Origin of the sequence: Yokenella regensburgei, assembly GCF_003634235.1 — a bacterium.
Lineage (GTDB): Bacteria > Pseudomonadota > Gammaproteobacteria > Enterobacterales > Enterobacteriaceae > Yokenella > Yokenella regensburgei.
On record NZ_RBIZ01000004.1, the window covers coordinates 458568 to 573910 of the forward strand.

The 115343-nt window shown below is 54.4% G+C and carries 108 protein-coding genes, 1 tRNA gene, 4 pseudogenes and 1 riboswitch (2 of these 114 cut by a window edge); of the genes and pseudogenes, 40 read left to right on the top strand and 73 right to left on the bottom strand.

The features are described from left to right. Together C7387_RS13610 and C7387_RS13615 are read right to left on the bottom strand one after the other, a co-directional pair. A protein-coding gene (locus C7387_RS13610) for a LacI family DNA-binding transcriptional regulator (protein WP_120816884.1) crosses the window boundary here: on the bottom strand, positions 1-755 show its 5' portion. The gene continues 277 nt to the left of window position 1, outside the view; only the first 755 of its 1032 coding nucleotides appear in the window; the start codon lies at positions 753-755; its stop codon lies beyond the left edge, outside the window. Positions 756-845: 90 nt separating this feature from the next. Then, entirely contained in the window at positions 846-1349 is a 504-nt protein-coding gene (locus C7387_RS13615) for an ESA_00282 family adhesion-associated protein (RefSeq protein WP_120816885.1), read from the bottom strand. 93 nt (positions 1350-1442) lie between these two features. Between C7387_RS13615 and C7387_RS13620 the strand changes: the two genes are divergently transcribed. Next, entirely contained in the window at positions 1443-1847 is a 405-nt protein-coding gene (locus C7387_RS13620) for a hypothetical protein (protein WP_006818290.1), read from the top strand. 5 nt (positions 1848-1852) lie between these two features. Next, positions 1853-2272 (top strand): hypothetical protein, encoded by a 420-nt coding sequence (locus tag C7387_RS13625; protein ID WP_006818289.1) that lies wholly within the window; start codon positions 1853-1855, stop codon positions 2270-2272. Between the two features lie 44 nt (positions 2273-2316). Here the strand turns inward: C7387_RS13625 and exbD are convergent, their stop codons facing one another. After that, positions 2317-2742: a TonB system transport protein ExbD gene (exbD, locus tag C7387_RS13630; RefSeq protein ID WP_120816886.1), complete on the bottom strand. Its 426-nt coding sequence runs from the start codon at positions 2740-2742 to the stop codon at positions 2317-2319. A 6-nt stretch (positions 2743-2748) separates the two neighbouring features. Further along, positions 2749-3483, bottom strand: coding sequence for a tol-pal system-associated acyl-CoA thioesterase (gene exbB, locus C7387_RS13635; RefSeq protein WP_040903204.1), 735 nt, complete (start codon positions 3481-3483; stop codon positions 2749-2751). Positions 3484-3732: 249 nt separating this feature from the next. Here exbB and metC point away from each other — a divergent pair, with 249 nt between their 5' ends. Together metC and yghB are read left to right on the top strand one after the other, a co-directional pair. Further along, on the top strand, positions 3733-4920 hold the full coding sequence (metC, locus tag C7387_RS13640) for a cystathionine beta-lyase (RefSeq protein WP_038255791.1): 1188 nt from the start codon (positions 3733-3735) through the stop codon (positions 4918-4920). Positions 4921-5064: 144 nt separating this feature from the next. Continuing rightward, positions 5065-5724: a DedA family general envelope maintenance protein YghB gene (gene yghB / locus C7387_RS13645; protein WP_006818284.1), complete on the top strand. Its 660-nt coding sequence runs from the start codon at positions 5065-5067 to the stop codon at positions 5722-5724. Positions 5725-5753: 29 nt separating this feature from the next. On the opposite strand, the gene C7387_RS13650 is transcribed toward yghB, so the two are convergent. Continuing rightward, positions 5754-6653: an AraC family transcriptional regulator gene (locus C7387_RS13650; RefSeq protein WP_006818283.1), complete on the bottom strand. Its 900-nt coding sequence runs from the start codon at positions 6651-6653 to the stop codon at positions 5754-5756. A gap of 195 nt (positions 6654-6848) precedes the next feature. Here C7387_RS13650 and yqhD point away from each other — a divergent pair, with 195 nt between their 5' ends. Further along, entirely contained in the window at positions 6849-8012 is a 1164-nt protein-coding gene (gene yqhD / locus C7387_RS13655; RefSeq protein ID WP_038255793.1) for an alcohol dehydrogenase, read from the top strand. A gap of 103 nt (positions 8013-8115) precedes the next feature. Continuing rightward, a complete protein-coding gene (dkgA, locus tag C7387_RS13660; RefSeq protein WP_038255795.1) occupies positions 8116-8943 on the top strand; it encodes a 2,5-didehydrogluconate reductase DkgA in 828 nt (275 codons plus the stop codon). A 54-nt stretch (positions 8944-8997) separates the two neighbouring features. Here dkgA and C7387_RS13665 read toward each other — a convergent pair whose 3' ends face one another. The 8 genes from C7387_RS13665 to C7387_RS13700 form a co-directional block, all read right to left on the bottom strand. After that, positions 8998-11172 carry a YgiQ family radical SAM protein gene (locus C7387_RS13665; RefSeq protein WP_120816887.1) on the bottom strand — a complete coding sequence of 725 codons (2175 nt, stop codon included), beginning with the start codon at positions 11170-11172 and terminating at the stop codon, positions 8998-9000. A 159-nt stretch (positions 11173-11331) separates the two neighbouring features. Next, positions 11332-12045: a fimbrial protein gene (locus tag C7387_RS13670; RefSeq protein ID WP_038255797.1), complete on the bottom strand. Its 714-nt coding sequence runs from the start codon at positions 12043-12045 to the stop codon at positions 11332-11334. A gap of 261 nt (positions 12046-12306) precedes the next feature. Beyond that, positions 12307-13077: a fimbrial protein gene (locus C7387_RS13675; protein WP_038255799.1), complete on the bottom strand. Its 771-nt coding sequence runs from the start codon at positions 13075-13077 to the stop codon at positions 12307-12309. 231 nt (positions 13078-13308) lie between these two features. Further along, positions 13309-14721 carry a cell division protein FtsP gene (gene ftsP / locus C7387_RS13680; protein WP_120816888.1) on the bottom strand — a complete coding sequence of 471 codons (1413 nt, stop codon included), beginning with the start codon at positions 14719-14721 and terminating at the stop codon, positions 13309-13311. A gap of 52 nt (positions 14722-14773) precedes the next feature. After that, on the bottom strand, positions 14774-15511 hold the full coding sequence (gene plsC, locus C7387_RS13685; RefSeq protein ID WP_006818278.1) for a 1-acylglycerol-3-phosphate O-acyltransferase: 738 nt from the start codon (positions 15509-15511) through the stop codon (positions 14774-14776). A gap of 76 nt (positions 15512-15587) precedes the next feature. After that, complete coding sequence (gene parC / locus C7387_RS13690; protein ID WP_006818277.1) at positions 15588-17846, bottom strand: DNA topoisomerase IV subunit A; 2259 nt, start codon at positions 17844-17846, stop codon at positions 15588-15590. 143 nt (positions 17847-17989) lie between these two features. Next, the gene (locus tag C7387_RS13695) at positions 17990-18856 is read right to left on the bottom strand and encodes an AraC family transcriptional regulator (RefSeq protein WP_120816889.1); all 867 of its coding nucleotides are present in this window, start codon (positions 18854-18856) and stop codon (positions 17990-17992) included. A gap of 67 nt (positions 18857-18923) precedes the next feature. Next, a complete protein-coding gene (locus C7387_RS13700; RefSeq protein ID WP_006818275.1) occupies positions 18924-19325 on the bottom strand; it encodes a YgiW/YdeI family stress tolerance OB fold protein in 402 nt (133 codons plus the stop codon). A 149-nt stretch (positions 19326-19474) separates the two neighbouring features. On the opposite strand from C7387_RS13700, the gene qseB reads away from it, so the two are divergent. From qseB to C7387_RS13720, 4 genes are all read left to right on the top strand, one after another. Next, positions 19475-20131: a quorum sensing response regulator transcription factor QseB gene (gene qseB, locus C7387_RS13705; protein ID WP_038255851.1), complete on the top strand. Its 657-nt coding sequence runs from the start codon at positions 19475-19477 to the stop codon at positions 20129-20131. A 2-nt stretch (positions 20132-20133) separates the two neighbouring features. After that, the gene (gene qseC, locus C7387_RS13710) at positions 20134-21480 is read left to right on the top strand and encodes a quorum sensing histidine kinase QseC (RefSeq protein ID WP_420855528.1); all 1347 of its coding nucleotides are present in this window, start codon (positions 20134-20136) and stop codon (positions 21478-21480) included. A gap of 108 nt (positions 21481-21588) precedes the next feature. After that, positions 21589-22170: an NAD(P)H-dependent oxidoreductase gene (locus C7387_RS13715; protein ID WP_006818272.1), complete on the top strand. Its 582-nt coding sequence runs from the start codon at positions 21589-21591 to the stop codon at positions 22168-22170. A gap of 35 nt (positions 22171-22205) precedes the next feature. Then, complete coding sequence (locus C7387_RS13720; RefSeq protein ID WP_006818271.1) at positions 22206-22520, top strand: putative quinol monooxygenase; 315 nt, start codon at positions 22206-22208, stop codon at positions 22518-22520. Positions 22521-22589: 69 nt separating this feature from the next. Here C7387_RS13720 and parE read toward each other — a convergent pair whose 3' ends face one another. The 5 genes from parE to nudF are packed head-to-tail and all read right to left on the bottom strand — an operon-like array spanning position 22590 to position 26982. Further along, entirely contained in the window at positions 22590-24485 is a 1896-nt protein-coding gene (gene parE, locus C7387_RS13725) for a DNA topoisomerase IV subunit B (protein WP_006818270.1), read from the bottom strand. Between the two features lie 26 nt (positions 24486-24511). Further along, positions 24512-25087 carry an esterase YqiA gene (gene yqiA, locus C7387_RS13730; RefSeq protein ID WP_006818269.1) on the bottom strand — a complete coding sequence of 192 codons (576 nt, stop codon included), beginning with the start codon at positions 25085-25087 and terminating at the stop codon, positions 24512-24514. After that, positions 25087-25914, bottom strand: coding sequence for a 3',5'-cyclic-AMP phosphodiesterase (cpdA, locus tag C7387_RS13735; RefSeq protein WP_038255809.1), 828 nt, complete (start codon positions 25912-25914; stop codon positions 25087-25089). The genes yqiA and cpdA overlap by 1 nt, the downstream gene beginning before the upstream one ends. Before the next feature lie 16 nt (positions 25915-25930). Continuing rightward, on the bottom strand, positions 25931-26353 hold the full coding sequence (locus C7387_RS13740; RefSeq protein ID WP_006818267.1) for a DUF1249 family protein: 423 nt from the start codon (positions 26351-26353) through the stop codon (positions 25931-25933). Beyond that, positions 26350-26982, bottom strand: a complete 633-nt coding sequence (nudF, locus tag C7387_RS13745) for an ADP-ribose diphosphatase (RefSeq protein ID WP_120816891.1) — start codon at positions 26980-26982, stop codon at positions 26350-26352. The genes C7387_RS13740 and nudF overlap by 4 nt, the downstream gene beginning before the upstream one ends. A 195-nt stretch (positions 26983-27177) precedes the next feature. On the opposite strand from nudF, the gene tolC reads away from it, so the two are divergent. The 3 genes from tolC (at position 27178) to C7387_RS13760 (ending at position 30642) form a co-directional block, all read left to right on the top strand. Next, the gene (tolC, locus tag C7387_RS13750) at positions 27178-28665 is read left to right on the top strand and encodes an outer membrane channel protein TolC (protein WP_072009074.1); all 1488 of its coding nucleotides are present in this window, start codon (positions 27178-27180) and stop codon (positions 28663-28665) included. A 145-nt stretch (positions 28666-28810) separates the two neighbouring features. Continuing rightward, positions 28811-29476: a DUF1190 family protein gene (locus C7387_RS13755; protein WP_006818264.1), complete on the top strand. Its 666-nt coding sequence runs from the start codon at positions 28811-28813 to the stop codon at positions 29474-29476. A 5-nt stretch (positions 29477-29481) separates the two neighbouring features. Further along, the gene (locus C7387_RS13760) at positions 29482-30642 is read left to right on the top strand and encodes a glutathionylspermidine synthase family protein (RefSeq protein WP_120816892.1); all 1161 of its coding nucleotides are present in this window, start codon (positions 29482-29484) and stop codon (positions 30640-30642) included. Between the two features lie 3 nt (positions 30643-30645). Here the strand turns inward: C7387_RS13760 and ygiD are convergent, their stop codons facing one another. After that, entirely contained in the window at positions 30646-31440 is a 795-nt protein-coding gene (gene ygiD / locus C7387_RS13765; protein WP_120816893.1) for a 4,5-DOPA-extradiol-dioxygenase, read from the bottom strand. Positions 31441-31603: 163 nt separating this feature from the next. After that, entirely contained in the window at positions 31604-32257 is a 654-nt protein-coding gene (gene ribB / locus C7387_RS13770; protein ID WP_006818261.1) for a 3,4-dihydroxy-2-butanone-4-phosphate synthase, read from the bottom strand. Between the two features lie 107 nt (positions 32258-32364). Continuing rightward, positions 32365-32514, bottom strand: a riboswitch (FMN riboswitch). Positions 32515-32636: 122 nt separating this feature from the next. Here ribB and ubiK point away from each other — a divergent pair. Next, on the top strand, positions 32637-32927 hold the full coding sequence (ubiK, locus tag C7387_RS13775; RefSeq protein WP_040903199.1) for a ubiquinone biosynthesis accessory factor UbiK: 291 nt from the start codon (positions 32637-32639) through the stop codon (positions 32925-32927). A 63-nt stretch (positions 32928-32990) separates the two neighbouring features. On the opposite strand, the gene glgS is transcribed toward ubiK, so the two are convergent. The 4 genes from glgS to C7387_RS13795 form a co-directional block, all read right to left on the bottom strand. Then, positions 32991-33200 carry a cell surface composition regulator GlgS gene (gene glgS, locus C7387_RS13780; RefSeq protein ID WP_006818259.1) on the bottom strand — a complete coding sequence of 70 codons (210 nt, stop codon included), beginning with the start codon at positions 33198-33200 and terminating at the stop codon, positions 32991-32993. 208 nt (positions 33201-33408) lie between these two features. Then, positions 33409-34842, bottom strand: coding sequence for a bifunctional D-glycero-beta-D-manno-heptose-7-phosphate kinase/D-glycero-beta-D-manno-heptose 1-phosphate adenylyltransferase HldE (hldE, locus tag C7387_RS13785; RefSeq protein WP_038255819.1), 1434 nt, complete (start codon positions 34840-34842; stop codon positions 33409-33411). 46 nt (positions 34843-34888) lie between these two features. Beyond that, on the bottom strand, positions 34889-37741 hold the full coding sequence (gene glnE / locus C7387_RS13790; RefSeq protein ID WP_166791145.1) for a bifunctional [glutamate--ammonia ligase]-adenylyl-L-tyrosine phosphorylase/[glutamate--ammonia-ligase] adenylyltransferase: 2853 nt from the start codon (positions 37739-37741) through the stop codon (positions 34889-34891). Positions 37742-37762: 21 nt separating this feature from the next. After that, positions 37763-39064 carry a CYTH domain-containing protein gene (locus tag C7387_RS13795; protein ID WP_120816894.1) on the bottom strand — a complete coding sequence of 434 codons (1302 nt, stop codon included), beginning with the start codon at positions 39062-39064 and terminating at the stop codon, positions 37763-37765. Positions 39065-39303: 239 nt separating this feature from the next. On the opposite strand from C7387_RS13795, the gene C7387_RS13800 reads away from it, so the two are divergent. Then, positions 39304-39924, top strand: coding sequence for a TIGR04211 family SH3 domain-containing protein (locus tag C7387_RS13800; RefSeq protein ID WP_038255823.1), 621 nt, complete (start codon positions 39304-39306; stop codon positions 39922-39924). A 72-nt stretch (positions 39925-39996) separates the two neighbouring features. Continuing rightward, on the top strand, positions 39997-41235 hold the full coding sequence (locus C7387_RS13805; protein WP_120816985.1) for a multifunctional CCA addition/repair protein: 1239 nt from the start codon (positions 39997-39999) through the stop codon (positions 41233-41235). Here the strand turns inward: C7387_RS13805 and bacA are convergent. After that, positions 41228-42049, bottom strand: coding sequence for an undecaprenyl-diphosphate phosphatase (gene bacA, locus C7387_RS13810; protein ID WP_006818253.1), 822 nt, complete (start codon positions 42047-42049; stop codon positions 41228-41230). The two genes, C7387_RS13805 and bacA, sit on opposite strands and share 8 nt — an antisense overlap. Before the next feature lie 131 nt (positions 42050-42180). Next, positions 42181-42549: a bifunctional dihydroneopterin aldolase/7,8-dihydroneopterin epimerase gene (folB, locus tag C7387_RS13815; RefSeq protein WP_006818252.1), complete on the bottom strand. Its 369-nt coding sequence runs from the start codon at positions 42547-42549 to the stop codon at positions 42181-42183. Positions 42550-42656: 107 nt separating this feature from the next. Between folB and plsY the strand changes: the two genes are divergently transcribed. Further along, positions 42657-43283, top strand: coding sequence for a glycerol-3-phosphate 1-O-acyltransferase PlsY (gene plsY, locus C7387_RS13820; RefSeq protein WP_038255825.1), 627 nt, complete (start codon positions 42657-42659; stop codon positions 43281-43283). A gap of 43 nt (positions 43284-43326) precedes the next feature. Here plsY and tsaD read toward each other — a convergent pair whose 3' ends face one another. Then, positions 43327-44340, bottom strand: coding sequence for a tRNA (adenosine(37)-N6)-threonylcarbamoyltransferase complex transferase subunit TsaD (tsaD, locus tag C7387_RS13825; RefSeq protein ID WP_120816895.1), 1014 nt, complete (start codon positions 44338-44340; stop codon positions 43327-43329). 227 nt (positions 44341-44567) lie between these two features. On the opposite strand from tsaD, the gene rpsU reads away from it, so the two are divergent. From rpsU to rpoD, 3 genes are all read left to right on the top strand, one after another. Beyond that, the gene (gene rpsU / locus C7387_RS13830; protein ID WP_001144069.1) at positions 44568-44783 is read left to right on the top strand and encodes a 30S ribosomal protein S21; all 216 of its coding nucleotides are present in this window, start codon (positions 44568-44570) and stop codon (positions 44781-44783) included. Positions 44784-44897: 114 nt separating this feature from the next. After that, positions 44898-46643, top strand: coding sequence for a DNA primase (gene dnaG, locus C7387_RS13835; protein ID WP_006818248.1), 1746 nt, complete (start codon positions 44898-44900; stop codon positions 46641-46643). 151 nt (positions 46644-46794) lie between these two features. After that, the gene (gene rpoD / locus C7387_RS13840; RefSeq protein ID WP_006818247.1) at positions 46795-48639 is read left to right on the top strand and encodes an RNA polymerase sigma factor RpoD; all 1845 of its coding nucleotides are present in this window, start codon (positions 46795-46797) and stop codon (positions 48637-48639) included. An 85-nt stretch (positions 48640-48724) separates the two neighbouring features. On the opposite strand, the gene mug is transcribed toward rpoD, so the two are convergent. Beyond that, positions 48725-49231, bottom strand: a complete 507-nt coding sequence (gene mug, locus C7387_RS13845) for a G/U mismatch-specific DNA glycosylase (protein WP_006818246.1) — start codon at positions 49229-49231, stop codon at positions 48725-48727. A 124-nt stretch (positions 49232-49355) separates the two neighbouring features. Here mug and C7387_RS13850 point away from each other — a divergent pair. The 3 genes from C7387_RS13850 (at position 49356) to C7387_RS13855 (ending at position 50639) form a co-directional block, all read left to right on the top strand. After that, positions 49356-49431 (top strand) — tRNA-Ile (locus C7387_RS13850). Positions 49432-49620: 189 nt separating this feature from the next. Next, positions 49621-49767, top strand: a complete 147-nt coding sequence (locus C7387_RS23020) for a hypothetical protein (protein ID WP_166791146.1) — start codon at positions 49621-49623, stop codon at positions 49765-49767. A gap of 83 nt (positions 49768-49850) precedes the next feature. After that, entirely contained in the window at positions 49851-50639 is a 789-nt protein-coding gene (locus C7387_RS13855; RefSeq protein WP_120816896.1) for a hypothetical protein, read from the top strand. A 56-nt stretch (positions 50640-50695) separates the two neighbouring features. Here the strand turns inward: C7387_RS13855 and C7387_RS13860 are convergent, their stop codons facing one another. From C7387_RS13860 to C7387_RS14015, 33 genes and pseudogenes are all read right to left on the bottom strand, one after another. Further along, a complete protein-coding gene (locus tag C7387_RS13860; RefSeq protein ID WP_244922378.1) occupies positions 50696-51046 on the bottom strand; it encodes a hypothetical protein in 351 nt (116 codons plus the stop codon). Continuing rightward, on the bottom strand, positions 51043-51651 hold the full coding sequence (locus tag C7387_RS13865; RefSeq protein ID WP_120816897.1) for a tail assembly protein: 609 nt from the start codon (positions 51649-51651) through the stop codon (positions 51043-51045). Before C7387_RS13865 ends, C7387_RS13860 begins: the two co-directional genes overlap by 4 nt. A 10-nt stretch (positions 51652-51661) precedes the next feature. After that, entirely contained in the window at positions 51662-52156 is a 495-nt protein-coding gene (locus tag C7387_RS13870) for a DUF1441 family protein (protein WP_120816898.1), read from the bottom strand. Between the two features lie 195 nt (positions 52157-52351). Beyond that, a complete protein-coding gene (locus C7387_RS13875) occupies positions 52352-54268 on the bottom strand; it encodes a ClpP-like prohead protease/major capsid protein fusion protein (protein ID WP_120816899.1) in 1917 nt (638 codons plus the stop codon). After that, positions 54265-54477: a hypothetical protein gene (locus C7387_RS13880; protein WP_120816900.1), complete on the bottom strand. Its 213-nt coding sequence runs from the start codon at positions 54475-54477 to the stop codon at positions 54265-54267. Before C7387_RS13880 ends, C7387_RS13875 begins: the two co-directional genes overlap by 4 nt. A gap of 367 nt (positions 54478-54844) precedes the next feature. Then, the gene (locus C7387_RS13885) at positions 54845-56245 is read right to left on the bottom strand and encodes a helicase RepA family protein (RefSeq protein WP_120816901.1); all 1401 of its coding nucleotides are present in this window, start codon (positions 56243-56245) and stop codon (positions 54845-54847) included. Then, positions 56242-56565 carry a DUF4222 domain-containing protein gene (locus C7387_RS13890; RefSeq protein ID WP_120816902.1) on the bottom strand — a complete coding sequence of 108 codons (324 nt, stop codon included), beginning with the start codon at positions 56563-56565 and terminating at the stop codon, positions 56242-56244. Before C7387_RS13890 ends, C7387_RS13885 begins: the two co-directional genes overlap by 4 nt. A 4-nt stretch (positions 56566-56569) precedes the next feature. Then, the gene (locus C7387_RS23265) at positions 56570-56695 is read right to left on the bottom strand and encodes a hypothetical protein (RefSeq protein ID WP_276329988.1); all 126 of its coding nucleotides are present in this window, start codon (positions 56693-56695) and stop codon (positions 56570-56572) included. Further along, on the bottom strand, positions 56688-56993 hold the full coding sequence (locus tag C7387_RS13895; RefSeq protein ID WP_120816903.1) for a host cell division inhibitor Icd-like protein: 306 nt from the start codon (positions 56991-56993) through the stop codon (positions 56688-56690). The genes C7387_RS23265 and C7387_RS13895 overlap by 8 nt, the downstream gene beginning before the upstream one ends. Positions 56994-57426: 433 nt before the next feature. Next, entirely contained in the window at positions 57427-57633 is a 207-nt protein-coding gene (locus tag C7387_RS13905) for a helix-turn-helix domain-containing protein (RefSeq protein WP_120816905.1), read from the bottom strand. Between the two features lie 147 nt (positions 57634-57780). Then, positions 57781-58395, bottom strand: coding sequence for a hypothetical protein (locus C7387_RS13910; RefSeq protein ID WP_120816906.1), 615 nt, complete (start codon positions 58393-58395; stop codon positions 57781-57783). Then, positions 58392-59816 (bottom strand): integrase family protein, encoded by a 1425-nt coding sequence (locus C7387_RS13915; protein ID WP_120816907.1) that lies wholly within the window; start codon positions 59814-59816, stop codon positions 58392-58394. The genes C7387_RS13910 and C7387_RS13915 overlap by 4 nt, the downstream gene beginning before the upstream one ends. A 326-nt stretch (positions 59817-60142) precedes the next feature. Beyond that, a pseudogene (locus C7387_RS13920) lies at positions 60143-60295 on the bottom strand (DUF4942 domain-containing protein); the annotation flags it as partial. Between the two features lie 239 nt (positions 60296-60534). Then, the gene (locus tag C7387_RS13925) at positions 60535-61323 is read right to left on the bottom strand and encodes an aspartyl/asparaginyl beta-hydroxylase domain-containing protein (RefSeq protein ID WP_244922381.1); all 789 of its coding nucleotides are present in this window, start codon (positions 61321-61323) and stop codon (positions 60535-60537) included. 5 nt (positions 61324-61328) lie between these two features. After that, complete coding sequence (locus tag C7387_RS13930; protein WP_120816909.1) at positions 61329-61904, bottom strand: GNAT family N-acetyltransferase; 576 nt, start codon at positions 61902-61904, stop codon at positions 61329-61331. A 19-nt stretch (positions 61905-61923) separates the two neighbouring features. Continuing rightward, positions 61924-63261, bottom strand: coding sequence for an MFS transporter (locus tag C7387_RS13935; RefSeq protein ID WP_120816910.1), 1338 nt, complete (start codon positions 63259-63261; stop codon positions 61924-61926). 3 nt (positions 63262-63264) lie between these two features. Continuing rightward, a complete protein-coding gene (locus tag C7387_RS13940; protein ID WP_120816911.1) occupies positions 63265-63930 on the bottom strand; it encodes a TfuA-like protein in 666 nt (221 codons plus the stop codon). A gap of 2 nt (positions 63931-63932) precedes the next feature. Continuing rightward, positions 63933-65084 (bottom strand): YcaO-like family protein, encoded by a 1152-nt coding sequence (locus C7387_RS13945; protein ID WP_158592523.1) that lies wholly within the window; start codon positions 65082-65084, stop codon positions 63933-63935. After that, positions 65068-68097 (bottom strand): carbamoyltransferase C-terminal domain-containing protein, encoded by a 3030-nt coding sequence (locus C7387_RS13950; protein WP_120816913.1) that lies wholly within the window; start codon positions 68095-68097, stop codon positions 65068-65070. The genes C7387_RS13945 and C7387_RS13950 overlap by 17 nt, the downstream gene beginning before the upstream one ends. A gap of 16 nt (positions 68098-68113) precedes the next feature. Next, positions 68114-68962, bottom strand: a complete 849-nt coding sequence (locus C7387_RS13955) for a multinuclear nonheme iron-dependent oxidase (RefSeq protein ID WP_120816914.1) — start codon at positions 68960-68962, stop codon at positions 68114-68116. Further along, the gene (locus C7387_RS13960; RefSeq protein WP_120816915.1) at positions 68959-69543 is read right to left on the bottom strand and encodes a hypothetical protein; all 585 of its coding nucleotides are present in this window, start codon (positions 69541-69543) and stop codon (positions 68959-68961) included. Before C7387_RS13960 ends, C7387_RS13955 begins: the two co-directional genes overlap by 4 nt. Continuing rightward, the gene (locus tag C7387_RS13965) at positions 69544-69804 is read right to left on the bottom strand and encodes a hypothetical protein (protein ID WP_120816916.1); all 261 of its coding nucleotides are present in this window, start codon (positions 69802-69804) and stop codon (positions 69544-69546) included. A gap of 18 nt (positions 69805-69822) precedes the next feature. Next, positions 69823-70908, bottom strand: coding sequence for a molybdopterin-synthase adenylyltransferase MoeB (gene moeB / locus C7387_RS13970; protein ID WP_158592524.1), 1086 nt, complete (start codon positions 70906-70908; stop codon positions 69823-69825). A 93-nt stretch (positions 70909-71001) separates the two neighbouring features. After that, positions 71002-71124, bottom strand: coding sequence for a hypothetical protein (locus tag C7387_RS23270; protein ID WP_276329989.1), 123 nt, complete (start codon positions 71122-71124; stop codon positions 71002-71004). Between the two features lie 571 nt (positions 71125-71695). Continuing rightward, positions 71696-71800 (bottom strand): annotated as a pseudogene (locus tag C7387_RS23180) (hypothetical protein); the annotation flags it as partial. A 697-nt stretch (positions 71801-72497) separates the two neighbouring features. Continuing rightward, positions 72498-73331 (bottom strand): annotated as a pseudogene (locus C7387_RS13980) (IS3 family transposase); the annotation flags it as partial. A 77-nt stretch (positions 73332-73408) separates the two neighbouring features. Further along, positions 73409-73912: a protein disulfide oxidoreductase gene (locus tag C7387_RS13985; RefSeq protein WP_006818236.1), complete on the bottom strand. Its 504-nt coding sequence runs from the start codon at positions 73910-73912 to the stop codon at positions 73409-73411. Continuing rightward, positions 73902-74504: a DsbA family protein gene (locus C7387_RS13990; RefSeq protein WP_006818235.1), complete on the bottom strand. Its 603-nt coding sequence runs from the start codon at positions 74502-74504 to the stop codon at positions 73902-73904. The genes C7387_RS13985 and C7387_RS13990 overlap by 11 nt, the downstream gene beginning before the upstream one ends. Continuing rightward, on the bottom strand, positions 74504-76522 hold the full coding sequence (locus tag C7387_RS13995) for a protein-disulfide reductase DsbD family protein (RefSeq protein ID WP_120816918.1): 2019 nt from the start codon (positions 76520-76522) through the stop codon (positions 74504-74506). Before C7387_RS13995 ends, C7387_RS13990 begins: the two co-directional genes overlap by 1 nt. A 48-nt stretch (positions 76523-76570) precedes the next feature. Continuing rightward, positions 76571-76927, bottom strand: coding sequence for a hypothetical protein (locus tag C7387_RS14000; RefSeq protein WP_006818233.1), 357 nt, complete (start codon positions 76925-76927; stop codon positions 76571-76573). A 111-nt stretch (positions 76928-77038) separates the two neighbouring features. After that, positions 77039-77851: a MetQ/NlpA family ABC transporter substrate-binding protein gene (locus C7387_RS14005; protein WP_120816919.1), complete on the bottom strand. Its 813-nt coding sequence runs from the start codon at positions 77849-77851 to the stop codon at positions 77039-77041. A 21-nt stretch (positions 77852-77872) separates the two neighbouring features. After that, complete coding sequence (locus tag C7387_RS14010) at positions 77873-78541, bottom strand: methionine ABC transporter permease (RefSeq protein ID WP_120816920.1); 669 nt, start codon at positions 78539-78541, stop codon at positions 77873-77875. A 10-nt stretch (positions 78542-78551) separates the two neighbouring features. Beyond that, positions 78552-79298 (bottom strand): annotated as a pseudogene (locus tag C7387_RS14015) (methionine ABC transporter ATP-binding protein); the annotation flags it as partial. 428 nt (positions 79299-79726) lie between these two features. On the opposite strand from C7387_RS14015, the gene C7387_RS14020 reads away from it, so the two are divergent. From C7387_RS14020 to C7387_RS14030, 3 genes are all read left to right on the top strand, one after another. Beyond that, the gene (locus tag C7387_RS14020) at positions 79727-81097 is read left to right on the top strand and encodes a pyridoxal-phosphate dependent enzyme (RefSeq protein WP_120816921.1); all 1371 of its coding nucleotides are present in this window, start codon (positions 79727-79729) and stop codon (positions 81095-81097) included. A 10-nt stretch (positions 81098-81107) separates the two neighbouring features. Then, positions 81108-82253, top strand: coding sequence for a trans-sulfuration enzyme family protein (locus C7387_RS14025; RefSeq protein ID WP_120816922.1), 1146 nt, complete (start codon positions 81108-81110; stop codon positions 82251-82253). Between the two features lie 164 nt (positions 82254-82417). After that, a complete protein-coding gene (locus C7387_RS14030) occupies positions 82418-83389 on the top strand; it encodes a DNA repair protein (protein ID WP_038255886.1) in 972 nt (323 codons plus the stop codon). A 12-nt stretch (positions 83390-83401) separates the two neighbouring features. Here the strand turns inward: C7387_RS14030 and C7387_RS14035 are convergent, their stop codons facing one another. Next, positions 83402-84181: a siderophore-interacting protein gene (locus tag C7387_RS14035; protein ID WP_120816923.1), complete on the bottom strand. Its 780-nt coding sequence runs from the start codon at positions 84179-84181 to the stop codon at positions 83402-83404. 236 nt (positions 84182-84417) lie between these two features. On the opposite strand from C7387_RS14035, the gene C7387_RS14040 reads away from it, so the two are divergent. Then, entirely contained in the window at positions 84418-84972 is a 555-nt protein-coding gene (locus C7387_RS14040) for a PadR family transcriptional regulator (protein ID WP_040903187.1), read from the top strand. On the opposite strand, the gene C7387_RS14045 is transcribed toward C7387_RS14040, so the two are convergent. Both C7387_RS14045 and C7387_RS14050 read right to left on the bottom strand, forming a co-directional pair. Next, entirely contained in the window at positions 84969-86528 is a 1560-nt protein-coding gene (locus tag C7387_RS14045) for a methyl-accepting chemotaxis protein (protein ID WP_120816924.1), read from the bottom strand. The genes C7387_RS14040 and C7387_RS14045 overlap by 4 nt on opposite strands. A 242-nt stretch (positions 86529-86770) precedes the next feature. After that, entirely contained in the window at positions 86771-88291 is a 1521-nt protein-coding gene (locus C7387_RS14050) for a methyl-accepting chemotaxis protein (RefSeq protein WP_038255892.1), read from the bottom strand. Between the two features lie 325 nt (positions 88292-88616). On the opposite strand from C7387_RS14050, the gene ygjG reads away from it, so the two are divergent. Beyond that, positions 88617-90002, top strand: coding sequence for a putrescine aminotransferase (gene ygjG / locus C7387_RS14055; protein WP_170155406.1), 1386 nt, complete (start codon positions 88617-88619; stop codon positions 90000-90002). Positions 90003-90049: 47 nt separating this feature from the next. Here the strand turns inward: ygjG and C7387_RS14060 are convergent, their stop codons facing one another. Continuing rightward, positions 90050-90382, bottom strand: coding sequence for a tRNA-binding protein (locus tag C7387_RS14060; RefSeq protein WP_006818220.1), 333 nt, complete (start codon positions 90380-90382; stop codon positions 90050-90052). Positions 90383-90534: 152 nt separating this feature from the next. Here C7387_RS14060 and ebgR point away from each other — a divergent pair, with 152 nt between their 5' ends. The 6 genes from ebgR to ygjK all read left to right on the top strand — a co-directional run bounded on the left by ebgR (position 90535) and on the right by ygjK (position 100078). Next, positions 90535-91518, top strand: a complete 984-nt coding sequence (ebgR, locus tag C7387_RS14065) for a transcriptional regulator EbgR (protein ID WP_006818219.1) — start codon at positions 90535-90537, stop codon at positions 91516-91518. Between the two features lie 153 nt (positions 91519-91671). Next, positions 91672-94764 carry a beta-galactosidase subunit alpha gene (gene ebgA / locus C7387_RS14070; protein WP_120816926.1) on the top strand — a complete coding sequence of 1031 codons (3093 nt, stop codon included), beginning with the start codon at positions 91672-91674 and terminating at the stop codon, positions 94762-94764. Further along, a complete protein-coding gene (locus C7387_RS14075) occupies positions 94761-95210 on the top strand; it encodes a beta-galactosidase subunit beta (RefSeq protein ID WP_120816927.1) in 450 nt (149 codons plus the stop codon). The genes ebgA and C7387_RS14075 overlap by 4 nt, the downstream gene beginning before the upstream one ends. 56 nt (positions 95211-95266) lie before the next feature. Then, complete coding sequence (locus C7387_RS14080) at positions 95267-96706, top strand: amino acid permease (RefSeq protein WP_006818216.1); 1440 nt, start codon at positions 95267-95269, stop codon at positions 96704-96706. 49 nt (positions 96707-96755) lie between these two features. Then, on the top strand, positions 96756-97817 hold the full coding sequence (ygjJ, locus tag C7387_RS14085; RefSeq protein ID WP_120816928.1) for a protein YgjJ: 1062 nt from the start codon (positions 96756-96758) through the stop codon (positions 97815-97817). Between the two features lie 14 nt (positions 97818-97831). After that, a complete protein-coding gene (ygjK, locus tag C7387_RS14090) occupies positions 97832-100078 on the top strand; it encodes an alpha-glucosidase (RefSeq protein ID WP_120816929.1) in 2247 nt (748 codons plus the stop codon). A gap of 62 nt (positions 100079-100140) precedes the next feature. Here ygjK and lsrG read toward each other — a convergent pair whose 3' ends face one another. Genes lsrG through lsrA form a run of 6 tightly spaced genes read right to left on the bottom strand, consistent with a single transcriptional unit; the run spans position 100141 to position 105859 of the window. Then, positions 100141-100437, bottom strand: coding sequence for a (4S)-4-hydroxy-5-phosphonooxypentane-2,3-dione isomerase (lsrG, locus tag C7387_RS14095; RefSeq protein WP_006818213.1), 297 nt, complete (start codon positions 100435-100437; stop codon positions 100141-100143). Then, positions 100434-101321 carry a 3-hydroxy-5-phosphonooxypentane-2,4-dione thiolase gene (gene lsrF, locus C7387_RS14100; RefSeq protein ID WP_006818212.1) on the bottom strand — a complete coding sequence of 296 codons (888 nt, stop codon included), beginning with the start codon at positions 101319-101321 and terminating at the stop codon, positions 100434-100436. The genes lsrG and lsrF overlap by 4 nt, the downstream gene beginning before the upstream one ends. An 11-nt stretch (positions 101322-101332) precedes the next feature. Continuing rightward, entirely contained in the window at positions 101333-102346 is a 1014-nt protein-coding gene (gene lsrB, locus C7387_RS14105) for an autoinducer 2 ABC transporter substrate-binding protein LsrB (RefSeq protein ID WP_038255909.1), read from the bottom strand. Between the two features lies 1 nt (position 102347). Continuing rightward, a complete protein-coding gene (gene lsrD / locus C7387_RS14110) occupies positions 102348-103340 on the bottom strand; it encodes an autoinducer 2 ABC transporter permease LsrD (protein WP_120816930.1) in 993 nt (330 codons plus the stop codon). Next, positions 103341-104375, bottom strand: a complete 1035-nt coding sequence (lsrC, locus tag C7387_RS14115; RefSeq protein ID WP_120816931.1) for an autoinducer 2 ABC transporter permease LsrC — start codon at positions 104373-104375, stop codon at positions 103341-103343. Then, positions 104372-105859, bottom strand: a complete 1488-nt coding sequence (lsrA, locus tag C7387_RS14120) for an autoinducer 2 ABC transporter ATP-binding protein LsrA (RefSeq protein WP_120816932.1) — start codon at positions 105857-105859, stop codon at positions 104372-104374. The genes lsrC and lsrA overlap by 4 nt, the downstream gene beginning before the upstream one ends. Before the next feature lie 217 nt (positions 105860-106076). Between lsrA and lsrR the strand changes: the two genes are divergently transcribed. Both lsrR and lsrK read left to right on the top strand, forming a co-directional pair. Beyond that, complete coding sequence (lsrR, locus tag C7387_RS14125) at positions 106077-107048, top strand: transcriptional regulator LsrR (RefSeq protein ID WP_120816933.1); 972 nt, start codon at positions 106077-106079, stop codon at positions 107046-107048. A gap of 35 nt (positions 107049-107083) precedes the next feature. Beyond that, entirely contained in the window at positions 107084-108652 is a 1569-nt protein-coding gene (gene lsrK, locus C7387_RS14130; RefSeq protein WP_038255918.1) for an autoinducer-2 kinase, read from the top strand. 31 nt (positions 108653-108683) lie between these two features. Here lsrK and C7387_RS14135 read toward each other — a convergent pair whose 3' ends face one another. Then, positions 108684-109565 (bottom strand): LysR substrate-binding domain-containing protein, encoded by an 882-nt coding sequence (locus tag C7387_RS14135; protein WP_120816934.1) that lies wholly within the window; start codon positions 109563-109565, stop codon positions 108684-108686. Between the two features lie 87 nt (positions 109566-109652). Between C7387_RS14135 and C7387_RS14140 the strand changes: the two genes are divergently transcribed. After that, positions 109653-110531: a DMT family transporter gene (locus C7387_RS14140; protein WP_120816935.1), complete on the top strand. Its 879-nt coding sequence runs from the start codon at positions 109653-109655 to the stop codon at positions 110529-110531. A 105-nt stretch (positions 110532-110636) separates the two neighbouring features. Next, on the top strand, positions 110637-112658 hold the full coding sequence (locus C7387_RS14145) for an NADPH-dependent 2,4-dienoyl-CoA reductase (protein ID WP_006818203.1): 2022 nt from the start codon (positions 110637-110639) through the stop codon (positions 112656-112658). On the opposite strand, the gene rlmG is transcribed toward C7387_RS14145, so the two are convergent. Continuing rightward, positions 112655-113791, bottom strand: a complete 1137-nt coding sequence (rlmG, locus tag C7387_RS14150; protein WP_120816936.1) for a 23S rRNA (guanine(1835)-N(2))-methyltransferase RlmG — start codon at positions 113789-113791, stop codon at positions 112655-112657. The genes C7387_RS14145 and rlmG overlap by 4 nt on opposite strands. Positions 113792-113874: 83 nt before the next feature. Between rlmG and C7387_RS14155 the strand changes: the two genes are divergently transcribed. Both C7387_RS14155 and C7387_RS14160 read left to right on the top strand, forming a co-directional pair. After that, positions 113875-114378 (top strand): M48 metallopeptidase family protein, encoded by a 504-nt coding sequence (locus C7387_RS14155; RefSeq protein ID WP_038255929.1) that lies wholly within the window; start codon positions 113875-113877, stop codon positions 114376-114378. Between the two features lie 71 nt (positions 114379-114449). Continuing rightward, a protein-coding gene (locus tag C7387_RS14160) for a Gfo/Idh/MocA family protein (RefSeq protein ID WP_120816937.1) crosses the window boundary here: on the top strand, positions 114450-115343 show its 5' portion. Its footprint extends 105 nt past the window's final position; the window shows 894 of its 999 coding nt (coding positions 1-894); its start codon is at positions 114450-114452; its stop codon lies beyond the right edge, outside the window.

Here is a 115343-nt window from a genome sequence, read left to right on the forward strand (position 1 = left end):
ATCCCGGCGGCCATTACGTCGTTGAAGGTCACGGCGGCGGTAAAGGGAATGCCGCTATTAAGCAGCAGGTGTGCCGCACGCTCTCCCCCCTCTTCATTAAAGGGAACGCTAATCACCCAGCGTTTATCCGGCGTGATGCCATATTCCGCCATCGCCTGGCGGTAGCCTTCAAGACGCTCCTGACGGTCGATGATAGGGAGATCGGAGGTCACGCAGGCGATGCAGCGGTGCCCCTGTGCGAGCAGATGAAGGGTGGCTTCCCGCGCGGCGCTGCGGTTTTCCAGCCAGATACAGCGGTTCGCCATCCCGGCGATGTAGCGATTCACCATCACCATCGCCGGAAAATGGGCACCATAGCGCAGGAGTTCTTTTTCTGACAGTCGGCTGGCGTGAACCACAATGGCCTCGCAGCCCTGGTTTACCAGAAAATCGAGACCGGCTTTTTCCATCGCCTCGTCGTGTCCGCCGCTGCACACCATCAGACGATACTGCTGCTTGCGGGCAACGCTCTCCACGCCGCGCGCCAGATGCGCAAAGAAAGGGTCAGCCAGATTACCGGTCAACAGGCCAAGCATATCCCCGCTGCGTTTTGCCAGCGCAATAGCCGCAGCGTTACGCCGGTAGTTGAGGTCGCGCATCGCTTTCTCGACGCGCTCGCGGGTGACCGGCTCCACCCACGCCGTCTGGTTCATGACGCGAGAAACCGTGGCGGTGGATACCCCCGCCAGCATTGCCACATCCTTGATAGTCGCCATCCACTCCCCCTTCTCTACTGTCTGTTCATCAGAGAGCATACCACCGCAGGCAGGCGCTTAGCGGCGTGGATGTGCAGAGTTGAGAGGGGGCTACACTTCCTGCGGATCGATATAGGGCCGACGATACTGCGGCCAGACCAGCGCCACCAGCGCAGGCCACGCATCAAGGCTGAACTCACGGAAGCATTGCTGCAGGTTGAGCACATCGAGATCGGTATGCGGGACCTTTTCGCCGTTCAGGCAGCGCTTCTTAATATTGTCGTAGTATTTATACACGGCAGAGTTGAGATCGCTGCAGCGACGCTGCGCTGCAAATAACCCCGGCGTGGTGTTTATTTCCGCCATGTTCATGCGTTTGACGGTGGCGTGGAGAAAATCGATATACTCATGATTGACGCGCCAGTACCACACCGGCGTGATCGCATTCATCAGGAGCGAGAAATGATCTTCCCCTTCGTCTTTAGTCAGCGGATTTAGTGGTTCTTCGGGAAAACCCTCCACCATTGTTTGTTTTTTATTGCTGCCCGACATCAATAAAAGAATGATGCCCGTGACCAATAAAATTGCTATCACGAAATAAATAACGTTGTTCATGGTTCACTCCATTTTTTTTGATTTTAAAATTGCCTCATGATATTGTCAACGCGCCTCCTTCCTGCACGAATTAAATCCGTAAGGACTATCTCAATGATACCTGAGACGCTGACTCCGGAACGGTTCCATCTTGCTGCAACGGCAAAGGAATCCGGAGAAGCAGATAAAAATGCTAACCAAACTCAAAATAAAAGAACGCTTGCCGGCTATGAGAACGATATTCTGGCAACGGTGGCTCACAACGGGCAGTCGCGCAATATGCTGCTGGAAGAACGCGATCGCCATATAAAAGAACGACTGTTCCGCGTCATTAAAATTGAAGCCTTTGCCCGGGCCATGAATGATTTACAGGCGCAGGGTGTACTCGACGCTCAGGAATTAAGTCAAATTATTAGCGAAAAAACAGAGTTTATTAATGAGGCAGGTAATAAAATTTGGCTTAATTTAATTACCCGTGAAAAAACAACGCCTATCTTTTATCACATCGCAGATGAGTAATAAACATGAAGGATGTTGAAGATAATAACGTCTATTTGACTTTAGACGACATAAATCGCGATGAGATCCTGTTGCAGAAGAACCTGACGGCGTTGATTAATGAAAAGAACGCAGCCATTGAACGCACCGCCCAGGCGCTGGTGTCTATTCCGGCGGCACTGGTGCAGATGAAATGGCAGCACCGCCGTGAAATCTACGGCTGGCAGGTGAAAGAAGAGATCTATGGCGCGACGATCAACGAAATCATCAGCCGCAAACCAGAGCTGAAAGATAAAATCTGGGCGCAAATCGAAGCCAGCTACCAGAAGATAGTGGCACGAGAGGCCGCGACCCTGCGTCTGTCACGCAAGCTCGCCGATGGCGAACTGCGAACCGCTAACGTCAACATCGTGGCGCTTACTGAAAAGCCGAGCTCAGGTAAATAAAAAAGGCTGGCACCCGGCCAGCCTTTCATGATGTGAATGAGAGCTTACTTCGCCTTCACGGTCTCTTCACCGACCAGACCAATCTTCAGATAGCCCGCCTGGTGAAGCGTATCCATCACCTTCATCATCGTTTCATAGTCGACGGTTTTATCCGCACGGAAGAAGATAGTGGTGTCTTTCTTACCTTCCGTCACCACGTTCAGCGCGTTAATCATGTCAGCATCCGTGACCTGCTCGTTGCCGAGGAACATCGATTTATCGGCCTTCACCGACAGATAAACCGGTTTTTCCGGACGTGGCTGCGGCTGGCTGGATGACGCCGGCAGATTCACTTTCACGTCTACGGTGGCAAGCGGAGCGGCCACCATGAAGATAATCAGCAGCACCAGCATGACGTCGATAAACGGCGTCACGTTGATTTCATGCATTTCACCGTTATCGTCCAGATTTTCATTAAGACGCATGGCCATAACGCGTTAACCTACCCGTAATTTCTGAGCCGTGCGAACCGGACGAGCAGCACCGCTGGCGTTCAAATCCAGGTCACGGCTTTGCAGCAGCAGGACCTGAGCCGCCACATCACCGAGCGTTGCTTTATAGCTGCCGATCATGCGGGCGAAGATGTTATAGATAACCACCGCCGGGATGGCGGCAAACAGGCCGATGGCGGTTGCCAGCAGCGCTTCGGCGATACCCGGAGCCACCACCGCGAGGTTGGTGGTCTGCGTCTGGGCGATACCGATGAAGCTGTTCATGATGCCCCAGACGGTACCGAACAGACCGACAAACGGGGAAATCGCACCGATGGTGGCGAGGTAGCCGTTGCCACGACCCATATGGCGACCGACGGCGGCGACGCGGCGCTCGAGGCGGAAACCGGTACGTTCTTTAATGCCTTCGTTATCTTCCGAACCTGCGGAGAGCTCCAGCTCGTTCTGGGCTTCGTTCAGCAACTGTGAACTCAGGCTCTGATTATGGAAGGAGGCTGCCATTTCACTCGCCTGATCGAGAGAACGGGCTTCGCTCAGCTGCTGCTGTTCGCGCTTGAGGCGGCGCTTGTGGGACAACAGTTCAATGCTTTTACTGAAGAAGATAGCCCAGGTGACGACCGAGGCCAGTAACAGACCGATCATGACGACCTTAACCACGATGTCGGCATGTTGATACATACCCCAAACGGAGAGATCCGCCTGCATCAAATTATTACCCACTCTTTATCTCCAGGATTTAAATCATCAAAACTTTGCGCTAATCATATCAAACTAACGTCGAATTGATAGTGGTTCTCATTAGTATTTACATACTGACGCAAATCCCACCGCAATTCTTTGCGCTTACGCAGTAAAAAGTGCCACGCGGGATTTTTGACAAAATTTTCTGCTTTATCCACCCGCAGCAGGTACAGTGACGAACAAACATGTTAGTTTAGACGTCCAGACGTATAAAAACAGGAATTCCTCATGGCTGACAAACACCTTGATACCGCACTGGTCAACGCCGGGCGCAGTAAAAAATACACCCATGGCGCGGTAAACAGTGTGATCCAGCGCGCTTCATCACTGGTGTTTGACACGGTAGCTGCTAAAAAACAGGCGACCCGCAACCGCGCGAAAGGTGAACTGTTTTACGGTCGTCGCGGTACGCTCACCCACTTTTCATTACAGGACGCGATGTGCGAGCTGGAAGGCGGGGCCGGTTGCGCCCTCTTCCCCTGCGGAGCAGCAGCGGTTGCCAATACGATTCTGGCATTTGTCGAACAGGGTGATGAGGTGTTGATGACCAACACAGCCTACGAGCCAAGCCAGGACTTCTGCAGCAAAATTCTGGCAAAACTCGGTGTCACCACCCGGTGGTTCGACCCGATGATTGGCGACGGTATTGCCGCGCTGATTCAACCCAACACCAAAGTGGTGTTTCTTGAATCTCCAGGCTCCATCACCATGGAAGTGCACGACGTTCCGGCTATCGTGCAGGCGGTTCGCCGCGTCGCTCCTGAAGCCATTATCATGATCGACAATACCTGGGCCGCGGGCGTGCTGTTCAAAGCACTGGAGTTCGACATCGATATCTCCATTCAGGCGGCGACCAAGTACCTGATTGGTCACTCCGATGGCATGATTGGCACCGCCGTTGCCAACGCCCGCTGTTGGGATCAACTGCGCGAAAATGCCTATCTGATGGGACAAATGGTGGACGCCGATACCGCCTACATGACCAGCCGCGGGCTGCGCACCCTGGGCGTCCGCCTTCGCCAGCATCATGAAAGCAGCGTCAAAATTGCCGAATGGCTCTCCACTCATCCCCAGGTGGAGCGGGTCAATCATCCCGCCCTTGCAGGCAGTAAAGGACATGAATTCTGGAAACGCGATTTCACCGGTAGCAGCGGCTTGTTCTCGTTCGTTCTCAAAAAGCAGCTGACTGACGAGGAGCTGTCCGCCTATCTCGACCACTTCGAACTTTTTAGCATGGCCTATTCCTGGGGCGGCTATGAGTCACTGATTCTGGCCAATCAGCCCGCGCATATCGCCGAGATCCGCCCCGATGGTGAGGTAGATTTCAGCGGCACCCTGATCCGACTTCACATCGGTTTAGAGAACGTTGACGATCTTTTGGCCGATTTAGCGGCAGGGTTTGCCCGCATCGTGTAAAGTTTCGCTAAGGTTCCGCCTGGTCTGGACAGATTTACAGACACTACTGTACGAAAATTCTGTCGGCGGTGCGCCCGGGATCAAGGTGTTCCGGGCATTTCAGGAGTACAATATTCCGAAAAGCGTAGTTCCTTAGGAAAACCCATGGTAGTCATTCAAGAGATTGTCGCCGCTCTCTGGCAGCACGACTTTGCTGCATTAGCGAATCCTCACGTCGTTGGTATTGTTTATCTGGTTATGTTTGCGACGCTGTTCCTTGAGAACGGTCTGCTTCCGGCTTCCTTTCTGCCGGGCGACAGCCTGCTGCTGCTGGCGGGGGCTCTGATTGCCAAAGGGGTGATGGGTTTTGTCCCGACGCTGATTATTCTGACGACCGCCGCCAGCCTCGGCTGCTGGCTGAGCTATATCCAGGGCCGCTGGCTCGGGAACACCAAAACCGTTAAAGGCTGGCTGGCGCAGCTGCCGACGAAATACCATCAACGCGCCACCTGCATGTTCGACCGCCACGGTCTGCTGGCCCTGCTGGTCGGTCGCTTTCTGGCATTTGTTCGCACCCTGCTGCCTACCATGGCCGGGATTTCAGGACTGTCGAATCGCCGCTTCCAGTTCTTTAACTGGCTGAGCGCCCTGCTGTGGGTCGGTGTGGTCACCAGCCTCGGCTACGCGCTCAGTATGATCCCCTTCGTCAAACGCCATGAAGATCAGGTGATGACCTTCCTGATGATCCTGCCGCTGTTCCTGCTGGTTGCCGGGCTGTTTGGCGCCATCGCGGTGGTGCTCAAGAAAAAGTACAGCAACGCCTGAGTTCAGCTCCCTCTCCCGTCGGGAGAGGGCTACAGCCCCTGCATCATCCGGATGCGGGCCGCATCTTCCCCCGGTGTAATGCCAAAGTAACGCTTAAACTCGCGGCTAAACTGCGAAGCACTTTCATAGCCCACGCGCATCGCCGCCGCGCTGGCTTTCATTCCGTCGTGCACCATCATCATTCTGGCCTTATGCAGGCGGTAGGTTTTCAGGTACTGCAACGGTGAAGTACTGGTCACTGACTTGAAGTTATGATGAAACGCCGAGACGCTCATGTTGGCCTCTGCCGCCAGCTGATCGACGCTCAGGTTTTCCGTGTACTGACTTTCAATGCGTTTTAACACCCGGCTAATCAGGCTGAAATGAGTCTGCCGGCTCACGAGCGCCAGCAGCGCACCGCCACACGGCCCGGTGAGCACGTGATAGAGAATTTCGCGGATTATCTGCTTACCGAGAATACGGGCATCCAGCGGGCGGTCCATCACGTCAAGCAAACGCTCGGCGGCGCAGAGAATATCCTCATTCAACACGGCGGAATTAATGCCGCTTGCCGCCACCGCAGGGCGAAAATGTTCATCCTCACCAATATCCATCAGCAGCTCCTGTAACTGCAGGATATCGACATTCAGGCGTAGCCCGGCCAGCGGGACTTCCGGCGTGGCAAAGGTTTCACATTCGAACGGCAGCGGTACGGTCAGCAGCAGATATTCGTTGGTGTCGTAGCGAAAAGAACGCTCGTTGATGTAACCGACTTTGTGGCCAGAAAAGAGAAACACGATGCCCGGTTGGTACATCACCGGCGTGCGGGTACCCGGCTGAGTGCCGTACAACAGGCGCACGTCAGGCAGCAGCTCGCTCAGGCGCTGTTGATTGTTTATCAGTGACTTAATCTGTTCTGTTAGCTGCAGACAGATGGCTTCACGATTCATGAAAGGGTTCTCCGCTCGCGGTTTTCGACAATCTTATTGTGCGCAGAATAGTGCTGTTTCTCCAGCCCGTTGTAGAAATGGGCAAGACAACGGCAGGAATGTGCATTGAGAGCTCCGGGCCAGAAGACCACAATGTGCCACATCAGGCAGGCCACCCGCCGCCATTTTTATTCACCCTCCATAAGGGCACGAGCAATGAACAATTTTAATCTCCACACCCCAACCCGTATTCTGTTTGGTAAAGGCGCCATCGCCTTACTGCGCGACCAGATCCCGGCTGATGCTCGCGTGATGGTCACCTACGGCGGCGGCAGCGTGAAAAAAACCGGCGTTCTTGATCAGGTATTGAATACCCTGAAAGGCCTGAACGTGGTCGAGTTTGGCGGTATCGAACCGAATCCATCGTACGAAACGCTGATGAACGCGGTGGCGCTTGCTCGTCGTGAAAACATCACCTTCCTGCTCGCCGTCGGCGGCGGCTCCGTGCTGGATGGCACCAAATTTATCGCTGCAGCCGCACACTATGCAGAAAACATCGACCCGTGGCATATCCTGGAGACCGGCGGTCGCGACATCAAAAGCGCCATTCCGATGGGCTCGGTACTGACCCTGCCTGCTACCGGTTCTGAATCCAATAAAGGTGCGGTTATCTCGCGTAAAACCACCGGCGATAAGCAGGCGTTTATGAATGACCACGTCCAGCCGGTGTTCGCCATTCTTGACCCGGTGTACACCTACACTCTGCCGCCGCGTCAGGTAGCCAACGGCGTGGTTGATGCATTTGTTCACACCGTTGAGCAGTATGTTACCTGGCCGGTTAACGGCAAAATTCAGGATCGTTTTGCCGAGGGTATTCTGCTGACCCTGGTGGAAGAAGGCCCGAAAGCGCTGGCCGAACCGGAGAACTACGACGTGCGTGCTAACGTGATGTGGGCTGCTACTCAGGCGCTGAACGGCCTGATCGGCGCGGGTGTTCCTCAGGACTGGGCAACGCACATGCTGGGCCATGAACTGACCGCCATGCATGGCCTGGATCATGCCCAGACCCTGGCTATCGTCCTGCCGGCGCTGTGGAATGAAAAACGCGATACCAAACGCGCCAAACTGCTGCAGTACGGCGAACGTGTCTGGAACATTACTGAAGGCTCCGACGATGCGCGTATCGACGCCGCCATCGCCGCGACTCGCCACTTCTTCGAACAGATGGGTGTACCGACTCGCCTTTCAGACTATGGCCTCGATGGCAGCAGCATCCCGGCTCTGGTGGCGAAACTGGAAGCTCACGGAATGACTCAACTCGGTGAAAAACAAGACATTACCCTCGATGTCAGCCGCCGCATCTATGAGGCAGCTCGTTAAGGATTTGCGGTTTTCCCCTTTCGTTTTGGCATATTTCGACCAGGCTTAATACTGGAGTCTCGTCGGGTTTCGACCCGGCGAGCTTAAAAATATGGAGGAACGCATGACACATCCAACCTTAATCAAGCTGCATGACGGCAACGTAATGCCGCAACTGGGTCTCGGCGTGTGGAAGGCAGGTAACGAGGAGGTCGTGACTGCGATCCACAAAGCGCTGGAGGTGGGTTACCGCTCAATTGATACTGCAGCGGCGTACAAGAACGAAAGCGGCGTCGGTAAAGCATTAAAGAGCGCCGGGATCCCTCGTGATGAACTGTTCATCACCACCAAGCTCTGGAATGACGATCAGAAGCGTCCTCGCGAAGCCCTGGAAGAGAGCCTCGAAAAGCTCCAGCTCGACTATATCGATTTATACCTGATGCACTGGCCTGTTCCCGCGATTGACCACTATGTCGATGCCTGGAAGGGAATGATTGAGCTGCAAAAAGCCGGGCTGATTAAAAGCATTGGGGTGTGTAACTTCCAGATCCCTCATCTGCAGCGTCTGATCGATGAAACAGGTGTTGCCCCGGTGATTAATCAGGTTGAGCTGCACCCGCTGATGCAACAGCGCCCCCTCCATGCCTGGAACGCCACGCACAAAATTCAGACCGAATCCTGGAGCCCGCTGGCACAGGGTGGCGCAGGGGTGTTCGATCAGAAAATCATTCGTGAACTGGCGGATAAGCACGGCAAGACCCCGGCTCAGGTGGTGCTTCGCTGGCATCTCGACAGTGGATTAGTGGTGATCCCGAAATCGGTAACCCCCGCAAGAATTGCCGAGAACTTTGATGTCTGGGATTTCCGTCTGGATAAAGACGACGTCAGTGAGATAGCGAAACTGGATCAGGGCAAACGCTTAGGCCCCGATCCGGATCAGTTTAGCGGGTAGTTCACCCCTCACCCTGGCCCTCCCACAGAGAGAGGGCCGGATGAGGGCACAGCGTTAGCCAGTCTTACGCTTCACGCTTTTTTTCGCAGTAGCCCCACCGTTCGAACGCTGGTGCACAATTGGCGTGTGCTTGGTCAGTGCCGGACGGGTATGGCGGTTCTGGCGGCGTGCTTCGCGCATCTCTTCGATGGTTGGAGCCGGAACCAGACAGTCGCGGCGTGAGCCAATCAGATGCTTTTTACCCATCGCTTCCAGCGCCTGACGAATCAGCGGCCAGTTGGCCGGATCGTGGTAACGCAGCAGCGCTTTGTGCAGACGGCGCTGTTTGTCCCCTTTCGGCACCACCACTTCTTCACTCTTATAACCAATCTTACTCAGCGGGTTTTTGCCGGTGTAATACATGGTTGTCGAGTTCGCCAGCGGTGACGGATAGAAGTTCTGTACCTGATCCAGACGGAAGCGACGCTGCTTCAGCCACAGCGCCAGGTTTACCATGTCTTCATCACGGGTGCCCGGGTGTGCCGAGATAAAGTACGGGATCAGATACTGCTCTTTACCCGCCTGCTTAGAGAAGGTGTCGAACAGCTCTTTGAAACGATCGTAGCTGCCCATCCCCGGCTTCATCATTTTCGACAGCGGGCCTTCCTCGGTATGCTCCGGGGCAATCTTCAGATAGCCACCCACGTGATGCGTCGCCAGCTCCTTGATGTAGCGAGGATCTTCTACCGCGATGTCATAACGCACACCGGATGCAATCAGGATCTTCTTGACGCCTTTCAGGTCACGCGCACGACGATAAAGGTTGATTGTCGGCTCATGGTTAGTGTCCATGTGCTGGCAAATATCCGGATAGACGCAGGACAGGCGGCGGCAGGTTTGCTCTGCGCGCGGCGACTTACAGCGCAGCATATACATGTTGGCCGTCGGGCCACCGAGATCGGAAATAATACCGGTAAAGCCCGGCACCGTGTCACGGATCGCTTCGATCTCGTTGATGATCGAGTCTTCAGAACGGCTCTGAATGATGCGACCTTCGTGTTCCGTAATGGAGCAGAATGAGCAACCGCCGAAGCAGCCACGCATGATGTTGATTGAGAAACGGATCATCTCATACGCCGGAATACGGCTCTTACCGTACGCCGGGTGCGGTACACGCTTGTACGGCAGAGCAAACACGCTGTCCATCTCTTCGGTAGAAAGCGGGATAGCCGGCGGGTTGATCCAGATATAGCGCTCGCCGTGCTTTTGCATCAGGGCACGCGCACAGCCCGGGTTGGTTTCGTGGTGCAGAATTCGTGAGGCATGCGCATAGAGCACCTTGTCGCTTTTCACCTTCTCAAAGGACGGCAGCAGCACATAGGTTTTCTCCCACGGTTTTGGACGCGGCGGCTGCACAACAATGGCTTTTGCTTCCTGCTTTTTCGGCTCAACCGGCTTGTTATCCGCACACGGCAGATCTTCACCGTATGGATGCGGGATCGGGTCAATTTTGCCCGGCATATCGATGATGCGGGAATCCACCCCGCTCCAGCCCGGGAGCGCCTCTTTCACCATAATCGCGGTGTTGCGCACATCGCGGATTTCACCGACCTTCTCGCCCTGCGACAGACGGTGAGCCACCTCTACCAGCGGACGTTCGCCGTTGCCGAAAATCAGCATATCGGCTTTAGAATCTACCAGCACCGAACGACGCACGGTATCTGACCAATAGTCGTAATGAGCGGTACGGCGCAGGCTTGCCTCGATACCGCCGAGGATCACCGGCACATCTTTCCATGCTTCTTTACAGCGCTGGGTATAAACCAGAGTCGCACGGTCAGGACGTTTCCCGGCCACGTTGTCCGGCGTATAGGCATCGTCATGACGCAGCTTACGGTCGGCAGTGTAGCGGTTAATCATCGAGTCCATGTTGCCAGCGGTCACGCCGAAAAACAGGTTCGGTTTGCCAAGACGCATGAAGTCTTCTTTGCTGTTCCAGTCCGGCTGGGCAATTATCCCTACGCGGAAGCCCTGAGCCTCCAGCATACGGCCACAGATTGCCATCCCGAAGCTTGGGTGATCGACATAGGCGTCGCCGGTGACGAGGATGATGTCGCAGCTGTCCCAGCCGAGTAAATCCATCTCTTCACGTGACATCGGCAGGAACGGGGCTGGGCCAAAGCAGGCCGCCCAGTACTGGGGCCACGAGAAAAGGTCGCGATCCGGTTGGATCAGGGAAATTGCGCTCATAATGCTTCCGGGGATTGGTTAAAAAGACTTCAAAAGGCGGGGATTATACGCTGGAACGAGTGGGGAAAGAAGGGGGATTTGGCGTTATTGGCGGTTAAAAAAGCACCAGCTTCCGGGCGACGGCTGGTGCTTTTTTGCCACTAGTCTCGGGCTCAAGGCTCACGGCTGAATGATTGGTAATGAAAAGTCACCCATGGTGATGGAAACATTATCATTACCATCCGAGTTGTTACCAAAAACAAAATAGCCTAAGCGGGTATTGGTCTGTAATGGTTTAATATATTTTTCAGTAGTACCTTTGAAGGTTTTATCCTGATAAAAGTTAATAAACACATTGTGTTGACGACCACTATCAAGGAAGCCTACCGATCCGGAATGCAGTGGGAATTTAAATCCACTTTCGTAAGGCAATGAACCTGCTGGAATATCAGTTGTCCACGGTACGAATTGTTCAAGTGAGCTAATATTGCCAGGATTTGCGCGCATTTTTACAGAGTAATAAATACCCGGAATATTTGTAGCAAAGAGTGCAATATTATGGGCTTGAGTATTGTACTCAACCGTTGAAACTTTAGACGCCGCCGGGGCTTCGCGCCAGGCACCCAGGCCGATCCCATCCGGACCAACATTGCACTTAGTCGTCAGGGTTGGCGTATTAGTCAATACGTCATAATCCAAAATAAAACCCTCGGTTCCAGGTTTGAATATATGTAATCCACCTTCATTACCAATCGGTTTGAGGGAATTAATTGTTACCGAACGCGTCCCGTAGAAGAAACACTCTTTTGCTGCAAAAGCCAGGTTTGGCACAACTGCAGAAACTGCCAGTACGGTTGTGAGAATTGCAATTGCAGTTTTGTTTTTCATAGCCATAATGATTACCTTTCTGTTAATTAAGAAACTCACACTAAATTTGAGCATCATCGTTTACCACTTCACCTCGAAAGAGGCTGGTATGGAGAGGTAATACTGACTGGCTGCAATTATAATTTCCAGTCACAAAATATCATTATGATGAAATCAAGATGTTCTTTTATATTTAGAGAGGCGACTACTAAAGGAATTGACTTACGCTGATGGGTTATACAGCCGGAAACAACTCGCTTCCGGCTTTTTTTATTAAAATATAAGCAATTATTTTGACAATGTAGCCCCACCAAGGCCAGGGGTGGGCTGTACGACGAGTCCTGCCGCAACAGGCTGGATAACGGGCACAGAGAAATCGCCCATGGTGACAGAAACATTATCATCACCATCAGAGTTGTTACCGAAAACAAAGTAACCCAGCAGCGTATTTTTTTGCTTCGGCTTTATATATTTCTCCGTTGTTCCTTTAAACGATTTATCCTGATAGAAGTTAATGAATATATTATGTTGACGGCCACCATCAAGGAACGATTTTGTACCTGAGTGGAGCGGATACTTAAACCCACTCTCGTAAGGTAAAGACCCGCCAGGAATATCCGTATACCATGGTACAAATTGATTGAGCACCTGAATATTATCTGGTTTGGCTCGCACCTTCACCGAGTAGTAAATACCTGGTACATTTGTCGCAAACAGTGCAATGTTATGCGCCTGCGTATTATATTCAATTGTTGATACCTTTGACGCAGCGGGAGCAACACGCCAGGCCCCGAGATTCATTCCATCCGGGCCAACATTACACTTTGTTTTCAGATTAGCAGCATCAGTCAGTACATCATAATCCAGGATAAAACCTTCAGTACCTGCTTTATAAATATGCAATCCTTTCAGGTCATTATTGACGGTGGCAGCGTTGATTTTGACAGAGCGAGTTCCATAAAAAAAACACTCCTTTGCCGCATGTGCAAACTGTGGAGCTAGCATTGCCATTGTCAATACTGATGACAATAACATAATAGAACGTTTATTTTTCTTCATAGATTTCTCAAGGTGTGATTATTAATTAGAGAGATTGCATATATCTTCCATACATCAAGCACCTGACTCTAACAATTCACACAGAATCTAACAATTTAGAATAACTGAATCTATTAATAAGTAGAGATGGTTTTATCATCACCTTCAATCAATAAAAGGTTATCATAATAGAAAGTAATAAATATTGAGAAAGGTTGGCAGGTTTTTATTCATCCCCTGCCAGTGTATTTTTTACGATGCCGGGTTCACCAGAATCTGACCAATGGAGCCGCGATCGGCGAGCTCAAGGGTTCCGCTGCTGTACTGGAACGGGAAGTGCGGCCACGACGGCTGAACATAGTTGACCAGTAGTTCAACCTGGCCATCCACCCATACCGTATCCTTCCAGCCGCGATCTTCCGGGAACGGCATTGCACCGTTCACGTTACGCACCTGGAACATCACACCTTCAATATGGAACGACTGCGGGCGGTCAGCACGCACCGTCCAGCGCTCCCAGGTTCCCTGCTGCGCGGTGATATCAATGCGTTTCGGATCCCACAGCTGACCGTTAATACCCGGGTCATCACCAAGCGAGATGTCGCGGCTACGAATCGGCGTGCCGGACATAATTTCTGCTGGCAGAAGGCGCATCGGCAGGCTGTCAGTCACCAGCGGCAGCAGCCCGGTCGGGCGCAGCGTCAGTACCAGCGTAGAAATGAGAATGCTGGAAGGCTCAAAGAATCCACGGATGCGGTCCATGATGCCCGCCGCCTCACCGCAGGTGATCGACACTTCGTCACCGTTGGTCATATCCACCAAAATTTCACGCCGCTCACCCGGCGCCAGCGACAGCTGTTTCACCGAAATCGGCGTGGGTAAAAAGCCCTGATCGCCGGAAATAACGTGCAGCGGTCGGCCATCGCTCATTTGCAGCTGATAGCGACGAGAGTTAGAAGCATTAAGCAGACGCAGGCGCACCCAACCACGAGAGACTTCAACGTATGGGCTCTGCACACCGTTCACCAGCAGCGTGTCGCCAACAAAGCCACCGCTACCGGGTTCGCTGTACTCCGGCGTGCCGAAGTTATCCAGCCGCTTATCCTGGATAATGACCGGGAAGTCGTCGACGCCGTAGTGATTGGGAATAGGTAAGGACTTACTTACTTCATCTTCGACCAGCCACATCCCGGCAACGCCGTTATAGACCTGCTGCGCCATGCGATTGGGAGTATTCGCCTGATACCAGAGTGTTGCCGCGCTCTGGCGGATAGGCAGTACCGGCGCCCAGTCGGCACCCGGTGACATCATACGCGCCGCGCCGCCCATAAGCGGCCCCGGCACCTGCAGGCCACGTACGGTCATCGCGACGTTTTCTGCGAGTCGATTGCTGTAAATCAGTTTAACGTCATCACCGTTCCAGACACGGATAGTCGGGCCAAGATAGCGGCCATTAATCCCTGACACCGGCGCACGAGTACCCGGCGTAAACGACCAGTGGCTACGTTGCAGCGTCATGAACAGCGGCTGACCGCGACGGGATTCGAGCAGTGGAGGGACCGGCAGCACCTGCTGCTGCCCGGCCGCATTTGCCCTCAGCGGCACCGCACTTGCACACAGTGCAAGCCCTGATGTCTGAATAAACTGACGCCGACTGAGTGACATATAAACTCCATGCAAAACTGACAAAAAGAGGCGGAAATTCGTTTCCCGCTTATTAGATTTTTCCGGCCGCTTCTCGCTGTGCGACTTCCTGATTTAACTCATCAATCTTCGCTGCCATCAGCTCGCGGCAGTGGGTCGCCAGTTCACGGATCTGATCTTTGTTCCAGTTGCTGGTATCCACCGGAGGCAACATTTCCACGATCACCAGGCCGTTGTTCAGGCGATTCAAATTAATCTTATTCGATGTATTGGAAACACACACAGGAATAATCGGGACGCCTGCCGCAATTGCCGCGTGAAATGCCCCGGTTTTAAACGGCAGCAGGCCACGCCCACGGCTACGGGTACCTTCCGGGAACATCCAGAACGAGATCCGGCGCGTTTTAAAGTTATTCACCACTTCGGTAATGGTGTTGTGCGCTTTCGCACGGTTATTACGGTCAATCAGCAGGTTGCCGGTCAGCCAGTACAGCTGGCCAAAGAACGGGATCCATATCAGGCTCTTTTTCCCGACGGTCACCGTAGGCGGCTGAACAATGTTAGAGGCGGTCACCATATCGTAATTGTTCTGGTGATTACCGATGTAAATCGCATTGCCGTAGGTATCTGCATCTGCGGGTTTACGCAGTTCTACTTTCAAACCGAACAGCGGCGCCATTCTGCCAAACATATGGCCGAAAGTAGCAACGTGTTTTGGATTACGCGGGCTGAACAGGCAGTAGATGCAGCCAACTATACACACCAGAATACAGTAGATAACAGCGATAATAAGTCGAAAAATGAATAACATAACACCCTCTGAAACCCTAACCCTTGGGTTTTGCAGCAAATTTTAACACGCCCCTCTGCTTCAGGGGCGTTTGTTTTTACTCTTCGCTATCGCCTGCGGCGGGGCGCATCGGTGAATCGATATCAATCCTGTCGATTTTCTGCAGGCCGCGCATCAGGGTACCGCGACGCCCGCGCTCGCCGGTCACTTTCTGCAGTTCTTCCGGACGCAGTTTAATTTTGCGCTTGCCGACATGGATAGTCAGCGTGCTTTGCGGTGGCAGGAGATACAGATGCGCCAGGCCATCAACCCCTTTCGCGGCATCCGCCGAAGCGATATTGATAATCTTGTTACCCTTACCTTTCGACAGCTGCGGCAGGTCGCTGACCGGGAACATCAGCATCCGGCCCGCGGTGGTGATCGCGAGGAGCATGTCAGATTCGTCTTCGATAACGACCGGCGGCATCACCTGCGCGTTATCCGGAAGCGTGATAACCGCTTTACCGGCACGGTTGCGCGCTACCAGATCGTTAAAGGTGCAGACAAAGCCGTAACCGGCGTCGGATGCCATCAGCAGTTTCTGCTCGTCGCCTTCCATCAGCATATGCTCAACGGTCGCGCCCGGCGGTAACGTCAGTTTACCGGTCAGCGGTTCGCCCTGTCCGCGCGCCGACGGCAGCGTGATAGGGTCAATCGCGTAGCTACGCCCGGTGGTATCAATAAACACCACTGGCTGGTTGCTCTTACCTTTCGCTGAGGACTTCCAGCTGTCACCGGATTTATAGCTCAGCCCCTGGGCGTCGATGTCATGGCCTTTGGCACTGCGAACCCAGCCCATCTGCGACAGCACAATGGTCACCGGCTCAGACGGCAGCATATCGTGCTCGTTCATCGCCTTCGCTTCTTCGCGCTCGCGCAGCGGGGAACGACGGTCATCGCCATAGGCATCGGCATCGGCCTGCAGCTCTTTCTTCAGCAGGGTATTCATTTTGCGCTCAGAGGCGAGGATCGCCTGCAGCTGATCGCGCTCTTTCTCAAGATCGTTCTGCTCGCCGCGGATCTTCATCTCTTCCAGTTTGGCGAGGTGGCGCAGTTTAAGCTCGAGGATCGATTCGGCCTGCGTTTCGCTGATACCAAAGCGCGACATCAGCACCGGCTTCGGTTCATCTTCGCTGCGGATGATGTGGATGACTTCGTCGATATTGAGAAACGCAATCAGCAAACCTTCGAGGATATGCAGGCGCTTCAGCACTTTTTCCAGACGATAGTTCAGTCGACGCGTCACCGTGTCGCGACGGAAGGCAAGCCATTCGGTCAGGATCTCAAGCAGGTTTTTCACCGCCGGGCGACCGTCCAGACCAATCATGTTCAGGTTGATACGGTAGCTTTTTTCCAGATCGGTAGTGGCAAACAGGTGGTTCATCACCTGCTCCATATCGACGCGGTTCGAGCGCGGCACAATCACCAGACGAGTCGGGTTTTCGTGGTCTGACTCATCGCGCAGGTCGTCCACCATCGGCAGCTTTTTATTGCGCATCTGGCTGGCGATTTGTTCCAGCACCTTCGCGCCGGACACCTGGTGCGGCAGCGCGGTAATAACCACCGCTCCGTCTTCTTTATTCCACACCGCGCGCATGCGCACGGAGCCACGACCGTTCTGGTAGATTTTGCGAATTTCCGCGCGCGGGGTGATGATTTCCGCTTCGGTCGGGTAATCCGGCCCCTGAACGATATCCAGCAGCTCATCGAGCGTGGTCTTCGGTTTTTCAATCAGGGTGATAGCGGCGTTCGCCACTTCGCGCAGGTTGTGCGGGGGAATATCGGTCGCCATGCCCACCGCGATCCCGGTGGTACCGTTCAGCAGGATGTTTGGCAGACGCGCAGGCAGCATCTTCGGCTCCTGCATCGTACCGTCGAAGTTCGGCACCCAGTCCGCGGTCCCCTGCCCGAGCTCGCCCAGCAGCAATTCGGCATATTTGGACAGACGAGACTCGGTGTAACGCATCGCCGCGAAGGATTTCGGATCGTCCGGTGCCCCCCAGTTCCCCTGGCCATCGACCAGCGGGTAACGATAGGAGAACGGCTGTGCCATCAGTACCATCGCTTCATAACAGGCGCTGTCGCCGTGCGGATGGTATTTACCCAGCACGTCACCGACGGTACGGGCAGATTTTTTAAATTTTGCGCTGGCGCTCAGCCCCAGCTCAGACATCGCGTACACGATGCGGCGTTGAACCGGCTTCAGGCCATCGCCAATAAACGGTAGCGCCCTGTCCATGATGACGTACATGGAGTAGTTCAGATACGCATTTTCCGTGAATTCATGTAGCGCAAGGCGCTCTGCCATATCGCTCATTAACTGTGATTCCTTTATTGATGCGCCGGTCTGGTGCAGGCGGCAAAACTACCCGCGATAATACCCTATCTGGCGCGCTGAGTCACAGGGGCGTCTGGCGACAATTTGGCAGGACTCCGGGCCAGGTTTCGCCCGGAGTGGATTTACTTCAGCGGTAAATAAATATCGGTCTGCAGCTCGTGCTCCGCCACGTCATGCACGAAATTCAGGTACTGGAAAAAGACCGGAAAATCGCGGGCCGTTTCACCGCTTTGCGGCAGCCAGTCGCGGAATAAATACCAGACGCTTTGTGAAACCGTATCCAGCGAACCGCTGTGGCGCACTACCGCGCAGCGCCCGGCGGGGATTTCATCATTCACCACCCCAAAGCGATTCTCCGACACCGGGGCACTTACGCTACCGCAAATATCAAAGCGAAACGCTTCGGGCGGCGTGGTTTCCGGATCATCCCAGGCGATGCCGTAGGTCTGGCTTGATGGCACCGGCGATAGTCCGGTGCTTTTACGCCACTGAATAAATATCGCCGCGCTGTCGTTCACCCGCTCGGCGCTGCCGCGATGCGCTATCTTCGCCACCAACGTACGCGGGAAGTCGATAACCTTAACGTTCATCGAAATTTGCTCCTGAAAAGTATTTTTAGGTACGCGCAGGTGCCACTGCGCCCAGTCCGGCTCAGTGCGGAACTGACGCGGGCTTTTCCCCAGCGCGACTTTGAAGGCGCGGGTGAACGACTCCGGGTTCTGAAACCCGGTATCCAGGGCGATGTCGATGATTTTATCCTGTGGTTTAAACGCCAGCCGCCATGAGGCATGCCGCAGACGCAACCACTGAATGTAGCGGTACAACGGCTGGCCGCTGTACGCCGTAAACTGTCGATGAAAGTGGTATGGCGAGCAGCAGGCGATGCGGCTCAGTTGTTCCAGCGACAGGGGTTCATCAAGGTGGCGGGCAATATAGTCGCAAACATCGCGAAATCGCGCCGCGTACACCGCTTTCAGACTGTCATTCATTACGTCCTCCTGCGGTGTACTTTGTCAGGATCGCGGGGGGCGATCCTGACCGATCTTGCGCAATGTGTTATTTCACTTTGCTAATCTGTTTAACGTCAATCTCAACAGAGTTCCAGTCTTTATCAACTTCACCCTGGATCTCAACCACATCCTGCGGGGTGATGGTCTGACCGTTCCAGCGTTTGTGGTCGATATCTATATTCACCGTGCCGGAGGCATCTTTAAAGGTGTATTTATCATCAGAGATGCGCTCCACGATGTTACCACGCAGAGTGACCCAGGTATCGTCGCGCAGGCCTTTAGCATTCGCAACCGTGGTGACGCTTCCGCTCGGCCCCTGGAATCCTCCGGCCTGAGTTTGTGTCGTGGTGGTGGTACCAGGTCCGGTAAAACCGCCCTGAGTATTGGCAGCAAATACCGGTGCAGACATCAGTACCAGAACGGCGGTCAAAGCAGCTACTTTTTTCATTTATCTTCTCCATTGGTATCTCAATGACATCCAGTAAACAGGATAAAACTTAACAACTTCTTAAGGGAGAAAAATATTTAAAAATGCTGTACAGCAGCCATTCTGAAAGGGTTTACTGAGTTTCCCCGGTGGTGATATTGGACTTTATTATGCGCATTCTTTTGGTAGAAGATGACAAGCTCATCGGTGACGGATTAAAGACCGGACTTAGCAAAATGGGCTTCAGTCTGGACTGGTTTACCCGCGGCGATGAAGGGCGCAGCGCACTGTACAGCGCACCTTATGATGCGGTGATTCTTGACCTCTCACTACCGGGTATCGACGGGCTGGACATTCTGCGTGAGTGGCGGGCAAAAGGGCACAGCGAACCGGTGCTGATTTTGACCGCCCGCGATGCGCTCTCGCAGCGCGTGGAAGGATTGCGGCTCGGCGCCGATGATTATCTGTGTAAGCCGTTTGCCCTGATCGAAGTGGCCGCCCGCCTGGAGGCGCTGATTCGCCGCGCCCACGGTCAGTCGAGTAACGTGTTGCAGCACGGTGCCGTCACCCTCGACCCGGGAAAGCTCACCGCCACGCTAAACGATGAGCCCCTTACACTGAAACCGAAAGAGTTCGCCCTGCTGGAGCTTCTGCTGCGCAACGTGGGTCGCGTGCTGCCGCGTAAGCTTATTGAAGAGAAGCTCTACAACTGGGACGACGACGTGTCCAGCAACGCCGTGGAAGTGCACGTCCACCATCTGCGCCGCAAGCTCGGCAGTGATTTTATCCGCACGGTGCACGGCATCGGCTATACCCTGAGTCAATAATAATGCGTTTTCGCCAACTGAGCCTCCGCCTGCGTCTGACGCTGCTGTTTCTGCTGCTGACGCTGGTCGCCTGGGGCAGCGCCAGCCTGATGGCCTGGCACCAGACCTCCAAAAAGCTCGATAAGCTGTTCGATACCCAGCAGATGCTGTTCGCCAAACGCCTGAGCGCCATGCATTTTGCCGATATCACCGCCCTCACCCCACCGCTTCCTGAGCGGAAAAAAATCAAGCACGGTCATCTTGATGATGACGCGCTGGCCTTCGCTATTTTTACCGCCGACGGCAAGCTTGTGTTGCATGACGGCGAGAACGGCCGTGAGATCCCGTACAACTATCGCCGAGAAGGTTTCGACGATGGGCACCTGAAGGACGATGACGACGAGTGGCGCTTCCTGTGGCTCACCACCAGTGACGGCAAGCACCGCATCGTGGTTGGCCAGGAGTGGGATTACCGCCAGGAAATGGCGCTCGATATCATTACGTCGCAGCTGACGCCGTGGCTGATTGCGCTACCGCTGATGCTTCTGCTGTTGTTCTTTTTGCTCAGCCGCGAGTTGGCACCGCTCAAAAAAATCACCCAGACGCTTCGGGTACGAGAGCCGGAATCCGCCGACCTGCTGCGTACTGAGGGCGTACCGAGCGAAGTTCGTCCGCTGGTCGAAGCGCTGAACCAGCTCTTTAGCCGTACCCACACCATGATGGTACGTGAGCGGCAGTTTACCTCCGACGCGGCCCACGAACTGCGCAGCCCGCTGACCGCCCTGAAGGTGCAAACCGAAGTGGCGCAGCTGTCGATGGATGACCCACAGGCGCGCGAGAAGGCGCTTAGCCAGCTGCACACCGGCATTGACCGCGCCTCCCGGCTGGTCGAACAGCTGCTGACGCTTTCCCGCCTCGATTCACTGGAGAACCTCGACGACGTTGCGCCCATCGCCCTTGAAGACTTACTGCAGTCGGCGGTGATCGATGCGTACTATCCGGCGCAGCAGGCGGGAATCGATATCCGCCTGCATCTCGATACCCCCCACGTTGAACGCACCGGGCAGCCGCTGCTGCTGAGCCTGCTGGTGCGTAACCTGCTCGATAACGCCATTCGCTACACGCCACACGGCAGCCAGATAGACGTCACGCTCAGCAGCGGTCAGTTCAGCGTGCGTGATAATGGCCCTGGAGTGAGCGCCGAGGCGTTGGCAAGGATTGGCGAGCGTTTCTATCGTCCGCCGGGGCAAGATGAAACCGGCAGCGGGCTGGGATTATCTATCGTTCGCCGTATTGCCTCGCTGCACCAGATGTCGGTCAGCTTTGCCAATGCGCCGGAGGGCGGGTTCATCGTCTGCGTGCGCTGGTAAGCGGCAGATTATTGCTCATTTAGCAAAAGATTTTGCACATTTTGCCTGTTCTCTCACATCGTTAGCCCGCGTATTATTGTGGACAAACGCTTATTTTGAGGACATGACATGAGCAACATTCTGATTATTAACGGTGCAAAAAAATTTGCCCACTCTAATGGCCAGCTGAATGACACCCTGACCGAGGTCGCGGATGGCCATCTGCGCGACGCCGGGCATGATGTTAAAATTGTTCGCGCTGACAGCGATTACGATATCAAAGCTGAAGTACAAAACTTCCTGTGGGCTGACGTCATCATCTGGCAAATGCCGGGTTGGTGGATGGGTGCGCCATGGACCGTGAAAAAGTACATCGACGATGTCTTCACCGAAGGCCATGGTTCACTGTACGCCAGCGACGGTCGCACCCGCTCTGATGCCAACAAAAAATACGGTTCCGGCGGCCTTATCCAGGGCAAAAAATACATGCTGTCTCTCACCTGGAACGCGCCGATGGAAGCCTTTGACGATAAAGCACAGTTCTTCCACGGCGTGGGCGTTGACGGCGTGTATCTGCCGTTCCACAAAGCCAACCAGTTCCTGGGAATGGAAGCGCTGCCAACCTTTATCGTCAACGACGTGATTAAAATGCCTGATGTACCGAGCTATATCGCAGAATATCGCAAGCATCTGACCGCGATTTTTGGTTAACTAGAACTCTAATAACAGAAGGAGTTGAAGGTACCATGTTGACGATCATTGCTGAAATCCGCACCCGTCCTGGCCAACATCACCGCCAGGCTGTGCTGGATGAATTTGCGAAAATTATTCCAACCGTGTTGAAAGAAGAAGGCTGCCACGGCTATGCGCCGCTGGTAGACCATGCCGCTGACGTGAGCTTCCAGGCAACCGCGCCGGACTCCATCGTGATGGTTGAACTGTGGGAAACCGTGGCGCATCTTGAAGCGCATCTGCAGACTCCGCACATGAAAGCGTGGAGCGAAGCGGTGAAAGGCGACGTGCTGGAAACGCACATTCGTATTCTTGAGCAGGGTGTTTAATTCCGCAGGACAAAAACTTGCGTGAGTGAAATGAGGCGGGTAAGCGAAGGCTACCCGCCTTTTGTTGTATTAACCTTCGATATCCGCCAGGTCACCTTTTTCCTGTAACCAGTTACGACGATCTTCCGAACGCTTCTTGGCAAGCAGCATGTCCATCATCGCGGTGGTCTGCTGTTCATCTTCATCAGTAATGATGAGCTGCACCAGACGACGAGTGTTGGGATCAAGCGTGGTTTCGCGCAGCTGCATCGGGTTCATCTCACCCAGACCTTTAAAGCGCTGCACGTTCGGCTTCCCTTTCTTGCGTTTAAGCTGTTCAAGCACGCCGGCTTTTTCTTCTTCCGTCAGCGCGTAGTACACCTCTTTACCGAGATCGATACGGTAGAGCGGCGGCAGCGCCACGTACACATGCCCCTGTTTCACCAGGGTACGGAAGTGTTTCACAAACAGCGCGCACAGAAGCGTGGCGATGTGCAGGCCATCGGAGTCCGCATCCGCCAGGATACAGATCTTGCCGTAGCGCAGCTGGCTGAGATCGTCACTGTCCGGATCGATGCCGATCGCCACCGAGATATCGTGTACTTCCTGCGAGGCCAGAACTTCGTCGGAGGAAACTTCCCAGGTGTTAAGGATCTTACCTTTGAGCGGCATGATCGCCTGATACTCACGATCGCGCGCCTGTTTGGCGGATCCGCCCGCCGAGTCACCTTCTACGAGGAACAGTTCGGTGCGATTGAGATCCTGAGCGGTACAGTCGGCCAGTTTCCCGGGCAGCGCCGGACCGCTGGTCAGTTTTTTACGTACCACTTTTTTCGCCGCGCGCAGACGACGCTGGGCGCTGGAAATCGCCATTTCGGCCAGCAGTTCTGCCGCCTGGACGTTCTGGTTCAGCCACAGGCTGAAGGCATCTTTCACCACGCCGGAAACGAATGCCGCACACTGACGCGAAGAGAGACGCTCTTTGGTCTGACCGGCAAACTGCGGATCCTGCATTTTGACTGACAGCACGTAGGCACAGCGATCCCAGATATCCTCCGCCGAGAGCTTCACGCCGCGCGGCAGAATATTGCGGTACTCGCAGAACTCGCGCATCGCGTCGAGCAAGCCCTGGCGCAGACCGTTAACGTGCGTACCACCCTGCATCGTCGGGATCAGGTTCACATAGCTTTCGGTAAGCAGTTCACCGCCTTCCGGCAGCCACAGCAGCGCCCAGTCAACGGCCTCGGTATCGCCCTCAAAATTGCCGACGAACGGCTTCTCAGGCAGCAGCGGCAGACCGTTAACCGCTTCGCACAGATAGTCGTTCAGGCCATCTTCGTAGCGCCAGGTCTGCTCGGTATTGTTAACTTTGTCTTTAAAAACAATCTCAACGCCCGGGCACAACACCGCTTTGGCTTTCAGCAAGTGAGTGAGTCGGGAAACGGAGAAACGCGGGCTGTCGAAGAAACTTTCGTCCGGCCAGAAGTGCACGCTGGTACCGGTATTGCGTTTACCGCAGGTACCGACCACCTGCAAATCTTCCACTTTATCGCCGTTCTCAAAGGCGATGCTGTAGACCTGGGCATCACGTCGAACCGTAACTTCAACCCGTTTTGACAGGGCGTTAACGACCGAGATCCCAACGCCGTGAAGACCACCGGAGAACTGATAGTTCTTGTTCGAGAATTTGCCGCCCGCATGCAGACGACAGAGGATCAGCTCAACCGCCGGGACGCCTTCTTCCGGATGGATATCCACCGGCATACCGCGACCGTCATCAATGACTTCCAGCGATTGATCGGCATGCAGGATAACTTCCACGCGTTTTGCGTGGCCCGCCAGCGCTTCGTCCACGCTGTTATCAATGACTTCCTGGCCCAGATGGTTAGGGCGAGTCGTGTCAGTATACATTCCCGGGCGGCGGCGAACCGGCTCAAGCCCGGTGAGTACCTCAATGGCATCAGCGTTATATGAAGATTGCGTCATGGTCTGTTCGTAGGTCGAAGGGTGGCTCAAGGCAAACCCAGAAAATTGATAATCTGTGTGAAGTGATCTTCAAAGCCGATAAATGCGTGATTTCCGCCCTCCTCCACCGTCTGGCGGCAGGAGGCGTAGTAGGCCACCGCCTGTCGGTAATCAAGCACTTCATCGCCCGTTTGCTGGAGTAACCAGATGAGATCGGGTGATTCCAGCGGGTCGATCTGCATCACTTTGAGATCGTAAATATGGCGTGACTCTAGCACATATTGTTCCCCGGTGTAGGGATTCTCGTTGTGCCCAAGATAGTTCTGCAGCAGTTCAAACGGTCGCACAGCCGGGTTCACCACCACCGCTGGCAACATAAAACACTGAGAGAGCCAGGTGGCGTAGTAGCCTCCCAGCGAAGATCCAACCACCGCCAGCGGCTCACCGCCGCGTGCCAGCACCAGACTCTCGAGCAGCTCTGCCGCCTGCGCCGGAAAAGCCGGAAGCTGCGGCACCAGCATGGTGATGTCAGGGTGATGCTGCGCCAGCCACTGCTTCATCGCAGTCGCCTTCGCTGAGCGAGGTGAGCTGTTAAATCCGTGCAAATAGAGAAGCGTGGACATCAGTAGCCTTCTGAAGCGGTATCAGGGCGGAACTTTGCGCTTTCGAGGCGGCAAACTTCCGTGGTCAACGTGCCATCGGCATGCAGCTCAATCCAGCGCCAGCCTGGCCCGATGGTGTCCAGGGTGAAGTTCGCGCAGTGCGGTTTGAACTGTACGCAGGTGGAAGGCGTTGCCATCATTCGGCGACCGTTCCAGTCGACATCCATCTCCTGATGAATATGCCCACACAGCAGATTCTTCACCCGTGGGAACTTCGCCAGCACGCGATCGAGCGCTGCCGAGTTACGCAAGCTGTGCTGATCGAGCCAGCTGCAACCGGCCGGAAGCGGATGATGATGTAACAGCAGAAGCGTATAGCGCTCCGGAGCCTCAGCCAGTTTGTTCTCCAGCCACTCCAGTTGGAACTCGCTCAGCTCACCGTGCGGCACGCCGAAAACCTGACTGTCGAGCAGCAGGATCTGCCAGTTATCACCAATAAGGGCGCGCTTGGCCGGAGAGATACCAGCATCCTGCAGGGTGCTGTACATTGCCGGCTGAAAATCATGATTGCCCGGTAGCCAGACGCAGGGCGCAGCGAAGCTCGCGATACCCTCAGCAAAGTGCTGATAGGCCGCGGTAGAATGATCTTGTGCTAAATCGCCTGTTGCCACAATCAGGTCACACTCACGCTTCGAGGCTCGGATGGCTTCCAGCACCGCCTGGTAACTTTCCCAGGTGTTAACCCCTAACAGCGTTTCATGTTTCTCTGCAAACAGGTGAGTATCAGTTATTTGTAATATCCTGACCCTGGCTCCACCAGCCAAAGGTAGGTTTAACAGGCTTTCCAAATGGTGTCCTTAGGTACTAGTAAACCGGAATCGCCATCGCTCCATGTGCAAAACAGTATCTCAGCCAGTCCGCGAGGAACTGGTTAATTTGATGCTTTTCGTCGCGTTGATGCAACTTTTTATTCGGGTAATCATACCGCGCTTTGAAGCGAAAGATCTGCTGGCTTGAACACACTTCAGCCACCATCGCATCGTGATATAACCGCACGGTCATTGACGGCAGGCTCCAGTAGCTCACTGCCGGCACCGTCTGTTCTATTTCCACCAACGTAGTGTAGCGGGTGGACTCGGTTATTGTTAACCGGTACTGCGCACTGCCCACCTGGTAGCTCACCGTATCGCCGGGTGCATCGGTTCGAGGCAGCAGGCGTCGCAGCTGCGCGAAGTTAGTTTCGCACAGGCGCATCATTTCTGGGAAGTCAGGTGTGTAACGCTTCATTTTTTCCACTCGTGTCGTAAGTCTTGATAATGCAGCTGGAGCCATTGCAGAGCGATGACAGAGGCTGCGTTGTCGATTAACCCCTCTTCAACCCACTGGTAAGCCTGCTCCCGACTCACCACATGAACACGAATGTCTTCGTTTTCATCTGCCAGACCGTGGATCCCGCTTGCGGTCGTGGCGTCCACTTCACCCACTAAAATTGACAGGCGCTCGCTGGTCCCGCCCGGGCTTGCCAGATAACTTAACACAGGACGGGTACGTCCGATGTCAAGCCCGGCCTCTTCCATCGCTTCGCGACGCGCGACGTCCTCAACGCTCTCGCCCTCTTCAATCATTCCGGCAACCATCTCCAGCAACCACGGGCTAGAGCTGGTGTCATACGCCGCAATGCGAATCTGCTCCACCAGCACGACTTCATCGCGCACTGGGTCAAAGGGTAGCAAGACCGCCGCATGTCCGCGCTCAAAAATTTCGCGTCTGACTTCGCCGCTCATTTCGCCGTTAAACAAACGGTGGCGAAAGCGATATAAATCAAGTGAAAAAAAACCACGATATAGTGATTCACGTGCAATAATTTCTACATCATTTTTGGAGAAGGTCACGGCCTGCTCGGAAGGCTTTGTCATTATTGAGTCCTGCTAGCAATAGTGATGAAATTATGGAATTCAAGCCAGATTGGCTACTGTTTTACCAACGGTATGATAGATTGGTGCAAATTAACGCCAGATGGCACGATACGCCAACTTTTTAGACTGGCAGACTCTGGTACAATCGGCGAATGTTTTCGAATTAGATCAGCGCTAAGTGCTTCACAACAAGGAATGCAAATGAAGAAATTGCTCCCTATCCTTATCGGCCTGAGCCTCGTAGGGTTCAGTTCCATGAGTCAGGCAGAGAACCTGCTGCAGATTTATCAGCAGGCGCGTTCAAGCAACCCGGACCTGCGTAAGTCCGCCGCCGATCGCGATGCAGCATTTGAGAAGATCAACGAAGCGCGCAGCCCATTACTGCCGCAGCTGGGATTAGGTGCTGATTATACCTACAGCAACGGCTATCGCGATAATAACGGGATTAACTCCAACACCACCAGCGGATCGCTGACCCTGACGCAGACCATTTTTGATATGTCAAAATGGCGTGCGCTGACGTTGCAGGAAAAAACGGCCGGTATTCAGGATGTCACCTATCAGACCGATCAGCAGACCCTGATTCTGAACAGCGCCACGGCTTACTTCAACGTGCTGAGCGCGATTGATGCGCTCTCCTACACCGAAGCGCAGAAACAGGCGGTATACCGTCAGTTAGATCAGACAACTCAACGCTTTAACGTGGGCCTGGTTGCCATTACCGACGTGCAGAACGCCCGTTCACAGTACGATACCGTACTGGCAAACGAAGTGACCGCTCGTAACAACCTGGATAATGCAGTAGAACAACTGCGTCAGGTAACCGGTAACTACTACCCGGAACTGGCCTCGCTAAACGTGGGCAACTTCAAAACCGACAAACCACAGCCGGTGAACGCCCTGCTGAAAGAAGCGGAAAACCGTAACCTGTCGCTGCTGCAGGCTCGTCTGAGCCAGGATCTGGCGCGTGAACAGATTCGCTACGCAGAAACCGGCCATATGCCAACCGTCGGGTTAACGGCATCTACCGGCGTCACCGACAACAAATATAACGGTAGCAACGCCACTGGCACCCAGTACACCGACCGTACTATTGGTCAGAACCAGATTGGCCTGAACTTCAGCCTGCCGTTGTATAGCGGTGGTTCTGTTACCTCTCAGGTCAAACAGGCGCAGTACAACTTTGTTGGTGCCAGCGAGCAGCTGGAAAGCGCGCACCGTAGCGTCGTACAGACCGTGCGTTCCTCCTTCAACAACATCAACGCCTCTATCAGCAGCATCAACGCCTACAAACAGGCCGTTGTCTCTGCTCAGAGCTCTTTAGACGCGATGGAAGCCGGTTACTCGGTGGGTACTCGTACCATTGTTGATGTGCTGGATGCCACCACCACCCTGTACAACGCCAAACAGCAGCTCTCCAGCGCCCGTTACAGCTACCTGATTAACCAGCTGAATATCAAATCTGCGCTCGGTACGCTGAATGAGCAGGATCTGGTTGCCCTGAACAACGCGCTGGGTAAACCGGTATCCACCACGGCTGATACCGTGGCACCGGAAAACCCGCAGCAGGACGCCAGCGCTGACGGCTACACCGCCAATAGCGCGGCACCGGCCGCACAGCCTGCTTCAGCTCGCACCAGCACGACCAGCAGCAGTAAAGGTACGAATCCGTTCCGTAACTAATGCTGTTAGCCCGGTGCATTCTGCACCGGGCTAAAAATAAACGTAAGGCAACGTAAAGATCCCCTTCCCACCGCCCCCATCGCTTCAATTTCGACCACTCATCCTCTATCCTGAGCACTAACCTACTGGGTCCAGGAAGAAAATAATGAAACGGACAAAATCGATTAATCACGCCTCGTTCCGAAAGAACTGGGGTGCGCGTCATCTGACGCCCGTAGCGCTCGCCATTACTGCGGTGTTTATGCTCGCAGGCTGTGAAAAAACCGACGAAACGGTCTCCATGTATCAGAACGCGGACGACTGCTCGACGGCCAACCCGGGTAAAAGCGCAGAATGTACCACCGCCTACAACAACGCGATGAAAGAAGCGCAGCGTACTGCTCCGAAATATGCCTCCCGTGAAGACTGCGTGGCGGAATTTGGTGAAGGCCAGTGCCAGCAGGCTCCGGCACAGGCAGGCATGGCACCGGAAAACCAGGCGCAAGCTCAGAGCAGCGGCAGCTTCTGGATGCCGCTGATGGCAGGCTACATGATGGGTCGCCTGATGGGCGGCGGCATGAACCAGCAGCCGCTGTTTACCTCAAAAAACCCGGCAAGCCCGGCCTACGGTAAGTACACCGACGCCGGTGGTAAAAACTACGGTGCTGCCCAGCCAGGCCGTACCATGACTGTGCCGAAATCCGCCATGGCGCCGAAACCAGCCACCACCAGCACCGTCACCCGCGGCGGCTTTGGTGAGTCTGTCGCTAAACAGAACACCATGCAGCGTAGCGCCGCTGGCACTTCCTCCACTCGTTCGATGGGCGGCTAAGCAGTATGGAAAGAGTCAGCATTAGCGAACGTCCGGACTGGCGCGAAAAAGCCACCGAGTACGGTTTCAATTTTCACACCATGTATGGCGAACCGTACTGGTGTGAAGATGCTTTTTACAAACTCACTCTGGCACAGGTTGATAAGCTGGAAGATGTGACGGCTGAGCTGCACCAGATGTGCCTGCAGGTTGTGGCTAAGGTTATCGACAGCGACGAGCTGATGACCAAATTCCGCATCCCAAAACACACCTGGGGTTTTGTCCGCCAGTCGTGGAAAACCAACCAACCGTCGCTCTACTCGCGTCTGGATCTGGCCTGGGACGGCATCGGTGAACCTAAGCTTCTGGAAAATAATGCCGACACCCCGACCTCGCTGTACGAAGCGGCGTTCTTCCAGTGGATCTGGCTCGAAGATCAAATGAATGCGGGCAACCTGCCCGCAGGCAGCGATCAGTTCAACAGCCTGCAGGAAAAGCTGATCGAGCGCTTCAACGAACTGCGCGAGCAGTTTGGTTTCCAGTATCTGCATTTAGCCTGCTGCCGCGATACCGTTGAAGATCGCGGTACCGTGCAGTATCTGCAGGACTGCGCCGCGGAAGCGGGCATTGCCACCGAATTCCTGTTTATGGAAGATATTGGTCTGGGCGAGAAAGGCCAGTTTACCGATCTGCAGGATCAGGTTATCGGTAACCTGTTCAAGCTCTACCCGTGGGAATTCATGCTGCGCGAGATGTTCTCTACCAAGCTTGAAGACGCGGGGGTGCGCTGGCTGGAGCCTGCCTGGAAGAGCATTATCTCCAACAAAGCGTTGCTGCCGATGCTGTGGGAGATGTTCCCGAACCACCCGAACCTGCTGCCGACGTACTTTGCCGAAGACAATTATCCGCCAATGGATAAGTATGTCATGAAGCCGGTCTTCTCCCGCGAAGGCGCTAACGTCTCTATCGTTGAAGACGGTAAAGTGGTTGAGGCGGTGGAAGGCCCGTACGGCGAAGAAGGCATGATTGTGCAACAGTTCTGGCAGTTGCCAAAATTTGGCGACAGCTACACGCTGATCGGCAGCTGGCTCATCAACGACCAGCCAGCCGGGATCGGGATCCGTGAGGACAGAGCGCTGATCACTCAGGATCTGTCACGCTTCTATCCTCACGTTTTCGTCGAGTAACCGTCAGCCAATTTGCACTGACAGCATACTTAATGAGCCCATTTCGATCCCGTCTACCGGGATAGTGATGGGCTCTTTGCCATCCCATGCCCCCAGAACATACAGCAGCGGCAGGAAGTGATCCGGCGTCGGGTTCGACAGCGAGCCACCTTCATGCGCCAGATAGTTCACCAGTGGGTGCGCTTCCGTCGGTCCCTGCCAGTCGAGATTGGCTTTCACGTAGTCGTTAAACGATGTTGCCCACGGATACGGCGTGTTTTCCCCGTGCCAGCGCGCGGTTCGCAGGTTATGCACCACGTTGCCGCTGGCAACCAACATAATGCCCTCATCGCGAAGCGAGGCGAGCTTACGCCCGATCTCCATGTGCCAGGCCGCCGGTTTGGTACTGTCGATACTGAGCTGCACCATCGGGATATCCGCCTGCGGATACATTTTTATCAGCACGCCCCAGGAGCCGTGGTCAAAACCCCAGGCTTCTTTATCCAGCGCCACCGGAACCGGAACCGGAGACAGTAGCTCAACTAAGCGCCCGGCAAGTTCCGGAGAGCCCGGAGCCGGATAGTGCGTGTCGTACAACGCCTGTGGGAATCCACCGAAATCATGAATCGTTTTCGGGGTTTCCATCGCGGTAACGCCGGTGCCACGGGTAAACCAGTGTGCAGAAATCACCACAATCGCTTTCGGACGCGGCAGCGTCTCTCCCAGATGTTGCCAGGCACGGGTATAGATATTGTCTTCCAGCACGTTCATCGGGCTACCGTGACCTAAAAACAGCGCTGGCATGCGGGTAAGAGACATGATGTTATCCTTAGAGGGATGATAATTAAGGTATGCAGCAACATTACCCCTTTTTCCACCCGGATAAACTCAGATAAGCATGATGAAGTTAATCAGAAAATTTGAATGAAGTGAGACGATGCGAAGAAAAACGCCGGGTTATTCCCGGCGTTATTAGTCATGCTCAGCTGGCTTTACGCTCATGCTTTTGGCGGTACTGCACCAGATCTTCAATAGTGACGACCGGCATATTGTGCTCGCCTGCAAACTTGATGCACTCCGGTGCGCGCGCCATGGTGCCATCGTCGTTAGTCAGTTCACACAGGACACCTGCTGGTTTAAAACCAGCCAGCGTCACCAGATCGATAGTGGCTTCGGTGTGACCACCGCGGGTCAGTACGCCACCCGGCTGCGCGCGCAGCGGGAACACGTGGCCAGGACGATGCAGATCGGAAGGTTTCGCGCCGTCGGCGATAGCTGCACGTACCGTGGTAACACGGTCAGCGGCTGAAACACCGGTGGTGACACCGTGAGCGGCTTCGATAGTTACCGTGAAGCCGGTTCCGAAGGCGCTGGTGTTGTTTTCCACCATCATCGGCAGCTCAAGCTGCTTACGGCGTTCTTCGGTCAGGCACAGGCAAACAATGCCGCTGCCGTGGCGGATAGTCAGCGCCATCTGCTCAACGGTCATGGTTTCAGCGGCGAAAATCATGTCGCCTTCGTTTTCACGGTCTTCGTCATCCAGCACCATTACGCCGCGGCCTTCGCGCAACGCAGCCAGTGCCTGTTCTACACGTTCGAATGGAGTACCAAAAGAGGAAAGTAGCGTCTGATTCATGGTAATAAAAACCTCATTAAAATTGTGGTTACCAGAATCAGGGCAGTCTTAGGAGTACCGTATAAGCGGCAAAAAAATAACGTGAGCGGGCCTCTGCCCGACTGGATCGTTACTCTCTCCCATCCGGACTTTAACCGTCGGCCCCGGAATTACACCGGATCTGCTGACCTTCAGGCGTTAGCCTGAAGCGCTCGCGGGCTTTCAGCATCAGCTGATTTACCGCCGGTGGGGAATTTCGCCCCGCCCTGAGAATAAGCGAGATAACTATAACGCCATTGACTATCCTGGGCAATGGATCAACCGCAAACATTTCTGGTTTATCGACCGACGCTCAGGCACTACAATGAACGTCAGAACAGAGAAACCCAGGGAAACGAAGATGATTGACCCGAAAAAAATTGAACAAATCGCCCGCCAGGTTCACGAATCGATGCCAAAAGGCCTTCGTGATTTCGGTGACGATGTAGAGAAGAAAATACGTCAGGTGCTTCAGTCTCAGTTGACCCGTCTTGATCTGGTCAGCCGTGAAGAGTTCGACGTACAAACCCAGGTGCTGCTGCGTACGCGTGAGAAGTTAGCTTTGCTGGAACAGCGTATGAGCGAACTGGAAACCCGCAGTGCGGCGGTAACACCAGCGCCAGCTATCCCGCCGGTGGAAAATCAGGACTAAAAACAGCAACGGGCCATCAGGCCCGTTGTCATTTCAGGAAAGCATTATGTCGTGTAAAGCCGCTTAGTGCTCCAGCTCCAGTGCCCTGGCATTCCGCGCCTGCTGGCAATAGAGCTCATAGCGTTTGCAGAACCAGTGCCGATGTTCATCGTCCATATTACCGGTCACGGCTTCAATGTTAACAGACTGCCCTTGTGCGGCCATTCTGGCGAAGCTGCGCGCCAGGAAATCAAAATTATTCATAGAATAGATATCGCTGTGCTTCATCCGCATACTCCTTCAGTCATACAAGTTCTGAAACTGCTGTAAGCTTTATCTACTCTAAGTATTTCTCTATATCCTCAAAAGGGATGAGCGAAAAGTGCGCAATTACTGATTAAAAATTGCGCTGAATCATAAATGATATCCTTTCGCCAAAAATGCATAAAAAAACCCCGGGGCACCAGGCTCCGGGGTTCGTTTTCAACAACGTTGAGTAAGGTTACTGGCCGCTGTCTTTCTGGATCTTTTTGATGATGTTGGTCGTAGAGCACCCATCTTCAAAGTTGAGAACCATCACTTCACCGCCGTTGGCCCAGACCTCTTCGCTACCGGCAATTTGGTCCGGCTTGTAGTCACCGCCTTTGACCAGCAGGTCCGGCAGGACACCAGCAATCAGACGCTGCGGGGTGTCTTCCTCGAACGAAACCACCCAGTCGACAGACTCCAGCGCACCGAGCACAATCATGCGCTGCTCCAGCGGGTTCACCGGACGAGTTTCCCCTTTCAGGCGTTTGGTTGAAGCGTCGCTGTTGACCGCCACAATCAGACGGTCGCCGAGCTTACGCGCGTTGGCGAGATAGGAAACATGGCCAGCATGGAGAATGTCGAATACGCCGTTAGTCATCACCACTTTCTCACCACGCTTGCGCGCGGCAGCAACGGCAAGCTTAAGCTCTGCTTCGCTCATCACACCAAAGCCGGTGTCCGCACGACCACGCACTGCGTTTTCCAGCTCAATCGGAGATACGGTAGAGGTACCGAGCTTACCAACCACGACACCTGCCGCCGCGTTCGCGAAGAAGCAGGCTTCTTCCAGCGAGTCACCGGACGCGAGCGTCGCCGCCAGCACGCCAATCACCGTATCACCAGCACCGGTGACGTCATACACTTCCTGCGCCTGCGTCGGCATATGCAGCGGCGGTTTGCCCGGCTGCAGCAGGGTCATCCCTTGCTCAGAACGGGTCACCAGCAGTGCAGACAGCTCAATATCAGCGATCAGCTTCATGCCACGCTCAACAATCTGCGCTTCATCTTTGCACTTGCCAACAACGGCCTCAAACTCAGACAGGTTCGGGGTCAGGAGCGTCGCACCGCGGTAGCGTTCAAACTCAGAACCTTTCGGGTCGATAAGCACCGGCACTCCGGCTTTACGCGCCAGTTGAATCATCGCCTGCACGCTGGAAAGCGCTCCTTTACCGTAGTCAGAGAGCACCAATGCACCGATGTTACCCAGCGCCTGCTGAATACGTTCATGCATCGGCTGCGGATCAACGTCAGCAAAGCCTTCCTCAAAATCGAGACGGATCAGCTGCTGGTTACGAGAAAGTACGCGCAGTTTGGTGATAGTCGGGTGTGTCGGAACGGTAACAAAATCGCACTTCACGTTGACGTCAGCCAGCGCTTTGCTCAGCGCTCGCGCAGCATCATCAATCCCGGTGAGACCCACCAGACGCGCGGTTGCACCCAGTGAAGCAATGTTCATCGCCACGTTCGCCGCACCACCTGGACGCTCTTCAATACTGTCCACCTTAACAACCGGAACCGGGGCTTCCGGCGAAATACGGCTGGTCGGTCCATACCAGTAACGATCCAGCATCACATCACCAACGACCATGACGCCTGCACGTTCAAACCCTGGCAGCGTTACTTTCATTCCAGACTCCTGAAACATTCATAATTTGCGCGCGATGATATCACAATTATTTTGCCGCGCGCGATTCCACCAACCACTTCTGCCAGCTGGAGCTTACCTGGTGGCGTTCCTCAACAAAGGCATCCAGCGCCAGATGGCCTGGTGCTTCCTGTAACGCCAGATGGTGCAACTCATCACGCAGCGTGGTGTAGGCGCGGGTCAACGCCATCGCTTCTGACTCTTCCATGATGTCGTTTTGCGCCAGCAGCTCAAGGATGCGCACATTATCCGACCAGCGGGTCAGCTTCGGCTTTTCATGCGCATAGTGCAGCACCAGATACTGCGTAATAAACTCAATATCGGTAATTCCTCCGGCATCCGCTTTAATATCAAAGCGGTCGCGATGCTTATTACCCAGGTGAGCACGCATTTTTTCGCGCATTTCGCGCACATCGGTCTGCAGTTTATTGCCGTCGCGTGGAGTCGTCAGCACGGCTTTACGAATAGCATCAAACTGCTTTTGCAACGCCGGATCGCCGTATACCACACGGGCGCGCACCAGCGCCTGATGCTCCCAGGTCCAGGCCTCATTTTGCTGATAATCCGCAAAAGCGTCCGCGGTAGTCACCAGCATGCCCGCAGCACCGGAAGGACGTAAGCGAGCGTCCACTTCGTACAGAATGCCCGACGACGTGCGGGTGCTGAACAAATGCATAATGCGCTGTGCCAGACGCAGGTAGAACTGACGCCCATCGATTTCGCGATCGCCGTCGGTCATCACCTCTGCCGGGCAGTCATGGAGAAACACCAGGTCAAGATCGGAACTGTAGCCGAGCTCCCAACCGCCGAGTTTGCCATAGCCCACCACTGCAAAGCCTTTGCCTTCGCGGTCGTGTAAGTGGGTTGGCTGACCGTAGCGCGCCACCATCTGTACCCACGCCTGCTGGACAACGGCATCAATGATAGCTTCGGCAAGCCAGGTTAAGTGATCGCTCACTTTCATCACCGGCAGCGTACCGGCGATATCTGCCGCCGCCACGCGCAGCAGCTGCGCCTGTTTAAACTGGCGCAACGCCTCCAGTTGCTGTTCTTCGTCTTCTTCCGGCACCCGCAGCAAATACTGACGCAGCTCGTCGCGATAGGCGTCGGTGGCGGTCGGCTGGTACAGCGTCGCCGGGTCGAGCAGCTCATCGAGCAGCAGCGGATAACGGGCGAGCTGGCTTGCCACCATCGGTGAAGCGGCGCAGAGCGTAATCAGGTGCTTGAGTGCCCCCGGGAATTCACTCAGCAATTCCAGATAAGTGGTTCGGGTCGCGATACCGGTGAGCAACGGGGCAATACGTGCCAGCGGTACCGGGGCGTCGGCACGGCTGCAAATCTCACTCAGCAGATGCGGCATCAGTTGATCGAGAACCTGGCGGCCACGCGGCCCGATGCTGCGCCTGTCGAGTTCTTTACGGAAATCAGCGATCAGCACCAGTACCTGATGACGGTCATCGTCCGAGAGGTGTGCCAGCACCGGCGTAGTATCATCCTCCTGCAGCGCATCCTGCCACAACTCGCGCCAGTAGCCGGAGATCTCTTCCTCCTGCGAGGGGGTCTCGTCGTCGCCAATAAGTTCGTTGAAAACCCGGCGCACGCCCGCCATTAGCTCCGCCAGTTCGTTTTCAAGCGCAGACCAGTCGGCAAACTGCATTCCCCACGCCAGACGCGCGCGGTTAAGCTCATCCTGCGGCAGCGTCTGGGTTTGCTCGTCGTTAATGCTTTGCAGCAGATTTTCCAGACGGCGCAAGAACAGGTACGCCGAGCGCAGACGCTCTGCATCGCCTTCCGGCAACAGATGCAGTGCGTCGATAGCCGCAAGCGTCGGCAGTAGTGAACGCGACTGCAGCGACGGCTCGCGTCCGCCACGGATCAGTTGAAAGACCTGCACAATAAATTCAATTTCGCGGATCCCGCCCGCACCAAGCTTAATGTTGTCTTTAAGCCCCCGGCGGCGTACTTCACGGGCGATCATCCCTTTCATATTACGCAGCGACTGGATCACGCTGAAATCAATATAACGACGGAAAACGAACGGACGCAGCATCGCGCGCAGCTCGCCCGCAAAGACATCGTCGTTGTCGCCCATGATCCGCGCCTTCACCATCGCGTAGCGCTCCCAGTCGCGCCCCTGCTCCTGGTAGTAGTCTTCCAGGGCGGCAAAACTCAGCACCAGCGGGCCGCTGTCGCCAAAGGGGCGCAGGCGCATATCGACGCGATAAACAAAGCCATCCTGGGTCGGCTGGTCGAGAACCTTGATAAGCCGCTGCCCCATGCGGGTGAAGAACTGGGCGTTATCGAGCTCGCGGCGACCGCCACGGGTTGAACCGTGCTCCGGCCAGGCAAAAATCAGATCGATATCAGAGGAAAAGTTGAGCTCCCCGCCGCCGAGCTTGCCCATTCCGAGGATAAGCAGCGGCTGCGGCACCCCTTCCACACTGCAAGGCGTACCCCATTCACGACAGCAGGCGTCATACAGCCAGTCGCGGGCGGCAACGATAAGCGTCTCTGCCAGCACGCTCAGCTGACGCAAGGTACTCTCTTCGCTAACAAGTCGCAGCGTTTGCGCCCAGGCAATACGCACCATCACCCGGCGTCGGAACAGGCGCAGCGCGCGCATCAGCGCAGCTTCATCCTGCACTTCAGCAAGCTGCTCCCGAAGCCAGGCAACATAGTGCTGCTCCTCGCCATCCACCGGCGGCGCGCTCTCAAGCTCCGTGAGCCATTCGGGATGCGCGCACAGGCTGCCCTGTACAAAATCACTGAAAACCAGCACCGCCTGCGCGGACTCGCTCAGGGCTGTGGTCGGGAAATCATCCGGCAGTCTGTCCACAACCGTCTGCCAGTGCTGCTGTAACTGCGAAGAAAGCGGCATCATAAGGAGTATCCTTTGCCTGAGTTATCGTTTTCCGCTGTGTAACCAGAATGGCTCGGCGTTAAGCGCCGAATTGCGGAAGATTTCAATTTCATACTGCTGGCGGGTCGCAATCACATGGCGCAGCCCCTGCCACTCTTCCAGCCAGCGCTGGGTTGCGGCGGTATCGTAATAACCGGCCAGCAGCAGAACGCTGTCAATCTCACGCGACAGACGCGGAAGCTGGTCGGCGTAGGCATCTCCCAGCGGGTGCATAAAGGTTTTACGCAGTTCAGCCGCCACGCGGGAGAGCTGGATATCGGCAAAACGCTTGAGCGAATCGGCCAGCTTGCTCTGCCCTTTGGCATCAACAAACGTGCGCCAGCCGCGGGTCACCAGCCATTCGGTAAGCGCCAGCTTCGCCTGCGCTGTTTTCGTATCACAGGCCGCCGTTTCAGCGGAAATATCGGATGCCAGCGTCGCTTCAACCTGGGTCAACAAATCGCGCAGGTGAGCGCTTGCTTTGCGTGGCACCAGCCCGCCGAACAGGGTCAGTGTGTGGCGAATCAGCGCAATGGCGTTCTGGATCTCCGGGCGCGCGTCGGCGTTACCACGGATCCACAGCTCTTCATGATACTGCCAGTGGGCCAGCGCCTTCTCGAGTGCGGCTTCCATCCCCTGCTCTACGCTTGCCTTCGCCGGTAGGCGCAGCACATCGAGCGGTTTCACCTCACGCGGGGCGTTCCCCTGCGCCAGGTGATAACCCCGCGCGGCTTTACTGAGGCTTCCCTGACGCAGCACACCCAGCACCACCAGCTGTCGCGAGAGTTTCAGGACATCTTCTGTACGTCCGGACATCAGCTCCAGTTCGAGCTCGCAGATAGCCTCCTGATGCTCACCCGCTTTGACTTCACCAAGATCCAGGGCGATTTCAATGCGGCTCTCCCCTTCATTGACCCACCACTTTTCGCGGGCAAAATCAGTGCTGAAAAGCGGCTGCACACGCCTGGCGAGCTCGGCAGGTAATTCCCCCTGCGGCCAGACTTCAGCCGGGAGCTTTTCCAGCGCCAGTTCGGGTTTGTCGAGGTCAATATTGTATTCCGGACGCTGATGCAGGCCGCCCACGACGCGACCCGCAATCTTCATGGTCATTTCGTAGCGCTCGCCTTCGCCGCGAATGCGCAGACCCATATCGTGGCGACGCAGCCAGTTGTCCGGGGTTTCGTAATAGATATTAAGGAGCTGAGCGGCATCCTGATGCTCTTGCGTCAGGGTGTTGAGATGCTGGCGCAGCGCCGTGATACCGTCGTGATTGATGATAAATTTGAGTTCGATTTCTTGAGCCATGACTGAATTCTTATGGTTAGGTTGCCCCAAAATGTCGCTGCAGCGAACTTACAGCGATCTTTTTTGTCAGTAGATAGTATTTTGCGGCAAATTGCCATGCAACGCGCAGTTTGACGGGCATAAAAGTTTGAATGCCCCGCCAGCACCTCCTGGATGATTCCGATTGATGCAGAATGCTTTGCGTCGTCAGACTGTTGCCACTACTATCGTTCCACTTTTATGACAAAAACGATGACCTGATGCGAAAATTACGCCTGATTGGACTAACTTTACTCGCGCTTAGCGTTTCTGCCGGGGTACACGCCGAAGAGAAACGTTATGTTTCTGATGAACTCAACACCTGGGTACGTTCTGGTCCCGGTGACAATTATCGTCTCGTGGGCACGATTAATGCCGGCGAGCAGGTGGCTCTGCTGCAAACTGACAGCAACACCAACTACGCCCAGGTTCGCGACGGCAACGGCCGTACCGCGTGGATCCCATTAAAAGAACTCAGCAACGAACCCAGCCTGCGCACCCGCGTACCAGACCTGGAAAACCAGGTAAAAACGCTGACCGACAAGCTGAACAATATTGACGCAACCTGGAACCAGCGCACTGCCGATATGCAGAAAAAGGTTTCTGGTAGCGATAACGAAATCAACGGTCTGAAAGAAGAGAATCAAAAGCTTAAAAACCAGCTCATCGTGGCGCAGAAAAAAGTGAACGCCGCGAACCTGCAGCTGGATGACAAACAGCGCACCATCATCATGCAGTGGTTTATGTATGGCGGCGGCGTACTGGGCGTGGGCCTGATTCTTGGACTGGTGCTGCCGCATCTGATCCCGAGCCGCAAACGCAAAGACCGCTGGATGAACTAAGCCTGAATAGCCATCTCCTCTACACTTACGTATTATCGTGAATGAAAACGATTTTAGTTGAGGGTGATGCAGGTGAAGAGTTATCTGGTCGGCGGTGCCGTACGTGATGCGTTATTAGGGCTGCCGGTTAAAGACAAAGACTGGGTCGTTGTGGGCGCAACGCCGCAGCAGATGTTAGACGCGGGCTACCAGCAGGTAGGCCGCGATTTTCCCGTGTTTCTTCACCCTCATTCCCGCGAAGAGTATGCCCTGGCCCGCACCGAGCGAAAATCTGGTTCCGGCTATACTGGCTTCACCTGCTATGCCGCCCCTGACGTGACCCTTGAGCAGGATCTTCTGCGTCGCGATCTGACGGTTAACGCACTGGCGCAGGACGCCGACGGCAACATCATCGATCCCTACGGCGGCAAAGCAGATCTGCGCGACAGGCTGCTACGTCACGTCTCCCCGGCCTTTAGTGAAGATCCGCTGCGCGTGCTGCGCGTGGCGCGCTTTGCCGCCCGCTATGCCCACCTCAGCTTCCGCATCGCCGATGAAACGATGGCGTTGATGAAGCGCATGACCGACGCGGGCGAGCTGGAGCATCTGACACCAGAGCGTGTCTGGAAGGAGACCGAGGGCGCCTTAGGGACCCGCAACCCACAGGTATTTTTCCAGACGCTGCGCGACTGCGGCGCACTGAAGGTGCTGTTCCCGGAGATTGACGCCCTGTTCGGCGTCCCGGCCCCCGCGAAATGGCACCCGGAAATTGACACCGGCATTCACACGCTGATGACGCTCTCGATGGCGGCGATGCTCTCCCCGGCTATCGATGTGCGCTTTGCCACCCTGTGCCACGATCTCGGCAAAGGACTCACGCCAAAAGAGTTCTGGCCGCGCCATCACGGCCACGGTCCGGCGGGAGTGAAACTGGTTGAGCAAATCTGTGCACGCCTGAAGGTGCCGAATGAACTGCGCGATTTAGCAAAGCTGGTCGCGGAGTATCACGATCTCATCCACACCTTCCCTATCCTCAAACCGGCCACCATCGTGAAGCTGTTTGATTCGATAGATGCCTGGCGCAAACCACAGCGCGTTGAGCAGGTTGCGCTGACCAGCGAAGCCGATGTCCGTGGTCGAACGGGGTTTGAAGCCTGCGATTATCCGCAGGGGCGTCTGCTGCGCGAAGCGTGGCTCGTTGCACAAACGGTCTCGAACAAAGAAGTGATTGAAGCCGGATTTAGCGGCCCGGCTATCCGCGAGGAGCTGACGCGACGTCGTATTCTGGCCGTCGCGTCATGGAAGGAAAACCGCTGCCCGCAGGTTACATAAAGACGAAGTACACCGCCGCTGCCACGATGAAACGATAGATGGCAAACGGAATAAAGGAGATGTGCTTAATCAGCTGCAGGAAGGTTTTAATCGCCACCAGCGCCACCAGGAACGCCATGATGAAGCCCACCGCGAACATCGGAATATCACCGGTGGTCAGGAAGCCGATGCTCTTATAAACGTCGAGCACGGTGGCGCCCATCATCATCGGCACCGCCAGCAGGAATGAGAACTCAGAAGCCGCGTAGCGGCTCACCCCCACCAGCATACCGCCAGAAATCGTCGCGCCCGAGCGGGAGAAGCCCGGCCACAGCGCCAGACACTGGAAGCAGCCAATCATAAACGCCTGACGATAAGTCATATCATCAATGCCGACCGCACGCGGCTGTTTCGGCTTCAGCACTTCGGCGGCAATGAGCAGGAAGCCCCCTACCACCAGCGCGTACATGACGTTGATCGGGTTGAATAAGGATTTGATAGCGTCGTGGAACACCAGCCCCAGCACCACCGCCGGGATCATCCCGAGGATAATGTGAATGAGCGACAGACGACCGCTACCGGTCCCTTCGTGCTCTGGCGGCTTGCCAAAGTGAATACCAATCAGGCCAAACAGACGACGCCAGAACATGACGACAACCGCGAGAATAGAACCTAACTGAATGACCACTTCAAACGTTTTCGCCGTATCACCTTCGAACCCCAGAAGATGTCCGACGATGATCATATGGCCAGTACTGGAAACCGGCAGGAACTCCGTTAACCCTTCGACCACACCCAGAATCGCCGCGATCAGCAGCGAGTGCATATCACCCATCACTAAACCCTTTTAAAAGACATAAAAAAACGGTCTGCGAACGTGCAGCCGCAAAAATTTCCCAGCGATAAGAACCTAATGGGACTGGAACTAAGACTAATATAGCTGGAAATGGTTGTACTATTGTGACGCTATTTTTCCGCTTTCAGAGTTTGGCTACGCTCGATAACCACACCGACGTTTGCAGCCCTGGCTACCGCACCAGGTTTACTGACCTTAATGCGCACCCACGGTGAGTTAAAACGGCTCAGTAAGAGCGAAGCTACCTCTTCCGCCACTCGCTCTACCAGCGCAAAACGCGCGCCTTCCACGTGGCCGACAACCGCTTCGCTGATGTCGGCATAGCTCAGACAATCATCAACGTTGTCACTTGCTGCGGCTTTCTGGTTATCCCATGCCATTTCGATATCGAACACCAGCTTCTGTTCGATGGTCTGTTCCCAGTCGTAAACGCCGATAGTGGTGATTACCGAAAGTTGCTCTATAAATACAATATCCATCACGCCCCGCCTGCTTTTTGTCCAAACCGGATACCACTTCCGGCGAATTATGCGTATTATCCACAGATGCAGAGATTAAAACGACATTTTCAATACGGAACATCGTTATGAGTGCAATCGCGCCTGGACTGGTTCTCCTTGCCTACCTTTGCGGCTCAATCTCCAGCGCCATTCTGGTCTGCCGCATCGCCGGGTTACCCGACCCTCGCGACAACGGTTCCGGTAACCCGGGAGCGACCAACGTTTTAAGAATTGGCGGCAAAGGAGCAGCCGTAGCGGTTCTGATTTTTGATGTCCTGAAAGGGATGTTGCCAGTATGGGGCGCCTATGCGTTGGGCGTGTCGCCATTCTGGCTGGGGCTCATCGCTATCGCTGCCTGCCTTGGGCATATCTGGCCCATCTTCTTCGGTTTTCGCGGCGGGAAAGGGGTAGCGACCGCGTTTGGTGCTATCGCGCCTATTGGCTGGGATCTGACCGGCGTTATGGCGGGAACGTGGCTACTGACGATCCTGCTTAGCGGATACTCTTCGCTGGGAGCGATTGTCAGCGCGCTCATTGCCCCGTTTTACGTCTGGTGGTTCAAGCCGCAGTTCACCTTTCCGGTGTCGATGCTCTCCTGCCTGATTTTACTGCGTCACCACGACAACATTCAGCGTTTGTGGCGTCGACAGGAACCTAAAATCTGGTCAAAGCTGAAGCGCAAGAAGAAAGAAGAAGACAAAGAAGAAGAGTAGAGAGATTTTGTTGCCGGGTAAGCGAAGCGTACCCGGCAATACATTACGCCGCAGGCAGTTCTGCCAGTGGCCAACGTGGACGCACGGTCACACCGAGGTCGGCTCGCGCTCCGGCATTCAGACGCACCATCCCGGCATAGGCAATCATCGCGCCGTTATCGGTACAGAACTCCGGACGGGCGTAGAACACTTCACCATGACGCTTTTGCATCATGTCAGCCAGCTTCGCACGCAGCGTACGGTTAGCGCTCACACCACCGGCCATCACCAGACGTTTAAAACCGGTCTGGTCCAGCGCACGACGGCACTTAATCATCAGCGTATCGACCACCGCATCTTCAAACGCACGAGCAATATCGGCACGCGTCTGGTCGTCGTTATCGTTACCGCGAATGGTGTTCGCCGCGAAGGTTTTCAGGCCCGAGAAGCTGAAATCGAGGCCCGGTCTGTCGGTCATCGGGCGCGGGAACACGAAGCGTCCTTCGGTGCCCTGTGCGGCCAGTTTTGACAGCATCGGACCACCCGGATAATCAAGCCCCAGCAGTTTGGCGGTTTTATCGAAGGCTTCCCCGGCCGCATCGTCGATGGACTCGCCCAGCAGCTCGTACCGGCCGATACCGGTGACGCTGATAAGCTGGGTATGGCCGCCGGAGACCAGCAGCGCCACGAACGGAAACGCCGGCGGATTGTCTTCCAGCATCGGTGCCAGCAGGTGACCTTCCATATGGTGTACCGGAATAGCAGGAACATTCCACGCGAACGCAAGCGAGCGACCTACCGTTGCGCCAACCAGCAGCGCCCCCACCAGGCCCGGGCCTGCGGTATAGGCAACGGCATCAATATCTTTTGCCGTCAGATTCGCTTCTTTTAATGCCGCCTGAATCAGCGGAACCGTTTTACGAACGTGATCGCGGGAGGCAAGCTCCGGCACCACGCCGCCGTAGTCAGCATGTAATTTCACCTGACTATACAGTTGGTTGGCTAAAAGGCCCTTTTCGTCGTCGTAAATCGCGATGCCGGTTTCATCGCAGGATGTTTCAATTCCCAGTACACGCATGGCTTGTTTTACCTCATTTCAATACCGCGCAGTGTAGGGCGAATGCGGGTCGATGTATACCCTGGGGCACGACTTCGTGTATACTCACCCCCCTTACAAAGGTCCCGTTCAAAAACGGCATTGGTGCTTTACAAAGCAGCAGCAGTTGCAGTAAAATTCCGCACCATTTTGAAATAAGCTGGCGTTGATGCCAGCGGCAAACCGAATTTATTAAAGGTGAGAGTTACATGCCGGTAATTAAAGTACGTGAAAACGAGCCGTTCGACGTAGCACTGCGTCGCTTCAAGCGTTCCTGCGAGAAAGCAGGTGTTCTGGCTGAAGTTCGTCGTCGTGAGTTCTATGAAAAACCGACTACCGAACGTAAGCGCGCTAAAGCGTCTGCAGTAAAACGCCACGCGAAGAAACTGGCTCGCGAAAACGCACGCCGTACTCGTCTGTACTAATCTATTGAGGGCGCACGCTCTCAATACAGACAGAGTAATAGTTGCAAGGCCGTGCTTCCGGAAGGAATGCGCGGCTTATTTTCGTTTATAAGTTGTTAAAAATTTGCGGGGCATATGGCTGGACGAATCCCACGTGTTTTTATCAATGACCTGCTGGCACGCACTGACATCGTTGACCTCATCGATGCCCGGGTAAAGCTGAAAAAGCAGGGCAAGAATTTTCACGCGTGCTGTCCGTTCCATAATGAAAAAACCCCCTCTTTCACCGTCAACGGTGAGAAACAGTTTTATCACTGCTTCGGCTGCGGCGCGCACGGCAACGCCATCGATTTTCTGATGAATTACGACAAACTTGAGTTTGTCGAAACCGTCGAAGAACTGGCTGCCATGCACAACCTTGAAGTGCCTTATGAAGCAGGCAGCGGGCCGACCCAGATTGAGCGCCATCAACGGCAAACGCTCTATCAGCTGTTGGACGGTCTGAACACGTTTTACCAGCAGTCGCTGACAAACCCCGCAGCTGCTCCTGCGCGCCAGTATCTGGAAAAGCGCGGTTTGAGCAGTGAAGTGATTAGCCGCTTTGCTATTGGTTACGCCCCGCCTGGTTGGGATAACGTCTTAAAGCGTTTTGGTGCCGAAAGTGAAAACCGTCAATCGTTGATTGATGCGGGCATGCTGGTCACTAACGATCAGGGGCGCAGCTACGATCGTTTCCGTGAAAGGGTGATGTTCCCCATTCGCGACAAACGTGGCCGGGTGATTGGATTTGGTGGTCGGGTACTCGGTGACGGGATGCCGAAATACCTCAACTCCCCGGAAACCGATATTTTCCATAAAGGCCGTCAGCTGTACGGGCTTTATGAAGCGCAGCAAACGCAAGCGGAACCTCAGCGGCTTCTCGTCGTCGAAGGATATATGGACGTGGTGGCGCTGGCGCAGTACGACATTAACTATGCCGTCGCGTCGCTTGGTACTTCCACAACCGCCGATCATATTCAGCTGCTGTTCCGGGTGACCAATAACGTCATCTGCTGCTACGACGGCGACCGCGCAGGCCGTGATGCCGCGTGGCGCGCGCTGGAAACCGCGCTACCGTATATGACCGACGGTCGCCAGCTGCGCTTTATGTTCCTGCCGGATGGCGAAGATCCGGATACGCTGGTGCGTAAAGAGGGCAAAGCAGCGTTTGAAGCGCGGATGGAGCAGGCACAGCCGCTCTCCACGTTTCTGTTTAACAGCCTGCTGCCGCAGGTAGATTTGAGCACCCCGGACGGGCGCGCTCAGCTCAGCACCCTGGCGCTGCCGTTAATCAGCCAGGTGCCCGGCGAAACCCTGCGTATTTATCTGCGCCAGGAGCTTGGCAACAAGTTAGGGATTCTGGATGACGCCCAACTTGAACGTTTAATGCCAAAACAGGCTGAAAATGGCGCGGTTCGCCCCGCTCCACAGCTAAAACGCACGACCATGCGTATACTGATAGGGTTACTGGTGCAAAACCCGGATCTGGCGCCTCAGGTTCCGCCTTTACAGGGGCTGAATCAGGAAAAAATGCCCGGACTTGGCTTATTTGCAGAACTGGTCAAGACTTGTCTGTCTCAGCCGGGTTTGACTACCGGGCAACTGCTGGAACAGTACCGCGGCACAAAAGAGGCCGCCACCCTTGAAAAACTGTCGATGTGGGACGATATAGCAGATAAGGATATTGCAGAAAAAACGTTCACCGACTCACTCAATCATATGTTTGATTCGATGCTTGAGCTGCGACAAGAAGAGTTGATAGCTCGCGATCGCACACACGGTTTAAGCAGCGAAGAACGCCGGGAACTCTGGACGATAAGTCAGGAACTGGCGAAAAAATGAATTTCACGGCTTAACTGCCGAATATCGCTCGGGAAGCCCCCGACAGCCGCGCTGAGGTGCTGCGGCAAAAATATAAATATGCCCTCGCTTTAAATGTTGGCGGATTCGCTGACCGACACCAACCTCATGAAATAAGTGTGGATACCGTCTTATGGAGCAAAACCCGCAGTCACAGCTGAAACTTCTTGTCCAACGTGGTAAGGAGCAAGGCTATCTGACCTATGCCGAGGTCAATGACCATCTGCCGGAAGATATCGTCGATTCAGATCAGATCGAAGACATCATCCAAATGATCAATGACATGGGTATTCAGGTGATGGAAGAAGCACCGGATGCCGATGATCTGTTGCTGGCTGAAACTTCCAACAACACCGACGAAGATGCGGAAGAAGCTGCTGCGCAGGTGCTGTCCAGCGTGGAATCTGAAATTGGGCGTACCACTGACCCAGTGCGCATGTACATGCGTGAAATGGGTACTGTTGAACTGCTGACCCGCGAAGGCGAAATTGACATCGCAAAACGCATCGAAGACGGGATCAACCAGGTACAGTGCTCTGTTGCTGAATATCCGGAAGCGATCACCTATCTGCTGGAGCAGTACGATCGCGTTGAAGCTGCCGAAGCTCGTCTGTCCGACCTTATCACCGGCTTTGTCGATCCTAACGCTGAAGAAGACATGGCGCCTACCGCGACCCACGTCGGCTCCGAGCTGTCTCAGGAAGAGATGGACGATGACGAAGACGAAGAAGAGGAAGAAGACGACGACAGCAGCGATGACGACAACAGCATCGACCCGGAACTGGCGCGTGAGAAGTTCGCTGAACTGCGCACCCAGTACGAAGTCACCCGCGACGTCATCAAAGCTAAGGGCCGCAGCCACGCCGCTTCTCAGGAAGAGATCCAGAAGCTCTCTGAAGTGTTCAAGCAGTTCCGCCTGGTGCCGAAACAGTTCGACTACCTGGTGAACAGCATGCGTACCATGATGGACCGCGTTCGTACTCAGGAACGTATCATCATGAAGCTGTGCGTTGAACAGTGCAAAATGCCGAAGAAAAACTTCATCACCCTGTTTACCGGCAACGAAACCAGCGATACCTGGTTCAACGCCGCAGTGGCGATGAACAAACCGTGGTCTGAAAAACTGCACGACGTGGCTGAAGATGTTCAGCGCGGCCTGCAGAAGCTGCAACAAATTGAAGAAGAGACCGGCCTGACCATCGAGCAGGTTAAAGACATCAACCGTCGTATGTCTATCGGTGAAGCGAAAGCCCGCCGTGCGAAGAAAGAGATGGTGGAAGCAAACTTACGTCTGGTTATTTCTATCGCCAAGAAATACACCAACCGCGGTCTGCAGTTCCTTGACCTGATTCAGGAAGGTAACATCGGCCTGATGAAGGCGGTTGATAAGTTTGAATACCGTCGCGGTTACAAGTTCTCGACTTACGCTACCTGGTGGATCCGTCAGGCAATCACCCGCTCTATCGCGGATCAGGCGCGCACCATCCGTATTCCGGTGCATATGATTGAGACCATCAACAAGCTCAACCGTATCTCCCGCCAGATGCTGCAGGAAATGGGCCGCGAGCCGACCCCGGAAGAGCTGGCTGAACGCATGCTGATGCCGGAAGACAAGATCCGTAAAGTGCTGAAGATTGCCAAAGAGCCTATCTCCATGGAAACGCCGATCGGCGACGATGAAGATTCGCATCTGGGTGATTTCATCGAGGATACCACCCTCGAGCTGCCGCTGGACTCTGCGACCACTGAGAGCCTGCGTGCCGCCACTCACGACGTGCTGGCTGGCCTCACCGCCCGTGAAGCGAAAGTTCTGCGTATGCGTTTCGGTATCGACATGAATACCGACCACACGCTGGAAGAAGTGGGTAAACAGTTTGACGTTACCCGTGAACGTATTCGTCAGATCGAAGCGAAGGCGCTGCGCAAACTGCGCCACCCGAGCCGCTCTGAAGTACTGCGTAGCTTCCTGGACGATTAATCGGCCATCGGAAAACAAAAAGCTCCCTGCGGGGAGCTTTTTTTATGTCTGTTACTTTCTCACTGTAGGAAAGGTCGGGTCAGGCCTACAGCCCACGCACCGCCAGCGCTTCGTCCAGTTCACGATATGCTTCCACCAGTTCATCGAGCGTCGCACGGTTCAGACCACTGGGATTCGGCAGCACCCACACCTGCGTTCCGCCGATAGTTGCCTGCTGCCTGCCCCACTTCGCGCCACGAACGCTGAAAGCCTGCTCATACGCCTGCTTACCCAGTATCGCCAGCGCCGCTGGCTGGTACTCTTCTATCTTCGCGATAAGCCCCCGACCGCCGCTGCGTAGCTCCTGCAACGCCACTTCACTCGCCTGCACCGTCGGGCGCTCGACCAGCATGGTAATACCGCAGCGCGTATCCAGCAGATGCAGCTCCTCTTCAGGCCTGAGCAACGTCTCGGTAAACCCCGCCTGATGGATAACCTTCCAGAAGCGATTCCCCGGATGCGCGAAGTGAAACCCGGTGTGCGCCGATGACTTCCCCGGATTGATACCGCAGAACACCACCCGCAGCCCAGGTGCCAGAATGTCGTGAATCATAGCGTCCCCGTTCAGCAAAATGAGATCTCAGTATAAAGGATTGAAAAGACATTGTTTATAAAAGCAGCATGCGCGTGCTTTACGCTGGAAAGCCTTCGGGAGTTACTTTATAATCCACCGCCACGGCCCCTTAGCTCAGTGGTTAGAGCAGGCGACTCATAATCGCTTGGTCGCTGGTTCAAGTCCAGCAGGGGCCACCAAATTTCAAGGACTTGCGTATAGTTTTAAGTCCTCTTGCTTTTCTAGGATACCCATAGGATACCGTAGCAAGGTATAACCGAGTATTCCTCAGTGTTCTACAGTTGGGTCGTAGCAGCCGTTCAACTGCAATTTAAGAAAGTGCTACGGGTTTGAGTGCCCCCTCATAGGCAACCTTCAGGAGTATTTCTATGGATACTGTCGAAAAGGGCTCAGACCTGCTGTCTAAACGTATCTGTGCTATGAGTGGTCTTATCTTGGCTCTAGCAAGTGTCGGGCTTCACGCCTATCTTGTTATTCCTGTAAGCATTGCTCTAGTTTTCATGCTGCGTAGATGATGGCGTAACAAGCCCGGCCTAACGAAAGTTAGGCCACCCTTCCTGTCCTTTCAAGTTAACCAATGTTCTGCAGAGGGAGTGCGATGGCTACACAATTTGAAAAACTCAAAAAAGAACTAGATGATTTAGATATCATGGGCCATCAGCTTTATTTCTCCATGGCTAAAGAGTGTGACCAACTCAATGAGAAAACCATAAAGAACATTCAAGGTGCTGGTTGGGAATTTGTTAATTTTCGTGACGAATATCAAAAGTGGTATACTAAGGCCTATCGAGTAATTTCCCAGATAATTCCTGAGCGTTTAGCCGAATTCGAAACAATTTACAAAGGCGATCCTAAGAGAAAAGATGTCACATACATGAACTATTCTGTAAGCGACTATCTGGTAGGACTACAGCAAACTAATGGCCTGGGAGAAGTTGTTCGTAGTCCTAAAGATGCAATTAGGAAAATGGAAATTCAATATAAAATACTATCATCAGCAAAAGAGCGTTTCAAAAGTACTTTGTTCGATATAAAAGATATTGTTCAAGCAGACATTTTTGATTCTGAATTAGAAACCGCTAAAGAACTGAATAAAAAAGGTTTTATTCGGGCCGCAGGTGCTGTAACTGGTGTGGTCTTAGAAAAACATCTGGCACATGTCTGTTCTCTTCACACATTAAAATCAAGAAAAGCACACCCTTCTATAGCTGAATTTAATCAGCTATTAAAAGATAATGATATTATCGATACTCCAGCATGGAGATTCATTCAACATTTAGGTGATATCCGTAATCTCTGTGATCATGGAAAGGAAAGAGAACCAACAAAAGAAGAAGTATACGAACTTATAACTGGAGTTGATAAGATAACAAAAACAGTTTTCTGAGTTATTGCTCCCGACTTAAACCATATGGTCAAAATACGACCATATGGTTTAAGCAGTTAGCTAATTGCGTTCGATATTTTTACGGAGGATTGCCGGTAACTTGATAGTACCTTTTTCATGTGCTGACACCACACGGAAAAAATAGCCGCATCGGTTCCAGGCCATTTGAACAGATAGGCGATAAGTACATCATCCATCAGCTTATCCTGCTGATCCCAGTCAACAATGAACTGCCGGAAAAGCCCGTATGCCTTCTCTGGATCTGAGTTCTTCCAGAACTCTACCGCAACTTCAAATTTTGGAACCGTGAACGTGACCAGCACCGGAAACGGCTCATCTTCTGTAGGGATCATAACCTCGCGTACGAAGGTTTCCCCCTCCGGCCACATCAGAGGCTGCTCTTTCACATCTTATCCTCCACGTAAATACCAGCTGAAATGATGGCGCCACCAATGCGGCGCTTACCGTAAGCCAGCGGTACCGGGTAGCCCTGCGATGCTGTATTAGTCACTCCGCCGAATGCATAAGAGGCGCGATTGTCAGAATCCTGTTTACTGGAGATACCCGCAGGCTGTGGTGACAACATCTGAATAACTCCACCAGCCATAAGAGCCCCACCAGCCTGCATCATGTACGGGCCCCATGCACTGCCACCCCACGCCTGACCGACTGTTGCCCCCAGGGCGCCTACGACGACCAGAACGGCACCTAAAATTGTCTGTAGCATTCCGGCACGCTTACTGCCGATGATGACCGGCACAACCCGGATGACATTCGCATTTAGAGGAAAATCCAGGTCATCCTCAGAGATGTTCCTGTTACCCACAAAGACGGCGAACGTCTGCCCGCGGGCTCTACCGGTATTCATATATTTTTCAAACCCCGGCACCGTAGCAGACAAGGCACGGAACACTTCCCGGGGCGTACGGATAAGGCGCTGGTGATCACGACCAAAAAACTTAGCGAGAGAACCACTCAGTTTAATCGTCGCCATGAATTCTTCGTGTTGCATGTCGTTTCCTCTAAAATTTCTCACTGATGGCCACCGCTGGCCAGCCTTCTTCGCTGTCTGAACTCTCTACCTTTCTGGCCATCTCGTCGCGGAGATCGTCAATAATCACCTGAACGCGAGAAACCGCTGCTGGTGTCAGCGCACAGTCCCTTTCCAGAATATCCGGCAGGGTTTCCAGCACCATAACGACCGCTTTTGCCAGCGTCGCATATTCCCGCGCCACCTCATCAATGGGGAGCAGTTGCCTTTCGGCTTCCTCAAACTTGAGGCGCTCATTCTCCGACTGGTACCAGGCTTTCCTGTCATGCGGCGACATCTCACCGTTTTCCTTCATCGATGGCGTCAGCAGCTCCTGCAGCGCCGGACCCAGCTCGTACAGTTTCAGGTTTTCCCCGTTCCCGCCGACCAGCTCCAGTTCACGCAACCGCCGCGCCACCAGATTACGATTCATGTCCACCAGTTCCGCCAGCTGGGAGACGTTAACCCGCGTCCTGCTCAGCTCCATTCTTCACCTCTGCTGCACGGTCACTTTTGCAGCAAAAGCAACCTGTATCGTTATAAATCAATGCATTAACACGCCGCTGCTGCACGCATAAAATACGAAAAACGAGCCGTTTCCCGCGAGTCCGCCGCCTCGTGGCAGGCTCCCCCGCAGGGAGTACCTTTTGAAAAAGGACGGCCTCAGCCGCCCGGACCAGCATCAGGCCGCACCGCTCGACTTAACCATGCCGCGATAGTCCAGCGCAGCCACGCCAGCATCGATGCGCACCTTCCATGCGATACCGTCCACCGTAAAGCCCTCCTGCTGCTCGAGATAAGGCACGTCCATTCCGTCCAGATACGCCACCTCGATAGTGTCCATCCCTTTCGCTGCGGTTACGTACCATTCCTTGTTGTTGGCCCTGTCCAGACGTGGCTCAACCACCACCTGCGCCATATCCTTCACCACGTTGATAATGCCGGGGTTCTGGTTCAGCGTGCCGCCCTGGTCTACAGGGAACAGGGAAGATGATGACAGCACAGCACGGTTTGCCAGCCCTTCCAGCGCCGCCGGAACGAGAATGTAGGCAGGAATGACGTTGATAGGGTCGCCGTTCGCATCCTGCTGCAGGCGCATAGCCTTACGGGCCTCATTGAGTCCGTCGGTGTCCATCCCTTTAGCGATGAGGTTTTTATGGTCGGCGTGGAACAGCGCTTTGCCGTCGGTAAACTTGCTGTTTTTCGTCAGGTTCAGATAGACCAGATTGCCTACGGTACGCGCGGCAGCGCGCCCCATTGCCTGCGGGATGGTTGTCAGCTGGCTTAAGTCATCATTGATGATGGCCTGACGGGTGATAGAGAAGATATTGCCGTACGTCGCTAAGGCGATAGGTACGCCGCTGTCACTGGTTGTGACGTACTTGTACTCAGCCCCCTCCGGCACCTTACCCAGCTCAGAGAAGCCATTCAGCCCGACGCGCTTTGCCTCGTGGAAGTTGGAAAGTGATCCGCTTTTCGTCCACTGCTGGAACGTCTCCCCGCTGTTCTGCCAGCCGGTGAGCACCGACTTTTCAGCACCACCAGCCAGGATATGCGAAAAATCGCTGCTGCTGTGGGTGAACGCCAGATTCACTATCTGCGAACGGTTACCAAAACCGACCACGCTGATACCGCGATCCACTAGCGAGGCCTGCGCCATTTCAAACAGGCTCATCATGGTGTAGGGGTTACCACTTTCGGCACGCTCATGACCCAGACGGGCATAAAGCCCCTGGCGGATAGCGTCGCCGGTGATATTGCCGTTACCTGAGTAGATGTGCGCAGTGGGGGTTTTATTCGATGGCGTAGCGCCCTTACCCAGCACCGTCAGCAGCATGTCTTTCGCTTTTTCAGGCGTGCAGTCCACATCCTCCAGGCACTGCATTTTGAGCGAGTCATGCTTGCCGCCGAACATGGCAAACAGATCCTTAATCCCGTTGATACGGTTTTGCTCCGGAGCCGCGTTGCTGGTGGAGCCTTTCGGGCTGGTGATCATCCCTTTAATTTCTTTTGGCATATGCTCAAAATCCTCAATTCGTTTCGATTCAATACGGGCCATCGCACTGACAGCCGGTAACAGCTCATCGGCAAAACCCTGTGTCACACATTCGCGCCCGTCCATCCAGGTTTCATCCTCCAGCATGGCCGCCAGCGATTCGGCTGATTTACCCGTTTTGCGGGAATAGGCCGGAATAAGTACGCTTTCCACCTTATCCAGCAGTTCGGCGTAGTCGCGCATATCGTTGGCGTTACCGCCTGAAATGCCCCACGGCTTGTGAATCATCATGAGCGCGTTTTCTGGCATAACTATGCGGTCACCGGCCATCGCAATGACTGACGCCATAGAGGCGGCCAGACCGTCGATCTGCACCGTAACTTTTGCCGGGTGTTTGTTCAGAAGGTTGTAGATAGCGATGCCGTCGAAAACATCGCCACCGGGTGAATGAATGTGCAGGCTGATATGTGAGATATCGCCCAGGGCTTTCAGGTCTTCGGAGAACTGCTGCGCCGTAATACCCCAGCCACCGATCTCTTCGTAAATGCTGATATTTGCGCTGGCGCCATCGCTGGCCGCTTTAATGGTGTACCAGCCTTTCATTTTTCGCCCTCCGTAACAGCAAAGCCATTTTCATCAAGCCATGCGTTTACGGCGTGCCGTACTACCTGTGCCACTCCAGGTAACGGCTGCCCGGGGTTAACTTGCTGGTGGTCGTTACGGTACTGCTTGAGGCGTAAAACGGTTTGTGCATCCAGATGAACGGAACCGCCTTTAATCTCGCCCATGTTTAAATCGTTAATGTCACTCATGGTGTCCTCTACTGTATAAGTAAACAGATATGATGATTGATCACCAAAAGTGGTAAGTAAATATATTTTTATCAGAAAAACAGATTGATTGTTTTCAGGTATAAAAAAAACCGAGGGATCCCCGGTTTCGATTTGCGTACACAAGCATTCCACTGCAACTCAATCCGCGCACCTCGCGCACTTTATGTCGCACTTTTTACCCGCGCACTTAGGTGCGCAAATCACTACCAGTGCGCACCTCTAAAACTCAGTAACGGCGCGGGTTTCGGGTCTGTTTTGCAAATTCGCGCACTTTTCGGGTGTTTAATACACAGAAAGTGCGCGAATCGTTAATTTCGCGCACCTCGCGCACTTACTGTCGCACTTTTCACCCAGAAATAAGCGTAACCTCTCCTGAATCATCCACAGTGATTAAACCGCCATTAATGAGCTTGTTAAGCCAGCGCCGGAAGCCTTTACGGCCATTTTCTCCGGTAGCCGCAATAACATCATCACGGAGAACGGCATAATTACATGGCTCTCCCCTCGCTTTACGGCTGCGAATAAACTGATAGATCATCTCGTGGTTGCCGGTCAGGTTTTTTACTTCCGCCAGTTCAGGATCCACATCTTTTGCATCGCGCGGTACATCACGAACCACCAGCGACGAAACCATTTCACCATCGCGATCGGTAAACAGCTCTACCGTTCGTAAATCAAAGGCCGCTTGCTTTGGCTCCTCGGCGTCTTTCATCTTTGTGCAGGTCAGAACGATAGCGCCGCCATCACCCTCCCGCCTTACGCTAAATTCAGCATCCAGTGCCGCACGGAACGCGCTGGATCCGCGAGCGCCTTTGGTATCGTCCTTCCCTGAGTGGTGGACCACCAGCAGCGTCGAGCGTGTCGCCTGTTTGATATGGTCGCACCCTTCAATAAATGCCCCCATATCCTTCGCATCGTTCTCATCGTTACCACCGAAACAACGCGCCAGCGTGTCCAGAATAATAAGGCGAACGGGCTGGCCTGTTTTTCTCTCCACGTCACGGGCGGCGTTAATCACCTGGCTGATATCCTCAGAGCGAACCGGAAACACAGGGCGGTTAACCAGGTACAGGTTATCCAGCTTAATCCCGTGCAGCTTCTCCCACGCCTTGATGCGCCGGGGAACGCCAATCCCCCCCTCACCAACCACGTACAGCACAGAGCCAGCAGAAACCGACTTGCTCGCCCACTTCATCCCGGCGGCAACGTGGCACGCCCACGACACCGCCAGAAAGCTCTTGTAGGATCCGCTGGGCCCGTAAATGCTGCTAAGGCTTTGCGCCGGGAGATAGCTTTTCAGCGTGAAATCCTGCTCAACGTCGAACCCGTCAGAGCCAACACTCAGCGGCAGCGTGTGCACGTACTGGCTGTTCTCCTCGATGTTTTCCCGCAGACGATCGAGATAATCGCCCCATTCCTCTGGCTCGTGCTCCGCGCTGCGGTACATCCTTGCCTCTACCACACCAGCAGCAGCCAGACGAATAGCCACATCATTAATTTGCTGTTCGGTAATCTCCCCGGCCAGGAGGACGCGCGCACGATATCGGCCATCATCCACCACGCGGATATTTTGCAGCTGCGCCAGCTCGCCACGCCCCAGGTAGATCGGCGGCGTTGTATCTCCCGCTTTTTTACCCTCGCTCTCGCTCCAGTGTTTTGCATGTGCGTATGCATCAGCGCCAGCAAAAATAATCGCTTCGGTGTATTTGTCTTTCGGCAGCGCCTTAACGTTCGGTGCGTTTTTCATTTCAGTCCCTTGTCCCATCCGTCACATCCAAGACTCAGCGGCAGAGAAGAACGCAGAGCAGCTATTTTTTTTCGGCCATTTTCTTTAGCGGCCGCCTGGCTTTTTTCTGTCTCTTCCGGCAAAAAAATAAAATCATTACGAAAACGATATTCAGAACAGATGCATTCACGGGGATACCCATCACGCACATACGTAATGCGGCTTTCCGTGACACTAGTGACCATAATTTTTTCACCGAAGGAGTCTTTCCAGCTACTGTTAAGCTCGATTTTTGGTTGAGCGCGGCCCTCAGGCAGGGCCTGATTTAATTTTTTAACCATGGTCTTATTCCTTATCGGTGCCGGATAAACCGTGCGTTTTTACCGACAGGCGAATGACCCTTACAAATTCTTCTTTGACGGTCATCAGGACGCCGATCTCGTAATCTGCTGGTAAATCGGAATTATGCATGACGCACCTCCGTTGGTATGTCTTCCGCGCAGTAAGGATCGCTACCCAGAATGCTCCACAGAGTGCGGCTTTCAGAATCCATAAACGACACTGAAAGCGGGCTTTCGGTTCGGATTTTGGCGGCAAAGGTTAAGTCCCAGCCGCAGAACGCTGCCCGGGCGGTATCTTCCGTGTCGGCAACGGTGCGCAGAACTATTGGTGTACAGGTGTGGCCGCGGGGTGTACCAAGGAAAAGCCAGGTGAATTTTTGCTGGTGGATTGAGTCCCACCCTTGCGGGTGTGTGGTATGATTTTTCATAGCTGCCTCGTTACTGGTTTAACGTGGTGGTCAGACGCCCTGGCACTGTTCCCGCAGTCCGGGGCGTTGTCTTTATAGGCCTACACGTGTTAGTGTATATGCCTATTTGAGACAACGATAAACCTATAGGCATATGCATGTCAATATCAAGAGATAAGCAACCGAAGGGTGGGGGAAAGTCACCAATGCTCCCAATCCGCATTCCAGCTGAATTACGCAAACAATTTGATGAACTGGCTTTAGAGGAAAAAACCAGTACCAGTAATTGGCTAAAGGAACTCGGGAGATCGGAACTCCGTAAGCGTGGCATCGAGCCAAAAGGCTGATTTTGACCACCAGCAGCAAGGCTGATAATCTGATCGCGCTTCAGTAAGACGTTGTGACTCTGGCGGCCCGACATGGCCGCCTTTGTTTTATGTGCCATATCCAGCTCCTATGCCGTTTGAGTTCTGCGAGTGGAGTCCAGATAAGCATCCAGATCAGCCTTGAAGTAAATGACCTTGCGGCCCACTTTATGAAATGGAATTTTTACCTTTCCGGTATGCGCCCAGTTCGCCAGCGTTTGGGGGTTAACGCCAAGATGGTCAGCGGCTTCACTGCGAGTGAGTTTTTTTGAATTACTGGTTACAGCTAAATGCATAAGTAGCTCCGTGTATTGCTGGTTAACAACGGGAGCTACTCTAATTTTTTGATTTTTTTCCAATAAGATGAGAAGCAAATATTCAGAATGGCGAGTTACTTATGGGGATGGGTATCTGCTATCCCCTCCCCATTTGGTAATCCAACGCTATGCGTACTGGCTGGGAATAACCAAATCAGAAATTAAGTATTTTTTTGGTTTTGGTGGCAACAATTTTTCTTTCTTGATCCAGCTATCCAGGGTTCCTTCATCTACTCGCCCCTCATAGCGAATCATTAATTTTGCAATTATTTTCTTTTTTGACAATGCTGGATTTTTCTTCCAGGTGGCTTTCATAATTGCCAAAATTTCATCGCTTAAATGATGGCGATAACCTGAAGCTGCGTCGCTTCTGTTCTTTTTGATTGCGCCATCGATAATGTTATTAATATAGATATCGCTGAAAGTTGTACTGCGGATAACTTTTTCAGTAAAAGTTCCAAGATCCCTCGCTAGATCCGTATAACCAAGGACTGTCAGAACATTTACAGCTCTAGTCAAGGTCTCTTCATCAGGAGAAACCCTCCTGCTCTTATAAACCAGCTCTGCTACTGCAAGCTGATCAGCAATCCACTTTTTCTCACTGATAGTTTTTTTATCTACCAACTTTTCAGTGGAATTAACATGCTCCGATGCCCGCTCAGATGAAAAATCATCGAACATTTTTCTAAAGGCAATCATTTTTGCCACATGCTTATTATCAACTCTTTTCAAATAACTCATTTTTCAACCTGCCTGTTATCGTGATTTAGCATGTCAAAAATAACTCTCCGCTTCTGCTCATCGGTCAGAGACTCCATAGCGGCGAGTAACTGAGCATCTAGTCTGCTTTTACTCTCCACTAGGCCAGCATATTCAAGAACAGCCCGTTCTATCCTGGTTGCTGGCTCAAGTAGCTCGTCAGCACCGAAATGAAGATAGCCCTGCGTTACATCGGCACTTCGCATCGTTTTGTGGTTCATCAGTCGCTTGAGGATATAACTACCGACGCCCACCAGCTCAGCGACTGTACCGAACGTGCGGCGGGCATCGTGCCACTTAAAAGGGATAGGTTGGAGCATATCAGGATTGGGGTCAGGGACAGTGGCGGCACTGATACGATCGATTACATGGCGATATTCTTTAATGATTCCTTTAGCTCCTGGAAACACTAAAACCTCGTTTCCGGTTTTCAGTTTCAGCCGGCGACGAAACAAATTCAGTAGTGTTTCAGTGATCGGTAGCTCCAGCGGATCGCCGTTCTTAGTGATATCTATCCAGAAATAGCGACCGCCAATATTCACCCGTTCCCAGATTAATTCGAATATTTCTGATTTACGTAGCCCGGTGAACATCGACATTTCTACAGCGTCACATATTGCAGCCGCTAAGTCGTCTCGTCCTTCTTCAGCCTTATCACGAACCACAGCAACGGCATTTAACCATCGAGCAAAGTCATGGGTGCGGATGCGCTCTGTCTTTCTGACCGTGCCATGCCACTGACGTTTTGTGCTCAGCACCAGTGTTGGCGGGTCAGGTAACAGCGTTATCCCTTCTTCATTACGATAATGATCATGCGCGAAACGGTAAACAGCACGTAGTGCTCTGGCCCACAGGTCAGCCTGGGATTTACTACCGGTTCCTACCCCAGCACGGAGCGTTTCCTTATCAGCGCCAAACCAAACTGAGCCATCAGTTACTGCTTTGTGACGATGCTCAACACGTTCACGCGAAATGGTAGCGAGGGATTGTTTCATCCAGTCGCCAGAGTAATTTTGTAAGATAGCGCGATATTGCTTTTCGGTTGTGGGTTTCAAGCGGTGGCCACGGTTCTTAATATAGGCATCCAGTGCATCGGCAAGTGTAACAGATGCCCTCTCATTGACTCGCTTTTCCACATTAGGGTTTCTCCCGGTGGTAGCTACGTCACCCAGCATTTCGAGTGCCTTTGCCCTGGCATTATCAATAGTAAGATCCGGAAAACGGCCCAGCGTGGCGCGGATGAATTTTCCATTTCGCTTACGTGAGATACAGAAGCTTTTCACACCACTGGTGCCAATACGGATGCGCAGGCCATTAACGATTGTATCGCCGTACTCAACTTGGCCACGCTCGGCAGGAGGCAAGCTTTCGAGCTTAGTTTTCGTAAATTTGAATGTTTCCACAAACACTCCACACCAAGCGATTAGGGTATCCTGTACATCGCTTGTTTTTCTCTAGGATACCTATAGGATACCTCAAAGGAGTATTTTAGAGTATTTCTGGTTATTTATACAGTACCTGGATATCACTTAACTAACTGAAAATTATAAATAAGTATTTTAAAGTAAGAAGTTTCATTCTAACTCATAATCGCTTGGTCGCTGGTTCAAGTCCAGCAGGGGCCACCAAACAAAACAAGGAGTTAGATGAGAAATCGTCTGACTCCTTTTTCGTTTTATACGAATCGGGTCAGGTAATGGGTCAGGTAAGGAATTAGCCTCTACCGTCTTCATCTCTCTGCCAACATCCCCGGATAGTGCTTCGCCACGATATCATTCATCTTTTCTGTCAGGTCAGGACGCTTAAAAATGATGTGCGCAGTCCCTTTCAGGAAGTAACGAATACTGAAGAAATCATCTTCGTAAGCATCCTTCGACGGGGAGCAGGTCACTGCTAAGTTCTTCGGCCAGATTGAGCAAACCTGTTTTGTGTTTAATGAGGGGATTGGTAGTATGAAGCATGAGAGTCACCTCGTGTTTTGTATAAGGATTCGACACCCATATCAAATCGGTAACTCTCAACCTTTAAAGGTCATATGTCAGATCAAGCCGTGACTAATATATATCTGGGGAACCGAGCTGTACCCAGGTCACGGGTGTTTTATATTTCCAGCACTCGATATTAAGAGGACTGCTTTTTTTGAGCAACTCTATTCAAAACCGCACCTAATCGTTTTATTCCATACACTTCGGCCGTATCGAGCTCGGGGTGTAATAAATTGAACAGCAGAATGTCACGATCTTCATTCGACCGGTTAAACGCATTATGTAAAAAGCTGTGATCAAAAAATAATGTCTCGCCTTCTTGCCAGCTCCGGGTTTCTCCGGCGACGGTGAGCCCGCATTCATCAGGAATATTAATCCCAAAATGACCGGTAATCTGCATATTGGTCCAGTCATAATGTTCAGGGAGATAAGCACCAGCTTTCAGTCGCATGAAGGTGACTTCCCCACGCCATGGGAAAAGGTCATTTTCAAACTCTTTAATAATTTGTTTTGTCTGCGGAAAATAGCCTGCTTTATCGCTAAATATTCCACGACTCCACAGAGTAATAGATGTCCAGTCATTTTCATTTAGATTTTTGAAAAGCCCCTGCGAGGCGTAACCTGAAAGATGTTCGACGGCGGAGTTGAACTCTGCCTTAATAATTTGATAGTTTTTTGCCAACAGGTGTGAAATTTTCCGTGTCTGATGGAACGCTCCCTCGTCAATCCATGGCCCATTATTTAAACCGGGATAAAAAAGTAATCTTGGTTTTTGCGTAGGGTGTTTAGATGGTATTTTATCCTCACCTAATAGGTTTGAAAAAAATGAATCCAGTCGCTTTGTTGTACCAGGACCATATTTTTCACTAGCCTGGCGAGAAATCTCGCCCAGCTCATCCTTTAGAGGCTGATAAGATGGTGTCATACTCACTATTGTGGCTCCTGCTCATCTACCGGAAAGACATAAGAATTTAATACATGGTCCTGCCACATACCGTTAATTTTTAGATAAGAGCGGGCAAAGCCTTCTTGCACAAATCCCAGTTTTGCCAACGTATTTTTACTGCGTTGATTATCAGCCAAATGATTTGCCATAATACGATGTAGACCATACTGTTGATGGACATAGTCTATGGAAAACGACAAAACCTCATGCATTAATCCTTTCCCTTCGTGGTTCTTATCCAAAGAGAAACCCAGATAGCCGGCTTGAAAAACACCATAAATAAAATTTGTGAAGTTAACACTGCCGATAATTTCCGCCGAATCCTTCAGTGTGAATACTAGCAGCAAACATTTTTTTGCCTCATAGTCTACCCAGGATGCAGAAATACGCTGTCTAATACTGCTTTCGTAAAAATAATCTTCTGAACGCAAAGGCTCGAAGGGGGCAAATTTTTCTTTGTTTTTTATTAGGAAGGCTTGCATTGTCTGAGAAAAACTCTCCGTCAGACAGTACACATCCGTTCTTTCTGTAGAAAACAGTTTTATCTTTTGGTCTTTCATAATGTTACTCCAAACGCACTCAGTTAGTCTGCTGTATTTCTGATGTTTGAGGTTCAGTCAGTGGCGTGATTTTAATATATAGTGCCATGCCTCCCCCTAATAAAGCTAAAAATAGTATCTCCAGCAGCACATTTTGTGCAGGTTCAGTTCCAACGCCAATGAACGTTAAATAAATGGAATATGCACCGTAGAGTACAATCACCGTGCTCATCACGAGACTAAGTGAAAATGCCCTTATTTCCTCGGGAAGGCGGGCCAGTAAATTACTGATGGCCACATCTTGACCTATGGTAACGGCCGCGCGGAAAAATAATACATACAAAATAAGGGCGAAAATGCCATTCCAATGAAGATATAACTCGTAGCATAGCGCTGAGAGTAGTGAAAGGCTGGAAAATGATATAATAATCATATTTCGGTCGGAAAAGCGTGCGGCGACATGCGGTACAATAACACCCTTAACATAGTGAGCAGCATCGAATGAAGCGATAAAAATGAACAGAGGGATGAGATAAACCACCTGAATATTCATGATGTTATATTCTCTAAATTCGGCCACCATCAAGTACGTATGAACGTGTACCATGGAGAAGTTTAAGAAAATAATAACTAAAGAAAGTTTTAGCAATACAAATAGCTGCTCCCGAGACATCGTTTTAAGATGATGAGTAAAGTTTTTAAGGGTGTTTTTACTCTTTACTAACGTTACTGTTTCGGCAGTAATGTTGGCATGCATTTCATTTCTTTCCGGATAGTTCCACAGCCAGAAGCTTAAGCAAATAAACATGGCTGCTGGAATGAATAGCATGATCTCAGCATGGCCGACGGTACGATACATAATCAGTAAGATCAGCAAAAATAGAATAGGTACAACCGAAACAATTTCCTTTCCATAACGTTGTGACAGCAGCAATGCTTTGGTTCGCATGCCGCTGGCCTCATTATTCTTGATGATTTGAAAGTCGATCATGTCTTGCAGCATTGCTTGATATGCGCCTGAAATCAAACACATCCCAATTGCGCTGATAAATGAACTGAAAATCAGCATGGTAATTTGCAAGCTAACTTCGCTTGATGATGCTAAAGAAAAATAGAGAGCAATCAATGCAATGGCAGTAAATAGACACCCGAGAGAGACACTTTTGAAATGTCCCAACCTGTCAGCGAGTAAACCTGATGGGATCTCTAATAATATAGAGGAATAGAATGCAATTGAAACGCGTAAAGAAACCGCGGAACCGAACATACCACCAAGAGCGCCAACCAATAAATGACTGATCTGATTTGAGGTCGATTGCATTGCACGAAAGGTGCTGTCTAGATAACCTATTTTTTTCAACCAAACACTTTTTTTCATTTCCTAGCTCTCACATCGTGCCAAATAAAATTGAGTAAAATAATGTATGGCTAACTTTGCATCCTCTTTTTTAGGATGCAGTGCCTCATCTTTAAATAATTTAATCAGTTGATTGCCCTCAATACCCGCGGAATGTGAACACACAATATCAACGATTCTATCGATATAACGATCATACCAGCTAATCGCGCGAACCTGAGACAAGATCTTGCGAGCGTCTACCCTCGACAGTAGCCCTGACTGTGTCAAAAAACAAATAAGGCGATCGATATGAACATAGGAAAGTGTGATTTCGTCATAGCTGCCCGCGTGATAACGCACGGCTACATCGGTATCAGAACGATAGTAACCCAGCAAATAGCCTTGAAATATTTGTCCTATTCCTACCATGCCATTGTTATAGCAATCCGCCGCGCGCAATGCGCCCATACTAGAGCTGCCTAATAAAATGCCACCGGCCTGCAAAAACTCCAGACATTCCACTACGGTTATCGACATCGTGGAGCCAAACAGCCCGTCAATGATTAATACGGGTTGGCCAGAGCCCTTTAATGCATTCAAATCGCCGGCCTGGATCGGTGGCCGAATTTCAAACAGCGAATCGTTCTGTGGATTCGACAGGGAAGGGCCAACAAATACGGCGGGTTTGTGTTTGCGAGAAAACAGCATGGTTAAGCATCTCTCTCTGGATTGACGTGGCGATCAAACATACCGGGTACAATGGCTTTAACCGTGTGGAAAGGCGTATCGCGAAGCGACAGATCCACGATATAAATTCGTTCTTTTCCTTGAGCGGTTAGCATACTGACAAGATGCTGAGTAGCACACTGTAATGTCGCTGGCGATGTTTCCTGCAACGGTAGGCTGAAACTTGGGTAATGCTTGCGAAACAGGTCGCGCAGCGTACTGAACCTGGACTGGTTGGAGAACGTCTGTGAAGCATACTTGTGCTTTTGGCGGCTCAAATCTTCACGAGATGCTTGCAGGCTGACGACCAAACCCTGAACCGCTTCTAATAATGCGGCATCAAGTGCTTCTGATTCGGTGAAACCTGCTGCAGATCCCGCGATCATAAACTTCGGCCCCATGCTGACAGGATCGTACAATGCGACATAAAAAACAGGGAGTGGGCCGTGAATACGCAGGGCAAAACTTTCGTAGCCTTTGTCGTTCAGACTGTGCCACAGTGCCCGTGTTGCTGGATGAACGATGCTGTTTAAATCGACCATGTCGGCGCAAATACTGGATAAACAGTGTTGATAAAAATGCGAAGTTATATTCCGTTCAATGGTCTCCATCATTGCAAAGCAAATAGCTTCTTCTTTGCTTCCTCCCGTCGCCAGTCCTGACGTATGCGCGCGAACATTGGTCAGCTTTGCATCCGGTTTATGGTAAGGAAATTGCACTTCAATCGCGGGGATGCGTATGGGCTTACCCGTATGCAATTCTTGTCCGTTCATCCAAAAAGTGATTTCACCGTCGGGTTTAAAGCCCAACTGAGCCACTAGCGCAGAATCCTCCTGATCGGCCGTTCGCGGGTAAATAGCATCATCACACCAGCATGCACAGTGCCTTTCATAGGCTTCCATCAAGGCGCTGCAGGTAGCAGATACCAGGCTGCGTCCTTTACCTTGTGTTGAGGAAACCTGGCCTTCTTTCAGCGTCGTTCGCACGGCATTTACCACGCTGATGCCAGGAAGATCGATAAATTCACCCACAGAGGCTAATCGTGAGATCCCCAAAAGACGCTGTAAGGGAAGCGCCAGCGTAAGAGCCTCTTTCGATGAATAACGGCGCAATCCTGAGTTAGCTAACTTTTGCATGCCCGTTTCCGCTGGAAAAATCATGGGCGATGTTCAAGAATTTCAAACGAACATAATGCGCTAATTGCTGTTTAAGACCCTGACTCAGGCCGGAATAATACTGCTGCGCTTCCGCCAGTTGGTGGAACGAAACAAGCTGCGCTATGGCTTGGTACAGCGGTGTACTGATGTACTGAGCGTGGCCTTGATACTCGTGAATCAACTGATGCCGGTGTTCGTTTTTTTCCAGTACGCTTTGTAACTTGCAGCCGGGACTCAGGCGCAACAAACCGGGGAGATGATCGTCACGGAACGAACTGAGGCGTAGTTCGACGATATAGTCGTCAAAAACTACCGCATCAATATGCGTGGAAAGCAGCATCTCAATTGCCTGTTGTGGCTGTTCAACAATCGGCTGGCCGCGAACGTTAAAAGAAGTGTTCAGCAAAATAGGGAAGTCAGATAACGCCGCAAATGCATTGAGTAGCGCATGGATTTCAGCATTGTCACTGGCAGAGACGGTTTGTACTCGCGCAGAGCCATCAACATGAGTGATGGCTGCCAGTTGTTTGCGGTATTCCTCCCTGACCGGCAAAACCTCGAGCATATATTTATGCTCTCCTTCACCTTCAAAATAGCGGTTGAGATGTTCCGCTGCGACCATCGGCGCGAACGGGCGGAAATCTTCCCGAAATTTGACCCACTTGTTAATAAATTTCCAGGTATCCATAGAGCATGGGCTGGCCAACAATGAGCGAGCCCCTAACGCTCTTGGGCCAAATTCAGAGCCTTTCTTGCAAGAGAAATATCCGATGATTTGCCCCGCATGCAATCGTGCGGCCAGGCTTTGAACATCAATAGGAGAAACCTGTATCCGGTCGGCAAAACGATTGAGCGTTAATCCGACCTGGTGATAGCTGTAAATTTTGCCCAGGTAGTCGTGGTTGAATGCGTTACTGAGTATTTTGCCATGCCGTTTGTAATACGCGGCGGTGGCGGCGCCGATTGAGATACCAGCGTCATGTTGTGCGGGGAACAAATAGAAATCTTTGAGTTTAAACTGCTGCCGAACTTTGTGATTAACGACGGAGTTCAAGGCGACGCCGCCGGTCATCACCAGCGGTTCACTGTTATCCAGACCGTAATGTTCAAGTCGGGAGAAAACGCCTTTTTCCAGCACCATCTGCACCGAGGCTGCCAGATCGGCATAATCCATTGGGTTGTTTTTTTTCTCGGTGAATTTTTGTTTCCAGTTATAGCCGAACGAAATGCCTTGCGGGCTTTCAATTGCTATCTCGTCCGCAAATTTAGGTGAACCATATGGCGCCAACCCCATTAATTTTCCAGAGGCGTGCCATGAATTAAACACCAACTGGCTCACTGCAGCGTAGGCTTCTCCCAAAGAGCAGCTGCCGCTTCTGACGTTGAACGATGGGCTATATTCCCGGTGGCGTAACGTGTAATTATCTTCAGTGAAAACGTAGTGTGAAACCACGTGCAATTCTGGCCTTTTTCCCTCAAGCCCAGTATTTAAATAACGGGCAAACTCGGTGCCAGATAACAGTAAATCATCGTGGCCGACGACGGTACCACCGGATCCATCAATCACGACGACGTTTCCCTCTCTGAAACGGGAGCCTGACCAGGCCGCGAAGGCGTGACATAAATGGTGGCTGGCGACGACGATATTGTCGGAATAGGGGTCAAACAACCGGAAGTCGGCACTGCAAACAGGCTGATTCAGCCCTATATATTCCGGGGTAGCGGATTGAATGTTATAGGCAAAGCAATTTACATCATCCCGTGTCAGGCCAGCGGCCTCAAGGCAATAATCCACCGCCAGCGTGCTGTCGAGAACGCTGCGGCCGTCACGTTTGACGCGGGTTAATCTTTCTAACTGAATGCCATAGCGGATTTTGCCGTTGATCATTAAGCAGGCGGAGGCATCGTGACTGGCAGAAATACCCACAATAATGTCATCACCAGGCGCGACCAGAGGCTCCAGTTGGGTAATATCGGCGGTAAAAATTGCCTGGCCTGCCAGGGTTAACCGATCAATCCTGCCGTCGACGTGTAATGTCATGTTGGTTACGCCTGATACAAGGTGCTCTCGTGCGACCAGCAACGTGCCTCGTGATCCCAAAATAGACTGGTCATTCAACAGCATACTCAGCTGTGCTTCTCGGACTATTTTTCCCTGGTAAGATGCCACCACCGCGATCTGTGTCCCCGCAATGGACGATTGCGCGGTCAGTTGAATTTCTGCCTGTTTTGCTCGGGGGATGTTGACTATCCGGCTTTGCAGAGGGTAAGCCAACAGCGGCGCATGATCAAAAAGATAAAAATCCTGATAGCGCCGAGCCAGGCACAGCATAGCGCTATGTAAAGCCAGCCTATCGTTTGGTAGTTGCTGTTGATGCAATTGTTGATGCAGCGAAGATGCGAGGCCTGCAAGATACACCACTGCGGCTGACGTGCCTTTGGTGATTGTTTTTTGCCGCGATACATCTTGAGTTGGATAATCGAATTCCTCGACCAGGAATTCAACATTACCATGGCCTAACGGAGGGATTCCGGGAATATCACCATTGGATTGCAGGAGTGCAACACCAATGGTTTCTGATGATGAACCCGGGAAGCGTTGCCGTCCGATATCATGCCCCGCGGAGGCTAAAATATAAGGTTCGGGGACGCCATCAGGATATTTTGATAATGCAGTATGCAAACCAATATTGTGTTCATTTTCTGCTACGGAATAGGCGTGCGCTTCAATAGGGCAGGCACCAAACTCATGCAGAATACGTTCTCTCAGTGCACCATAACCTTGATTGAAGGCGTCTTTATAGCTGGCTGAAATTACATTGCTCAGGCTAAAGCCGGTGCCAATACCGGTAAAGGGCTCTGCTGCTAACAGACCTGAAATCTTGACCGTATGCTCATGCAATAGCGTCCAGTCTGCCACATCCTTTAGCCGTACTATTTGGTTTTCTACCGCGCTATCAATTAAGAGAATATTTGTGCCATTGTTTTTCATACGTTGCCTTACCAACCTAACGGGTCGCTTGATCAAAAGAAGGGACAAAGTTCATCCGTTGGCAGGATTCTTCTATATTACGCAAGTCCGTGGTGATGACTTCTGGCGTGATACCTACGCCGAGTTCATACGTCACCGCCTTTAGATTAGGGCAGTCAACTAACGCGCGCTCCAGCAGCGGGAAAACCTCGGCAACAATCTTTTCTGAATGGGTATCCCGATAGCGCCATTGGTGCGTAGGGTGAACGCTGCCGCCTGCTATATGTATTTCATTTACGGCATGGCACGGTAACGTTGCCAACACCTTTTCAGGAGGCAAATCGTAATAGATGGCGTAGGAAAATACGTGGCTGATATCCAACACTACGTTACAGCCTGTCGCGTCGACCAGGCGATGGAAAAATTCGCCTAGCGGCATGTCACCTGCCGCAATACTGAATGAGGGAATTTCTGCCGAGAAAGGGATACTGGAAACATCTTGAATACGTTTTACGCCGTCAATGGCCATGGTCAATACGGGTTCACACAGTACTGGGGCTGCAAAATAGGGCAGATTATAGGGACCAATATTCCAGATGCCGATATCTTCCAGGCACCAGGCAGCCTGTAACACTTCACTGATAGCATTCTGTTTTTTCAGTACGCCAGACCGTAACCCCTCAATACCGGCAGGCTCCATACCAGAGAAATGATGGATCATCGCATATTGTGAAAACGTTTGACGGAAGGTATGCGCAACGTCTTCATCAGGAATAGCAACGACGGATAAATGGCTAATTCCATTGGGGGCCAGCTGTAATAAGTCATGCAATTTATGACCGTAACTATGGGTATAATCAATACCTAAACCGACGCGTGCAGTCATGCCGCCTCCCGACAAGAAAGCGCCACTTTTCCATTTTCATTATGGAAACGTACGCAGGTGGGTTTGTTGACAAAACCGAGACCGTCTAGATTGGATACGTTATTCAGGTTAGCCAAAGGTAAATACCAATCGCTGCCGATTTCTTCCGTTAGTGCGTTTGCCTGGCGTTTGCTCACTGATGAATGCCATGGTGAATTTTCCAAACCAGTTGAAATACCAGAATAAATTCCATCCAGCATGAAAATAAACTTTTTTTCATCGCTAAGGGCAGAATGATGGAAAACGAAATAACAAAAGCTCTCAACGAGAGTGCGGCTATTCCAGTTCCAGAAACTATCTGATTCACAGTATTTAATCACTAAATCGAGAAACTCTTCCTTCGTGAAAAAACGAGGTGCAAAATGCATATCGGAATAAAGCACCGTTCGCAAATTTCTCCGCCGCGCCGCGCGCTCGATCTTAAGGCGTTCGCTGTCCATGGTTTTATTAAGGAATTGATATTCTTCCTCGGCACCAAGCATTCGGTAGTTGTCGCTGTAGAGCAGCGACACATAAACCTTTTGTAAAAGTTTAGCGTCCATTCATCCTCCGGAAATAGCAACTTCGACCGTAATTCGATCACCCGTGGTTAATACAGGATTACTTTCCACAGACATGACATCATTTATGAACAAAGTAATATAAGGTTTTACCTGGCAAATGCCGTTTCGCTCTATAGCAATCAGTTGAAAAGTGTCAGGTGTATTTTCTCTTATTTCTTTCAACGCACCGTCAAGATTTTTGGCATTCACTTTCATATGGTGAACGGTGCCTATTGATTCAGGTAGATAGACATTGATCATGACTGTCCTCTTACTTTTTCATTGATAGCAACATGGGCAATCGTGTCGCTTTTTCGTCATTAATAAGTGATGTTGATTATTAAGCATGTCTACTTTTAACAACTTTCCGTCCAAAGTTTCACCGATGCCCAATATAATCTTTATGGCTTCATTTGCCTGGTACAGACCTAGAATGCCAGGTATCACGCCTAGTACGCCATTTTCCGAACAGGACGGGGCGAGTGCCGCAGGAGGTGCTTCAGGATAAACGCATCTGTAACATGGTGAAGTATGGTTGGTACGCGTTAATACATGACCGGAAAAACGGAAAACGGCGGCAGAAACTAACGGTTTCTGCGCGAATACTGCTGCATCATTGATTGTGTAGCGGGCATTAAAATTATCTGTGCAGTCAATAATAATGTCATACCCCGCGACTAGCGTGGAAATGTTATCGGCATTGACGGCCGTATCATAGGTTTTGATTTTTATATCAGAGTTTAAAGCCTGAAGGGTGCTGAGCGCAGAGTCTATTTTTTTTCTTTTTAATGTGGCTTCATTATGAATAACCTGACGCTGTAGGTTGCCAAGATCAACAATATCGTGATCGACAACACCTATTTCACCGACACCTGCTGCTGCCAAATATAATAAACAAGAAGAACCCAACCCGCCCGCGCCAATAACTAACACCCTAGCCTGCATGATTTTTATCTGCCCTTCACTACCGATATCTGTTAAAGACAGGTGACGGGCATAACGGGATTTTTCTTTCTCATTAAGAATCTTGGGATATACGATTGTTTCGCCCTGAGCTTTCCAGGCTTCAAAGCCGCCGTCAAGCGAATATACCTGTGAGTAGCCCAGCGTTGTCAAACTCAATGAGGCATATTTTGAACGTAATCCACTGGCACAGAATAGCAAAATAGGTTGTTCTGAGGATACTTCCCGTTTTTTTAATTCTATTTCTAAAAAGCTTCGCCCAATGGTTAATGCACCGGGAATGGTACCATTAGAATACTCATGACTTTCCCGAACATCAATCAATAGAGGGGGGTTAAAAGTTTTTAACTCATCTACCGTGATGCTTTTGACACTGTCTATTCCACCAGTATTATTAAACATAAAACACACCGTATTGCACAATGATAATTTAAAATGCATTGATTTTCATAGTGGAGTTATATGGAAGTGTGGCCGCATTGCGGCCACGGGATATTACTCTTGCCACTCTTTGTTTGACACCAGGCAAGTCACATCTAGCAGCAACTCATTTTCTGCTTCTGCATTTTCTGCATTCAATTCAGCAACAGCGAGCTCTAACTCTTGAGACTTATCCATTTCTATATCCTTCAATATTATGTTTGCGATAGTGTTTTAATAAAACGTCATTGTTCACATGGCATTTTTATGCCGAGATAAACCGTACTGCAACATTAAATGCATGTCAACGTGTACTAATTCTGGGAGATATGATTTGTATTTTTAACGTTAAATGAGAATATATTTTTATTAATCTCAGCAGTGTGAATATTATCAAACTTGTGGGAAAACAATTTAAATCAATGAGTTAAAATAAATGAAAATTGAATATTACACATTAGAAACAAAAAAATAACATCCAATAACATGCAGCACAACACCCCGCATTTACGGTTTAATAATCTGAGAAATTAAATAATTTTGGATAAATAACCTTAATTTTATTCATTATAAAGAATAATTTTTATAATGTTGCAAACACATAGCAACATAAGTTTTATGAGCGCGTACATTTTTTTGATCAGTAAATTTTATGATTTCCATTAAAGTAAGTACAATTAATACATTATGTATGATGTATTATTGTTCATAACTGACGATTATAGAATGTATAAAATACCCTACGGCTAAATAGCTGCGCCTAATACCGCTACACTTTTGTCAGACCATGTTTACTTCCGGGAAACGGACTGGCAGTTTCCATAAAATGGCGTACTTTTTTCAGCAACTGCCACATTGAACGACACTGGTGGTGACTCGGGTTACATCGAGTCAGGGGCCTGTGGCTACTGAGAACACTGTTTCTGCAGTGAGAAGCCCGGAACTGGCTGGTGCGATTGATGGGGTCGGTTTGGGAAACGGAAATTATTGTACGTTATGAGCATAAATAAACCGTTTCCGCCAGGTGACAGATTGATTTGTTATCACAAGCTATCGCTTTTAAGTTATTGCGTTCATGATGTCGCATTTAGGTTGTCTCATTACCCAAACATACCAGCTAAACACTGTATAGCGCGGGAGTACACCCTACTGCGATAACACAACCGTACAATATTGTACGTTCCCCAAACGCAGCCCTTTCTCATCCTCAGAAAAGGATGTCAGTTCCGATAAACGATGAAAATGCTTTGCCATGCTGTAACCCCTCAGTCAACATTTAATGCCTATTATACATCTCGTTATCTCATATCAAACCAGTGCACAAAATGATTTTTCCTTAACAAATAATGGTTCACGTCCATTTCACCGATCATAACCATCCTGTGATTTCGGTTAATAGGTAACCAGATAAATCAAAATACCCTTTGGTAAAGGACCAACAGATAACAGCCTTGCTAGCTGTCTCTATCCCAACTAAAATCAACAGTGAAACAATGAGGCTTTCACCATGACTAAAAAAACTGCATATAGCCAGATCACGAAAACTCAAATCTTGAATCTCCACGGATAATCTAGACGCTTCCGAGCCGTTGATAATATTGATTTTCATATTTCGTCGGTGGCATCTGATCACTCGAACCATGCCGACGCTTACTGTTATAAAACATTTCGATGTAATCAAAAATATCGCTGCGTGCTTCTTCCCGTGTTCCGTAGATCTTTTTCTTTATCCGTTCACGCTTCAGTAGCTGGAAAAAGCTTTCTGCAACTGCGTTGTCGTGACAGTTACCACGACGGCTCATACTGCCCTCCAGACCGTGCGATTTCAGGAACAACTGCCACTCATGGCTTGTGTACTGACTACCTTGATCAGAATGAACCAGCACCTGTTTTTGGGGATTACGTCGGCACACAGCCATCAAAAGCGCATTCAGAACAATATCTTTTGTCATCCGCGGTTGCATTGACCAGCCGATAACTTTGCGCGAGAACAGGTCAACAACTACGGCCAGATACAGCCAACCTTCGTGAGTTCGGATGTAAGTTATGTCCGTTACCCAACGTTCATCCGGTGCTTCCGGGTTGAACTGCCGCTGGAGTCTGTTGGGTGTCACGATACTGGCTTCACCTTTACGCGTTCGTGGGCTTCGATACCCGGCCTGAGCCTTTATCCCGGCACGCTTCATCAGTCGCCAGACCCGGTTAATCCCACATTGTTGCCCGCTATCTCGCAAGTCGAGATGGATCTTGCGATAGCCATAAACACAACCGGACTCCAGCCAGAACTGTTTGATTTGTCCTGTCAGCCTGAGATCCGCCTGATGCCGTGGTGAATGCGGCTGCTTAAGCCAGGTGTAAAACCCACTCGGATGAACATTCAGCACCCGACAGAGTAAACGAACAGGCACTCCAACTATAGGGCAGATTTGTCTACGGGCTCGGGGGCACTCCACCTTCCCTGGCAGGTTTATTCTTTCATTCCCTACACGCTCGCCCACCACAACCGGAGCTTCATGCCCCAGGCGCTGGTCCAGCCGGTGGTAGCGGTCACCACTTTACCTTTGGAAATCACCACCAGCGTTGGCGTTACCCCCACCTGCCACTGCCTGGCCAGGTTACCGCGGGCATCGTTGATAACCGGCATGCTGAGCTGGCGTTTTTGCAGGTAGCGCGTAAGCTCCTGGTCGTCGCCGGAGCGCATCGCCAGCGTCATCACGTTCGCGCCCTGCTCCGCCATCTCGTCTACCGCCGGGGTGGTGTAGCGACAAATCCCGCACCACGTCGCCCAGATGTAAAGCAGCAGCGGGCGGTCAGCGCTGAGTGCCGCCAGATCCACCTGACTCCCCGTCAGCGTCTGCATCGGCATGCCGGAGAAATCTGCCGGTAGCACAGGTTTACGCAGCTGATCCATGCCCCACATCACTGCCATCGCCAGCAGCAGCAGGACGACCAGTTCCCGCATCCAGCGGCGCAGCTTACTGCGCATTGGCTTTCGCCAGCTGTTCTTTCACCAGCGCCTCCAGGTCGTTATAAGGAATAGCCCCCGCCACCATCTGGTCGCCGATGATGGTGGCCGGAGTGCCCTGCACGCCCAGCACCTGGGAGAGGATCAGGTTCATTTGCACGCTGTCGCGGCTTTTGTCGTCGGGCTTGATGTCAGAAGTGCCGGTTTTCTCCTGCGCGGCAGCAATCGAAGCTGCATCGTGGTAGCCCTTCTTCGACATCAGCCGCTGATGCAGCGCCCAGAACTTGTCCGGTGCCTGTCGCCAGGCGGTCAGCGCCACCTGAGCCGAGGCCATTGAACTTTCCCCCTTGAACGGCAGCAGCTTCACGATGAGCTGCACCTGCGGGTTGTCGTGGACAATTTTCTCCAGCATCGGGTCAAACTGTTTGCAGTACGGGCAGTTGTAATCGGTGAAGCTGACGATAACCAGCTTCGGTTTCTCAGCGCCAATGCGCGGGTTGGTCTGGTCGTTGAACAGCAGGCTTGCCAGCTGATCTTCCCCGGATGAAGCCGGTTCTGCGGCAACGCTGAATGCTGAAACACAAAGCAGCAGGATCAGTGTGAAATAACGCATTACTTCGTTCCTTTAGCGTCGGACAGGGTGCTCTGCACCACTTCGCGGTTTAACAGCGCAGGCAGAATTTTCCCCTGCGGCAGACCCGGTCCATAAATTTGATTGAAGGGGACGGCCGCGCTCTGGCGGCGGTTGAGAAACTGGCTGATGCTCTCTGAAGGTTTACTCCAGTCGCCGCGCAGGGCGACAACGTCCGGTGCGGTCAGCGCCTGCTGGATCTCTTCTCGCAGCAGCACGTTGTATTTATTGGCTTTACAGGTCACACACCAGTCGGCGGTCACGTCGACAAACACCCGCTTGTTCGCTGCCAGCGCATCGGTAATCGCCTGCTCGCTGAGCGGCTGCCACTGCACCCGGTCACGAACCACGCCGTCGTTGTCGGACTGCGTTGCCCAGACGCCTACCGCCGCCAGCAACAGCGCCACCAGGCTTGCCTTTAGCGCCACCCGCCAGCGATAGCGCCGGAGCGTCGCGGCGAGCAACAGCAGCGCCACAATCGCCACCACTATCCACGTCGCGGCCGGGCCGATATGCACGGTCAGCAGCGTGAACAGCCAGAGCGCAGAGCCCAGCATCATCAGGCCGAGGATCACCCGCACGCTATTCATCCAGCGCCCCGGGCGCGGCAGGCGCAGCGCCATCCCCGGCCAGGCGGCAATCAGCAGCCACGGCAGGCTCATGCCAACGCCCATCGCGAGGAAAATCCCCCACAGCACCGGCAGCGGTGCAACCAGCGCCACCGAAACGGCGGTACCGAGGAACGGCGCGGTACAGGGGGTCGCCAGCAGCGTGGCGAAGGCTCCCTGCCAGAAGTGCCCCCCCAGCCCGTTGCCACCGCGGGTCGCGAGGAACGTGTTCACGCCGGAAGAGAGACGCAGTTCAAACAAGCCCATCAGGCTGGCGCTGAACGCCACCATCACCAGCGCCATGCCGCCGATAAACCACGGGTTCTGGAACTGGATCCCCCAGCCCAGCGCCTGGTTGCTGAGGCGCAGCAGCGTCATCATCAGCGCCAGCGCAAGGAATGACGCCACAATGCCGGTCACCGAGGCGAGAAACTGACGGCGAACCACGCCACGGCTGGCCCCTTCCACGTGCAGCACCGAGCCAAGCTTCATCGCCAGTACCGGCAGCACGCAGGGCATGATATTGAGGATAAGGCCGCCGAGCAGCGCCATCGGCACCACCAGCCACAGCGAGAGCCCCGCCGTCGGCAAGCTGCTGGCGGTGGCAATCAGCGTCGTGCTCTCCTGCGCCAGACCGCTGTCGGCCAGCACCAGAGAAAGCGTTTTACCGCGCAGATCCGGCGCGCTGTCGCCCCAGCCGTCGCTGACAGCCACCGTTGTAGTGAGGGTGTTGCCGCTCACTGTCATCTCCGGCTTCGCAAAGTCGGCGTCGTCGAGTGAATCCAGATACAGCGCCGGTTTTTGCCAGCCCGCTTCACGCGTGGCTTTCACCACCAGTTTACCCGGCGCATATTCGGCGTTAAGTGACGAAGTCAGGCCGTCGGCGCGGGGCAGCGTGCCCATCGCCCGGGTGAAGTCGTAGCTGAAGTTCGCCTCCGCAGGCTGGCTCATGTCCAGCGTGAACGGGTAATCCGTCAGAATGCAGACGTTGCTACAGGTAGAGAGCGTCAGCACGCCGGAAAGCGTTTTCGGCGCGTTGCCGCTTAACATCATCGGGAAAGTGACGTTCCCGTGATAGCCCTGGGTGGCAAGACCCGCCACCTCAAAACGCTGCGGGGTGGGCCAGCGCCAGTCCACCGACTGCGGTGACGACCAGGCGATCGACGGCGCCACGCCCCCTTCGCCCGGCGATCGCCAGTAGGTTTTCCAGCCCTTCTCAAGCGCAACATCCAGCAGCAGCCGGGTATCACCCTGCGGCCCGGTTTGCGCTCGCAGGCGAACGCTGGCGTGATCGTTATCGGCGGCGCGCAGCCAGCCGCTGTCTGCCGCCCAGCTTGCGGGCAACCACAGACAGACCAGGCAGAGCACAAGCTGCCTGAAAAAAGTAAGCATAGTTTTTCTCCGTAAATGATTAATGAACCTGCAGGAACAGGTCAGAACTCATTCACGGAAGACGCATAATCGCAGATGCACCCGCAGCCGGGGAGGCGAGATAACCCGCGGTGGCCAGCGGCGTTCACGACGTACCGGCTGGGCGGCTAAGACCGTCAGCAGCAGCGCGGCGGCGAACAGGGCACCTTCAAACAACACGGGAGGAGAGGCCAGCAAAGACTTCGCGCTGAGCTCGCAGGGAGTGACCGGGGCTTCCGCCTCAGCGTTTTGCTGTGCGGACTGGGCGACGGCGGTTGGGGTCATCATCAGCGCGTGCAGACTCGCCATGCGCTGCGCGGTGCATACCAGCACCACCAGACATGCGAGCGCTACCAGAAGAATCGCTTTACGCTGCCGTTTGATCATCACCACCTCGAATATTCACAAGGCTTATCTTAACGGCGAGAAATACTTTGGCAATCTTAATGCTGTAAAGAAGTGTCTGACCCTCCCCCCGCCGGGAGAGGGTCTTCTGGATCAGTTATTCACCGGAATAACTGCACCTTTGTATTTGGTCCGGATCCAGTCCTGAATCTCTTTTGAGTGCAGCACGTTCACCAGCGCCACGATGTCTTTTTTCTTCTCATCGCCGCGATGCACGGTAATGATGTTGGCATACGGGTTGTTCTCTCCGCTTTCAACGGCAATTGGATCGTGAACCGGATCCAGGCCCGCGTCGATAGCGTAGTTGGCGTTGATCACCACCGCCGAGCCTTCGTCGTTGTTATACATCTGCGGTAGCAGAGAAGCCTCAACGTTTGGCAGGAACTGCAGCTTTTTCGGGTTCTCAACGATATCGCTAATGCGCGCGCTCACTTTATCCACGCCAGGCTTGAGCTTAATGACGCCCGCTTTTTCGAAGATAGAAAGGATACGCCCCTCTTCGGACACCGCATCACGCATGATGATTTTGCCGCCCTCCGGCAGATCCTTCAGCGATTTGAATTTCTTCGAATAGATACCAATCGGCTCAATGTGAATCGCCCCGGCGCTGACGAAGTCATAGTCTTTCTCACCCTTATGATCTTTCATCACGCTGTTCAGGTAAGGAATGTGCTGGAAGTAGTTGGCATCAATTTCACGGCCAGCCAGCGCGGTGTTCGGCAGAATGTAGTCCTGGAACGGTTTAATCTCCAGATCGATCCCCTGCTTTGCCAGGATCGGTTTCGCCTGCTCGAGGATCTCGGCGTGCGGGGTGTTAGACGCGCCCACGGTCAGCGTATCGGCCCAGGAGGCAAAGCTCAGCGCACTCAGCGTCGCGGCGGCAATCAGGGTTAATGTTTTTTTCATGATGATGGTTCCTGTGTGTAATTAGCGTTTATCTAACAGAGAAGTCAGGGTGTCGCCGCAAAACTGGATAGCGAAAACGATGATGAGGATGGTCACCGTTGCTACCAGCGTGACGTCGCCGTGGTTGCGCTGGAATCCTTCCAGATAAGCCAGATTTCCAAGCCCGCCTGCGCCAATCACACCGGCCATGGCGCTGTAGCTCACCAGAGCAATCAACGTGACGGTGATGCCTGAGACCAGCGCAGGGGAAGATTCAGGGAGCAGCACGCGGAAAATCAGCGTCGAGAGCCGGGCTCCCATCGAACGGGTCGCCTCAATCACGCCTTTGTCCACCTCGCGCAGGGCAATTTCCACCAGCCGAGCGTAAAAAGGTGCCGCCCCGACAATCAGCGCCGGCAAAGCCGCGTTGGCGCCGAGAATGGTGCCGACCAGCGTTTTGGTAAACGGGATCAGCAGAACAATCAGGATGATGAATGGAATAGAGCGGAACACGTTCACCATCAGCGAAATCACGCTATAGACCAGGCGGTTGTGAAACAGCCCGCCTTTGGCGGTCAGGAACAGCGCCAGCCCCAACAGGATGCCGAGCACAAAGGTCGCCACACCGGAGAGCGCGGTCATGTACAGCGTCTCCTGGGTGGCCGCCCACAGTTGATCCCAATTCAGATGAGGAAACCAGGTCTCAGTCATGCTTGAGCACCTCACTGTACTGGCTCACCTGGCGGACAAACTGGCGGGTGATCGGCTGCTGCGGCTGGCTGAATACCTGCGCCACCGGCCCTTCTTCCACCACGCGCCCCTCTTCCATCACCGCCACCCGGTCGCAGATTTTGCGTACCACGTGCATTTCGTGGGTGATGAGGACGATGGTCAGGCCAAAGCGCTGGTTGATATCTAAAAGCAGATCGAGGATCTGGTCGGTGGTCATCGGGTCGAGCGCCGACGTCGCCTCATCGCACAGCAGCACGTCAGGGTGATTGGCCAGCGCCCGGGCAATGCCCACCCGCTGTTTCTGCCCGCCGGAAAGCTGTGACGGATACGCATGCTCGCGTCCGGTCAGGCCAACCAGCTCAATCAGCTCCGCCACGCGGGTGCGGATTTGTGCCTTCGGCGTACCGGCAATCTGCATAGAGAAAGCGATGTTTTCACTGACGGTGCGCGACCACAGCAGGTTGAAGTGCTGGAACACCATGCTGATTTTAAGCCGCGCCTGGCGCAGGGTTTCCCCCTTTGCCGCCCCAATATCGTGCCCGTTAACGGTCACGCTTCCGGAGGTCGGTTTTTCGAGGCCGTTCAGCAGGCGGATCAGGGTGCTTTTCCCCGCGCCGCTGTAGCCAATAATGCCGTAAATTTGCCCCTGCTCCACCGACAGGCTGACGTCATCAACGGCGGTGACCGGCGCCTTTCCGTGGGCAAAAATTTTCGAAATATTCCTGAGAGCAATCATGTTTCTTCTTATCCGCTGCTGCGTATTTCTGGATTAACGTTCTTTCCGCAAATGGCGGTTTAGAAGTATGGACGTCCAAACGATATAGCGAGTGATGAAACACTTTCAACGAACAAATTGGCATGACTTATAACCTGCAGCGATAACAGCAGGCAGAATGCGGTGAAGATCCCTTAGATGAAGTTCAGCAATAGAAAGCCGTGACGCGGCAAAAGGCGCGCCATAAAACGGCTTTTGTGGCTGAAAACAGAGCAAATTCGCCCTTTTTCAGCCATCAACCCCTCTGCACCACTGAACGTCTTTCCGTCCAAATGGCTAAATAGCAGGTCATATTCCAATTTGCGCTAACGGGTAGCGAAAGGTTCTTTATCAGCCATTTTTTGCAGTCCTACACTCTGGCCATTACTCATGAATCAGGATGAAAGCGTATGACCGTTTACCATTCCGTCACCGAGCTCATCGGCCAGACGCCGGTGCTGCAGCTGCATAAGCTGGATACCGGCCCGTGCAGCTTGTTCCTGAAGCTGGAAAACCAGAACCCCGGCGGTTCAATCAAAGATCGGGTGGCGCTGTCGATGATCGACGCCGCGCAAAAGCAGGGGCTGCTGCTCCCTGGCGGCACCATTGTCGAAGCCACCGCGGGCAACACCGGGCTTGGGCTGGCGCTGATCGCCGCCCAGCGCGGCTACAAACTCATCCTTGTGGTGCCGGACAAAATGAGCCGTGAGAAGATTTTCCACCTCCGCGCCCTGGGCGCTCAGGTGGTGCTGACCCGCTCCGACGTCGGCAAAGGCCATCCGGCCTACTATCAGGACTACGCCCAGCGGCTGGCGAAAGAGATCCCCGGCGCCTTCTACATTGACCAGTTCAACAACACTGCCAACCCGCTGGCTCATACCACCACCACCGCACCGGAGCTGTATCAGCAGCTCGACGGACAGATTGATGCCATCGTCGTCGGCGTGGGTTCCGGCGGTACGCTGGGCGGCCTGCAGGCATGGTTCGCCGAGCACTCACCGCACACCGAGTTTGTCCTGGCGGATCCGGCCGGATCGATCCTGGCCGATCAGGTCGAAAGCGGTCGTTACCAGGACGCTGGATCCTGGCTGGTAGAAGGGATTGGCGAAGACTTTATTCCCCCGCTGGCGCACATCGACAACGTGCGCACAGCGCTGCGCGTTAGCGACCGGGAAGCCTTCACCACCGCCCGCGAGCTTCTGCAGGTGGAAGGCATTCTGGCTGGCTCCTCAAGCGGCACCCTGCTGGCGGCGGCGCTGCGCTACTGCCGTGCACAAACCACGCCTAAGCGGGTGGTGACCTTTGCCTGCGACAGCGGTAACAAGTACCTGTCGAAGATGTTTAACGACGACTGGATGCGCCAGCAGGGCCTGCTCATCCGGGCAAAACACGGTGATCTTAGCGATTTCATCGCCCTGCGCCACGACGAAGGCGCCACCGTCACCGCCGCGCCGGACGACACCCTCGCCACCGTGCTGGCTCGTATGCGTCTGTACGACATCTCGCAGCTACCGGTGCTGGAAGCGAGCCGGGTGGTGGGCATCGTCGATGAGTGGGATCTGCTGAGCCACGTGCAGGGCGACAGTCAGCGCTTTGGCCTGCCGGTGCGCGAGGCGATGACCCGCGAGGTTGAAACTCTCGACAAAACGGCGCCCGAAAGTGCCCTGAAACCCATTTTTGATCGCGGCCAGGTCGCCGTTGTGGTGGATAACGAGCGCTTTCTCGGCCTCATCACCCGCAGCGATGTTCTCACCAGCTGGCGCAATCGCCTTGAACAATAAGGAATAAATAATGAAAACCTTCGACACCCTGAGCGTTCACAGCGGCACCTTTACCGACAGCCACGGCGCGGTGATGCCACCAATTTATGCCACATCAACCTACGCCCAGCCCGCACCGGGGCAACATACCGGCTATGAGTATTCGCGCAGCGGCAACCCGACGCGCCATGCGCTGGAAACCGCCATCGCCGAACTCGAGGGCGGCAGCCGCGGCTACGCTTTTGCCTCCGGGCTGGCGGCCATCTCGACGGTGCTGGAGCTGCTGGATAAAGACAGCCACATCGTTGCCGTGGATGATGTCTACGGGGGAACTTACCGGCTGATTGAAAACGTCCGTCGTCGCAGCGCCGGACTGCAGGTGAGCTGGGTCAAACCAGGCGAACTCGAAGCGCTTGAAGCGGCGATCCGCCCGGATACCCGGATGATTTGGGTCGAAACGCCAACCAATCCGCTGCTGAAGCTTGCCGATCTGGAGTCGATCGCCGGGATCGCCCGTCGCCACAAACTTATCAGCGTGGCGGATAACACCTTCGCCTCGCCGGTTATCCAGCGCCCGCTGGCCTTCGGCTTCGATATCGTGGTGCATTCCGCCACTAAATATCTCAACGGCCACTCCGACGTCGTCGCCGGTCTTGCGGTGGTGGGCGATAACCCAGCGCTTGCAGAGCAGCTTGGCTATCTGCAAAACGCAGTCGGTGGTGTACTCGATCCGTTCAGCAGCTTCCTGACCCTACGCGGGATCCGCACCCTGTCGCTGCGCATGGAGCGCCACAGCAGCAACGCGCTGGCGCTCGCCCGGTGGCTTGAGCAGCAGCCGCAGGTGGAAAAAGTCTGGTTCCCGTGGCTGGAATCACACCCCGACAACCCGCTCGCACGCCGTCAGATGGCGCAGCCGGGCGGTATGATCTCCATCGTGGTAAAAGGCGATGCCGAACGGGCAGACGCGGTTATCAAAAAATTGCAACTCTTTACCCTTGCGGAGAGTCTTGGCGGCGTGGAGAGTCTGGTGAGCCAGCCATTCAGTATGACCCATGCTTCTATCCCGCTTGAGCAGCGGCTGGCTAACGGCATTACGCCGCAGCTTATCCGCCTCTCGGTAGGTATTGAAGGTGTTGAAGATCTGCGCGCCGATTTGCGTCAGGCGCTGGCAGAATAACGATATTAACCGCCGTCAGTCCGACTTAAGTCTATACTTCATATCGAATATCTAAGCGACTGAAATAACGTCACTTATAATATGACATAGCGGCTGACGGCACACCGGGACGAGTGCTACTCTGCCATCCATTCCGACGGTCAGGACGCTGAGCAAACGCCCCCATGAGTAAACCCATCAAGCGGCTGGAAATCATTAAAAACGCCATTGAACTGGAAGATGATGAGATCATCGCCAGCCAGCTTTCCCACCTGAAAAACGACATTGACGATCCTGCGATCGACGCCATCATTGAGGCGCTGGAGGCGAAGCGTTACGGCGAGGCAATGAACGCCATCGTCAGCTGGCTGCAAAGTCAGCGGGCGATGATCCACTGGCAGGATCCGCGTATTGCCGCCAGCAAGCTGGAGCTGAAAGCGCTGGAAACGCAGCTGCGGGAGCTGATTGATGCCAGAAATGCGCGCCTGACCCGGCTTGATGAATTTAACGATCTCTATATGCAGCATCTGGGGCCGTTGATGACCGAGGTGCTGAGGCTGCGTAAGACTCTGGCAGAGGCTTCACTGCGCAAGCGAGCCGAAATGTGTCAGGACGAAGACGCCAGCGAACGCCGCGCGCGCGACGAAGCGCGCGAGCAGTACGAAACCTGGCGCGATCAGCAGCAAAAAGCGCAAACGCGCCGCGATCGTCAGGAAAATATGGCAGAAGAAGATCGCCAGGAGCTAAAACGGCTGTGGCGTCAGGCGAGCAAACTTTGTCACCCGGATCTGGTGGACGATACGTTGAAGGCAGAGGCTAACGAGATGATGGCCCAGCTCAACCAGGCCCGGCAGCGCGGCGATCTGCCCACCATCCGTAACCTGCTTGCCCGGCTGATGCGCGAGCATGAGCCAATGATGGCGAGCGAAAGGCTGAACGATCTGACGCTGCTGCTGCGCAAAATCAGCGCCATTCAGCAGCAGATTGCCAGCCTGCAGGCCGAAATGCTGACCCTCGAGAAAGAGAAATCCTGGCTGCTGGTGTCGACGCTTGCCGATCCGCAGGCCTATTTCCGCCAGCAGGAAAAAGCGCTGTCGAACACCATCGCCACCCTGCACAAGCAGATCCTGGAATCGGGGCTTGATGAGGTGGCCTAGCCACCTTCCCCTTCACTTCTTATGCCAGTACGCCTGATACCGCACCAGCTGCTGGTCAATCTCATCGCTTTCAAAACGGCTCACCAGCGCTTTGGTCACCGCACCTTCCCCGGTGACCCAGATAAAGTAATCTTCCGCCGGAACGGCTAACGCCGCCAGCTTCTCCGCCACCGCCTGCTCGCTGTGCCCGATAACCCAGTCGATATCTACGTTGTCGAGATCCGCCAGGTAGTCCTGGTACGCCGCATCTGCCACCGTCACAATGGCTTTTACCCTCTGCGGCGCGGCGGGCTGCTGCCGTAGCTCCAGCAGACGGCGGCGCAGCGCGGGCATGCCGGATTCATCACAGACGTAAAGCTGCCAGGCGTAGTCTTCCGGCACCACCAGCGAACCGCGCGGACCGCCGATGGTCAGGGTATCTCCCACCTTCGCCGCCATCGCCCACTGGCTTGCCACGCCGCCATCATGGATGAAGAAATCAAACGCCAGTTCGTGGCGCGTCGCATCATACAGCGGCGTGTAGTCGCGGGTGGCCGGACGCACGTCGTCGGCCCAGACGATCCCGTCGTCGGTCACCGTCGGCGGCGTGAAGTGGCTGCCCGGCTCCGGGAAAAAGAGTTTGGTATGGTCGTCAAAACCGCGTGACGTAAAGCCTTCCAGCGCTTCACCGCCCAGCACAATACGCTGGAATCCGGCGCTGACGCGCTCAACGCGCTGCACGGTCAGTTCGCGAAAACGCAGCGTATTGCGAACGCGCTGCGGGTATTTTTTGTCAGAGTTGTTCGTTGTCATCGTCGCCTTCGTGAATAAAAAAGATATATCTAAATTTCAGTCAAATGATAATGATTGCCAATTAGAAAGAAAGCAAGATAAATTTTGATATACACATCACAACGCGCATCAAAAGCTAACATACAAAGATAAATGCTTTAAATTCAATTAAATAAAAAATTATCAATGTTCATGCTTGTCATCATTCAATTTTTAGATATAAATTAGATATATCGAAAACACACAGGAGTATGACGATGCGTCACCACCATTTTTGTGAATCTGAACATGAGCACCACGGCATGCGCGGTGGTCACGGCGGCGGCTGCGGCGGTCGTGGAGGACGTCGCCAGCGGTTCTTCGGCCACGGAGAATTACGTCTGGTGATCCTCGATATCCTCACCCGTAATGCCAGCCACGGCTATGAGCTTATCAAAGAGATTGAAGCGCTGACTCAGGGCAACTACAGCCCCAGCGCCGGCGTCATCTACCCCACGCTCGACCTGCTCCAGGATCAGGGCTTAATTGCTATCGATGTGGAAGACGGCGGGCGCAAGCGCATCGCGATTACCGCGGATGGCCAGCAGTGGCTGGAGGAGAACCGGGAACACCTTGGACATATTCAGGCCCGTTTACAGGCGCGAATGGTCGGCCATGAGCTGCGCAAAGACCCGCAGATGAAGCGCGCGCTGGATAATTTCAAAGCCGTGCTGGATCTGAAGGTGAACCAGCAGGAACTGAGCGCCGCGCAGTTAAAACAAATCATCGGCGTGATTGACCGCGCGGCGCTGGAGATTTCGCAGTTAGATTAAGCGACCTCTCCCTCGTTAACGCGGAAGACTTTCACCAGCTCACGCAGGTGCAGCGCCTGGTCGTTGAGCGATGCCGCCGCCGCAACCGACTCTTCGACCAGGCAGGAGTTCTGCTGGGTCGTTGAGTCGATAAGGCCAATCGCGCTGTTTACCTGCGAAATACCATCGGTCTGCTCGCGGCTCGCCTGGCCAATTTCGTGCAGAATCGTGTTCATCTCCTCCACGTTACTGACCATCCCCTTCATCAGGTTTTCCGCTTTCTCGACCATCTCCATCCCTTCCTGCGCCTGGGTGGTGGAGCTTTCAATCAGGCTACGAATTTCGCTCGCGGAAGAGGCGCTTTTCTGCGCCAGCTGACGCACTTCGCCCGCCACGACGGCAAATCCGCGACCATGTTCACCGGCACGTGCCGCTTCCACCGCCGCGTTGAGCGCCAGAATATTGGTCTGGAACGCGATGGAGTCGATCAGGTTGATAATGTCGGACATGCGGCCGGAGGTTTCATTGATGGCGCGCATTTTACCGGTCACGTTCTTCATCATCTCGCCGTTGCTGTTGACCACGGTTGCGGTGTTGGTAGAGATTTGCGCGGCTTCCGCGGTGTGTCCGGCGGTGTTTTTCACCGTCGCGGTGATCTGCTCCATAGAAGCAGCGGTCTCTTCCACCGAGCTTGCCTGCTCTTCGGTACGAGCGGCCAGATCCTGGTTCCCGGCGACGATCTGCGAGGCGGCGCTGGAGATGTTCTCAGCGCTGTTCTGAACATCCTGTACGATGGTCAGCAGACGCGTTTTCATCTCCATCAACGCCTTTAACATCACGCCAGTTTCATCTTTGTGCTGCGTGGTAATGTTGCCGGTGAGGTCACCTTCGGCAATCGCCTGGGCGAAGTTCACCGCTTCATCCAGCGGACGAGTAATGGCACGCACGATGTACAGGCCAATCAGCACCCCGGCAAGAATGCTGAAAATCGACATTCCCAGCAGCAGGGAACGGTTAGATTTATACTCCGTTTCAACCTGCGCCCCGGCGGTGTTCATCTGCCGGTTTTCCAGTGCAATCAGCTCCACTATTTTATCGTTATAGGCCTGCTGAACGACCTGCGCATTGTTCATCATCTCGTCCAGCGCCGCCTGACGGTTGCCCTGCTGAACGTTGTTCACCACGCGGTTAAGCGATTCAGTGTACTGCTGGCGGATCTCTTTGATACCGGCGATGATTTTCTGCGACTCCGGATCCTTGCGGCTCTGGGTCAGATCATCGAGGATTAGCGTGACTCGCGCACTGAGATCCTTAAGCTGTTTCTCCCACTCCTTCGACTTCTGTCCCTGCTCATCAAGCAAAATAAGTTGTTGGTTAATAATAGAATCATTGAGATGATCGATAAGCTCGTTGGCCTTGACCGTGGTGGGGTAGTCATCAGAAATGATGGTTTGCATTCCATCATTTGCGCGGCTGAGGCTTGTCAGTGACAGCACGGAACTGACAATCAGTAGAACAATAAAGAAGCTAAACGCCAGAAATAATTTAGTGCTGATCTTAATGTCATTTAAGAACATATTCTCTCCATCGACAGGTTTATATATCCAATGGAAGTCGCTATCGGCACTAAAATCGCTAACTTTATGAATTTGATCGCTTTTTAATTAACTAAATGTAACAAAGTAATTTTAAAATATATTTCCTTATGATACGACCCATTCAATTTAATATAAGGTTAACATTATCACCCAACTAACTTCACAAATAAAAAGCCGCTTACCGGGGACGATAAGCGGCTGGTGTGGTCACTCAAAAATGATTAATGCAGTACGGTAACCGCGTCCTGCAGGCGGCTGGCGCGGTGTTTCACCATTGCCGAGATCTGCGCACTTTCTTCGACTAATCCGGCATTTTTCTGGGTGATAGCGTCCAGTTCCGCCACCGCGCGGGTCAGGTCGGAAAGCCCCGCCGCCTGCTCGGAGGTGGAGTGGCTTATCTGCCCAATCAGGCGCGTGACGTTCTGCACCTGCGCCACGATATCATCCATTGTGCGACCGGCTGCATGCACCTGCTCTGCACCGGACTGCACCTTGCTGGCACTGGCATCGATGAGTTTACGAATGTCGTTCGCCGCCGTCGCGCTGCGGCTCGCCAGATGACGCACTTCGCCTGCCACTACCGCAAACCCTTTCCCCTGCTCGCCCGCGCGCGCTGCTTCAACCGCCGCGTTGAGCGCCAGGATATTCGTCTGGAAAGCAATGTCGTTAATGAGCTTGGTAATAGAACCAATACGCTGGGTGCTGTCGGCAATGTCATCCATGGTGTTAACCACCGTCTGCATCGCCTGCCCGCCCTGGGTGGCGGCCTGGCTTGCGGAGCTCGAGAGTTTGTCTGCCTCTGCCGCCGTCTGCGAGTTGCTCTTCAGCGACGCCGCCATCTGGTTCATGGTCGTGACCGTCTGCTGGACGTTGTCCACGCTCTGGCGGGTACGTTCGTTCAGGGTGTCGTTCCCCTTCGCCAGCGCATCGCTGCCCTGATGGACGCTCGCCACCTGGCCAGAAACGTCATGGATCAGCCAACGGCACATCAACCCGAGCTGGCCTACCGCACGCAGGGTAAGCCCCAGTTCGTCGCTGCGATTTAAGTGTTCGACGCTGTTTCGCTCCCCGGTTGCCACATGTAATGCCTGGCGCGCCACGTTCTCCACTGGTCGAATTATTTGCCACTGCAGCATGCCGCAGCCGAATAACATCACCAGCGCGCTGGCAAGCCAGGTTGCCCAGTGTGCCTGGGTTAACCACAGCGCCACGCTCAGTAATAAGAACAGCCCCAACATCAGGCTACGCACCCGCCAGCGCAGCGGCATCGCCGGCAATTTCCCCAGCCAGCCCTTGCTGACCACCAGCCCTTTATGGATGCGTTTGTTGCAGCGCCCGGCGTTCAGCGCGGCATACAGCGGCTCGACTGCTGCAATCTCCTGATCGGTTGCCCGGGAGCGAATCGACATATATCCCGTGGTTTTACCGCCGCGTACCATCGGCACGGCGTTGGCGCGAACCCAGTAATGGTCGCCGTTCTTGCGCCGGTTTTTGACGATCCCGCTCCAGGGCTCACCCTGCTGGAGGGTGTACCACATGTCGGCAAAAGCGGCTTTTGGCATATCCGGGTGGCGGACCATGTTGTGCGGCTGCCCGGTCAGCTCCTCCAGGCGGTAACCGCTAACGTCGACAAAGGTGTCATTGGCGTGGGTGATGTAGCTTTGCAGATCGGTGGTGGACATCAGCGTCGTGTCATCGTCCAGCGGATGATTTTGCTGGCTGACGTAGGGCTGGGAAGACATAAGCGCGTCCTTTGCTGGTTAATAGAGAGGAAAAAGGGGTACAAATGTTATTTCGGCGATAATTAATTTATCTTTAGTTGTTAAATTTGATGTAGATCGCAATTTGCCTTTAAACCTTAAAATTTGTATGCATATGGCGGATTTTAAGGTAGCGCAGCCCGTTGCAGGAGCAAATGCCATCCAAATGTTAATGAAATGATAAAATATGGTTTCATGCCGTTTCGTACAGGCGTTTATCCCGATTTTTCTTCCCCGTCCTGGAGACACGTAATCGCTGCAATACTTAAATCGGTATCATGTGATACGCGAACTCCCGGAGCATATTTTGAACAGGTTACCTTCTAGCGCATCGGCTCTGGCCTGCACAGCGCACGCATTGAATCTCATCGAAAAGCGCACGCTTGATCATGAGGAAATGAAAGCTCTCAACGTTGAAGTTAAGGAATACTTTAAAGAGCACGTCAACCCGGGGTTTTTAGAGTATCGAAAATCTGTAACTGCCGGTGGGGATTACGGAGCCGTAGAGTGGCAAGCAGGAAGTCTGAACACGCTTGTCGACACTCAGGGGCAAGAGTTCATTGATTGCCTGGGTGGTTTTGGCATTTTCAACGTGGGGCACCGTAATCCAGTCGTCGTTTCCGCCGTACAGAATCAACTCGCGAAACAACCCCTACACAGCCAGGAGCTGCTTGACCCGCTACGGGCAATGCTTGCGAAAACGCTGGCGGCACTGACGCCGGGCAAACTCAAGTACAGCTTCTTCTGTAACAGCGGTACCGAATCGGTAGAAGCGGCCATTAAGCTCGCGAAAGCCTATCAGTCACCGCGCAGCAAATTCACCTTTATTGCCACCAGCGGTGCCTTCCATGGCAAATCGCTTGGCGCGCTGTCGGCCACCGCGAAGTCAACCTTCCGTAAGCCGTTCATGCCGTTGCTGCCGGGCTTCCGTCATATTCCGTTTGGCGATATCAGCGCCATGCGCTCAGTGCTGACCGAGTGCAAGAAAACCGGCGATGACGTGGCGGCGGTGATCCTCGAGCCTATCCAGGGTGAAGGTGGTGTTATTCTACCGCCGCCGGGCTACCTGCCTGCCGTACGTAAGCTGTGCGACGAGTTTGGTGCACTGATGATCCTCGATGAAGTACAGACCGGCATGGGTCGTACCGGCAAGATGTTCGCCTGTGAGCATGAAAATGTGCAGCCGGACATTATGTGCCTGGCGAAAGCCCTCGGCGGCGGCGTGATGCCAATTGGCGCCACCATTGCCACCGAAGAAGTGTTTTCCGTGCTGTTCGACAACCCGTTCCTGCATACCACCACCTTTGGCGGTAACCCGCTCGCCTGTGCGGCGGCGCTGGCGACCATCAACGTGCTGCTGGAGCAGAACCTGCCTGCGCAGGCGGAGCAGAAAGGCGACATGCTGCTGGATGGCTTCCGCAACCTGATGCGCGAATATCCGGATCTCATCCAGGATGTGCGTGGTAAAGGGATGCTGATGGCGATTGAGTTTGTTGATAACGAAACTGGTTATACCTTTGCGAGCGAAATGTTCCGCCAGCGGGTACTGGTTGCCGGTACGCTCAACAACTCGAAAACGATTCGTGTCGAACCACCGCTAACGCTGACACCTGAACAGTGCCAGCTGGTGCTGAAAGCAACCCGCAAGGCCCTGGCGGCACTGCGCGTTGCGGTCGAGCAGGAGGAGTCCTGAGACCCATCCCCTAAATCCTCTCCCCAAAAGGGAGAGGATTTTCAGATTTACACGACCCGAACACCCGCTGGCATGATGCGTTCCGGAGTTAGCAGCACGCTTTCGCTGGAGTCATCCGTTTCAGCGCACAGCAGCATGCATTCCGAGGTTTCACCGCGCATTTTGGCTTTCGCCAGATTGCACAGAACCACCACCGTTTTACCGAGCAATTCCTCTTCCCGATAGTAAGGCACCAGGCTGGTGACGGTCTGCAGGGTGCGATCCCCAACGTCTATCTGCGCGATATACAGTTTGTCGGCATTGTCGTGCCGCTTCACTTCCACAATCTTACCAACACGAAGTTCAAGTTTGGCAAAATCACCGTAGGCTACTGATTCCATCGTTTTCTCCTTCTGGTAAAGTTTTACTAAACACTATCACGTTTTTTATCCCTGGAGAATGCCAGCTTATTTAGTAAAAACTGATGCATGTCGGGGCGCATCCTTTACAATGAACAAGCGCAGGCAGTGGTGCAGGCAGAAAAAGGGCAAACATGGCAACACTTAAAGATATCGCCAGCGAGGCAAAAGTGTCTCTGGCGACCGTCTCCAGGGTTCTCAATGACGATCCAACCCTGAACGTTAAAGAAGAGACCAAGCATCGCATTCTGGAGATTGCGGAAAAACTGGAATACCGCAGCAGCAGCTCCCGCAAAGCGCAGACCAGCGCCGTCGGGCAGCACCATATTCTGGCGCTCTACAGCTATGAGCAGGATCTGGAGATCAACGATCCCTACTACCTCGCCATCCGCCACGGAGTTGAGACCCAGTGCGAAAAGCTCGGTATTGAGCTGACCAACTGCTATGCCAGCGCCACGCTTCCGGAGCCCAGACGCATCACCGGCGTGCTCATCGTCGGCAAGCCAAGCCACGGCGTGCGTCAGGCCGCGATGGCGCTCACCGACAATATCTGCTTTATCGATTTTCACGAACCCGGCAGCGACTATGACGCCGTGGATATTGACCTCGTGCGCATCAGCAAAGAGGTTATCGACTTCTTCATCGCCCGGGACGTGCAGCGCATTGGCTTTATCGGCGGGGAAGATGAACCGGGCAAAGCCGATATCCGCGAGGCGGCCTTTGTGGAATATGGTCGCCTGAAGGGCGTGGTGTCAGAGAAAGACATCTGGCGCGGCGGCTTCTCCAGCTCGTCGGGCTATACGCTGGCGAAAACCATGCTCGCGGGCGACGACTGGCCCACGGCGCTGTTTGTCGCCTCAGACTCCATTGCCATCGGCGTGCTGCGCGCCATTCACGAGAAAGGCTTAACCATTCCGGACGATATCTCGCTGATTAGCGTTAACGATATTCCGACCGCACGCTTTACCTTCCCACCGCTCTCCACGGTACGCATTCATTCCGAAATGATGGGCAGCCAGGGCGTTAACCTGGTGTACGAAAAGGCCCGCGACGGCCGCGCCCTGCCGCTGCAGGTGTTTGTGCCAAGCAAGCTAAAACTGCGCGGCACCACCCGTTAATCCTGCGTTTTCCTCCCGGGCCGGATAAGCATCGCCTGCCCGGCACCGCGTCTTTTTCGTGATCGAGTTAAAGTTAATCAATTTTAGCGATTTTATTTAGTAAAATTTTTACTAAAATCCCTGTAATGATGTTTTACTCCACAGGGAGATCGCATGAACCGCTGGGAAAATATTCAACTCACGCACGAGAACCGGCTACCGCCGCGTGCTTACTTTTTCTCTTATCCGTCCGTCACCGAAGCGCGCTCCTTTGTTCGCGAGAGCAGCAGCCTGTTTCAGCTGCTGAGCGGGCAGTGGAATTTCCGCTTTTTTGATAATCCGCTGCGGGTGCCGGAAGCCTTTACCACAGAGTTAATGGCTGACTGGGGCACCATTACCGTTCCCGGCATGTGGCAGATGGAAGGCCACGGTAAGCTGCAGTACACCGATGAAGGCTTCCCCTTCCCCATTGATGTGCCCTATGTCCCGACCGACAACCCGACCGGCGCCTATCAGCGTACCTTTACCCTTGGCGAAGGCTGGCAGGGTAAGCAGACGCTGATTAAGTTTGACGGCGTTGAGACCTATTTCGAAGTGTACGTAAACGGTCGCTACATCGGTTTTAGCAAAGGCAGCCGCCTGACCGCCGAGTTCGACATCAGCAGCGCCGTTCACAGCGGGGACAACCTGCTCTGCGTGCGTGTGATGCAGTGGGCAGACTCCACCTACGTTGAAGATCAAGACATGTGGTGGTCGGCGGGGATTTTCCGCGACGTCTACCTGGTGGGCAAAACGCTGGCGCACGTCGAAGATTTTACCGTCAGAACCGATTTCAGTGACGACTACCAGAGCGCAACCCTCTCCTGCGATGTCGTGCTGGAAAACCTTGCGCCGCAGTCCGCTCAGCTATCGCTGGAATATGCCCTGTATGACGGAGAACAGTGCTTACATGAGGGACACCTGCCCCACCTGAACGTCACCGATCGTCATCAGGCGCAGTTCAGCATGGTGGTAAAGCACCCGCGCGCCTGGTCGGCGGAAGATCCGTATCTGTACCATCTGGTGATGACGGTGAAAAACGCGCAGGGTGAGATCCTCGAAGTTATCCCACAGCGCGTAGGTTTCCGCGATATCAAAGTGCGCAACGGTCTGTTTTACGTTAACAATCGCTATCTGATGCTGCACGGCGTAAACCGCCACGATAACGATCATCTGAAAGGCCGTGCGGTGGGAATGGATCGCGTCGAACGCGATCTGGTGCTGATGAAGCAGCACAACATCAACTCGGTGCGTACCGCCCACTACCCTAACGATCCGCGCTTCTACGAGCTGTGCGACATCTACGGCCTGTTCGTGATGGCGGAAACCGACGTCGAATCCCACGGTTTTGCCAACGTCGGCGATCTGAGCCGCATCACCGACGATCCGCTGTGGGAGCCGGTTTACGTAGAGCGCATCGTGCGCCATATCCACGCCCAGAAGAACCATCCATCAATCATCATCTGGTCGCTCGGTAACGAATCCGGCTACGGCTGCAACATCCGCGCGATGAATCTGGCGGCTAAAGCGCTCGACGACACGCGCCTGATTCACTACGAAGAGGATCGCGACGCCGAAGTGGTGGATATCATCTCCACCATGTACACCCGCGTGCCGCTGATGAACGAGTTCGGCGAATACCCGCACGCCAAACCGCGCATTATCTGTGAATACGCCCACGCGATGGGCAACGGCCCCGGCGGGCTAACGGAATACCAGAACGTGTTCTACCGCCATGACAGCATTCAGGGTCACTACGTCTGGGAGTGGTGCGATCACGGTATTCAGGCTCACGATGCCGAAGGACGGGAATATTATCGTTTTGGCGGCGACTACGGCGACTACCCGAACAACTACAACTTCTGCCTCGACGGCCTGATTTATTCCGATCAAACCCCGGGCCCGGGCCTGAAAGAGTACAAACAGGTTATTGCCCCGGTGAAGGTGAGCGCAGGGGATCTGAAACGCGGCGAGCTGCGTATTGATAACAAGCTGTGGTTCACCACGCTTGATGATTACACCCTGCAGGTTGAAGTGCGCGCCGAAGGCGAAACGCTCTCCAGCCAGCGGCTGAAAGTTCCCGATCTGGCGCCAAACAGCGGTCGTTCACTGACGTTTGCGCGGCCAATGCTCGACGAGCGTGAAGCCTTCGTCAACGTGCGCGTCACCCGCGATTCCCGCACCCGCTACAGCGACGCTAACGCTGAAATTGCCGTCTATCAGTTCCCGCTAAAAGCGCGCACCGCGAACGCCGCGCAATGGGCTAACCCGAACGCCACGCCGCTTATCGTCGATGATAAACGTCTTGAATACGTTATCAGCGGGCATAACTTCCGCGTGGTGTTCTCACGAGTCAACGGCAAGCTCACCAGCTGGCAGGTCAACGGCGAAGAGCGCATCACCCGCGAGCCGAAGATCAATTTCTTCAAACCGATGATTGATAACCACAAGCAGGAGTACGAAGGGCTGTGGCAGCCGAATCATCTGCAGATCATGCAGGAGCATCTGCGTGCATTCAGCGTGGAAGCACAGGAAGACGCGGTGCTTATCACCACCCGCAGCATCATCGCCCCGCCGGTGTTTGATTTTGGTATGCGCTGCACCTATCGCTGGCGCTTGGCGGCAGATGGTCAGCTCAACGTCGAGCTCTCCGGCGAGCGCTACGGCGATTACCCGCACATCATTCCGTGCATCGGCTTCACCCTCGGTATTAACGGTGATTTTGACCAGGTGGCGTACTACGGACGTGGCCCCGGTGAAAACTACCCCGACAGCCAGCAGGCCAACATTATCGATATCTGGCGCAGCAGCGTGGCGGCGATGTTTGAGAACTACCCGTTCCCGCAGAACAACGGCAACCGCCAGCACGTGCGCTGGGCATCGCTCACCAACCGCCACGGTAGCGGGCTGCTGGTTATCCCGCAGGAGCCTGTCCATTTCAGCGCCTGGCCGTATCGCGCCGAAGATATCCACGCGGCGCAGCACTGTAATGAGCTGATGCCGGCCGGTGATATCACGCTCAATATCGACCATCAGCTATTGGGCCTTGGCTCGAACTCCTGGGGCAGCGAGGTACTCGACAGCTGGCGCGTCCGGTTCGCGCCCTTCCGTTACGGCTTTACCCTGCTGCCACTGGAAGGCGGTTCTGCCACCTCGCAGGCGCTTGCCGGACACCGTTTTGGCAATGGCTTCTTTTCCACGAATTCGCACAGCGAGGCAGACCAATGAGAATCATCGATAACCTGGAGCAGTTCCGCGAACGCTATCCTTCCGGGCGGAAGTGGCAGCGCTGTATTGAAGCGATTGAGAACATCGGCAACATCCAGCCCGGCGTGGCGCATTCGATTGGTGATTCACTGGCCTATCGCGTCACCACGGACACCACCACCGACGCGCTGTTCGTCGGTCATCGCCGCTACTTCGAGGTGCATTACTACCTGCAGGGCGCGCAAAAAATTGAAGTGGCGGAGAAAAGCCAGCTGCAGGAGGTGGAATGCTACCGCGACGAAACCGATCGTGAATACCTGAAGGGCTGCGGAGACACCGTGCAGGTGCACGAAGGCCAGATGGTGATTTGTGATATCGATGAGGCTTACCGCTTCATCAGCGATACCCCAGTAAAAAAAGTCGTACTCAAAGTGACCATCGAAGACGGTTACTTCCATAACAAATAACAAAACCGGTGGCGCCAAAGCAGCGCCACCACACTCCCCTGTACCCGGAGAACGCTATGTCAGATACGAAGCGTAATACCATCGGCAAATTCGGCCTGCTGTCGCTGACGTTTGCCGCCGTGTTTAGTTTTAACAACGTCATCAATAACAATATTGAGCTTGGACTGGCGTCAGCGCCGATGTTCTTCCTGGCAACCCTGTTCTACTTTATTCCCTTCTGTTTGATCATCGCCGAATTTGTGGCGCTGAATAAAAACTCCGAAGCCGGAGTATATGCGTGGGTGAAAAGTTCTCTCGGCGGGCGCTGGGCGTTTATTACTGCCTACACCTACTGGTTTGTGAACCTGTTTTTCTTTACCTCGTTATTACCGCGCGTAATTGCCTACGCTTCCTATGCGTTTCTCGGGTATGAGTACATTCTGACGCCATTTGCCACCACGGTGCTGAGCATGGTGCTGTTTGCCTTCTCCACGTGGGTGTCGACCAACGGCGCGAAAATGCTCGGGCCAATCACCTCGGTCACCTCCACGCTAATGCTGTTGCTGACACTTTCCTATATTTTACTGGCAGGCGCGGCGCTGCTCGGCGGCGTGCAGCCGGTGGATCCGATAACCGTGGATGCGATGATCCCGAACTTCAGCTGGGCGTTCCTCGGTATTACCACCTGGATCTTCATGGCCGCCGGGGGCGCTGAGTCGGTGGCGGTGTACGTCAACGACGTAAAAGGCGGCTCAAAATCGTTCGTGAAGGTCATCATCCTCGCCGGGATCTTCATCGGCGTGCTGTACTCCATCTCTTCGGTACTGATTAACGTCTTTATCAGCAGCAAAGAGCTGAAGTTTACCGGCGGATCGGTACAGGTGTTCCACGGACTGGCGGCGCACTTCGGCCTGCCGGAAGTGCTGATGAACCGCTTTGTCGGCCTGGTTTCCTTCACCGCGATGTTTGGCTCACTGCTGATGTGGACCGCCACGCCGGTGAAAATCTTCTTCTCGGAAATTCCTTCCGGTATTTTTGGTAAGAAGACCGTTGAGCTGAACGAGAACGGCGTTCCGGCGCGCGCGGCGTGGATCCAGTATTTAATCGTTATCCCGCTGATGATTATCCCGACGCTTGGCTCCAATACCGCTCAGGATCTGATGAATACGGTGATCAACATGACCGCTGCAGCCTCGATGCTGCCGCCGCTGTTCATCATGCTCGCCTATCTCAACCTGCGCCGTAAGCTCGACCACCTGCCGCGTGATTTCCGCATGGGTTCGCGCACCACCGGCATCGTGGTGGTATCGATGCTGATTGTGATTTTCACCATTGGCTTTGTGGCCTCAACCTTCCCGACCGGTGGCAACATTCTGACGATTATTTTCTATAACGTCGGCGGCATCGTCCTGTTCCTTGGCTTTGCCTGGTGGAAATACAGCAAATACATCAAGGGGCTATCCCGACAAGAACAAGAAATAGAGGCCGCACCTGCCTCCACCTCCACCATTCAATAAAAAAATAAAAACAGCTTCAGGCATTCCTTCATCTCACTGGAATGAGTCTATGAAAAAACAGGTTAATCTTTACAGGGCACTCTGTGCCCTGTCCTTTTGCTGCGCCCTTCCGGCAGGAGCAGAAGAAGTTCGCCCGGCGGAGCACGACGACACCCGCACGCCGGAGCTGAACCAGATCTCGTATCGCTTTTACGGCGAGATGGGGCTTGGCGGCTACATGGATTTAGAGGGGCCGGACAAGCATAAGTACAGCGATGGCACCTATATTGAAGGCGGGCTGGAGGTCAAACATGGCGCCTGGTTCGGCCTGATTTATGGGGAAGGCTGGACGGTGCAGGCAGACAGCCAGGGCAATGCCTGGGCGGCAGGCCATAGCTGGGGCGGTTTTGAGGGCGGGCTTAACCGTTTGTACGGTGGCTACCGCAGCGACAACGGCACCGAGACGATGCTCAGCCTGCGCCAGGACTCCTCGCTTGACGACCTGCAGTGGTGGGGCGATTTCACCCCCGATCTCGGCTACGTCATCCCGAACACTCGCGACATTATGTATGCGCTGAAGGTGCAGAATCTAACGGGCAAGCTCCGCTACAGCGTGACCGCGACGCCCGCAGGGCACCATAACGAAAGCACCGCCGTGCTGCACTTTGGCAAATACGACCGCTATGACGATAAGTACACCTATCCGGCAATGATGAACGGCTACGTCCAGTATGACCTCGTCGAAGGCGTGACCTGGATGAACGGGCTGGAAGTCACCGACGGCACCGGACAGCTGTTTTTAACCGGGCTGCTGTCGCCAAACTTCGCCGCCCGCGCCTGGCACCATACTGGCCGCGCTAAAGGGCAAAATGTCCCCGGCAGCGAAAGCGGTTTTATGCTGAGTGCCATGATTGAAGCGCTAAAAGGGGTGTACCTCTCCACCGCCTGGAGCTACGCAAAGCATCGACCGGATCACGAAGCGGATGAGACCACCTCGTTTGCCCAGTTCGGGATCTGGTATGAGTACGGTGGCGGGCGTTTTGCCACCGCCTTCGACAGCCGGTTCTACATGCAAAACGCCTCGGGCAATCCGAGCGATAAAGTTTTCCTGATGCAATATTTCTACTGGTAAGGGACGCAACCGCAATGAAATTTAACACCACTCTGGCGCCGCTCGCCTGCGCCCTGCTGCTCAGCTTTTCCGCTCATGCCGTCACCGCTAACGATTTTAAAAACGTGATTAATCGCACCGGTGCGCCGCAGTACATGCATGATTTTGATTATGACGACCACCAGCGCTTTAACCCGTTCTTCGACCTTGGTGCCTGGCACGGACACCTGCTGCCGGACGGCCCACAGACCCAGGGCGGATTCCCCGGCCCGGCGCTGCTGACCGAAGAGTACATCAACTTTATGGCGACCAATTTTGACCGGCTGACGGTGTACCAAAACGGTAAGAAGGTCGATTTCACCCTGAAGGCGTGGAGCATTCCCGGCGCGCTGATGCAAACGCTGAGCGCTCCCTCCGTGCAGGTGACGATGACGTTGCGCTTTGCAAGCCCTCACACCTCGCTGCTGGAAACCCGCATCACCAGCGACGCGCCGCTGACCCTGGTGTGGGACGGTGAACTACTGGAAAAGCTTGAAGCCAAAGAGGGGAAACCGCTGTCAGATAAGACTATCGACGGCGCGTTTCCTGGCTATCAGCGTAAAATCATCGCCACGCCGGACGGCCTGAAAGTGACCTTCGGGAAAGTGCGCGCCGCCTCGGACCTGCTGACCTCCGGCGCATCGGAATATCAGCTGCATCGTTCCCTTCCGACCACGACCCGCGTTGAGGGTCATCGCTTCACCAGCACCGCTAAAATCAACGGCTCCACCACCCTCTACACGACCTATTCGCATCTGTTAACCGCCGCGCAGGTGAGCCACGAAAAGGCACAAATCCGCGATATTCTGGCCCGACCGGCGTTCTATCTGCAGGCTTCTGCTCAGCGCTGGGAAGATTATCTGAAACAGGGGCTGAATAATCCGGACGCCACGCCGGAGCAGACCCGCGTGGCGGTGAAAGCCATCGAGACGTTGAACGGTAACTGGCGCTCGCCGGGCGGGGCGTTACGCCACAACACCGTGACGCCATCGGTGACCGGGCGCTGGTTCTCCGGCAACCAGACCTGGCCGTGGGATACCTGGAAGCAGGCCTACGCCATGGCGCACTTTAACCCGCAGATAGCGAAAGAAAATATCCGCACGGTATTCTCCTGGCAGATTAAACCTGACGACCCGGTACGCCCGCAGGATGCCGGGTTTATTCCCGATCTCATCGCCTGGAACCTGAGCCCGGAGCGCGGCGGTGACGGGGGCAACTGGAACGAACGCAATACCAAGCCGAGCCTGGCGGCGTGGTCGGTGATGGAGGTGTATAACGTCACCAAAGACAAAGCCTGGCTCGAAGAGATGTATCCGAAGCTGGTGGCCTATCACGACTGGTGGCTACGCAACCGCGATCACAACGGTAACGGCGTGCCGGAATACGGCGCGACCCGCGATAAAGCGCACACCGGCAGCGATGCGCCAATCCTCACCGCCGCCTCGTGGGAATCCGGGCGCGACGACGCCGCCAACTTTGGTTTTATCGATAAAGACCAGCTGGATAAGTACGTGGCAAACGGGGGTAAACGCAGCGACTGGACGGTAAAAGTGGCGGAGAACCGCAGCCCACAGGGCACGCTGCTCGGCTATTCGTTGCTGCAGGAGTCGGTGGACCAGGCAAGCTACATGTACAGCGACAATCACTACCTCGCACAGATGGCAACCATTCTTGGCAAACCCGCCGACGCTGAACGCTACCAGAAGCTGGCAAAGCGCCTCGCCGACTACATCAACACCTGCATGTTCGATAAGCAAAGCGGCTTCTATTACGACATTCGTATCGAAGACAAACCGCTGGCTAACGGCTGCGCGGGCAAACCTATCGTCGAGCGCGGTAAGGGCCCGGAAGGCTGGTCGCCGCTGTTTAACGGCGCAGCAACCCAGGAACACGCCGATGCGGTAGTGGCGGTGATGCTTGACCCGAAAGAGTTTAATACCTTCGTACCGCTCGGCACCGCGGCGCTCACCAACCCGGCGTTTGGCCCGGACATCTACTGGCGTGGCCGGGTATGGGTGGATCAGTTCTGGTTTGGCTTAAAGGGCATGGCGCAGTACGGCCACCGCGAAGAGGCGCTAGCGCTCGCTGACACCTTCTTCCGCCACGCCAAAGGCCTGACCGCCGACGGCCCGATTCAGGAGAACTACAACCCGCTGACCGGCGATCAGCAGGGTGCGCCGAACTTCTCGTGGAGCGCTGCGCATTTGTATATGTTGTATAACGAGTTTTTCAGAAAACAGTAATTTCCCCCTCACCCCAGCCCTCTCCCAAAGGGAGAGGGTCAGGGTGAGGGTGGTGTTAACCGTTACACTTCCGGCAACAGCCCTACAAAGCTGCGTTTTTTGCGCGGCTCCGACATCAGTTCCTCGAGCTTATCCACGCAGGCCAGATAGTGCGGCGTTTGCTTGTGCGCCAGCACCGCGTCATCGTTCTGGTAGGCTTCGTAGATAAAGAAACGGGTCTTCACCCGTGGGTCCTGCAGCACGTCAAAGCGCAGGTTGCCCGGCTCTTTAACAGAGCCTTCATGGTTAGCGCGAAACACCTCGAGAAACTCGTCTACTCGCTCCGGTTTAATATTGATTTCTACCAGCGTTACGTTCATTTTGCTTCTCCCTGTTTTTCCTCCTGCCAGAACTGGTATGCCTCGCGCGGATGCATATTCTCATGCACCACTTTCTTCACCGCCTTCAGCATCGCGCGCGGTGCGCTGGACTGGAAGATATTGCGCCCCATGTCCACCCCTGAAGCCCCCTGGTCAATGGCGCGCCAGCACATCTCCAGCGCCTCGTGCTCGGGCAATTTTTTGCCACCGGCGATAACAATCGGCACCGGGCAACTGGCGGTAACTTTCTCAAAGCCCTCTTCCACAAAGTAGGTTTTCACAAACTGCGCGCCCATTTCGGCGGCAATTCGGCTGGCCAGTGAGAAGTAGCGGGCATCGCGCGCCATCTGCGTCCCAACCCCGGTCACTGCCAGCACCGGCATGCCGTAGCGGTTCCCGGCATCCACCAGCTTAATGATGTTGTTGATCGACTGATGCTCATGGGGGCTGCCGATGTACACCTGAGCGGCCACCGCGCAAACGTTGAGGCGCAGCGCATCTTCCATCGCCACCGCCACGCACTCGTTCGAGAGCTCCGTCAGAATTGAATTACCGCCCGAAGCACGCAGCACCACCGGCTTGTTGGTGGCCGCGGGCACCTGGCTTCTCAGGATCCCGCGGGTACACATCAGCACGTCGGTTTCGGCAAACAGCGGGGCGATAGAGAGATCGATACGCTCAAGCCCGGTGGTCGGTCCCTGGAAGTAACCATGGTCGAAGGCCAGCATCACCGTCCGGTTGCTTTGCGGATTAAAAATCCGCGCCAGCCGCGACTGCATCCCCCAGTCCAGTGAGCCACACCCTTTCAGCGTAAAGGGTACGTTTTGCTGTGGCACACCGATGCCAAAGTCTTTTCCGTCTTTGATGTCATCTAAATCAGCCATCTTTCCCCCAATCAGAAATCGTAGTTGTTGATGTTCTCTTTAGTGAACACCACGCGTTGCGGCAGCAACACAATGCCGTTGCCTTTTGCTTCGTACTGGTAACCCTGCACGCTGTTCGGTTCGACCTTCAGCGCACCGATGTCCTTCACGTCCACGCTGTCACCCGGGTTAAGATCGCCTTTTTTCAACAAATGATCGGCGACATTGACCGCAATTTTGCCCTGTTGCACCACATCCCACAGACCGAAGGCTTTTACCGTGCCGCGTTCAACATAAGGGCGCATTACGTTTGGCGTGCTGAAGCCGACAATCGCCACCCCTTCTCGCTTCAGGTTTTCCGCCGCCTGAGCCGCCGCCGGGAGGGCGTTGGCATCCGGAGCGATAATTGCATCGAGATCCGGGTACGCTTTCAGAATGCCTTCTGCGGTTTGCAGCGACTTGGTGGCATCGTTATAGCCAAACTGGGTGGTGACTATCTGCCACTGCGGGTGTTCTTTTTCGATTTTAGCCTTCGCCTCTTTTACCCACTGGTTCTGGTCGGTGACCGTCGGGCTTGAGTAGAAGAACGCAACTTTGGCATTCGGCTTAGTGACCTGTTTTTCGGCCATCTCCACCAGCAGGCCACCGAGCTGCTGCGGAGTGCCCTGGTTGATGTAAATGCTGCGGCATTCAGGTTTGGTGTCGGAATCCCAGGTCAGCACTTTCACACCGCGCTGCATGGCACGCTTGAGCGCCGGGCACAGACCGTCCGGCGATACCGCCGAGACGATAATCGCGTTGTAACCCTGGTTAACGAAGTTATTGATGAGCTGCACCTGCCCTGAAACGCTTGGCTCCGTCGGGCCATCGTAGGTAACGTCTGTCCCCAGCGCTTTACCCGCTTCCTTCGCTCCGTTGCCGCCGCTGGTGAAAAAGCCCACGCCGACCAGCTTTGGAATAAACGCGATGCGATCTGCCGCCTGGGCCACCGCCACGCTCATAGCCAACGCCAGCGCGCTCAGCTGCACTATCTGTTTTGCTTTCATCTCATGCTCCACTTGTTTTTCGCGAGTGAACCCGACGCCAGGCCGTGCGCACCCATTCACGGTGCAGGCTCAGCGAACGTCCCATGACCACCACAACTAACAGCGCCCCAGACAGCGCGCTCGACACCTGATTGGGGATACCAACCATCTGTAAACCTTGCTGCAAATAGCCCACCAGCAGCGCCGCCAGCGCGGTACCGATAACCGAGCCAGAACCCCCATATATATTGGCGCCGCCCAGCACCGCCGCCGTCAGCGCCGGCATCAGTAGATCGCGCCCGAGGTCAGAACGCGCGGAGCCGAAATAAGAGACCATCACCAGCGCCGCAATGGCCGACGCCACGCCCACCAGGCCATACAGCGCGTAAGGCAGGCCGTTTACCGACAGCGCGGCATAGCGCGCGGCACGCGAGTTTTGCCCGAGTAGAAACAGATGACGACCAAAGCGCCCGCGGTGGGCAATCAGCCAGAACGCCAGCGTGATGACGGCAAACAGCACCAGCGGCACCGGCAGCCCGAGCAGCGTCTGGTTGGCGAATGCGGTGAAGCTGTCCGGGAAGCCGCCAATCCCTTCGTACCCCGTCGCCCCGGCCATGCCAGAGAGCAGCAGCGCCGCGCCGCCGTAGAGGTACAGCGTACCAAGCGTTATCACCAGCGGGCTGATGCCGGTGTAATGGATGAGCGCGGCGTTAAACAGGCCGCACAGCAGGCCGACCAGCAGCGTCAGCGGAACGGCCGCAACCATCGGCACGCCGGACTGCATCATCACCCCCAGGGCGATAGCGCACAGGCCAACCGTTGAGCCGAGCGAAATATCGATTCCGCCGCTGACGATAACCAGCGTCAGCGGTAGCGCGACAATACCGATACAGATGAAGTCGCTGGTGCTGAACAGCAGCAGGTTGACGTCGAGCATGCGTGGATTGATGGCGCCGAACAGCAGGATCTCGAGCACCAGCAACAGCAGCAGTACGCTTTCCCAGGTCAGCTTCATTTACGCCACCTCTTTGTCTTTGCGCTTAGTAAATGGGGTCACGTTTTTACCGCCTTTATTACCCGGCTGAAAGCGGCTGTATTTCAGCGCCCGCTGGTGGCGCATCAGCGCCTGACGCAGGCGCCCGTCGAGCACCAGAACGCCAAGCAGCACCAGACCGGCAATGAAGTCGTTCCACCACGCCGGGAGTTTGAACAGCACCAGTACGGTGTCGATTTGAGTGAGGAAAAAGGCGCCGAGGAAGGCACCAATCAGCGTACCGGTGCCGCCCAGCAGCGAAATCCCGCCGAGCACGCAGGCGGCGATAGCCTTCATCTCCAGCCCGCTACCGGTCTGATTTGGTACGAAACCGATTTGCGCAGCGAACACCACCCCGGCGCAGGCGGCCAGCACACCGTTGAGCGTAAAGGCAATCATCCGCGTACGGTTCACCGCCACGCCGAGCTGGCGCGCGGCGGCAAGGTTATCGCCCACGGCATAGAAATCGCGGCCAAAGGCGGTGCGCGACAGCATCCACGCCCCTGCCAGCAACAGCAGCAACACCAGCACGCCCAGCGGCGAAACGCCTACCGCCAGCGGTTCAGAAAGCGACTTCAGGCTGGCGGGCAACCCTTCAATCCACTTCCCGCCGGTCCACAGCAGCATTGCCCCGCGATACAGCCCCAGGGTGCCAAGGGTGGCGACAATCGCCGGGATCCGCAGCCCCACCACCAGCAGTCCATTAAACGCCCCCGCCAGCGCCCCGATGCTTAGCGCGAAGGCCATTGCCAGCGGCAGGCTGTAGCCATTATTCAGCGCAACGCCAACCGCAATGGCGCACAGCCCTACCGTTGAGCCTACCGAAACGTCGATGTTGCGCGTCAGCATCACAAGCGTTGCCCCCAGCGCCAGCAGCGCGAGGATCTGACTACTGGCAAAGATCATCGCCACGGTCTGCAGGCTGAAGTAGGCCGGGTTCAGCGCCACCAGCAGGGCAAACAGCGCAAGAATGGCAAGAAACGCGCTGAGCTCGCGATTTTTAAGTAACCTCTTCATGCTTGTCCTCCGAAGGCCAGCGCCATCATCCGATCGACGCTCACCGCCTGCTGCGCCAGTTCACCGTTGAGCACGCCCTGATGCATCACCAGCACCCGATCCGCAAGCCCGGGAAACTCGTCGAGATCGCTTGAAATCATCAGCACCGCCACGTTCTGCGCCGCCACGCTGCGCAGCAGCTGGTAAATATCCGCCCGGGCAGAAACGTCTACGCCGCGGGTCGGCTCATCGACGATAAGCAGCAGTGGGTTGGCTTCCAGGCAGCGCGCCAGCAGCACCTTCTGCTGATTGCCGCCGGAGAGCGTGCGCACCTGCTGTTCGGCATCGTTCAGTTTTATCCCCAGCGCCCGGTGGTAGCGCTCCACCACCGCCGCCTCGCGTTTCTGCTGCTGCCAGAGCGACGGCTCGTTCAGCGCCACCGTGTTCCAGCGTACCGGCGCATCCAGAAACAGCCCGGAAACTTGTCGGTCTTCAGGCAGATACACCAGTCCTCGCGCCAGCCGCGCCGCCGTCGACAGGCTGCCAATCTCCTGATTCTCCAGCCATATCCGCCCACCGCGCGCAGGCCGCAGGCCATACAGCGTTTCGGCGAATTCGGTCCGCCCGGAGCCCACCAGCCCCGCAAGGCCGACTATCTCACCGGCGTAGATCTCAAGGCTGAGATCGATAAACCCTTCCCCGGTGAGCGTTTCAACGCGCAGCACCGGAAAATCCTGCGCCTGGGTGCGGCGATTGCCGGGCAGCGACAGCCACAGTTTTTGCGTGTCGCTCAGCGTTTGCTCCCGGCTGACGGGGGTCATAGCGGTGATTAGCGCAGCATCGTCGTAGCGGTGAGTTTCACCGCTCAGCACCACCGCGCCATCACGCATCACCGACACATGGCTTGCGAGCTTGCGGATCTCCGGCAGCTTGTGGGAAATAAAGACGATCCCCACGCCTGACCCCTGCAACGCGCGGATCTGGCGAAACAGCCTGTCCGTTTCTCCCGGCGTCAGCGAGGCGGTCGGTTCGTCGAGGATCAGGATCTGCGCCCGGCGCATCAGACCGCGCAGGATCTCCACCATTTGCTGATCCGCCACTTCAAGCGTGCTGGCCGCCGCCGTCAGGTTGATCTGGCAGCTAAGCTGCTGCATCTTCGCGGCGAGCTGCTCGTCGAGATCCTCCGTGCGCGGCAGACGGAACAAAATGTTTTCGCGAACGCTAAGGTTCGGAAACAGCATCGGCTCCTGCGGCACCAGGTAGATCCCCTGCTGGTGCGCCTGAGCGGGCGTGAGGCGGGTAAACGTGGTGCCGTTGATGCACAGTTCGCCGTCGTCCGGCGTTTCCACCCCGGCGATAATTTTCATCAGCGTCGATTTGCCCGCGCCATTGCCCCCCATCAGCGCGTGTACCTGCCCGGCAAACAGGGTGAAATCAATCGCTTTCAGCACCGGCACGCCGGAGAACGCTTTGCGGATAGCCTTCGCTTCGATCAGTGGGGTCATCATCACTCCGCATTTGAACAAATGATTTTTAGATTTAATAATGTTCAAAAGCGTAGACCCTGAACTATATTTACAACCGTGCGGCGATCACATTTTTATCTCTTTAGATCGTTTGAATTGTGAACAACGAGCTGAATGATCGCTTTTGCCGGATAGCTCACACTTTCCTGGCGTACAGAACCGAACAAATGATCTAAATTTTTATAAGAGTTCAATCATGAGCGAAAAGAGAGCAATGGATGACAACCGCTTCGCCGGGCTTGCGCTGGCGGAGGAGGAACTGGTGGCCCGCGTGGCCTGGTGCTACTACCACGACGGGCTGACGCAAAACGACATCGGCGAACGCCTTGGCCTGCCGCGGCTGAAGATCTCGCGGCTGTTAGAAAAAGGCCGCCAGTCCGGCGTTATTCGTGTGCAGATAAACTCCCGCTATGAAGGCTGCCTGGCGCTGGAAACCGCCCTGCAGCAGCACTTTGGCCTGAAGATGGTCCGCGTGCTGCCCGCGCTGAATACCCCTTCGATGAACACCCGCCTGGGGATCGGTGCCGCGCAGTCGCTGATGGGCGTATTGCAGCCCGAACAGCTGCTGGCGGTTGGGTTTGGCGAGGCGACGATGAGCTGTCTGCAGCATCTGAGCGGGTTTATCGGCTCGCAGCAGATCCGCCTGGTGACCCTCTCCGGCGGCGTTGGGCCGTACATGACCGGCATCGGCCAGCTGGATGCCGCCTGCAACGTCAGCATGATCCCGGCGCCGCTTCGCGTCTCTTCGGCAGACGTCGCCGGGATCCTCAAACGCGAGTCCAGCGTGCAGGATGTGATCCTCGCCGCCACGGCAGCGGATGTGGCGGTCGTGGGGATTGGCTCGGTGAACCAGCGCCGCGACGCCACCATTTTGCGCTCAGGCTATATCAGCGAAGGTGAGCAGCTGATGTTCGCGCGCAAGGGCGCAGTGGGCGATATTCTCGGCTACTTCATTAATGCCAATGGCGAAAAGGTGGAAGGCCTTGAGATCCACCAGGAATTACTGGGCGTCACGCTCGATGAGCTGGCGCAGCTGCCCACCATCGTTGGTGTGGCCGGGGGAGATGAAAAAGCAGAAGCCATCTATGCCGCACTGAAGGGTCGCCGTATCAATGGCCTGGTGACGGAAGAGACGACAGCTCGCGCGGTACTGGCTCTGGCGCAATAGGTGCGCCGCCGCGCAAACATAGCGAGGCGTTAGTCATGAGTTACCTTTTAGCGTTAGATGCAGGGACCGGCAGCGTTCGGGCGGTGATATTTGACCTCAACGGTCGGCAGATTGCCGTCGGCCAGGCGGAGTGGAAGCACCTCAGCGTGGAGAACGTGCCCGGCTCCATGGAGTTTGACCTCAACACCAACTGGCAGCTTGCCTGCCAGTGCATTCGCCAGGCGCTGGAACGCGCAAAGCTCACCGCCGCCGACATCCAGTCTGTTGCCTGCTGCTCAATGCGTGAAGGGATCGTGCTCTACGACCGCAACGGCGATGCCATCTGGGCTTGTGCTAACGTCGACGCCCGCGCCAGCCGCGAAGTCGCCGAGCTAAAAGAGATCCACAACGACCGCTTTGAATCCGAAGTGTATGACGTTTCCGGGCAGACTCTGGCGCTGAGCGCCATGCCGCGCCTGCTGTGGCTGGCGCACCACCGCCCGGATATCTACCGCAATGCGGCCACCATCACCATGATAAGCGACTGGCTGGCGGCGAAGCTCTCCGGCGAGCTGGCGGTCGATCCTTCCAACGCCGGAACCACCGGCATGCTCAGTCTCTTCAGCCGCGACTGGCGACCAGCGCTGCTGGATATGGCTGGCCTGCGGGCCGATATCCTCTCTCCGGTGAAAGAGACCGGTACGCTGCTGGGCACCGTCAGCAAAACGGCGGCGCAGCAGAGCGGGCTGCGGGAAGGCACGCCGGTAGTGATGGGCGGCGGCGACGTGCAGCTTGGCTGTCTCGGGCTTGGCGTCGTGCGCGCCGGGCAAACCGCCGTACTGGGCGGAACGTTCTGGCAGCAGGTGGTGAACCTGCCGCAGGTACGTACCGACCCGGAGATGAACATTCGCGTGAATCCGCACGTGATCCCCGGCATGGTGCAGGCCGAGTCGATAAGCTTCTTCACCGGGCTCACCATGCGCTGGTTCCGCGATGCCTTCTGCGCGGAAGAAAAACTGATAGCCGAACGGCTGGGCGTGGATGCTTATTCACTACTCGAAGAGATGGCTAACCGGGTGCCGGCGGGCTCCCACGGCGTGATGCCTATTTTTTCTGACGCGATGCATTTTAAGCAGTGGTACCACGCCGCGCCGTCGTTCATTAACCTGTCGATAGATCCGGAAAAGTGCAACAAAGCCACGCTGTTTCGCGCGCTTGAAGAGAATGCGGCGATCGTGTCTGCCTGTAATCTGGCGCAGATCTCCCGCTTCTCCGGCGTCCAGTTTGATAGCCTGGTGTTTGCCGGCGGTGGCGCAAAAGGCGCGCTGTGGAGCCAGATTTTAAGCGACGTCACCGGGCTGCCGGTACGTGTGCCGGAAGTGAAAGAAGCCACCGCGCTCGGCTGTGCGATTGCCGCCGGTACGGGAGCCGGGCTCTACAACGACATGGCCTCCGCCGGGGAGCGGCTGGTGAGCTGGAGCCGCGAGTTTACGCCAAACCCCGTCCACCGCGAGTTGTACGACGGCATGATGCAGAAATGGCAGGCGGTGTACGCCGACCAGCTCGGCCTGGTCGACAGCGGGCTCACCACCTCCATGTGGCAGGCGCCTGGGTTAAATAAATAGGCTGCGGTGTAAACCCAGTTTCCGGGTGCGGCTACGCCTGCCCTCTCAGCCACTCAACCACCGCCAGCACTCGCTTATCCTCCCGCTTTCGCGGGTTGATAAGCAGCCAGAAACCTTTCCCACTGTGCCAGGGGGCGTTGAAAATCTCTGTCAGCGCTCCCTGTTTCAGGGCCTCGTTCACCAGCTGCGGATGGCAGATAAGCACCCCCTGCCCGCGCCGGGCGGCATCAATGGCCAGCAGCGTCTGGTCAACGTGGATACCGGGGATCGCCGCCCGCTGTGCTTCGGTAAGGCTGGTATAACGCATCAGCCACTGGTTCCAGTCCGGATACATGGTGGTGTGCAAAAGCGTGGCCCGAACGACATCTTCCGGGCTGCGGAGCCCCTGCGCCTGCAGATACTGCGGATTAGCATAAACCCGGCACTCATCGTCCCACAGCGGCTGGCACAATGGCCCCTGCTGGCTGCGGCCATCGAAGTAGCGGATAGCAATGTCGATATTATCCCGCTCCAGCGTCATCACTGCGCTGGTCGCGTTGAGATGCAGATCGGTCCCTGGAAAAGCCGCCATCAGCGCCGGCATCCGCGCAGAGAACCACTGGGCGGCTACGCCCGGAGGCATTGAAAACGTCAGCCGGTGCTGGTTCAGCGCCTGCATGGCTTCACCTGCAGCTGCCAGCTGGGCCAGCGCGGGCACGATGAGGCGATAATACTCAAGCCCGGCTTCGGTCACCGTCAGGCGACGAACGTCACGGATAAAAAGCTGAACGTTGAGCTGATTCTCGAGCTTCTTCACCAGCTGGCTGATAGCCCCCGGCGTCACGTGTAGCGCGCTGGCGGCATTCAGAAAGCTGCCCAGGCGAACGCTCGCCTCAAACGCCTGCAGCGCCTTTAGCGGTGGCAGTGAATTCATAAGAGAGTTTTTCTATTTTATTTGTGATATTTAATCGTTTGTAGCACGCCCTGATAGCGCCAACAATAGCGATTTTCGGGGGGAACTATGAATCAGAAAACATTTATCGCGTTTGCGTTTCTCGGCCTCATCTGGGGCACCAATTTCCTGTTTATGCATCAGGCGAGCCGCTGGATCTCGCCGCTACAGATTGTCTTTCTGCGCGTACTGTTTGGCTTTTTGCCCATCCTGGCACTGGCCTGCTGGCACCGCGTTTTTCGCCGCCAACATCTGCGTCACGCCCACCATTTCGTGGTAATGGCACTGCTGGCGACGGTTATCTATTACTGGGCATTTGCTTCCGGTACGTCGCTGCTGCTTTCGGGGATTTCCGGCGTGCTGAGCGGGGCGATACCGCTGTTTTCTTTCATTATGGCGGCGCTGTTTCTGCGTCAGGAACCGATGCAGAAGCTGCAGGTGGTGGGTATTGTGCTGGGATTTGCCGGGGTGTTGATGATTGCCCGTCCGTGGGCAGTATCGGCAGATAGCATCAGTCTTGCAGGTGTGGGCTATATGGTTCTGGGCTCACTCAGCGTCGGAGCGTCTTTCGTCTACGCCCGTCGTTTTCTGGCCCCGCTACAGCTCCCGGCGCTGACGCTCACCAGCTACCAGATTGGCGCCGCGCTGCTCATTCTGGCGCTGGTTACCCCGTTTAGCGGGTTGAGCGCCATTCTGCATAGCCCCTCAGCGAGCCTTGGGCTGGTCCTCGGCCTGGGCCTGCTCGGTACCGGCGTCGCGTACCTGATTTACTATTTCCTGATCCAGCGGCTGGGGGCGGTGACGGCCTCGTCGGTTACCTATATTCCGCCGGTGGTGGCGCTGGTGATCGGCGTGGTATTTGCCGGGGAAGCGGTAACCGCGACAGAACTGCTGTCGCTGGTGCTGATCTCCGCCGGGGTATTTCTGCTACAGCGGCGGGATCTTTGAATCTCATCACATTCACAGCGCTCTGCCTTTTCCTTTTGCGTACGACTGGCTAGATTAGAAACTCATCCGACCACATAACAATAATTTTACATACTGGAAACCGTTATGAGCCGCTATCCGTCGTTATTTGCCCCGCTCGACCTGGGTTTTACCACGCTCAAAAACCGTGTGTTGATGGGCTCTATGCATACCGGGCTGGAAGAGCGCCCGGATGGCGCAGTGCGGCTGGCGGCATTTTATGCCGAGCGTGCGCGGCACGGCGTGGCGCTGATTGTCACCGGCGGCGTGGCGCCGGTACATTCTGGCGTGACGATGGAAGGTAGTGCGGTGCTCAACGATGTGAGCCAGCTGCCGCATCATCGGGTGGTGACCGATGCCGTCCATCAGGAAGGCGGCAAAATCGCACTGCAGATCCTGCACACCGGTCGCTACAGCTATCAGCCGCATCTGGTTGCCCCTTCCGCCATTCAGGCGCCGATTAACCGCTTTAAGCCTCATGAGCTGACTCATGAGGAGATCCTGACGTTGATTAACGACTTTGCCCATTGCGCACAGCTCGCCCGCGAAGCGGGATACGACGGCGTGGAGGTGATGGGTTCTGAAGGCTATCTGATCAACGAATTCCTCGCCGCCCGCACCAACCAGCGTAACGACGAATGGGGCGGTGACTTCCCGCGGCGAATGCGTTTTGCCGTGGAGGTGGTACGGGCGGTCCGCCAACGCGTGGGATCCGATTTCATCATTATCTACCGCCTGTCGATGCTGGATCTGGTGGAAGGCGGCGGCACCTTTGAGGAAACCGTCGAACTGGCCCGCGCGATCGAGGCCGCAGGCGCGACGATCATCAATACCGGGATCGGCTGGCACGAGGCGCGGATCCCGACGATCGCCACGCCGGTTCCCCGCGCGGCGTTCAGTTGGGTGACGCGCAAAATGAAAGGCAAGGTGTCGATTCCGCTTATCACAACCAACCGGATTAACGATCCGCAGGTGGCGGAAGATCTTCTGGCCCGTGGCGATGCCGATATGGTGTCGATGGCGCGCCCGTTCCTCGCCGACGCCGAGCTGCTGTCGAAGGCGCAACGCGGCCGCGCCGATGAGATTAACACCTGTATTGGCTGTAACCAGGCCTGCCTTGACCAGATTTTTGTCGGCAAAGTGACCTCGTGCCTGGTCAACCCGCGCGCCTGTCATGAAACCAAAATGCCGGTCGAGCCCGCCGTATTACGCAAAAATCTGGCGGTGGTCGGTGCCGGGCCGGCGGGCCTTGCCTTCGCGGTGAACGCCGCCGCCCGTGGTCATCAGGTAACGCTGTTCGACGCCGCGGCAGAGCCGGGCGGGCAGTTCAATATCGCCAAACAGATCCCGGGCAAGGAGGAGTTCTACGAAACGCTGCGCTATTACCGCCGTATGATGCAGATAACCGGCGTTCAGGTGCAGCTTAATCAGTACGTTAACGCTGAACAGCTGAGCGGCTTTGATGAAGTGGTGCTGGCAACCGGCATTGAGCCACGCCTGCCCGCTATTGAGGGTATCGACCATCCGAAAGTACTGAGCTACCTCGACGTACTGCGCGACAAAATGCCCGTTGGCGAGCGAGTGGCGATTATCGGCTGCGGCGGTATCGGCTTTGATACCGCCATGTACCTGAGCCAGCCTGGCGCCCCCACCAGCCAGAACATCGCGGAGTTCTGCGTTGAATGGGGAATAGATACCAGCCTGAACACCGCGGGCGGTCTGCGCCCGGAAGGGCCGCAGTTGCCGAAAAGCCCGCGCCAGATTGTGATGCTGCAGCGTAAAGCCAGCAAACCGGGCGATGGATTAGGTAAAACCACCGGCTGGATCCACCGCGCCACCCTGCTCTCTCGCGGTGTGAAAATGATCCCGTCCGTCAGTTACCAGAAAATTGATGATCAGGGGCTGCACGTGTTGATAGCCGGTGAACCGCAGCTGCTGGCGGTGGATAACGTGATTATTTGCGCCGGACAGGAGCCGCGTCGCACCCTTGCCGAGCCGTTGGCAGCAATGGGTAAAACGGTGCATTTGATTGGCGGATGTGATGTGGCGATGGAGCTGGATGCCCGGCGAGCGATTGCGCAGGGCACCCGTTTAGCACTGGAAATTTAGCGGCGGCGACCGAGCTTCACTGCTTTCAGCACCACGAACTTGTTGTTAGTGGCGATAGTCTCGCAGTTGCCGAAGATCTTCTTCAGCTTATGGAAGTAGTCGAGGTGGCGGTTGGCCACGATATACAGCTCGCCGTTGATCTTCAGGCAGCGGCGGGCGTGGTGGAACATTTCCCAGGCCACGTTATCCGTCAGAGCATGTTTCTGATGGAACGGCGGATTACACAGCACCGCGTTAAAGCGGAACGGCTCAACGCCCGACAGCGCGTTGTTGATGGTGAATTCGCAGCGATCCAGCGCTTCCGGCATGTTGGTTTCGACGTTCAGGCGGCTCGATGCCACCGCCATCGGAGATTCATCGGTAAAGACGACGCTCGCCTGCGGGTTTTTCGCCAGCAGGGTCAGGCCAATCACGCCGTTGCCGCAGCCGAGATCGACAATCTCACCTTCCAGGCCCGCCGGCAGATTTTCGATAAAGAAACGTGCGCCAATATCCAGCCCGGTGCGCGAGAAGACGTTCGCGTGGTTGTGGATGGTCCAGTCGGTGCCTTCCAGCTTCCAGCTCAGGGTCTCAGGTGCTTCGGCAAGCGCAGGCTCGCTGAAGGTACAGTTGATGAGACGCGCCTTTTTCCACGCCAGCGTCGTGGTGGTTGGGCCTAATACTTTCTCAAACAGTTCGAGCGTGGAGGTGTGAATATCACGCGCCTTCGCGCCCGCGATGATACGGGTTTGCGGCGTCACCACTTTACGCAGCGCGCGCAGCTGCTGTTCCAGCAGGGCCATGGTTTTTGGCACTTTAATCAGCACCACGCCCGGCGCCTGCGGATACTCAGCGGTGCTGTCGAGGAATTTGACGCTGCCTTCCGGGATGTCGTTGTGACGGAGGTTTTCGCGCGTCGCAAGCTCGCTTAAGTAAGAATCACCGATGCTGTACGGCGTATGCTCCGCCAGCGCGCAGCCCAACGCACCGAAACTGTCATTCAGGATAAGAACCGGGCCGCTGATTTCGGTGTCATCCAACTGTTGCAGCAGATATTCATCCGCGGCTTCCCACGCCTGAAGCGGGTTAACGTCATCCGTTTCCGGGAAACGTTTTAAGTCGAGTGAACGGAAACCGTTGTCTAAGTGGCTCATCGGCCCTCCTGAGTGGTAAAATTTGTCGTATCCCTGAAAAGGGTGCGTGAGTATACCCGTTTTCGCATTAATTTGGGCTTTTGATGAACCAACTAACTTATCTCCAGGGCTACCCGGAGCATTTACTTTCTCAGGTTCGCACCCTGATAGCCGAGGATAAACTGGGTGCGGTACTGGCAAAACGCTATCCGGATACGCATGATTTCACGACCGATAAAGCCCTCTGGCAGTATACGCAGGATCTAAAAAACCGGTATCTGAAGAGCGCACCGCCGGTCAATAAAGTGATGTATGACAATAAGATCCACGTGCTGAACAACGCGCTCGGTCTGCATACGGCCATTTCACGCGTGCAGGGCGGGAAGCTGAAAGCAAAGGCAGAAATTCGCGTGGCGACGGTTTTTCGCGACGCGCCGGATGCGTTTTTGCGCATGATCGTGGTGCATGAGCTGGCGCATCTGAAAGAGAAAGATCACAACAAAGCCTTTTACCAGCTGTGCTGTTATATGGAGCCGCAGTATCACCAGCTGGAGTTTGATACCCGGCTGTGGTTAACGCATCTTTCGTTAAAGCGTAATGCGTCGTAGCGCACTCGATTTGTCATCATGGCATGCTACAGTGACGACAGATCCTTAAGCTACGGAGTACGTTACGCCTTATGATACGTTTCGCTGTCATAGGGACGAACTGGATTACGCGCCAGTTCGTCGATGCCGCTCATGAAACCGGCAAATATAAGCTCACCGCCGTCTATTCCCGCAGCCTTGAACAGGCGCAGGTTTTCGCCAACGACTATCTCGTCGAACATCTCTTCACCTCACTCGACGAGATGGCACAAAGCGATGCCATTGACGCGGTTTATATTGCCAGCCCGAACTCGCTGCATTTCCCGCAAACCTGCCTGTTCCTTCGCCACCAAAAACACGTTATTTGTGAAAAGCCGTTGGCCTCTAACCTGCGTGAAGCCGAAGCCGCCATCGCGCTTGCCAAAGAGAACCAGGTGGTGCTGTTCGAAGCGTTCAAAACCGCGAGCCTGCCGAATTTCCTGACGCTGCAGCAGTCGCTAAGTAAAGTGGGGCCGCTTCGCAAAGCCTTTATCAACTACTGCCAGTACTCCTCCCGCTATCAGCGCTACCTCGACGGTGAGAACCCGAACACCTTCAATCCGGCGTTTTCTAACGGCTCGATTATGGATATCGGTTTCTACTGTCTGGCCTCGGCGGTGGCGCTGTGGGGCGAGCCGAAGGCTATTCAGGCCAGCGCCTGTCTGCTGGAGAGCGGCGTAGATGCGCACGGCACGGTGGTGCTGAACTACGGTGATTTTGACGTCACCCTGCATCACTCTAAGGTCAGCGATTCGCTGCAGGCAAGCGAGATTCAGGGTGAAGCCGGTTCACTGGTTATTGAGAAAATTTCCGAGTGCCAGAAAGTGTGCTTTATTCCGCGCGGCGGTAAGTCGCAGGATCTCAGCCAGCCTCAGCATATCAATACCATGCTGTATGAAGCGGAGACCTTCGCAAACCTTGTGGAAAACGGAGAAATTGACCATCCT

Excerpts from the sequence above, each read along its gene's own strand:
- C7387_RS13990 (WP_006818235.1), bottom strand. The coding sequence starts at position 74,504 with ATGCGTTATTTCACACTGATCCTGCTGCTTTGTGTTTCAGCATTCAGC.
- C7387_RS13755 (WP_006818264.1), top strand. The coding sequence starts at position 28,811 with ATGAAACGGACAAAATCGATTAATCACGCCTCGTTCCGAAAGAACTGG.
- metC (WP_038255791.1), top strand. The coding sequence starts at position 3,733 with ATGGCTGACAAACACCTTGATACCGCACTGGTCAACGCCGGGCGCAGT.
- C7387_RS23020 (WP_166791146.1), top strand. The coding sequence starts at position 49,621 with ATGGATACTGTCGAAAAGGGCTCAGACCTGCTGTCTAAACGTATCTGT.
- exbD (WP_120816886.1), bottom strand. The coding sequence starts at position 2,742 with ATGGCCATGCGTCTTAATGAAAATCTGGACGATAACGGTGAAATGCAT.
- glnE (WP_166791145.1), bottom strand. The coding sequence starts at position 37,741 with ATGATGCCGCTTTCTTCGCAGTTACAGCAGCACTGGCAGACGGTTGTG.
- plsC (WP_006818278.1), bottom strand. The coding sequence starts at position 15,511 with ATGTTATTCATTTTTCGACTTATTATCGCTGTTATCTACTGTATTCTG.
- C7387_RS13955 (WP_120816914.1), bottom strand. The coding sequence starts at position 68,962 with ATGACTGCACGCGTCGGTTTAGGTATTGATTATACCCATAGTTACGGT.
- ygjK (WP_120816929.1), top strand. The coding sequence starts at position 97,832 with ATGAAATTTAACACCACTCTGGCGCCGCTCGCCTGCGCCCTGCTGCTC.
- C7387_RS14060 (WP_006818220.1), bottom strand. The coding sequence starts at position 90,382 with ATGGAATCAGTAGCCTACGGTGATTTTGCCAAACTTGAACTTCGTGTT.
- C7387_RS14045 (WP_120816924.1), bottom strand. The coding sequence starts at position 86,528 with ATGTTCTTAAATGACATTAAGATCAGCACTAAATTATTTCTGGCGTTT.
- C7387_RS14000 (WP_006818233.1), bottom strand. The coding sequence starts at position 76,927 with ATGATCAAACGGCAGCGTAAAGCGATTCTTCTGGTAGCGCTCGCATGT.
- C7387_RS13720 (WP_006818271.1), top strand. The coding sequence starts at position 22,206 with ATGTTGACGATCATTGCTGAAATCCGCACCCGTCCTGGCCAACATCAC.
- C7387_RS13950 (WP_120816913.1), bottom strand. The coding sequence starts at position 68,097 with ATGAAAAACAATGGCACAAATATTCTCTTAATTGATAGCGCGGTAGAA.
- C7387_RS13615 (WP_120816885.1), bottom strand. The coding sequence starts at position 1,349 with ATGAACAACGTTATTTATTTCGTGATAGCAATTTTATTGGTCACGGGC.
- bacA (WP_006818253.1), bottom strand. The coding sequence starts at position 42,049 with ATGGGTGATATGCACTCGCTGCTGATCGCGGCGATTCTGGGTGTGGTC.
- C7387_RS13905 (WP_120816905.1), bottom strand. The coding sequence starts at position 57,633 with ATGCATTTAGCTGTAACCAGTAATTCAAAAAAACTCACTCGCAGTGAA.
- C7387_RS13985 (WP_006818236.1), bottom strand. The coding sequence starts at position 73,912 with ATGCGCAGTAAGCTGCGCCGCTGGATGCGGGAACTGGTCGTCCTGCTG.
- C7387_RS23270 (WP_276329989.1), bottom strand. The coding sequence starts at position 71,124 with ATGGATAAGTCTCAAGAGTTAGAGCTCGCTGTTGCTGAATTGAATGCA.
- C7387_RS13715 (WP_006818272.1), top strand. The coding sequence starts at position 21,589 with ATGAGCAACATTCTGATTATTAACGGTGCAAAAAAATTTGCCCACTCT.
- nudF (WP_120816891.1), bottom strand. The coding sequence starts at position 26,982 with ATGACAAAGCCTTCCGAGCAGGCCGTGACCTTCTCCAAAAATGATGTA.
- lsrC (WP_120816931.1), bottom strand. The coding sequence starts at position 104,375 with ATGAAGAGGTTACTTAAAAATCGCGAGCTCAGCGCGTTTCTTGCCATT.
- tsaD (WP_120816895.1), bottom strand. The coding sequence starts at position 44,340 with ATGCGTGTACTGGGAATTGAAACATCCTGCGATGAAACCGGCATCGCG.
- C7387_RS13995 (WP_120816918.1), bottom strand. The coding sequence starts at position 76,522 with ATGCTTACTTTTTTCAGGCAGCTTGTGCTCTGCCTGGTCTGTCTGTGG.
- lsrF (WP_006818212.1), bottom strand. The coding sequence starts at position 101,321 with ATGGCTGATTTAGATGACATCAAAGACGGAAAAGACTTTGGCATCGGT.
- C7387_RS13795 (WP_120816894.1), bottom strand. The coding sequence starts at position 39,064 with ATGGCTCAAGAAATCGAACTCAAATTTATCATCAATCACGACGGTATC.
- lsrK (WP_038255918.1), top strand. The coding sequence starts at position 107,084 with ATGAGTTACCTTTTAGCGTTAGATGCAGGGACCGGCAGCGTTCGGGCG.
- C7387_RS14080 (WP_006818216.1), top strand. The coding sequence starts at position 95,267 with ATGTCAGATACGAAGCGTAATACCATCGGCAAATTCGGCCTGCTGTCG.
- C7387_RS13935 (WP_120816910.1), bottom strand. The coding sequence starts at position 63,261 with ATGAAAAAAAGTGTTTGGTTGAAAAAAATAGGTTATCTAGACAGCACC.
- C7387_RS14145 (WP_006818203.1), top strand. The coding sequence starts at position 110,637 with ATGAGCCGCTATCCGTCGTTATTTGCCCCGCTCGACCTGGGTTTTACC.
- lsrR (WP_120816933.1), top strand. The coding sequence starts at position 106,077 with ATGAGCGAAAAGAGAGCAATGGATGACAACCGCTTCGCCGGGCTTGCG.
- C7387_RS13865 (WP_120816897.1), bottom strand. The coding sequence starts at position 51,651 with ATGCAACACGAAGAATTCATGGCGACGATTAAACTGAGTGGTTCTCTC.
- qseB (WP_038255851.1), top strand. The coding sequence starts at position 19,475 with ATGCGCATTCTTTTGGTAGAAGATGACAAGCTCATCGGTGACGGATTA.
- C7387_RS14025 (WP_120816922.1), top strand. The coding sequence starts at position 81,108 with ATGAAAACCTTCGACACCCTGAGCGTTCACAGCGGCACCTTTACCGAC.
- moeB (WP_158592524.1), bottom strand. The coding sequence starts at position 70,908 with ATGTTTAATAATACTGGTGGAATAGACAGTGTCAAAAGCATCACGGTA.
- lsrG (WP_006818213.1), bottom strand. The coding sequence starts at position 100,437 with ATGAACGTAACGCTGGTAGAAATCAATATTAAACCGGAGCGAGTAGAC.
- lsrB (WP_038255909.1), bottom strand. The coding sequence starts at position 102,346 with ATGAAAGCAAAACAGATAGTGCAGCTGAGCGCGCTGGCGTTGGCTATG.
- rlmG (WP_120816936.1), bottom strand. The coding sequence starts at position 113,791 with ATGAGCCACTTAGACAACGGTTTCCGTTCACTCGACTTAAAACGTTTC.
- C7387_RS13945 (WP_158592523.1), bottom strand. The coding sequence starts at position 65,084 with ATGCAAAAGTTAGCTAACTCAGGATTGCGCCGTTATTCATCGAAAGAG.
- hldE (WP_038255819.1), bottom strand. The coding sequence starts at position 34,842 with ATGAAAGTAACGCTGCCAGGGTTTGAACGTGCAGGCGTCATGGTCGTT.
- C7387_RS13670 (WP_038255797.1), bottom strand. The coding sequence starts at position 12,045 with ATGGCTATGAAAAACAAAACTGCAATTGCAATTCTCACAACCGTACTG.
- qseC (WP_420855528.1), top strand. The coding sequence starts at position 20,134 with ATGCGTTTTCGCCAACTGAGCCTCCGCCTGCGTCTGACGCTGCTGTTT.
- C7387_RS13620 (WP_006818290.1), top strand. The coding sequence starts at position 1,443 with ATGATACCTGAGACGCTGACTCCGGAACGGTTCCATCTTGCTGCAACG.
- dkgA (WP_038255795.1), top strand. The coding sequence starts at position 8,116 with ATGACACATCCAACCTTAATCAAGCTGCATGACGGCAACGTAATGCCG.
- C7387_RS14020 (WP_120816921.1), top strand. The coding sequence starts at position 79,727 with ATGACCGTTTACCATTCCGTCACCGAGCTCATCGGCCAGACGCCGGTG.
- C7387_RS13895 (WP_120816903.1), bottom strand. The coding sequence starts at position 56,993 with ATGAAAAATCATACCACACACCCGCAAGGGTGGGACTCAATCCACCAG.
- folB (WP_006818252.1), bottom strand. The coding sequence starts at position 42,549 with ATGGATATTGTATTTATAGAGCAACTTTCGGTAATCACCACTATCGGC.
- C7387_RS13890 (WP_120816902.1), bottom strand. The coding sequence starts at position 56,565 with ATGGTTAAAAAATTAAATCAGGCCCTGCCTGAGGGCCGCGCTCAACCA.
- C7387_RS13960 (WP_120816915.1), bottom strand. The coding sequence starts at position 69,543 with ATGGACGCTAAACTTTTACAAAAGGTTTATGTGTCGCTGCTCTACAGC.
- C7387_RS13870 (WP_120816898.1), bottom strand. The coding sequence starts at position 52,156 with ATGGAGCTGAGCAGGACGCGGGTTAACGTCTCCCAGCTGGCGGAACTG.
- ebgR (WP_006818219.1), top strand. The coding sequence starts at position 90,535 with ATGGCAACACTTAAAGATATCGCCAGCGAGGCAAAAGTGTCTCTGGCG.
- tolC (WP_072009074.1), top strand. The coding sequence starts at position 27,178 with ATGCAAATGAAGAAATTGCTCCCTATCCTTATCGGCCTGAGCCTCGTA.
- C7387_RS13650 (WP_006818283.1), bottom strand. The coding sequence starts at position 6,653 with ATGAATCGTGAAGCCATCTGTCTGCAGCTAACAGAACAGATTAAGTCA.
- C7387_RS14030 (WP_038255886.1), top strand. The coding sequence starts at position 82,418 with ATGAGTAAACCCATCAAGCGGCTGGAAATCATTAAAAACGCCATTGAA.
- plsY (WP_038255825.1), top strand. The coding sequence starts at position 42,657 with ATGAGTGCAATCGCGCCTGGACTGGTTCTCCTTGCCTACCTTTGCGGC.
- C7387_RS14035 (WP_120816923.1), bottom strand. The coding sequence starts at position 84,181 with ATGACAACGAACAACTCTGACAAAAAATACCCGCAGCGCGTTCGCAAT.
- ribB (WP_006818261.1), bottom strand. The coding sequence starts at position 32,257 with ATGAATCAGACGCTACTTTCCTCTTTTGGTACTCCATTCGAACGTGTA.
- C7387_RS13665 (WP_120816887.1), bottom strand. The coding sequence starts at position 11,172 with ATGAGCGCAATTTCCCTGATCCAACCGGATCGCGACCTTTTCTCGTGG.
- C7387_RS13930 (WP_120816909.1), bottom strand. The coding sequence starts at position 61,904 with ATGAAAGACCAAAAGATAAAACTGTTTTCTACAGAAAGAACGGATGTG.
- C7387_RS14135 (WP_120816934.1), bottom strand. The coding sequence starts at position 109,565 with ATGAATTCACTGCCACCGCTAAAGGCGCTGCAGGCGTTTGAGGCGAGC.
- C7387_RS13700 (WP_006818275.1), bottom strand. The coding sequence starts at position 19,325 with ATGAAAAAAGTAGCTGCTTTGACCGCCGTTCTGGTACTGATGTCTGCA.
- rpsU (WP_001144069.1), top strand. The coding sequence starts at position 44,568 with ATGCCGGTAATTAAAGTACGTGAAAACGAGCCGTTCGACGTAGCACTG.
- parC (WP_006818277.1), bottom strand. The coding sequence starts at position 17,846 with ATGAGCGATATGGCAGAGCGCCTTGCGCTACATGAATTCACGGAAAAT.
- yqhD (WP_038255793.1), top strand. The coding sequence starts at position 6,849 with ATGAACAATTTTAATCTCCACACCCCAACCCGTATTCTGTTTGGTAAA.
- mug (WP_006818246.1), bottom strand. The coding sequence starts at position 49,231 with ATGATTCACGACATTCTGGCACCTGGGCTGCGGGTGGTGTTCTGCGGT.
- ubiK (WP_040903199.1), top strand. The coding sequence starts at position 32,637 with ATGATTGACCCGAAAAAAATTGAACAAATCGCCCGCCAGGTTCACGAA.
- C7387_RS13940 (WP_120816911.1), bottom strand. The coding sequence starts at position 63,930 with ATGCTGTTTTCTCGCAAACACAAACCCGCCGTATTTGTTGGCCCTTCC.
- C7387_RS14040 (WP_040903187.1), top strand. The coding sequence starts at position 84,418 with ATGCGTCACCACCATTTTTGTGAATCTGAACATGAGCACCACGGCATG.
- lsrA (WP_120816932.1), bottom strand. The coding sequence starts at position 105,859 with ATGACCCCACTGATCGAAGCGAAGGCTATCCGCAAAGCGTTCTCCGGC.
- C7387_RS13885 (WP_120816901.1), bottom strand. The coding sequence starts at position 56,245 with ATGAAAAACGCACCGAACGTTAAGGCGCTGCCGAAAGACAAATACACC.
- C7387_RS13675 (WP_038255799.1), bottom strand. The coding sequence starts at position 13,077 with ATGAAGAAAAATAAACGTTCTATTATGTTATTGTCATCAGTATTGACA.
- glgS (WP_006818259.1), bottom strand. The coding sequence starts at position 33,200 with ATGCGGATGAAGCACAGCGATATCTATTCTATGAATAATTTTGATTTC.
- C7387_RS13880 (WP_120816900.1), bottom strand. The coding sequence starts at position 54,477 with ATGAGTGACATTAACGATTTAAACATGGGCGAGATTAAAGGCGGTTCC.
- C7387_RS14075 (WP_120816927.1), top strand. The coding sequence starts at position 94,761 with ATGAGAATCATCGATAACCTGGAGCAGTTCCGCGAACGCTATCCTTCC.
- C7387_RS14050 (WP_038255892.1), bottom strand. The coding sequence starts at position 88,291 with ATGTCTTCCCAGCCCTACGTCAGCCAGCAAAATCATCCGCTGGACGAT.
- lsrD (WP_120816930.1), bottom strand. The coding sequence starts at position 103,340 with ATGAAGCTGACCTGGGAAAGCGTACTGCTGCTGTTGCTGGTGCTCGAG.
- ygiD (WP_120816893.1), bottom strand. The coding sequence starts at position 31,440 with ATGTCTCTTACCCGCATGCCAGCGCTGTTTTTAGGTCACGGTAGCCCG.
- C7387_RS13760 (WP_120816892.1), top strand. The coding sequence starts at position 29,482 with ATGGAAAGAGTCAGCATTAGCGAACGTCCGGACTGGCGCGAAAAAGCC.
- C7387_RS14005 (WP_120816919.1), bottom strand. The coding sequence starts at position 77,851 with ATGAAAAAAACATTAACCCTGATTGCCGCCGCGACGCTGAGTGCGCTG.
- C7387_RS13800 (WP_038255823.1), top strand. The coding sequence starts at position 39,304 with ATGCGAAAATTACGCCTGATTGGACTAACTTTACTCGCGCTTAGCGTT.
- ygjJ (WP_120816928.1), top strand. The coding sequence starts at position 96,756 with ATGAAAAAACAGGTTAATCTTTACAGGGCACTCTGTGCCCTGTCCTTT.
- C7387_RS13965 (WP_120816916.1), bottom strand. The coding sequence starts at position 69,804 with ATGATCAATGTCTATCTACCTGAATCAATAGGCACCGTTCACCATATG.
- C7387_RS13695 (WP_120816889.1), bottom strand. The coding sequence starts at position 18,856 with ATGAATGACAGTCTGAAAGCGGTGTACGCGGCGCGATTTCGCGATGTT.
- dnaG (WP_006818248.1), top strand. The coding sequence starts at position 44,898 with ATGGCTGGACGAATCCCACGTGTTTTTATCAATGACCTGCTGGCACGC.
- rpoD (WP_006818247.1), top strand. The coding sequence starts at position 46,795 with ATGGAGCAAAACCCGCAGTCACAGCTGAAACTTCTTGTCCAACGTGGT.
- C7387_RS23265 (WP_276329988.1), bottom strand. The coding sequence starts at position 56,695 with ATGCATAATTCCGATTTACCAGCAGATTACGAGATCGGCGTCCTGATG.
- C7387_RS13925 (WP_244922381.1), bottom strand. The coding sequence starts at position 61,323 with ATGACACCATCTTATCAGCCTCTAAAGGATGAGCTGGGCGAGATTTCT.
- ftsP (WP_120816888.1), bottom strand. The coding sequence starts at position 14,721 with ATGTCACTCAGTCGGCGTCAGTTTATTCAGACATCAGGGCTTGCACTG.
- C7387_RS14155 (WP_038255929.1), top strand. The coding sequence starts at position 113,875 with ATGAACCAACTAACTTATCTCCAGGGCTACCCGGAGCATTTACTTTCT.
- C7387_RS14010 (WP_120816920.1), bottom strand. The coding sequence starts at position 78,541 with ATGACTGAGACCTGGTTTCCTCATCTGAATTGGGATCAACTGTGGGCG.
- C7387_RS13740 (WP_006818267.1), bottom strand. The coding sequence starts at position 26,353 with ATGAAGCGTTACACACCTGACTTCCCAGAAATGATGCGCCTGTGCGAA.
- C7387_RS14140 (WP_120816935.1), top strand. The coding sequence starts at position 109,653 with ATGAATCAGAAAACATTTATCGCGTTTGCGTTTCTCGGCCTCATCTGG.
- C7387_RS13875 (WP_120816899.1), bottom strand. The coding sequence starts at position 54,268 with ATGAAAGGCTGGTACACCATTAAAGCGGCCAGCGATGGCGCCAGCGCA.
- C7387_RS13855 (WP_120816896.1), top strand. The coding sequence starts at position 49,851 with ATGGCTACACAATTTGAAAAACTCAAAAAAGAACTAGATGATTTAGAT.
- yqiA (WP_006818269.1), bottom strand. The coding sequence starts at position 25,087 with ATGTCCACGCTTCTCTATTTGCACGGATTTAACAGCTCACCTCGCTCA.
- ebgA (WP_120816926.1), top strand. The coding sequence starts at position 91,672 with ATGAACCGCTGGGAAAATATTCAACTCACGCACGAGAACCGGCTACCG.
- C7387_RS13910 (WP_120816906.1), bottom strand. The coding sequence starts at position 58,395 with ATGAGTTATTTGAAAAGAGTTGATAATAAGCATGTGGCAAAAATGATT.
- C7387_RS13625 (WP_006818289.1), top strand. The coding sequence starts at position 1,853 with ATGAAGGATGTTGAAGATAATAACGTCTATTTGACTTTAGACGACATA.
- yghB (WP_006818284.1), top strand. The coding sequence starts at position 5,065 with ATGGTAGTCATTCAAGAGATTGTCGCCGCTCTCTGGCAGCACGACTTT.
- parE (WP_006818270.1), bottom strand. The coding sequence starts at position 24,485 with ATGACGCAATCTTCATATAACGCTGATGCCATTGAGGTACTCACCGGG.